Genomic DNA, 115028 nt, shown 5'->3' with positions numbered 1-115028 from the left:
CCTGCAGGTCGCGGCGCGTGAGGTCGACGCCCACGCCGTAGCCCCACACGTGCGACAGCGCGTCGGCCGGGTCGATCGACCGGCCGTCCTTGCCGATCGCGACGACCAGCTCGATTTCATGATGGAGATCGTTCGTCAGCGGCGGATACGGGACGGTGCCGCGGGCCGGGACGATCGCGTCGGCCGGTTTCGTGAAGAAGAACGGCGGTTCGCGATCGGGATCGGCACCCATTTCGCGTGCGTGGTCGGCGTAGTTGCGGCCGACACAGAACACGCGGCGCACCGGAAAGCGCGCGGACGACTGTTCGACTTCGACGGAAGGACGCTCGGAAGCGTCGATGACGTATGCGGACATCGGATGGCCTCGTTCGATGGATAGACGGATGCCGACGCCCGCGCAACGCGGCACGGGCCGGCATGCATGAAACGATACCCGACGCATGCGCTCCCGGATGCGACGCAACTGCGTTTTAACCGGACAAAACTACGCGTCGCCGGCCGCGGGTATGTCGTCGGCGTCGGGTAGCGCGGCGTTCGCGTCCCGGTACGCCTTCGGCGACACGCCGACCCGCGCGCGAAAGCGCCGGGCGAAATACCCTTCGTCGCGGAAGCCGACCGAGCGCGCGATGTCCGCGATGCGCCGGCTCGTATGCGCGAGCAACGATTGTGCGAGCGCGATCCGGCGCTCGGTCACGAGATCGGTGAAGGTGCTGCCGGTTTCCTTGCGCACCAGATGCGCGAGGTAGTTCGGCGACAGGAACGCGGCCTCGGCGGTCGCGGCGAGCGTCAGGTCCTCGCGGGTCAGGTTCGCGCGCACATGGCGCAGCACGCGCGCAAGCGCGTCGCGCCGGCCGGCCCGTTGCGCGCCGCGCTGCGCGAGCTTGTCGAGCGCGCCCGCGTACTGCGTGCAGACGAGCCCGATCAGTTGCAGCAGGTAGCCGCGCAGCAGCGTGGTCGAGCCGAACGTGCGCACACGGTCGGTGTCGAGCATGCACAGCGCGAGGCGGCGCGCCTCGTCGAACGCGTCGCCGGTCAGAATGAAATCGAGGTGCTCCTGGAAGCGGAACGGCGTCAGCTCGGGAAAGCGGTGCGCGGGCACGTCCTCGAGATCGAGCGGATCGACGTCGAGATCGGCGCGCAGGAACGCCTGGCTGAAGTTGATCACGATGAAATGCGCGCCTTCCGGATGCGGAATCAGGTGCTCGCGGTGCGGTAGCACGAACGCGAGCGCGCCGCGCGGAAACGGCCGCGTGACGCCGCCGATCCGCTGCTCGGTGTCGCCGCCGAGGTTGAACTGGATCTGGAAATACGCGTGCCGGTGCGGCTCGGTGATCGCCTGGCGCGAGGTCTGGTCGCGGATGTAGAAATCGAGCCGGTCGCTGCGTTCGGGCATCCCGTACAGGCGCGGCGGGGCGGTGGAGGGCATGAAGGATTCTGCTGTTCGTGGCGCGGTTGAGCCGCGATGGTACAGCGAAATCGGTCTGCCCCGGACGTCGGCCGAAATCGGAGGCCGGAAGCGGGCCGCGTTGCGGAGCCGGCGGGCGGGTGAGCAGGGGACGGGGCCGGGACGCCGAATCGTGCCGGCGGCCCCGAGCGCCGTTACTGCGCGGTGTAACCGCCGTCGACCATCAGCGACGAGCCGTTGATGAACGACGCCTCGTCGCTCGCGAGGAACAGCACGGCGTTCGCGACTTCCTCGGCTTTCCCGAGACGCCCCATCGGATGCAGTGCCGCCAGCGCCTGCTTCTGCGCGTCCGGCACGTTTTTCAGCAGCGGCGTGTCGATGTAGCCGGGGCATACGGCGTTCACGCGGATGTTGTGCTGGCCGTAGTCGATCGCGAGCGTCTGCGTCAGCAGCTTCACGCCGCCTTTCGCGGCGGCATAGGCCGTCACGCCTGATTTTCCGACGTGGCTGTGGATCGAGCCGCAATTGACGATCACGCCGCCGCCTTGCGCGTGCATGTGCTGGATCGCGTATTTGTCGCAGAGATACACGCCGGTCAGATTGATGTCGATCGTCTTCCGCCATGCGGATTCGTCGAGTTGCTCGATCCGCGCGTCGTCGGCGATGCCGGCATTGGCGAACATGATGTCGACCCGGCCGTAAATCCGCACGGTTCGCGCGATCAGGTTCTGAACGGCTTCGCTGTCCGTGACATCGGTCTCGATATAGACCGCTCGTCCGCCGTTCTCGATGACGTCGTCGGCGAGCTGCGCGCCCTTGTCGGTCAGATCGGCGATGACCACGCTCGCACCTTCGCGGGCAAATGCTCGGACCGTGGCCTCGCCGATGCCGCTTGCCCCGCCGGTGACGATCGCCACCTTGTTTTCGAAACGCATTGCTGGACTCCTCGAGCGCGTGCTCGCCATTCGTTCGGACGGAAATCAGGCTAGCACAGCGGATTCGGCGAGGCGTCGGCGGACGCGCGTTTCGAGTCGAAAACCCGCATTACCTTGAGATGAATCGTGTTTTGCGGATTCCGGTTCGGGCGGCAATCACGGAAACGGCGCGCGGAAACAGCGGCGTTCGTGGCGGCCGCTCCCGTCCCGGCTACCGGTCGATCAGCGGCGCGACGCGCCGGCGCAGCTCGGGCACGACCTCGGCGTCGAACCACGGATGGTGCTTGAACCACGCCTGGTTGCGCGGCGACGGATGCGGCAGCGGCAATACGTCGGGGCCGTAGTCGCGCCAGGCCTGCACGGTGTCGGTCAGCGTGACCTTGCGCGTGTCGCGCAGGAAATTCCGCTGCGCGTACTGGCCGATCAGCAGCGTGAGCCGGATCGACGGCAGTTCGGCGAGCAGCCGGCCGATCCACAGCTGCGCGCATTCGGGGCGCGGCGGGTTGTCGCCGCTCGCGCCGCGGCCCGGGTAGCAGAAGCCCATCGGCACGATCGCGAAACGCGTCTCGTCGTAGAACGCGCCGGCATCGACGCCGAGCCAGTCGCGCAGCCGCTTGCCGCTCGCGTCGTCCCACGGGATGCCGCTCGCATGGACGCGTGCGCCGGGCGCCTGCCCGACGATCAGGATGCGCGCGTCGCGATGGGCGCGCACCACGGGGCGCGGGCCGAGCGGCAAGTGGGCTTCGCACGCGCGGCATGCGCGGATTTCGGTGAGCAGCACGTCGAGCGGCGTGTGCGTTCGTTTCGGCATCGATTCGGCACGGATACGAGGCGCCTGGGCGGCGGGTCAGGGGCGGGGTATCGCTTCGGGGGCTCGGCATGGCGCACCGCGCCGAGGTGGGGCGAGGCGGCGCCAAGGTTGGCCCGTGCCCCGTGTCGGGTGTCGTCACATGTCCGCTGTACCGCCTTCGGCGACCGCAGCATCATACAACGCGGTTTGCGCGATCGCCGCGGCGATGCCCGCGTCGTCGTGCGAGCCCTCGAGCATGCCCCAGCGCCGGTATTGCAACAGGAACCACCGGCCTTCTTGCGGATCCGGCCGGTTCACGGCGCCGCCGTCGTGAAAGCGGACCGGCAGCGGCGGCTGCGCGAACGGCCCCGCGCCGTAGTCGCCGAGCAGGCGCGGCGCGATCAGCCGCGCCGGCACACCGAGCGCATCGGGCGATGCGAGCCAGCCGGCCGCGTCGCGGCGGTGTGCGGCGCTGTCGAGCCATGCGCACGCATCGACGAGCGTGCGGATCAGTGCGCGCGCGGTGGCCGGATACAGCGCGACGAACTCGCGCCGGGCCGCGAGCACCTTCTCCGGATGATCGGGCCAGATTTCGCTGGTGACGGCGACGGTGCGGCCCGCGCCGCACGCATCGGCCACCGCGTGCCACGGCTCGCCCGCGCAGAAGCCGTCGAGCTCGCCGCCAGCGAGCGCCGCGACCATCTCGGGCGGCGGGATCACGACGCTGCGCACATCGCGCAGCGGATCGACGCCATGCGACGCGAGCCAGTGGTTCAGCCACATCGCGTGCGTGCCGGTCGGGAAGGTCTGCGCGAGCAAGGGCTTGCGGCCGAGCGTCGCGAAGGCGGCGCGCACATCGCCGCTCGCGCGGTACGCGTCGGCGAGGCCACCGGCGAACGTGATCGCCTGGCCGTTGCGGTTGAGCACCATCAGCGCGGCCATGTCGGCCTGCGGGCCGCCGATGCCGACCTGCAGCCCGCACACGAGCCCGTACAGCGCGTGCGCGGCATCGAGCTCGCCGCTCAGCAGCTTGTCGCGCACGGCGGCCCACGACGGCTGGCGGCTCAGTTCGAGCGTGAGGCCGTGGCGCGCGCCGAGATTGAGCCGCTGCGCGACGATCAGCGGGGCCGCGTCGCTCAGCGCGACGAACCCGAGACGAAGATGCGCGCGTTCCGGCGCGGCGGGAGAGGAAGGTTTCATGGGATTCAGGTCCGAAGGGGCGCGTCGAGCAGTTGCCGCGCGACGTCGACGATGCGCAGCCCCTGATCCATCGCGCGCTTGCGCAGCAGCGCATACGCATCGTGCTCGGTCAGCCTGCGCTGATCCATCAGCAGACGCTTCGCGCGGTCGATCAGCTTGCGTTCGGCGAGCTCGCGTTCGACGTCGGCGAGCCGGCGGCGCAGCGCATCGTCGTGCGAGAAGCGCGCCAGCGCGACTTCGAGGATCGGCGCGAGACGCTCGGCCGACAGCCCTTCGACGAGATACGCGCTGACGCCCGCGCCGACCGCCGCGTGAATCAGCGCCTGGTCGGCGTCGTGGCTGAACATCAGCACGGGGCGCGGCGCGGTCGCGTTCATCACGGCAAGCTGTTCCAGCGTGTCGCGTGACGGGGAATCGGTATCGATGATCACGACGTCGGGGTGCTGCTCCTCCACGGCGGCGGGCAGGCGCGCGGGCGTCGCGACGTCGTTCAGCATCTCGTAGCCGAGGCGCGCGAGCGCGTCGCGGAGTTCGCCGATCGGCTTGTCGGTATCGGTGACGAGCAGCACGCGCAGGCGTGCGGGCGAGGCGGGCGAACTCATGACGCGAACGGGAGCGGACAGGCTGCGATGCAACGAGTGAACGGAGATTGCGGGGCGCGGACGGATGACGACGGATTCGTGACCTCGTGTTCGCGTCCCCGGCAGCCGGCGCGAACGCGGCTGCGGTCAACGGAAAGGGCGTGCGGACAGCGCCGCGCGATGCGACGCATTACGCGGCCCTGGGCAACATCGCGTTATCGGCGGCATCGGCAGCATCCGTGCACTGCACGAACGCTTCGCCGATCGCCGCGCCGACGAGCATCACGGCCGGGCTGCCGAGCCCGGCCGCGGCCACGCCGTGCGCGAGGCTGCCGAGCGTGCCTGTCCAGCGGCGTTCGTGCGGCGTGCCTGCCCACTGCACGGCGGCGGCCGGCGTCGACGCGGGCAGCGCGTCGAGCAGACCGGCCGCGATGCGCTCGACGCGGCTCATCCCCATGTAGATCGCGAGCGTCGTGCCGGTCGCGGCGAGCGCGCGCCAGTCGGGCTCGCCGTGATCCTGGCGATGCGCGGTGACGAACGTGACGCCTTGGCAGTGCTCGCGGTGCGTGAGCGAGATGCCGAGGCTCGCGGCGGCCGCGAAGCCCGACGAGATGCCGTTGACGATGTCGACCGGAATCGCGGCGGCGCGCAGCGTCGCTAGTTCTTCGCCGGCGCGGCCGAACAGCAGCGCGTCGCCGCCCTTCACGCGCACGACGTGCGCGCCGCGCAGCGCGTAGCGGCGCATCAGTCGCTCGATGAACGCCTGCGGCGTGGAGCGGCAGCCGCCGCGCTTGCCGACGCGGATCACGCGCGCGTGCGGGGCGAGTTCGACGATGCCGGGCGCGACGAGATCGTCGAGCAGCAGCACGTCGGCAGCCGCCAGCGCCTTCACGGCCTTCAGTGTGAGGAGATCGGGATCGCCGGGGCCGGCGCCCAGCAGCGTGACTTTGCCTGTCGTCATGTCGTATTCCAGTGCCGCGTGCGTGCGGCGGCCGATCAAACATTGTTGCTGGCGGCGGCGGGCGGTCGAAGCGACCACGGCATCCGGCCGTGCCGCGCACGGGGGACGTCGTTGTCCTGGTTTGCTGTGCCCGCCGGTGACGGCGGGCCTGCTTTGCGGAGACTGCCCACCGGCGCCGTTGCCGGTGTGTGAAGCAGACTCAGCAATATCCGGGCCAACTGGCGCGAACGGTGCGGCGCGCGTGGTGCCATGTGCTGCGCGACGGCCGTGACGGGCGGGGAATGCTCATGCAGCCGCCGGGGGCGCGGCGCATGCGATGCCGCAGCGATGTGCGTCGTGCCGCACCGGCGCGCACCGCGATGTCGCACGGCGACAGTGCTGCAGCGCACCACATCTGTGCCTCGCCGCATGCCGGCGCATCGCGCGCGGCGCACTGCGGTGACGCGTTCGACCACCGGTGAGCCTTGTACGGCGAGGGTCTTCGCGCGATTTGCGCCGACATGGCACGGCGTTTGCGTAAGCTCGTCCGGGCGGATCAACGGCGATCCGTCCGCAGTACCGATTACCGACGCGCCCGGCAACGGGCTTCATGGGCAACGGCGTCCTACGCATCGGGTCTCTCGACGAGACCGGGTGCGCAGGACGCCGTTTTTCGTTTGGCGGATTGACATGACCGACAAAGCTACCCGTATCGATCTCTTCAGCTTCCGCACCGCGCCGATGCGCGCGTTCCATCTCACGTGGATGGCGTTCTTCGTGTGCTTCTTCGCGTGGTTCGCATGCGCGCCGCTGATGCCGCTGATCGCGCGCGAATTCCATTTCACCGCGGCGCAGGTCGCGAACATCAACATCGCGGCAGTGGCCGCGACGATCGCCGTGCGGCTGCTGGTCGGCCCGATGTGCGATCGCTTCGGCCCGCGCCGCGTGTACGTCGGCCTGCTGGTGCTCGGCGCGATCCCCGTGTTCGCGGTGTCGTTCACGCACGACTATCTGTCGTTCCTGATCTGCCGGCTAGGCATCGGCGCGATCGGCGCGGGCTTCGTGATCACGCAGTACCACACGTCGGTGATGTTCGCGCCGAACGTGGTCGGCACCGCGAACGCGACGACGGCCGGCTGGGGCAACGCCGGCGCGGGCGCGACGCAGGCGATGATGCCGCTGCTCGTCGCGGCCGGCCTGATGCTCGGCTTCGGCGACGACGCGTCGTGGCGCGTCGCGCTGGTCGTGCCGGGCGTCGCGATGCTCGCGATGGCGTGGGCGTACTGGCGCTTCACGCAGGACTGCCCGCAAGGCGACTTCGCTGCGCTGCGCAAGCAGGGCGTGACGGTCGACAGCGGCAAGAAGGGCGGCTGGGCCAGCTTTGTCGCCGCATGCGGCAACTATCGCGTGTGGATGCTGTTCGTCACCTACGGCGCGTGCTTCGGCGTCGAGGTCTTCATCCACAACATCGCCGCGCTGTACTACGTCGACCACTTCAAGCTGTCGCTGAAGGACGCCGGCTTCGCGGTGGGCCTGTTCGGGCTGCTCGCACTGTTCGCCCGCGCGCTCGGCGGCTGGCTGTCGGACAAGATCGCCGCGCGCCGCAGCCTCGACGTGCGCGCGACGCTGCTGTGCGCGCTGATCGTCGGCGAAGGGCTCGGACTGATCGGGTTCTCGCACGCGCAAGGCATCGGCACGGCACTTGTCGCGATGCTGACCTTCGGCCTCTTCACGCACATGGCCTGCGGCGCGACCTACGCGCTCGTGCCGTTCATCGACCGCAAGGCGCTCGGCGGCGTCGCGGGGATCGTCGGCGCGGGCGGCAACGTCGGCGCGGTGGCCGCGGCCTTCCTGCTGAAGGGCGTTGGCGACGTGCAGCAGACGCTGAGCATGCTTGGCCTCGCCGTCACCGCGACCGCGCTGTGCGCGATGGCCGTGCGCTTCAGCGAAGAACACAAGGCACGCGAGGCCGAGCTGCGCGATCGCGCGCTGGCTGCCGTGAATGCCGCGAACTGACCGACGGAAGGAAACGTCATCATGAAACTCATCGTCATCGGCCACGGGATGGTCGGCCACAAGCTCCTCGAATGCATCGCGGCACAGGCCGGCACGGCGCACGCGCCGCAGGTCACGGTGCTCGGCGAGGAGCCTCGCCCGGCGTACGACCGCGTGCACCTGTCGGAATTCTTCGCGGGCAAGTCGGCGGACGACCTGTCGCTCGTCGAGCCCGGCTTCTTCGAGCGCCATCCGCAGTTCGACCTGCGCCTGAATGCGCGCGTCGCGTCGATCGATCGCGCCGCGCACACGGTCATGCTCGAATCGGGCGAAACGCTCGCGTACGACAAGCTGGTACTCGCGACGGGCTCGCGCCCGTTCGTGCCGCCGATGCCCGGCCACGATCGCGCCGGCTGCTTCGTGTACCGCACGATCGAGGATCTCGAAGCGATGCAGGCGTGCGGCACGCACGCGAAGCGCGGCGTGGTGGTCGGCGGCGGGCTGCTCGGCCTCGAATGCGCGAAGGCGCTGCGCGACATGGGGCTCGATACGCACGTCGTCGAGTTCGCGCCGCGGCTGATGGCGGTGCAGGTCGACGACGGCGGCGGCCGGATGCTGCGCGCGAAGATCGAGGCGCTCGGCGTGACCGTGCATACGGGCAAGAACACGCTGGAAATCGTCGACGGCGAGGCGGGCACGCACCGGATGGCGTTCGCCGACGGCTCGCACCTCGACGCCGACATGATCGTGTTCTCGGCCGGCATCCGCGCCCGCGACGAACTGGCGCGTGCATGCGGACTGGACATCGGCCCGCGCGGCGGCGTCGCGATCGACCAGACGTGCCGCACGAGCGACGCCGACATCTACGCGATCGGCGAATGCGCGGCGTGGAACGGGATGGTGTACGGCCTCGTCGCGCCGGGTTACGACATGGCGCGCGTTGTCGCGAAGCAGTTCGGCGGCGACGTCGACGAAGCGGCGCAAGCCGCGTTCGCCGGCGCCGACATGAGCACCAAGCTGAAGCTGATGGGCGTCGACGTCGCGAGCATCGGCGACGCGCACGGCACCACCGCAGGCAGTCGCACCTACCAGTACGCGGACGAGCGCCGCCAGGTCTACAAGAAGCTGGTGGTGTCGGACTGCGGCAAGTTCCTGCACGGCGCGGTGATGGTCGGCGACGCGGCCGAATACGGCACGCTGCTGCAGATGATGCTCAACCGCATCGAGCTGCCCGAGTCGCCGGAATTCCTGATCCTGCCGTCGTCGGACGGCGCGGCGAAGCCCGCGATCGGCGCCGACGCGTTGCCGGAAGGCGCGCAGATCTGCTCGTGCAACAACGTGTCGAAGTCGCAGATCTGCTCGGCGGTCGCCGGCGGCGCGACCAGCCTCGGTGCGCTGAAGTCGTGCACGGGCGCCGGCACGTCATGCGGCGGCTGCGTGCCGCTCGTCACGCAGATCATGAAGGCCGAGATGAAGAAGCAGGGCCTCGCGGTCAACAACCATCTGTGCGAGCACTTCCCGCATTCGCGCCAGGAGCTGTTTCACCTGATTCGCGTGGAGCGCATCACGACCTTTGATGAACTGCTGGCAAAGCACGGCCACGGCCTCGGCTGCGACGTGTGCAAGCCGGCCGTCGCGGGCATCCTTGCGTCGTGCTTCAACGAGTTCGTGCTGAAGAAGGAGCACGCGGGGCTGCAGGACTCGAACGACTACTACCTCGCGAACATCCAGCGCGATGGCACGTATTCGGTCGTGCCGCGCATGCCGGGCGGCGAGGTGACGCCGGAAGGGCTGATCGCGGTCGGCCAGGTCGCGCGGAAATACGGCCTCTACACGAAGATTACCGGCGGCCAGCGCGTCGACCTGTTCGGCGCACGCGTCGAGCAACTTCCGTCGATCTGGGAGGAGCTGATCGCGGCCGGCTTCGAATCGGGGCATGCGTACGGCAAGTCGGTGCGCACCGTGAAGTCGTGCGTCGGCTCGACGTGGTGCCGTTACGGCGTCGGCGATTCGGTCGGCCTCGCGATCGATATCGAGAATCGCTACAAGGGCTTGCGCGCGCCGCACAAGATCAAGTTCGGCGTGTCGGGCTGCACGCGCGAGTGCGCGGAAGCGCAGGGCAAGGACATCGGGATCATCGCGACCGAGAAGGGCTGGAACCTGTACGTGTGCGGCAACGGCGGGATGAAGCCGCGTCATGCCGAACTGCTCGCGTCCGACCTCGACCGTGCGACGCTGATCCGCTACATCGACCGCTTCCTGATGTTCTACGTGCGCACGGCCGACCGGCTGCAGCGCACCAGCGTGTGGCGCGACAACCTCGAAGGCGGGCTCGACTACCTGACCGACGTTGTCGTGCACGACAAGCTCGGGATCGCCGCCGAACTCGAAGCCGACATGCAGCACGTGGTCGACACCTACGAATGCGAATGGAAGAAGGCCGTCACCGATCCGGAAACGCGCAGGCGCTTCCGCCATTTCGTGAACAGCGACGCGCCGGACGCAACCATCGCATTCGTCGAGACGCGCGGCCAGATCCGTCCCGCGACGCCCGACGAGCGCGTGGGCGGCAAGCCCGTCTCGATTCCCGTCGTCGCCGAATCCGCAATCGAATCCGCAACCGCCTGACCCTGACCGACACCAGCGTCTTTTCCAAGGAGCCCATCATGAACGATCGTCTTCCGCTGTCCTGGACCCGCGTATGCCCGCTCGACGACATCGTGCCGAACACCGGCGTATGCGCGCTCGTCAACGGCGAGCAGGTCGCGGTTTTTCACGTCGCGCATGCCGAAGAAGGCGGCGTGTTCGCGATCGACAACGTCGACCCGGTGTCGCACGCGGCCGTGATGTCGCGCGGGCTGATCGGCAGCCTCGGCGAGCGCGTCGTGGTTGCATCGCCGCTGTACAAGCAGCATTTCGACCTGCGCACCGGCGAATGCCTCGAATCGCCCGAGCAATCGGTGAGCGCGTATCCGTCGCGGGTCGAGGACGGTTTCGTGTGGATCGCCGCCTGAGTACCCGGAGCACGCATGAGCGCCACCCCCGTCAAGAGCGTGTGCCCGTACTGCGGCGTCGGCTGCGGGATGGTGCTGCACGTCGAGGATGGCGAAGTCGTCAAGGTATCCGGCGACTCCGACCATCCGACCAACTTCGGGCGGTTGTGCACGAAGGGCTCGTCCGCGCACGTCGCGCTGCGCCGCTCGGGGCGGCTCGATCGTGCGTTCGTGCGCCGCGCGCGCGAGGACGACCTCGTGCCGCTGCCGGCGCGCGACGCGATCGCCGAGACCGCGCGGCGGTTGCGCGCGGTGCTCGACACGCACGGGCCCGATGCGCTGTCGTTCTACGTGTCGGGGCAGATGTCGATCGAGGCGCAATACCTCGTCAACAAGCTCGCGAAGGGCTTCGTCGGCACCAACAACATCGAGTCGAACTCGCGGCTGTGCATGGCGAGCGCGAGCACCGGCTACAAGCAGTCGCTCGGCGCGGACGGCCCGCCCGGGTCGTACCAGGACTTCGATCGCGCGAACCTGTTCTTCGTGATCGGCGCGAACATGGCCGACTGCCACCCGATCCTGTTCCTGCGGATGATGGATCGCGTGAAGGCCGGCGCGAAGCTGATCGTCGTCGATCCACGCCGCACCGGCACTGCCGACAAGGCCGACCTGTTCCTGCAGATCCGGCCGGGCACCGATCTCGCGCTGACCAACGGGCTGCTGCACCTGCTGCACGCCAACGGGCGCACCGATGCCGCGTTCATCGAGGCATACACCGAAGGCTGGGACGCGATGCCCGCGTTCCTCGCCGACTACACGCCCGAGCGCGTCGCCGAAATCACGGGGCTCGCGCAAGCCGACATCCGCACGGCCGCGCAATGGATCGGCGACGCGCAGGAATGGATGAGCTGCTGGACGATGGGGCTCAACCAGAGCACGCACGGCGTGTGGAACACCAATGCGATCTGCAACCTGCATCTCGCGACGGGCAGGATCTGCCGCGCCGGCAGCGGGCCGTTCTCGCTGACCGGCCAGCCGAACGCGATGGGCGGGCGCGAGATGGGCTACATGGGGCCCGGCCTGCCGGGCCAGCGCTCGGTGGCATCCGACGACGACCGGCGCTTCGTCGAGAACCTGTGGCGCGTGCCGGCCGGCACGCTGCGCAAGGATACCGGCAAGGGCACCGTCGACCTGTTCGAGCGGATGGCGGCCGGCGACATCAAGGCGTGCTGGATCGTCTGCACGAATCCGGTCGCGACCGTGCCGAACCGGCAGAACGTGATCGCGGGGCTGCAGGCCGCCGAGCTCGTGATCGCGCAGGACGCGTTCCTCGACACCGAGACCAATCGCTACGCGGACATCCTGTTGCCCGGCGCGCTGTGGGCCGAGGGCGACGGCGTGATGATCAACTCCGAGCGCAACATGACGCTGATGCGCGCCGCGATCGCGCCGCCCGGCGACGCGCTGCCCGACTGGCGCATCGTCGCGGAAGTCGCGCGCGCGATGGGTTTCGGCGATGCGTTCGACTATGCGTCGGCGGCCGACGTGTTCGACGAGATCGTGCGCTTTTCGAATCCGGCGACGGGCTACGACCTGCGCGGCGCGAGCCATGCGGCGCTGCGCGATGGCCCGGTGCAATGGCCGGTCGCGCCGGGCACCGCGCGCGACCGGCATCCGGTCCGCTACCTGAACGACGGCGTGAGCCAGACGCTGCGCGCAGCCGCCGACGGGCGCGACGCGCCGCGCCTCGCATTCCCGACACCGTCCGGCAAGGCGCGCTTCTTCGCGCGGCCGCACGTCGCGCCGGCCGAACTGCCCGACGACACGTTCCCGATCGTGCTGAACACCGGCCGGCTGCAGCACCAATGGCACACGATGACGAAGACGGGCAAGGTCGCGATGCTCAACAAGCTGAATCCGCGTCCGTTCGTCGAACTGCATCCGGACGATGCGAGCGCGCTCGGCATCGCCGCGAAGGACAGCGTCGAGATCCGCTCGGCGCGCGGCCGCGCGGTGCTGCCGGCCGTCGTGACCGAGCGCGTGCAGCGCGGCAACTGTTTCGCGCCGATGCACTGGAACGACGTGTACGGCGACGATCTGTGCATCAACGCGGTGACGAACGACGCGATCGATCCGGAATCGCAGCAACCCGAACTGAAATATTGCGCGGTCGCGCTGACGCGCGTCGACACTGACGTGTTCGCGTCGGCCGACGACGACACGGCGCGCAACGATGCATGCGCGGACGGCGCGCGAACCGCACCCGCGATCGCGCCGATCACGGCTTCACAGGAATCCGACATGGCAGACCTCGACACTTTTGCGGCCGCGCTCGGCGTGGCCGATCTCGCGCCGCCGCCGCTGACCGATGCGGAGCGCCTGTACGTGGCCGGCCTCGTCAGCGGGCTGAAGGCGAGCGCCGGCCGGCGCGAAGGCAGCGTGCCGGTGCTGCCGGCCGGCGCGCCGCTCGCGCCGCCGGTGCGGTTCTGGCTCGACGGGATGCTCGCCGGGCTGTTCAGCCGCACCTCGCCCGCCGGCGTGCCTGCGGCGGCGCCCGCGCTGCCGGCGGAAGCCGCCGCGCCCGGCGGCGTGCGGATCGTGCGCACGCGTCCCAAGGTCGTGCTGCTGTGGGCGTCGCAGACCGGCAACATCGAATCGCTGACCGAGGATTACGCGACGCAGCTGATGAACGCGGGCTTCGAGATCCGCACCGCATGCATGTCCGACTACCCGGTCGCGTCGCTGGCCGGCGCGCAATACGTGCTGCTGATGACGAGCACGTTCGGCGATGGCGACGCGCCCGACAACGGCAGCGAGTTCTGGGACGCGCTGCAGGCCGGCAGCGCGGCGCGGCTCGACGGCGTGCACTTCGCGGTGCTCGCGTTCGGCGATCGCAACTACGACCAGTTCTGCGGACACGGCCGCCGGCTCGATGCGCGGCTCGCGGAACTCGGCGCGGCACGCCTGTGCGCGCGCGTCGACTGCGACGTCGAATTCCAGCGCGATGCCGACCAGTGGCTCGAACGCGTGGTCGCGCGGATCAAGGAGGCCGATGCGGCGCTGCACGCGGTGCCGTCCGCCGGGATGAGCCCGTCGGGGCTACTGCCGAGCAAGGCGCATCCGGCGCCGTCGAAGCTCGTCGCGAACCTGCGGCTCAATCGTCCGGGCGCCGCGAAGGACACGCGTTACGTGTCGCTGTCGACCGACGGCGCGAATCTCGAATACGAAGCCGGCGACGCGCTCGGCGTGTGGCCGACCAACTGCCCGGAGCTGGTCGACGAGCTGCTGGCCGTCACCGCGCTGAAGGCCGATGCGCCGGTGTCGGTCGCGGGCATCGGCGATGTGCGTCTCGGCGATGCGCTCGCGCGCCACTTCGACATCACGCGCCCGCATCCGGACACGCTGGCGTTCATCGCGTCGCGCAGCACGAACGGCGCGTTGAAGGCGCTGCTCGGCGACGAGCGCAGGGCCGACCTGAAGCAGTGGTTGTGGGGCCAACAGCTTGCGGACGTGCTGCACGAGTTTCCGGTCGAGCTGTCGGGCACGGAGCTGGTCTCGATGCTCAAGCGCATGCAGCCGCGGCTGTATTCGATCGCGTCGAGCCCGAGCGCGCATCGGGGCGAGATTCACCTGACCGTGTCGGCCGTGCGCTATCACAACGGCCGCCGCGCACGCAAAGGCGTCGCGTCGACGTTCCTCGCCGATCGCGCGGACGACGGCCGCGTGCCGGTGTTCGTGCAGAAGTCCGCGCATTTCCGGCCGCCGGTGAACGGCGACGTGCCGGTCGTGATGGTGGGGCCGGGCACCGGCGTCGCGCCGTTCCGCGGCTTCCTGCACGAGCGGCAGGCGCGCGGTGCGCGCGGCCGCAACTGGCTGTTCTTCGGCGAGCAGCATGCGCAGACCGACTTCTACTACGGCGACGAGCTGAGCGCGATGCGCGACAGCGGCTTCCTGACGCGGCTCGATCTCGCGTTCTCGCGCGACCAGGCCGACAAGATCTACGTGCAGGACCGGATGCGCGAGCAGGGCGCCGAGCTGTACGCGTGGCTGGAGGAGGGCGCGCACTTCTACGTGTGCGGCGACGCCGCGCGCATGGCGAAGGACGTCGATACCGCGCTGAAGGCGGTCGTGGCCGAGCACGGCGGGATGTCGGACGAAGCCGCGAACGACTACGTCGCGCGGCTCGCGAAGGCGCGGCGCTACATGCGCGACGTGTATTGACGGTGGGCGGCTGGCGCTTATTGCTGCCGTTCCCACGCGTTGGCCTGTTCGGCGCGCACGAACGCTTCCGACGCTTGCGGCAGCAGGTTGCGGAACGCGCCGCCGTCGCGTTCGATCACGTCGACCATCTTCGCGATCATTTCCTCCGGATCGTGCTGTTCGAGCGGGAAGGTCAGCCGCTCGGGCGTCACGGTGTGGACGGCCGGGTCGTGCCAGCGCCGCGGCGTTTCCATCATCCGGTCGTTGAAGCCGGTGCGGTACGGGCCAGGGTTCACGACCGCCACGCGGATACCGTGCGGCGCCAGCTCCGCATGCATCGCCTCGGCCACCGCTTCGATCGCGTGCTTCGACGCGCAATAGGCGCCCGTGAACGGCCCGGTGATGAGCCCCGCGATCGACGACACGAACACGATCTTGCCGTGCTTGCGCGCGAGCATCCCGCGTGCGATCTGCTGCGTGAGTTCGAGCGGGCCGAACACGTTGACGTCGAACAGGTCGCGCACGATCTCGACCGGCAGGTCGACCAGCGCGCCGGCTTCGCCGACGCCCGCGTTGTGCACGAGCACGTCGATGTCGAGTTCGGCGGCGCGGGTGCGATCGTAGGCCGACGTGACGTCGAGCTTCACCGCGCGCACGGTGGTGTCGCGCCGCGCCGCGTCGTGCGTCAGCGCGTCGATCTCGGCAGTCGTGCGTACGCCGGCCGTCACGTCGTGACCGTGTTGTGCGAGCCGCAACGCGACTTCGCGGCCGAAACCGGTGCCCGCGCCGGTGATGAGGATGCGTTTGCGTGCCATGTACTTACCTCGATGTGTGGAAGGTTGCATGAAAGAGATCGCTGCAGTGACGCGCGATCGTGTCGTCCTGTTCGACGCTGCCGCCCGAGATGCCGATTGCGCCGACGCAGTGTCCGTTGCCGTCGACGAGCGGCTCGCCGCCACCGAACGTGACGAGCCCGCCGTGGCTGTGCTCGATGCCGCGCAGCGGCCCGTCGCCTGACATCGCACCGCCGTCAGCGCCTTGCGTTGCGCGAGGTCGATCGCGCCGAGAAAGCAGTCGTCGGTGCGCATGAACGCGACCAGGTTCGCGCCGGCGTCGACGATCGCGATCGACACGCCGTCGACCTGCAACGACGCGGCGTGCGCGAGCGCCGCGTCGATCGTGCGTTGAACGGCTGCCAGCGGCAGGGGGGCCATGGGGTTGCATCGGGTGCTCCGGTGAGGGCGACCAGGCCAGTGTAGGCAGTTGCGGTATATGGGAGAATCCGCATTCCACTCGAAGGAGTTTCAAGTTTTTTTAATGATGAGCAGGCGCGATCCGATGGCCGGGCTGCACGTGTTCATGAGCGTCGCGACCGCCGGCAACTTCACGCGCGCGGCCGCTGCGCTGGGGCTGACGCCTGCCGCCGTCAGCCTCGCGATCGGGCAGCTCGAGGGCGAGCTGAACGTGAAGCTGTTCAACCGCAGCACGCGCGGCGTGAGCCTGACCGAAGCCGGCCAGCAATACCGCCGGCAGACCGAGCCGGCGTACCGGCAGGTCATGCAGGCGCGCGACGAATTGAAGGAGGTGCGCAGCGAGCCGGGCGGGCTGTTGCGCATCACCGCGCTGCCGCTGGCGCGCACGCTCGTGATCGCGCCGATCCTCGCGGTGTTCCGCGAGCGTTATCCGAAAGTCCGGCTCGAGATCCGCTACGACAACGAACTGGTCGATATCGCGAAGGACGGTTTCGATGCGGGGATTCGTCTGGCCGACCGGCTGCAGCCAGGGATGATCGGCGTGCGGATCGCGCCCGCGCTGTCGTGCGCCCTGGTTGCGTCGCCCGGTTATCTGGCGCGGCATGGCACGCCAGCGTCGATCGCGGCGCTCGAACGGCATGCCTGCATCCGTTTCCGCTTCTCGGAAAGCGGGCGCCTGCACAAATGGCTGCTGCACGACGGCCGCCGCGACGTCGATCTCGATCCGGACGGCGTGTTCGTGACGAACGATGCGGATGCGGTGATCGACGCGGCGCGCGAGGGCGTCGGCATCGCGTTCGCGTTCATGCGCGAGCGCCTCGGGCAGGACCTGCGCGACGGCACGCTCGTCGAGGTGCTGCCCGGCGCGTGCCGCACGCTGCCGCCGATGTGGCTCTATTACGTGAATCGCAAGCACGTGCCGGCGAAGCTGCGCGCGCTCATCGACGTGCTGCGCGAGCGCGCGAAGTGACGGGCGCGACGAAGGGGGCACGAGCGGGCGTACCGGCGGGGCATGCCAGCGGGGGCGCAACGGTCCGTCCCCATTGCTGGAAACCCGTGCTCCGCCGCGTTTTTGCCCTCACGCACGACGTTTCGCGGAGAATTTCGCCCGAATCGGGAATTCGTCATTCATCCGATGAAAAAACCCGGCCGGTTCCCGGTATGATGCGCACCTTGCGCATGATTTCGATGCGCCGTTGATGCACCCGCCGCGCCCGAACGGCGTGGCCCGAGGTCGAAAGATTCTGTAATCTAAATTCCGTATACTTGTCGGCTTCGATTCTGATCCAGGCGCTGCCTGCCTCTGTCCCAGGCCGACCGCCCACGCAGAAAACCAGATTCGTCGCCGCCCGGCCCGCCGCGCCGCGACTCGCTATGCACCACCACTGAACAATCTATGTCTTCCCGCCACCCTGGTCCGCCCGGCCGTGCCGCGGCGGCGATCGCCCGTGTCTCGGCGCTGATCCGCAACGAGCGCGTGCTGTCGCCGCTGCTTGCGCTCGGCATCGGCCTGTTGCTGATCGTGGTTTTCCAGCACCTGTCCGAATCCGTCGATTACCGCTCGGTGATCCGCCAGCTGCGCCACATGGCGATCGGCGAATGGGGCGCGTCGCTCGCCGCGACGGCGCTCAGCTATCTCGCGCTCGTCGCCCGCGATGCGGTCGGCCTGCGTTACGTCGCCGCGAAAGTGCCGCGCGCCGCGCTGTGGATCGGCGCGATCGCCGGCTCCGCGCTCGGTAACGCGACCGGCTTCGGCGCGCTCACGGGCGGCGCGGTTCGCGCCCGCGTGTACGGCGTGTCGGGCGTCACGCCCGCACAGATCGGCCGGATGACCGTGTTTACCAGCGGCACGCTCGCGCTCGCGCTGGTGCTGATGACGGCAGTCGGCATGGTCTGCGTGCCGCAGACGCTCGCCGCGATGCTGCACGTCGCGCCCGGCGTGCTCACGTGGAGCGGCGCCGCGCTGCTGGTCTTGCTGGCCGTGATGGTCGCGATGTGCGGCAACACCGCGCGCCCGGTCGTCACGCGCTTCAAATGGCTGGCGTTCGACGTGCCCGCGCGGCGCGACCTCGTCGCGCAGGTGGTCTACGCGGTGATGGACGTCGTGGCCGCGGGCCTGACGCTGTGGGTATTGCTGCCCGCGGCGCCGGTCGGCTTTCCGACCTTCATTACCGTCTATGCGGCCGCGCTGCTGCTCGGGATGATCGGCCATACGCCGGGCGGGATCGGCGTGTTCGAAGCCGCGATGGTCTTCACGCTGGGCCGCGAAGTGCCCGCGCATGCGATGGTCGCCGCGCTGATCGCGTACCGCGCGATCTACTTCGGCGTGCCGCTCGTGCTGTCGGCCGGCTTGCTGGCCGCTTTCGAAGGGCGTGCGCTGCGGCGCCGGCTCGTGTCGCGGCAGGCCGCGCGCGTGTCGCAACTGGCGCCGCTGTTCCTGAGCCTCGTGACGTTCGCGGTCGGCGGGATGCTCGTGATCTCGAGCGCGACGCCCGCGTTCTGGCACCGGATCGCGATCCTGCGCAACATCGTGCCGCTGTGGGTGCTCGAAGGCTCTCAGGTGATCTGCAGCGTGCTGGGCGTCGCACTGCTGTTCGTCGCGCGCGGGCTGCTGCGCCGCCTGGACGGCGCATGGTGGATGACCTTCGCGCTGACGCTCGCGAGCCTCGCGCTGTCGCTGGCGAAGGGCCTCGCGTTCGTCGAAGCCGGCGTGCTCGGCACGCTGCTGGTGCTGCTGCTCGTCAGCCGCCGCCGTTTCAACCGTCATTCGTCGCTGCTCGCCGAGCGCTTCACGGTGAGCTGGTTCGTGTCGGTGACGATGGTGCTGGTCCTCGCGGTGTGGGTGCTGTGTTTCGCGTTCCGCGACGTGCCGTACACGCGCGATCTCTGGTCGCATTTCTCGTTCGACGCCCGCGCGCCGCGCGCACTGCGTGCGACGCTCGCCGCCGGCGTGTTCGTCGCGATGTTCGCGCTGTGGCAACTGCTGCGCCCCGCGCCGGGCCGGTTCGTGAAGCCCGTCGCGCAGGACCTGCTCGACGCCGAGCAGATCATCCGCGCGCAGGAATGCAGCGATGCGGGCCTCGCGCTGATGGGTGACAAGTCGTTCCTGTTTTCCGAGTCGCGCCGCGCGTTCCTGATGTATGCGAAATACGGCCGCACGTGGGCCGCACTGCACGACCCGGTCGGCCCGCGTGACGAATGGCCGGCCCTGATCGGCAAGTTCATCGCGCTCGCGCATGCGCACAGCGGTCGCGCCGCGTTCTACCAGGTGCGCGCGAACGCGCTGCCGCTGTATCTCGACGCGGGGCTCACGCTGATGAAGCTCGGCGAGGAAGCGCACATCGCGCTCGACCGGTTCGACCTGAAGGGCTCGAATCGTTCGCACCTGCGCTATGCGCTGCGTCGCGGCGACAAGGACGCGCTGACCGTCGAGGTGATCGCGCCGTCCGACGTGCCGGCTGCGCTGCCGGCGCTGCGCGACATCTCCGACGGCTGGCTCGACAGCCGCGACGCGCGCGAGAAGAGCTTCTCGGTGGCCGCGTTCCACGACGGCTATCTCGCGACGCAGTCGGTGATGCTCGTGCGCCAGGCCGACAAGCCGATTGCGTTCGTCACGTTCATGACGACCGACCTGAACACCGAGGCCACCGTCGGTGTGATGCGCCATCTGCCGGAAGCGTCGCCGTACGCGATGGAGTATCTGTTCACGCAGCTCGCGCTGCATCTGAAGGAAGCGGGTTTCCGCAAGCTGAGCCTGGGCATCGCGCCGTTCTCGGGGATGGGGGCGGCGAAGATGCCGTCGCCGTGGCACCGGCTCGGCCTGATGGTCTGGCGCTTCGGCGGCCGCTTCTACAACTTCCGTGGCTTGCGTGCATTCAAGAGCAAGTTCGAGCCGCACTGGGAGCCGCGCTATCTCGCGGCCTCGGGCTCGGTCGGCGTGTTCGTCACGCTCGCGGATCTGTCCCTGCTGGCTGGAGGTCGGCGTTCATGATGTTGAAGAAGATTATCGCGCAGGCGGCACTCGTCTGCGCGGGGATGATGCTGGCCGGCGCCGCGTGCGCAGCGCAGCCGGCCGCAATGAAGGCGCAAACCGTGTCCGGCGGCCGCTACGGGCCCGTGACCGTGACGAAGCCGAACGGGCCGCTGCGCGGCTTCGTCGTGTTGTTCTCGCGTGAAGCCGGCTGGAATGCGGCCGATCAGCAGGCCGCCGACGCGCTCGCGAAAGTGGGTGCGATGACGGTCGGCGTGGATTCGGAGCGCTATGCGGCGAACCTCGCCGCGAAGCAGGAAACCTGTCATCACCTTGACGGCGACGCCGAAGCGGTCAGCCACCAGCTCGAACGTCTCGCGCAGTCGTCGCGTTACTACGCGCCGATCGTGGCGGGCGTGGGCCAGGGCGGCGCGATCGCGAAGCAGATCCTGTCGATGGCGCCGGAAAACACGATTGCCGGCGTCGTGTCGGTTGACCCGTCCGTGAAGCTCGATGCGCGCTTCAAGCCGTGCCCGCCCGATTCGACGATCGTGCGCCGCGCGATGCCGGGCTTCGTCGAAACGGCCGCGGCAGGCGACACCACGAAGCTCGTGTCGCTCGTTACCGCGCACCTGCACGACACCAGCGCGAGCGACGAGCTCGACGTGTCGGACCTGCCGCTCGTCGAGCTGCCGGCCAAGGGCGGCAGCGACCGGCTCGCGATCGTGATCTCGGGCGACGGCGGCTGGCGCGATCTCGACAAGACGATCGCCGAGGCGCTGCAGCGCGACGGCGTGTCGGTGGTCGGCATCGACAGCCTGCGCTACTTCTGGAGCGAGCGGCCGCCCGCACAGGTGAGCCGCGACCTGGCGCGCGTGATGCGCACCTACATGGCGCGCTGGCATGCGGACCGGGTGGCGCTGGTCGGCTACTCGTTCGGCGCCGACGTGATGCCGTTCGCATACAACCGGTTGCCGGCCGACCTGCGCGACAAAGTCTCGGTGATGTCGCTGCTCGGCTTCGCACCGGCGGCCGATTTCCAGATCCGCGTGACGGGCTGGCTCGGGATGCCCGCGAGCGACAAGGCGCTGAAGGTCGCGCCGGAAATGGCGAAAGTGCCGCCGCAGCTCGTGCAGTGTTTCTACGGCGCGGAAGAGAAGGACACAATGTGCCCGGCGCTCGTGAACACCGGCGTCGACGTGATCAAGACGGGGGGCGACCACCACTTCGGCCACGACTACATCGCGCTCGAGAAGAAGATTCTTGGCGCGTTCGGCAAGCCGGTGGTTGCGCGCTGAACGCCGGCGCCCGCTTCGCGGCGGGCGCGGTGCATGAGGTTCATCGAACGGGCGGCCTGCGGGCCGCCCGTTGTCCTATGTCGTGGCGTCCTGCCGCGGCACCGTTCCTCTCGCGTCGCGCTGATAGAAGCCCGGAAACCGGTCGAGTTGCCGGCGCGCGGCCGCGATGTCGGTGTCGCCGCCGAGCACCGCGCTCGAAAACCCGGTGCGCTCCATCAGCAGCAACTGGTCGATCAGCACGTCGCCCGTCGCGCGCAGGTCGCCGGTGAAGCCGAAGCGCTTGCGCAGCAGGTACGCCTGACTGTAAGCGCGGCCGTCGGTGAAGGACGGGAAATGCAGGTCGATGCGCGCGGCCTGCGCGATTCGTGCGGCGAGCGGCGGCAGTTCCTCGTCGTTGCCGATCGTCAGGACGTTCGGCGTCGCGGTGTCGGGCATGCCCGTGTCGCCGGCGTGCTCGGCAGGCGTCAGCAGCCGGATGCGGGCGTTCGCGTCGTGGTCGTCGGTTGGTTTCATGCGTGCTCCGTCTGGTGACGCGCGTCGTTCGCGGCCGCCTTGAAGGGTTCCGCGCCGATGCGGCGCACCGTGTCGATGAATGGCTCGGCGTGACCGTCGGCGTCGAGCCGGGCATCGAGATACGCGTTGACGAGCGCATCCACGACATCGACGATTTCTTCCGCCGAAAACGACGGGCCGATCACCTTGCCCGGCCGCGCAGGGCCGCTCGCGCTCGAGCCGTCCGAGCCGCCGAGCGTCACCTGGTACCACTCGGCGCCGTCCTTGTCGACGCCGAGAATGCCGATGTGCCCGCTGTGATGGTGGCCGCACGAGTTGATGCAGCCGCTGATGTGCAGGTCGATGTCGCCGACGTCATGCAGCGTGTCGAGATCCTGGAACCGTTCGGCGATCGCATCGGCGATCGGGATCGAGCGGGCGTTCGCGAGCGCGCAGAAGTCGCCGCCGGGGCACGCGATCATGTCGGTCAGCAGTCCGACGTTCGCACTGGCCAGACCGACGGCGCGCGCGTGCTCCCACAGCAGGAACAGGTCGTCGACGTGCACCCACGGCAGCACTGCGTTCTGCGCATGCGTGACGCGCGCCTCGCCGGCCGAGAAGCGCTCGGCGAGGTCGGCGAGCGCGTCGAGCTGCTCCGGCGACGCGTCGCCGGGCGCTTGCACGCGGCGCTTGAACGACAGCGTGACGATGCGCAGCGCCGGGTCGCGGTGCGCGGCCACATTGCGCGCGAGCCAGCGCGCGAACGCCGGATGGCGAGTGGCGTGCGCGGCCATGCGCGTGTCGGCGTCCTTCAGGTCGAGCGTGCGCGGCTTGAGGCGCGGCGGCACGAAAGACGCCGCGATCCGCTCGAACTCGGCCTGCGGGATCGTGTGCGGGCCGCCGTCGAGCTCGACGATCTGGCGGAACTCTTCCTCGACGTCGTCGATATAGCGCTGCCCCTCGGTCTTCACGAGGATCTTGATGCGCGCCTTGTACTTGTTGTCGCGCCGTCCGTAGCGGTTATACACGCGCACGATCGCCTCGATGTAGTTCATCACGTGCTGCCACGGCAGGAACGTGCGCAGCAGCGTCGCGATCATCGGCGTGCGTCCCATGCCGCCGCCGACGCTCACGCGGAAACCGAGTTCGCCCGCGTCGTTGCGCACGAGCTTCAGCCCGACGTCGTGCCAGTCGGTGGCCGCGCGGTCTTCGGTTGCGCCCGTGATCGCGATCTTGAACTTGCGCGGCAGGAACGCGAATTCCGGATGCAGCGTCGTCCACTGACGCATCACCTCGGCGAACGGCCGCGGATCGGCGATCTCGTCCGGCGCGACGCCCGCGCGTTCGTCGCACGAGATATTGCGGATGCAGTTGCCGCTCGTCTGGATCCCGTGCATGTCGACGGTCGCGAGCAGGTCCATCACGTCAGCGGCCTTCGCGAGCGGAATCCAGTTGAATTGCACGTTGGTACGGGTCGTGAAGTGGGCGTTGCGGGTCGGCAGGCGCAGCGTGCCGAGCAGCGCCTGCGCGTCGCAGGCGGCGCGATAGGTGGCGTCGTCGGGCACGTCGTAGTCGCGTGCGATCCGCGCGAGCACGCGCAGCTGTGCGCTCGACAGTTCGCCGTACGGCACGGCGACGCGCAGCATCGGCGCATGGCGCTGCACGTACCAGCCGTTCTGCAGCCGCAACGGCCGGAACGCGTCCTCGCTCAGCGTGCCGTGCTGCCAGCGTTCGAGCTGGTCGCGGAACTGGGCGGCGCGGCTGTGCACGAGCGCCCGGTCGAAATCGGTATATCGGTACATGACGTGATACGCGAGATGAGCGGCGGCGCACGGGGCGTGCGCCACTCGACAGGGAAGGTTGCGACGGTTGTCGGGCAACCGGAGACAGCGTAGGGAACGCCGGGCGGCGGGACAAGCAGCAGATCGGGACGAAAAGGGCGCAGCAGATTGGCCGGCGCAAACGGGCGAGCATGCCCGCGGCGGGTTCAGGCGTCGACGACGAGTGCCGGATCGAGCGCGCGGATGCGTTGGTCGATGAAGTAGCCGCCGCCTTCCTGGTAACGCAGGTACAGCCGGCCGCACGATACGCAGCGGCTGACGTTGCAGCGGTTGTACGGGAAATGACGCAGCGCGATCGGCGCGTCGTCCGACGCATAGCGCGTGCCGGCGGGATGATATTCGTCGTAGACCGGCTCGGCCTCGCCGGGCGGCGCGAGCGTGGCCACTTCGGTCAGTTGCGAGTCCGGCAGCGACAGCGGCAGGGTGGTCCAGCTGGCGAGCGATGTTTTCGTGCACGTGCACGGCTGCGTGACGTGTGCCGCTTCGGCCGCCAGTTTCAGCAACGCGTCGCGATCGAGGTAGGGCAGTTGGCTCATGGGAAATCGTGAAGGAGCGGCGGGATCCGCAATGTAACCCGCGCGCGGCTTCGCTGCAGGGACGTGATGCCGGCGGCGCGCAGCTTGCGCACGATGCGCGATCAGCCCGGCTTGCGCACCGTCGGTTCGGCGACCAGCTCACCGAGCACGCGGATCGCGCGTTCGAGGTCGCGGCTCCACGGATGGCCGAAGTTCACGCGCACGCAGCGCTCGAACCCGTGCGCGGCGGAGAAGAGCGGCCCCGGTGCGAAGCTGATGCCGCGCGCGATCGCCTCGCGGTGCAGCGCCATCGCGTCGATCGCGTCGGGAAAAGACAGCCACAGGAAATACCCGCCGTCCGGCCGCACCCATTCGACGCCCGCCGGCAGCCAGCGCCGCAGCGCGTCGTCCATGCGTGCGAGCTGCGTTTGCAGCGCGCCGCGCAGCTTGCGCAGGTGGCGGTCGTAGCCGCCGTGCTCCAGGTAGTTCGCGATGCCGGCCTGCGCGGGAATGCTCGCCGACAGCGTCGTCATGAGCTTGAGCCGCTGCACCTTTTCCGCGAAACGGCCGGCGGCAGCCCAGCCGATCCGGTAGCCGGGCGCGAGCGTCTTCGAGAACGAACTGCAGTGCATCACGAGCCCGTGGCGGTCGAACGCGCGCGCGGGCAACGGGTAGTCGGGGCCGTAATGGAGTTCGCCGTACACGTCGTCCTCGATCAGCGGCACGCCGCGCGCGGCCAGCATGTCCACCAGCGTGCGCTTCTTGTCGACGGAGAGCGTGACGCCGGTCGGATTCTGGAAATTGGTCATGAACCAGCACGCGCGGATGTCGTGTCGCTCGAGGGCGTTTGCGAGCGCGTCGAGATCGAGGCCCGTGCGCGGATCGACGGGAATCTCGACCGCGCGCAGGTCGAGCCGTTCGATCGCCTGCAGCGCCGCGTAGAAGCCGGGCGATTCGACGGCCACGACGTCGCCCGGCCGCGTGACGGCCATCAGGCACAGGTTCAGCGCTTCGAGTGCGCCGTTCGTGACGACGATCTCGTCGACGGGCTGCGCGACGCCGGTCGCGAGATAGCGTCGCGCGATCTGCTGGCGCAACGCCTCGTTGCCGGGCGGCAGGTCGACGACGGTGCTCCACGGGCTCACGAGCCGCGTCGCCTGTGCGAGCGATTTCGCGAGGCGCGGCAGCGGAAACAGCTGTGGCGACGGGAACGCGGAACCGAGCGGCACGATGCCGGGCTGCGTGGCGGCATCGAGCACCGAGAACACGAGATCGCTGATGTCGACCTTGCGCGTGGCGCCGGCGCGGGTCGCGCGGCGTTTCGCGGGTGGGGTCGCGTCGGGGACGGCGCCCGGCGCGACGTAGTAGCCGGAGCGTTCCCGTGCGCGGATCAGCCCCCACTGCTCGAGCAGGTAGTACGCGCGGAACACGGTCGACTGGCTCACGCCATGCTGCGCGATGATCTGCCGCAACGACGGCAGGCGCGTGCCGACCGCGAGGTTGCCGTTGCGGATTTCGTCGGCGATCGTATGGGCTAGGGTTTCGTAGCGTTTCATCGGCGCGGGCGGGAACACGTCGCCGCCGCGCGCGGGCCGGTGCGGCGCCGCGCCGGCGGGCGCGGGTCATTGTCCGACGAGCGGCCCGAAAAGGAAAGCGCGACGGCCGCGATCACGCGTGCTTGCGCGGCACGTCAGGTACTTCCCGCGCTTTCGACGCCTGCGCGGCATCAGGCCGCGTTCGGCTCCGCGTTGCGTCCGTTCGCGCCGTGACGGAGTGGCGGCAGCGGTTCGACCTTGCCGACGACGAACAGGTACGACAGCGCGCCGACCACGCACAGTGCGCCGGCAACCGCGAGCGGCACGACGAACGAGCCCTTCGTGATCGACGGGATCTCGGCCGCTTCGCCGCCGCCCAGCATCAACCGCACGCCGACGAACTGCGCGAGTCCGCGCGGCGCCGGTTGCGACGGTAAACACCGACCGCGTCGAATGGCTTGACTCTCGCTTGTAGGCCGAACATACAATGGCCCGATGCAACGACTCCGGGCGTTCAAGTTCGAACTGACGCCAAACGGCGAGCAGCAGTGCAATATGTGCGGCTTCGCCGGGGCATGCCGTTTCGTTTTCAACAAGGCGCTGGCGTTGCAGAAGGAGAACTACGAGACGGACGACAAGTTCATCGGGTATGTCACGATGGCAAAGCACCTGACGGCATGGCGTAACGGCACGGAAACGCCTTGGCTCAAAGATGCCCCGGTGCATCCGCTCCAACACGCGCTCAAGGATCTGGAGCGAGCGTACAAGAACTTCTTCGCCAAGCGTGCGGCTTTCCCGCGCTTTAAGAAGAAGGGGCATGGCGACAGCTTCCGCTACCCGGACTCGAAGCAGATCAAGCTCGATCAGGTCGGCAACCGCATCTTTCTGCCCAAGCTTGGCTGGCTCCGTTATCGCAACAGCCGGGATGTGTTGGGCGAAGTACGTAATGCAACCGTGTCGCGACACGCAGGCAAATGGTTCGTGTCGATTCAGACCTCGCGTGAAGTCGCGCAACCGGTGCCACAGGCCACCAGCGCGATCGGCATCGACCTGGGCATCGCACGGTTTGCCACGCTGAGCGACGGAAGCTTTCTCGCGCCGCTCAACAGCTTCAAGCGGCACAAGGCCAGGCTGCGTCGTGCGCAGCGGGCAATGAGCCGAAAGGTCAAGTTCAGCCGCAACTGGAAGAAGGCAAAGGCGCGCATCCAGCGTATCCATGCCCGCATCGGCAACGCTCGCCGCGACTACCTGCACAAAGCTACGACCACGATCAGCCAAAACCACGCGATGGTGTGCATCGAGGACTTGCAGGTGCGCAATATGTCGAGATCGGCGGCCGGCAATTCCGATGCCCCGGGCAGAAACGTTCAGGCCAAGTCCGGTCTCAACAAAGCCATCCTCGATCAGGGTTGGTTCGAATTTCGTCGTCAACTGGACTACAAGCTGGCGTGGCATGGCGGTTGGCTCGTCGCAGTGCCTGCGGCGAATACGAGTCGGACGTGCCCGGCCTGCGAATATGTGAGTATCGAGAACCGGCAGACGCAGGCCGTATTTCGCTGTGTCGGGTGCGGGCATGAGGACCATGCCGATGTGGTCGGTGCGATCAACATACTGGCGCGGGGACACCGCGTTGCAGCCTGTGGAGAGTCGGTGCAGTCGGGCCGCTCCGTGAAGCAGGAACCCGCCGATCCGATCTGAAATAAGCATCATCGCTTCAGACGCGGTAGGAATCCATCGCCTTCAGGCGGCGGAGGATGTCAAGACGTTGGCCAGGAAGCACATCAGGATCATGGTCCATCGGATGCGTGGTATGGAAGTCTCCACGCGGAATGTCGTGACGGGCGACCGGCGATCCGCTGGGCCGGCTGCCTCGGGAGGGGCGGTTTATCGCGCCGCTTGCGTTTGCACGGGCGCCTCGACGTCGTTCTGCGAGCCCGAGCACAGCGTCAGCCCGTTCGCGGGCGTGTCGACGATGCACAGGATCCGCGCGAGATCGTCGCGGTTCTTCACGATGCCGGGCAGCCCGAAGTTCCGGCGATGCGCGCGCACCTGTCGCGCGTGATTGCCGAGTTCACCCAGGCCTGGCGCTAGCCCGGGGGTTCGCCGTCCCGGGAAGCCGTTTGTCGTCCGGATGTCGGGCCGCGGAAGGCGGGCGCTTCATCGGCGTGCCCGGCGCGCGTGTCAGGTCCCCTCGAACAGCGCGACATTGGCGTCGTACGCACGCTGCTGCCGCGCGTAGGCGTCGTCGAGGTGCTCGTGCAGCGCGCGCTCGGCCGCGTCGGCATCGTGACATTCGAGCGCGTCGAGCAGCTTCTGGTGTTGCGCGAGCGTGACTTCGCCGACGACCGGGTCGCGCACGGTCACGTGCCGCACGCGATCGATCGGTGCGCGCACGAACTCGACGAGCTGCTGCACACGCGGCAGCCGTGCGGCCGCGCTGACGGTCGCATGGAACGCGTTGTCGCAGGCGATCGCGGCGACCGCGTTGCCGCGCGCGATTGCGCGCCGGTGGGCTTCCTGGATGTCGTGCAGCTGCTCGAGCTCGCGCGCGCTGATGACCTCGGCCGCGCGGCGGATGGCGGCGGTTTCCAGCACCTTGCGGATCAATGCGCTCTCGGCGAACTGTTCGCGTTTCACCGGCGCGACGAAGGTGCCCGACTGCGCGGCAATCAATACGAGCTCCTCGCGCGCAAGCTGCAGCAGCGCCTCGCGCACGGGCGTGCGCGACACGCCGAGCGCGTCGGCGATCGCGCGCTCATAGATCACGTCGTTCGGGTGCAGCGTCATCGTCACGATCGCGTCGCGCAACAGCGCGTGAATCTGCGCGGACAGCGCCTGCGAGCGGTCCAGCGCGAAGTCCGCGGGGATCAGGCGGGCGATGAAAGTGTCCTGGACGGTGGGTTCTGACTTCATAAATCGGCAAGAGGGTGGCAGGTAGCCGGCACGCGGTCGCGTCGCACTCCGGTGCGGGCCGGCGCGGGCCGGTCGATCAGTATATTAGTGCACGAATCATTTCCGGGATGTCGCGCCGCAAATCAGCCGCTCGGCTCGAACCGGTCAGCGGGTTTACCCCGGTGACGCCGCCCGAGTGCATCTCTATAATGGCCAACTAATATATTAGTTGGCCATCGCGAAGGAAAAAGCAGGCCGACGATCATCCCCACTGGAGACAGGCATGCATATCGAAGACTCAGCCGGACCCCGCCAGACGGTCCATGCCCCGGCCGCCGCGCCGACTGCCGTGCGCTGGCGGATTTTCTGGCTGCTGCTGTTGCTGTCGTCGATCAATTACATCGATCGCGCGTCGCTGTCGGTCGCGCTGCCGATCATCTCGACCGAATTCAGCCTGTCGCCGGCGATGGAGGGCGTGCTGCTGAGCGCGTTCTTCTGGACCTACGCGCTGATGCAGATTCCGAGCGGGCTGCTGGTCGACCGCTTCAAGGCGCGCACGATCGTCGGCCTTGCCACGATCGCGTGGGGGGCGTGCCAGGCCGTCGCGGCCGTCTGCTTCAGCTGGGTGCCGCTGCTGCTGACGCGGCTCGGGCTCGGCATCGCCGAGTCGCCGATCATGCCGGCCGGCGCGAAGCTCGCGGGCACGTGGCTCACGCCGTCCGAGCGCGGCCGCGGCGCGGCGCTGCTCGACGGCGGCGCGCCGCTCGGCTCGGCCTGCGGCGCGATCATCATCACCGCGCTGATCGCGGGCCTCGGTTCGTGGCGGCTGGCGTTCGTCGTCGCGGGCGTGGGCACGATCGTGGTCGGCATCGGCGCGTGGTGGTACATCCGCAATCATCCGTCCGAACATGCTGGCGTGAATGCGGCCGAACTGGAGCACGTGAGCGCGCATGCGGCCGCGGCGGGCACCGGCGAGCCGAAGGCGCGCGTGCCGTTCCGCGAACTGCTGCGCGACCGTTCCGTGCTGTTCATGTTCGCGAGCTGGGCCTGCTACAACAGCGTGTTCTACGGGTTGATGACGTGGATGCCGAGCTACCTGCACAAGGCGCACGGCTTCGACCTGAAGCAGATGGGCGGCGCGACTTTCATCATCTTCATGTGCGGCTTCGTCGGCGAGTTGTTCGGCGGCTGGGTTGCCGACAAGTGGCGCGCGGCCGGCGGCGCACCGAACCGCGTGATGCGCTCGATGTTCTCGGTCGCGGGCTTCGCGTCCGCCGCGGCGATTCTCGCCGTGAGCTTCGCGACGGGGCTCGTCAGCGTCGTCGTGCTGCTGTCGATCGCGTTGTTCTTCATCCGCTGGTGCGGGATGTTCTGGGGCGTGCCCGCGACGCTCGGCGGCCAGTCCCGCGCGGGCCTGCTGGCCGGTGCGATGAACTTCGGCGGCAACATCGTCGGCGTCATCGTGCCGATCCTGATCGGCCTCATCGTGCAATTCACCGGCACCTATTTCCTCGCGCTGATGTTCTTCGTCGTGGCCGCGTTCGGCCTGGCAGTTTGCGCGAGCCTCATCGACTATCGCGATCGCGGCCTCGACTGATGCCCGTCGCCTGATCCAACCGGAAACCACCATGTCGTCCCTTTCCATCGAAACCCGGCCGGCGCCCGCCGCGCCGCGCGCGCGCACGATCCGGCTCCATCCCGCCGACGACGTCGTCGTCGCCGTCGAGCAACTCGTGGGCGGCACGCTCATCGACGACGAAGGCGTGACCGTCGCCGGGCTGATCCCGGCCGGCCACAAGATCGCGACGCGCGCGATCGCGGCCGGCGCACCCGTGCATCGCTACGGCCAGATCATCGGCTTCGCGAGCCAGTCGATCCGGCCCGGCCAGCACGTTCATACGCACAACCTCGACATGGGCGAGTTCGCGCGGGACTACGCGTTCGGCGCGGGTGCGTGTGCAACCGATTTCGTGCCGGACGCGCAGCGTGCGACCTTCGACGGCATCGTGCGCGAGGACGGTCGCGTCGGGACGCGAAATTACATCGGCATCCTGACTTCCGTGAATTGCTCGGCGACAGTGGCGCGCGCGATCGCCGATCATTTCCGCCGGGACATCCATCCGGAGGCGCTCGCGGCGTATCCGAACGTCGACGGCGTCGTCGCGCTGACGCATGGCGTCGGCTGCGCGGTCGACCCGGACGGCGAGGCGCTCGCGATCCTGCAGCGCACGCTCGGCGGCTATGCGTGCCACCCGAATTTCGCGGCGGTGCTCATGATCGGTCTCGGTTGCGAAACCAACCAGATCCCGCGCCTGCTCGAGACGCAGGGGCTGGCCGAACACGCGCGGTTGCGCACCTTCACGATCCAGGACAGCGGCGGCACCCGCAAGACGATCGAGAAGGGCATCGCGCTCGTCGAGTCGATGCTCGCCGCCGCGAACGAGGTGCGGCGCGAGCCGGTAAGCGCGAGCCACCTGACGGTCGGTCTGCAGTGCGGCGGCTCCGACGGCTATTCGGGCATTACCGCGAATCCGGTGCTCGGCGCGGCGGTCGACCTGCTGGTGCGGCACGGGGGCACGGCGATCCTGTCCGAGACGCCGGAGATCTACGGCGCCGAGCATCTGCTCACGCGCCGCGCGGTGTCGCGCGACGTGGGCGAGAAGCTCGTCGCGCGCATCCGCTGGTGGGAGGACTACTGCGCGCGCCATCACGCATCGATGAACAACAATCCGTCGGCCGGCAACAAGGCGGGCGGGCTCACGACCGTGCTGGAGAAATCGCTCGGCGGCATCGCGAAGGCCGGCAGCACGAATCTCGTCGAAGTCTACGAGTATGCGATGCCGGTGCGCGCGAACGGGCTCGTGTTCATGGACACGCCCGGCTACGACCCGATCTCCGCGACCGGCCAGGTCGCGGGCGGCGCGAACCTGATCTGCTTCACGACGGGGCGGGGCTCCGCGTACGGGTGCGCGCCGACGCCGTCGCTGAAGCTCGCGACCAACAGCGCGCTGTGGCGCAGGCAGGCCGACGACATCGACCTGAACTGCGGCGACGTGCTCGACGGCGGCGTGCGCATCGATGCGCTCGGCGCGACGCTGTTCCGGATGATGCTCGATGCGGCCTCGGGCCGCCCGACGCGCAGCGAACTGCACGGCTACGGACAGAACGAGTTCGTACCCTGGCAGATCGGCGCCATTACCTGACCTCACCTTTCGCAGCAAGGAGTTTCACCCATGCAATCGAGTCTTTCAGCCGCCGGCTATCGCGGCGTGTTTCCGGTCGTCCCGACGATCTTCGCGGACGACGGCCGCCTCGACCTCGACGGGCAGCGCCGCTGCGTCGATTTCATGATCGACGCGGGCTCGGACGGCCTGTGCGTGCTCGCGAATTTCTCCGAGCAGTTCTCGCTGGCCGACGACGAGCGCGACGCGGTGATGCACTGCGTGCTGGAGCACGTGGCGGGCCGGGTGCCCATGATCGTCACGACGTCGCATTTCGGCACGACCGTCTGCGCGCAGCGCAGCCGTCGCGCGCAGGACGCCGGGGCCGCGATGGTGATGGTGATGCCGCCCTATCACGGTGCGACGTTCCGCGCGAGCGAGACGGCGATCGTCGAGTTCTTCCGCACCGTGTCCGATGCGATCGACATCCCGATCATGATCCAGGACGCACCGGCGAGCGGCACGCACTTGTCCGCCGCGCTGCTCGCGCGGATGGCCATCGAGATTCCGAACGTGTCGTACTTCAAGATCGAGGTGCCGCAGGCGGCCGCGAAGCTGCGCGAACTGATCGCGCTCGGCGGCGACGCGATCGTGGGGCCCTGGGACGGCGAAGAGGCGATCACGCTGATGGCCGATCTGGAGGCCGGTGCGACGGGGGCGATGACGGGCGGCGCCTACCCGGACGGCATTCGCGCGATCCTCGACGCATGGGGGGCCGGCGACGCCGCCGAAGCGGAGCGGCGGTACCAGCGCTGGCTGCCGTTGATCAATCACGAGAACCGGCAGGGCGGCATCGCGACCGCGAAGGCGCTGATGAAGGCCGGCGGCGTGATCGCGTCGGACGCCGTGCGTCATCCGCTGCCGGCGATGCATCCGGCCACGCGCGAAAGCCTGTTGCGGATCGCACGACCGCTCGACCCGCTCGTGCTGCGCTGGGGCCGTTGAGGCTGCCGCGTATGCCGATGCTGCCCGACGGCCGGCATGCCGGGGCGGCATGCCTTATCGATTCAACGATTCAACGATTCACCGAGGACGATTCATGCATATTTCCTGCGCTTCCCTGATCGGCCGGCACGACGTTGTCGGCGCGGCCGGGTTCCAGGCGATCGATCCGGCCAGCGGCGCCGCACTCGATCCCGTGTTCGGCCGTGCGTCGGCGCAGGACGTCGACGCGGCGTGCACGCTGGCGGCACAAGCGTTCGACGACTATCGCAACCGCACGCTCGATGCGCGCGCAACCTTTCTCGACACCATCGCCGATCGTTTGTTGGCGCTCGGCGACACGCTGATCGCGCGCTGTGTTGCGGAAAGCGGCTTGCCGCGCGCGCGGATCGAAGGCGAGCGCGCCCGCACGGTCGCGCAACTGCGGATGTTCGCGCAGGTCGTGCGGGACGGCGCGTTCCTCGGCGCGCGCATCGACCCCGCGCAACCGGAACGTCAGCCGTCGCCGCGCGCGGACCTGCGTCTGCAGAACGTCGCGCTCGGCCCGGTCGCCGTGTTCGGCGCGAGCAATTTCCCGCTGGCTTTTTCGGTGGCGGGCGGCGACACCGCGTCGGCGCTTGCAGCCGGCTGCCCCGTGGTGGTGAAGGCGCATCCCGCGCATCCCGGCACGTCGGCGCTGGCGGGGCATGCGATCCGGGAGGCCGTCGACGCATGCGGGATGCCGGACGGTACGTTCTCGCTGTTGTTCGACGATGGCCACGACGTCGGCGCGGCGCTCGTGCGTCATCCGCGGATCCAGGCGGTGGGTTTCACGGGGTCGCGTGCGGGCGGTGTCGCGCTGATGACGCTGGCCGCCGCGCGGCCGCAGCCGATTCCCGTGTACGCGGAGATGAGCAGCGTGAATCCGGTGCTGTTGTTTCCACATGCGCTCGACGCGCGTGCGGAAGCGATCGGCCGCGCGTTCGCCGCGTCGCTGACGCTCGGCACCGGCCAGTTCTGCACGAACCCGGGGTTGATTCTGGGCATCGACGGTCCGGCGCTGCGGCGCTTCGAGGCGGCCGCCGCCGCGACGCTGGCCGACCTTCCCGCGGCCGCGATGCTGACGCCGGGCATTCATGCCGCATACGATTCGGCGGTCGAGCGGCTCGCGAACCATGCCGCCGTCGAACGGCTGGCGTGTGGCGCGGCGCGCGGCGACATCCGTCATGCGGGCCGCGCGGCGCTGTTCGCGACGCGGGCGGAGTATTTCGCGCGACACGCAGAATTGCACGACGAGGTGTTCGGCCCCGCGTCGCTCGTCGTGCGGTGCCCGAGTCTCGACGCGATGCACGCACTCGTCGAACGGCTCGATGGGCAACTTACGGCAGCCCTGCATCTGGACGAGCGCGATCGCGATGCGGCACGCGCATTCATGCCGCTGCTCGAGCGTCGCGCCGGACGGATCCTCGTGAACGGCTTCGGTACGGGCGTCGAAGTCGCGCATGCGATGGTGCACGGCGGGCCGTATCCGGCGACGTCGGACGGCCGCTCCACGTCGGTCGGCAGCGCCGCGATCGGCCGTTTCCTGCGGCCTGTCTGCTACCAGGACGTTCCCGACGGGTTGTTGCCCGACGCGCTGCGTGACGGCAATCCGCTGAACGTGCCGCGGAGCATCGACGGGGGCCTCGGCATGCGGGCATGACCGCATGCGTTGCCGGTCACGCGGAATGCATTCGCGGCACGGCCGCGCGGCGCAGGCTTTCATCTGACGATTCGATGCGCGCAACCGGCGGCCGTCGCCCGGACGCGTGCGTTCGTGCGACTTGTGCCAATTGCGTCCGCGAGCGTTTTATGGTCTCGTTTCACGATCTCGCATCGGCTCGAAAAAGGACAGTCGAATGCAGCCGGGGAATAAGGACGGGGAGCCATCGATCAGAGGAATCGGCGCGCGTCGGCGTGTGCGCCGTGTCTTGCGTCGGCTGTTCGTCGTCGTGGCGCTGGGCGCGTTCTGCGTGCCGGCGCTGGCAGCGTCCGCGGCGTCGGCCGGCATGGCCGCCGACAGCATACTGCGTGTGCTCGCGTGGCCCGGCTATGCGGACCAGGATGTGGTCGATGCATTCGAGACGCAATTTCATGTGCATGTGGAAGTCACGTTCGTCGATTCCGACGAGGCGCTCTGGACGCATCTGCACAGTGCGTCTCCGCCGCCGTACGACGTGCTCGCGGCCAACACGGCGGAGATCCAGCGTTATGCGCGTGAAGGCCTGCTCGCGCCGATCGACCTGTCGCGTATCCCGAACCGCCGGCGGCAACTGCCTAATTTCCGGCATGTCGCGGCGATCGGCGGCCTCGTGTACGACGGCCTGACGTACGGGATTCCGTTCACGTATTCGTCGATGGGCCTCATCTACGATCGCAAGCAGGTAGCGGACACGCCGCGCTCGATGCTTGAATTGTGGAATCCCCGCTACCGCGGCAGGGTGCTCGACTTCAACAGCGCGCAGCACAACTTCTCGTTCACCGCGCTCGCGCTCGGCTATCCCGATCCGTTCCGCCTGTCGCACGCGCAGACGCTGACCGTCGCGCACAAGCTCATCGACCTGCGTCGCAATCTGCTTACGTATTACACGCTTCCCGAAGAGGCGACCGCGCTGTTCGTCCAGCATCACGCGGCATTGATGTTCGGCAACTACGGTACGCAGCAGGTCGAACTGCTGCGTCGCGCCGGCGTGGATGTCGGCTACGTGATTCCGGACGAGGGCGCGCTCGCGTGGCTCGACTGCTGGGCCGTCACACGCGGTGCGGAGCGTCGCGAACTCGCGTTCGCGTGGATCAACTACATGCTCGAACCGGCGATCGGCGCGTTGCTGACCGAACGCCAGGGGCTCGCGAACACGCTCGAACCGCCCCCCGGTCTCGCGGCCGGGCATCCGCATCTCGTGTGGATTCAGCCGGTCGAGGACATCGCGCGGCGCGAGTCGCTGTGGAGCCGCATCGTGTCGGGCGATCGCCCGGAGCGATTCGAAAAATGATCCGGCTCGGGCTCACGTCGAAATTGTCCGTGCTGTTCGCGTGCATCGGCGTGATCGCGTCCGGCACGACAGGCTACTACGCGTATCGCGCGAACCGGACGATGCTCGTGGACGAAGCGCAGCACAGCCTGCTGATGTCGACGCAACTGCTCGGGCAACGTTTCACGACGGCACTGGCCGACGTCGCCGACGACGCGCTCGTGCTTGCGCAGTTGCCGTCGTCGCCGCTCGTCGCGCGCGACGAAAACGCGGATCGCGGGCCGCGCACGCGGCTCGAGCAGGTGTACTACAGCTTCATGAGGAACCACCCCGAATACCTGCGGATCCGCCTGATAGCGAGCGGACATTTCGGGCTGGAGCGCATCCGCGTCGATCGCGACACGCGCGGCGTCGTCGTGTTGCCCGAAAGCGCGTTCCAGGAGAAGGGGCAGTTTTCCTACGTGTTCGATACGCTCGCGACCGCACCCGGTCATATCTACCTGTCGCCGATCGTCATCAATCACGAGACCGGTTCGCATGCGGCCGAAGGGCTGCCGATCCTGCGCGTGGGAACGCCGGTCGTCGATAGGTCCGGCCGGATCGTCGGTGCGCTGATCGTCGACGTCGCGTTGTCGCGCATGTTCGACCGGCTCGAGCGCGATTTGCCGCAGGACTACGCGGTGTATCTCGCGAACGAATGGGGCGATTTCCTCGTGCATCCCGATCCGTCGCAGACGTTCGGCTTCGATCGCGGGCGGCGCGTGCTGATGCAGGACAGCTTTGGCGTGACGCGCACGCTGTTTGCCGGCCTGGACACGCACGTGACGCTCAACGGCCTCCGGCAGCCCGACGAGGCGCCGGGCCAGATGTTTGCGTTCGTGCGCACGCCGTTCGGCAAAAACGAGGGCAATCGCTTCGTCGTGCTCGGGATGGCGCGTCCGCTCGCCGACGTGCTGACGCCGGCCGGGATCCTCGGCGACAGGATCATCCGGATGGTGCTCATCTCCAGCGTGATGGCGGTGATCCTGGCGATCCTGTTCGCGCGCGCGATCACGCGGCCGCTGCAGATGCTCGCGCGCGTCGCGACGCACGTGTTCGACGATCCGGCCGCCGAACGGCTGCCCGTTGCGCGGTCGGACGAGATCGGCGTGCTCGCACGCTGTTTCGACAGCATGCGTGTCGAGATCCGCACGCAGGTCGCGATGCTGCGCGCGAAGCAGCAGGAACTCACGCACCTCGCCGGCCACGATCCGCTGACGGCGCTGCCCAATCGGCTGCTCTTCATGGAGCATCTCGACGCGGCGATCCGGCATGCGGCCGCGGTGCGGCAGGGGCTGGCCGTGATGTTCGTCGACCTCGACCGCTTCAAGCAGATCAACGATCAGCACGGACACGCGGCCGGCGACCGGGCGCTCGTCGCCGTCGCGAAACGGCTGAGCCAGGTGCTGCGCAGCGGCGACATGGCCGCGCGGCTTGGCGGCGACGAATTCATCGTGCTGATTTCCGATGTGCGCTCGTCCGCGGCGATCGGCGATATCGCGTCGCGCATCCAGCTCGTGATGGCCGAGGAGCTCGAATTCGGCGACCGGCACGTGGCCGTCGGCGCAAGCATCGGCGTCAGCGAGTATCCGGCCGACGGCGCATCGGCCGAGGAACTGCTCGTCAAGGCCGATGCGGCGATGTATGCGGCGAAGGCATCCGCACAACGCGCGTGCGTGCGTTATCAGGAGCTGTTGGGTGGCAGGCTCGGCACGGAATCGGACGGCCGGATTGCATCCGGCGGCGCCGGCTGACGGAGTTGGCGGCTGACGGTTGCGCCGGCCGGCGGCGCAAACGCGACGAGCCCGTCGCGGGACGGGCTCGTCGATGGGCGCGAGCCGCGCGCGACACGCGCGGCGGCGGCAGGCTTAGTGGCCGAAGTAGACCGAGTCGCGGGCGTTCTGCACCTTGACGGCAGGCGCGCCGCCCCGGACGACCGGGGCCGGCTGCGCGCCGTAGCCGGTGGCGTCTGCGCCATGCACGCGGTCTTGCGCAGCCTGGATGTCGGCCGGGTAGTACGGGCTCGACTGGCTCGGCTTGTAGCCGGCGTTTTCGAGCTGGACGAGTTCGTTGCGCACCTGGGCGCGAGTCACGGTGCTTTGCGCGAATGCGCCGAACGAGGCGGACAGGGCAACAGCGGCGACGACTGCGGAAACGAGCGATTTCATGATGACCTCCGATGTTTTATTGACTTCGCCGTCGACACCATGTCGTAAGCGATTGATTACATCGTAGGCTTCGGTGGACCTAGGGTAAACGTGCATTCCAGCGAAAGATCATTGCGGGCGAGGCAACAATATCAGGATAAGCTCGGTCTGGCCCCAGTCGCTATTGCGGGATCTGCAAGCGAAGGGCGGGAAGGCGGCGATCCGCCGTGCACGGGCGGACGCCCGGCGGCGGGGCGCCGGTAAACGGGGCGGGACCGGGGGTTGGCGCGGGATCAGACGCCGTCGGCGTCGTCGATTTCCTTGCGCTCGCGGCGTTCCTCGTTGCCGCGGCGCGCGCGCAGGCGCTGGCGCGACAGGACTGCGATCACCTGCTGGGTCGGCGCGCCGGACGGCAATTCGTTGCGGATGCGATCGGGCACCATCGGCAGGCCCGCACGCTGCCGGCGCAGTGCCTTCGCGATCGCACGGCGGCATTCGTCCCCGTGGCAATCCCATTCATCGCGGATTCTCTGGCAATAACGGCATTGTTCCATCCGGACAGTCTAACGCGTCTTGGGGAACGTGGCGGGGAGCGAGGGCGGAGGGGCTGGGATAACAGGGGCGGCGCGCTCGGGGAAGCGCGCCGGCGAACGTCGTGGCGAAAACTTCGTCGTGCTCACGTTACTTGAGCGACCAGATCCCCCAGATGGCAATCAGCAAACCGAGACCGAACCCGCAGCCCAGCAACACCCATGTGTCCATTTCGCGCCTTTGAAGAACGTGCCGTCGCCGACGGGGTGTCGGCCGGCAAGCAGCAATGTCGATACCGGACGCCGGCCCGTTCTCTCGGAGTCGGGCGCGGTGCGTCAGGTCCGCGAATACTACGCTTCGGAGCTTTCAGAACGCATGCGCGATTTCTTGCAGTCGGGGAGCAGGGGCGGCGTCGCCGGCGTCATTTCTTGCCGGCGTGCCCGTTGTCCATCTGCGCGGCGGGCGGTGCCGCGTGCCGGAAGATGCCGGACTTCCAGATCATCTGTGACGCGGCGACCAGCACGAACAACAGCACGACGGTCCGGAAGATACGCGGCGACATCCGGTCCCGCAGGGGCCGAACGAGCCACATGCCGGCGATGGCCGGCAGGCTGGCCATCGCGGAAACCGCGAGGTCGGCGCCGCTCGCGTGCGTGACACCGCCGAATGTCGTGATCAGCGTGACGATCGACACCACGAGGATGATCGCGATCTGCTTCGTGAAGGCCCGGCCGGTCGCGCCGGACGAAATCAGGTAGGTGGCGAGCAGCGGCCCCGGTACCGACGCGATACTCTCCATCAGCGCCGCGCCGAACCCGAGCGCGAATCCGACGGGCTTCTGCCACGCGGGCGGCAGGTTGAGCTTCGGCGCGCTCAGCATCAGCGTCGCGGCGACGATCAGCAGCGCGCCCGACGCGGCCTGCGCGTGCCCGGCGTTCAGCGAAAGGAGGATGGCGACCCCGACGACGTTGCCGATCACGGTACCCACGATCGGCGCGGCGATCTTGCGGGCGGTGGCCAGCACTTCGCCGCCTTCGAGCGCTTGAGGGATGTTGCCGAGAATGATCGGCATGGACAGCAGCAGCACCGCATGCCGGATCGGCAGGAACTGGCTGAGGATCGGCATCGCGACCAGCGGCACGCCGATGCCGGTGATCCCCTTGACCATGCCGCCGAGCAGCAGCGCGACGGCGATGCCGGCGAGATCGAGCAGCGCAAGCCCGTGCAGGCTGGAAACCAGCACACCTTCAGTCAGATCGAGATGGGTCATCGGAAGCGGGTCGAGACATAACCGGCGGCGGGCGCGATCGAGCGCACTCGCTGCCGGCGCGTGCGGCTCGGCACGCAGTTGTTGTCGGGTTGGGAGTCGAACCGGTCGCCCGGTTGCTGCGGTCCGGCCGTCGGTCTACGCCAGCCGGACCGCAGCAGACGCGCACCCCTTCGACAGCACGAACACGGTTCGAGGCTGAATCTTACCCGAGCGCGGCGCGGGGCATCGGCGAGCGCCACCTGTCGTTGCCGCCGTTCAATACAATTCGATTCATGATGTGCAACCCTGTCATGTGAAAAATGCATGCATCGAAACGAGGAGGCGAGATGACGCTTGCGCAGTTGCAGGCACTGGCGGCCGTGGTCGAACTCGGCTCGCTGACGGCCGCGGCCGAACGGCTCAGCCGCAGCCAGTCCGCGATCAGCCACGCGCTGACCGAACTGGAAGAGCTCACCGAGGTCAAGCTGCTGTTGCGCGACCGGCAGCCGGTCGTATTGACTGCCGCGGGCGAACGCCTGTGGCCGTACGTGCAGAACGTCGTGCGCGAAGCGCAGACGCTGCGCCAGCAGTTCAGCCTGTCGCGCGGCAAGCTCGAAGGGCGGCTGGTGGTTGCGTCGTTGCCGAGCGTATCGCTGGCGTTCGTCGTGCCTGCGCTGGAGACGCTGAAAGAGCGGCATCCGGGCGTGACGGCAGTGCTGCTCGAAGGCACGGACGCGGAAGTCGAAGGGTGGATCGACGACGGGACGGCCGACATCGGCGTGGTGGCGGGCACCAAGACGTTCGCGCACGACTTGCCGTTGCTCGACGAGGATTTCGTCGCGGTGGCTGCGCACGACACGTTCGACGGCCGCAAGAGCGTGTCGGCCAAGGTGTTGTCGGCGGCGCCATTCATTTTCTCGAAAGCCGGGTGCGGGCCGGTCATCGCGGATTACTTCGCCCGCAACGGTGCGGCACTGCGCGCCGGGTTCAACGTGGTCGAGATGCGGACGATCCTGTCGATGGCGGAGGCGGGAATGGGCGTGTCGATCGTTCCGCGCATCACGCTGACCTACACGCGATTCGGCGGACGGGTGCTGGAGCTGTCGCCCAGGCTGCGCCGTTCGGTGCGCCTGGCGTGGAATGCGACCGGCAACGCGGTCGCCGACGAGTTCGTGAAGCTGGTCGACGCGCAGCGCGCCAAGGCAGGCAAGGCGGCCCGGACGCGGGCGAACAAGGGCAAGTAATGGGGGGCGCGGCGCGATGAAGCGCGCTCATGCGGTACTTGCAGTTTATTCATGCCGACGCATATCGACATGCAATACATTGCTGGATACACGCCACTGATTCCATTGCCTCGAAGGATATCGCCATGCCGGCATTGCCCGCCCTGATTGCATTCGGACTCTTGTCGCTCGGCATGGTGCTGACGCCCGGCCCGAACATGATCTACCTGATCTCGCGCTCGATCTGCCAGGGCCGCCGCGCGGGGCTGGTGTCGCTCGGCGGCGTGGCGCTGGGGTTCGTGTTCTACATGTTCTGCGCAGCGTTCGGCATTACCGCGCTGGTGCTGACCGTGCCGTATGCGTACGACGCGTTGCGCTTTTGCGGCGCGCTGTATCTGTTGTATCTCGCGTGGAATGCACTCAAACCGGGCGGTCGCTCGGCGTTCCAGGTCCGGCAATTGCCGCACGACAGCGGTGCGAGACTATTCGCGATGGGCTTCGTGACGAATCTCGCGAACCCGAAGATCGCGGTGATGTATCTGTCGCTGCTGCCGCAGTTCATTTCACCGGGGCATGGCAGCGTGCTGACGCAATCGCTCGCACTGGGCTGCGTGCAGATCGCGGTCAGCGTCTGCGTCAACGCGCTGATCGCGTGCATGGCCGGTGCGATCGCGGGGTTTCTTGCCGGACGGCCGATGTGGGCATTGGCTCAGCGCTGGCTGATGGGGACGGTACTGGCCGGATTGGCCGTACGCATCGCGTTGGAATCGCGAAGCTAGACGAGTGCGCTTGGGTGCTGACGGAGTCGAACGGCGGTCGTTGCAGGTATCGAGTCCGACAAAACCAATAGCCGGGGGCCCGGCCTTGAGTCGTTCAAAACTTGCATTTTCCGCCGCTGTCGCGGTCTTCGCGACGCTCGCCGGCATCGCGCATGCCGAGGTGTCGTACGTCTACGCGTCGGAGGTCGCGTGCTGCAAGCCCGTCGCGACGTGCGAAATAGCGGACCCGGGCGATGCCTGCCGCGCGAGGCGGAGCGGGGCGTGCATGCGCCCCCGGTCGTCCGCCACGCCCTCACGCGCGGCGGGCGACCGGCGCATCAATGCCCACGCCGCTTCTTGCTCAGCTCGATCGTCTCGAACAGCTCGTATTGCGCGGTCGGTTGCTGATCCGCGCCCGGCGCGTGGTAGTAGCGCATCGTGATCGTCGTCTGGCCACCCGGCTTGCCCGGATCGTGGTCGAACACGGCAATGCCGTACCCCGTGCCGGTATCGCGGCGCGCGGACCAGATCGCGTCCTCGAGCGCATCGGCGCCCTGGCGCACGAACGTGTTCGCGGCTGTGCCCGGCACCGGCCGGTTCGGCTTCGTGAAGATCTTCGCCTGTGCGAAACCCGTCGCCGGATTCTCGCCGTACACGTCGAGCGGCGCACTGGTGCCGCCGCCGCCGAGGATCAGGTGGATCGTGCCGTGGCTCGTGTCGAACGTCGTGCGCGCCGGATCGGCCGTGCCGACCGGACGCGGCTGCAGCGTCTCGACGACTTCGCCGGTCGACGCGTCGACGCCCGCGCGGTGATTGCAGCCGCGCACCGGGTAGCTGCGCTCGTAGTCGTGATCGTGGCCGCACAGCACGAGATCGACGCCGTAGCGATCGAACAGCGGCAGCCATGCCTCGCGGATGCCCTTGTCCGATCCGTTGCCCGTCTTCGACGAACTCAGCGCGTCCTGGTGCATCTGCACGACGATCCAGTCGATGTCGTCGTCGTGCGACGCGTGACGCAGCGTGTGCTCGAGCCAGCGCGTCTGTTCGCCGTTGCTGTAGCCGCGCACGTAGAACGACGTGCCCGGCGCGATCGGCGGGCGGCCGGTGCTCGCGGCCGGCACGAGCGGATCCGGGCCGCCGACGAACGCGGCCGCGTCCTGATACACGACGTCGTCGGCGTCGAGCGAGATGAACAGCACCGAGCTCACGCGGAAGCTGTACCAGCGGCCGGGAAAGCGCGTGCCGTTCTCCGGCAGGGTGTAGCGCGCGAGATACGAGTCGAGGCCTTGCGGGCCGTTGTTGAATTCGATCTCGTGATTGCCGGGGCACGGCATCCACGGACGATTCGCAGCCGAGGTCTGGTTGTTGTTGCCGAAGTCGCGCCACACCTCGGGCTGATGCGCGGGGTTCAGGTTCGCGTAGCAGAGGTCGCCGTTCAGCAGGTGGAACAGCGGCTGGAACTGCTCGACGGCCTGCACCGCGAAGCGGCTTTGCGGCGACGACAGCACCCATGCGCCATTCGGCGTCGCGAGGTCGCCGTAGCTCGTGAAGCGGAACGGCGCGCGGCCGCGCGGCGCGGTCGTGAAGGTCGCGGAGAACGGCTGTGCGGCGTTGCTGTCGTTGTCGGCCGTCAGCTCGTAGCGGTAGCGCGTGTCCGGCTTCAGTCCGTGCACGCGGGCGTGATACGTGAACACGGTCTCGCCGTTCAGGCCATCGGTGTAGATACGCTGCACGCCGTGCACGGTGCGTGCCGCCTCGCCGTCGGCGACGATGCGCGCGCGTGGATTGACGGCCGGCGCGAGCGACACCCACGAGATCGCGACTTCGGACGTCGGGTCGCTACCCCACGTCAGGTGAACCTGCTCGGGCGTGCCGTCCGGGCTCGACGCGGCGGCACGGGCGGCCGCAAGCCCGCCCGCGGCGGTGGCGAGGCTCGATACGCCGGCCAGTTTCAGGAAGCCGCGACGCGATACGGAAGCGGCCGGCTCGTTCGGCTCGGCGGAGAAGTTGTCCGGGTTCGACATGATCGTATTTTCGTTGATTGGGACGCGAGATGAGGAACCGCCCGGCCGGCGCATGCGCGGCCGGGGCGTGGGCCGGAAACGAGCGGGATCCCGGTGACACGCATTGTCGAAGGGCTGTTTTGCCGGGTTGTGACAGACGGCAAACAACGTATCGCTCGCCTGCATCGGTGCTTTCGTCGCGGCGGAAATATATTTGCCGATGGCGCGACGGATTTCGTCCGCACGCGTCGTTCAAGGAAATGAACAGCTGCTTCCGGCTGAGCCGACGCTTCGGAGTCTTTCATGAAACTTTCCGCATCATTGCGATTAGCTGCCGGCTGCGCAGCGGCGCTGGCGACGTCCGCCGTATTCGCACAGGCCGTTATCGTCGCGCCGGTCGCACCGCCGCCGGCGCGCGTCGAAGTCGTGCCGGCGCCGCGTGCGGGCTATGTGTGGGATCACGGCCACTGGCGCTGGCGGCAGGGCCGCTACGTGTGGGTCCCCGGACACTGGCAGACGGTTCGCGTGGGCTATCGCTGGGTGCCCGGACACTGGGCTCCGCGTGGCCCCGGTTGGCGCTGGGTGCCGGGCCACTGGGCGTGATGCACACGGTGTCGCGCGGCGCGCAGCGCCGGCGCGGCGGAATTTCGTCCAGACGCCATGAGTCGAACCATGCCTTTCCGAACCATCGTGATACTGGCGGCCGCGGTCATCGTGCTGGCCGGCTGCGTCGTGGTGCCGGCGCGTCCCGCCTATTACCGGCCCGCGCCGGTCGTCGTATATTGATCGCGCCGGCCGGCTGCCGCAGGTCGCGGCGCCCGGCGAGCGATCGACAGGATCGGTATGCGGTTCGAGCCGGATGTCGATGAAGCCGACAGTGCCGACATCGGGCGCGGCGCACCACACGCCGCCGAACCGTCGGCGTGGCGCCCGGCGGCGCCGGCCCGACGCATGCAAGGAGAGCACGACGATGAGCTTCATCCGGACGGCGGGCGCACCCGCCGGTACAGTGCGGCGCATGCGCGGCACACGGCGGAGCAACCTGCGTTGAGCGACGGCGATCCGGACGCGGAACTCGTCGCACGGGTCGGCGCGCGCGACGCGTCGGCCGTGCGCGTGCTCGTCGCCCGCAAGCTGCCGCGACTGCTCGCGCTGGCGACCCGCATGCTCGGCGACCGCAACGAAGCGGAGGACGTCGCGCAGGAAACCTTCCTGCGGATCTGGAATCACGCGCCGCGCTGGCGGGAAGGCGAGGCGCGCTTCGACACGTGGCTGCATCGCGTCGTGCTGAACCTCTGCTACGACCGCTTGCGCGGGCGGCGCGAGGAGCCGGTCGACACGCTGCCCGAGGTGCCCGACACGCAACCCGGGCCGGCCGCGCACGCGGAGCTGCGCTCGCGCGACGCGCGCGTGCGTGACGCGCTCGCCGCGTTGCCGCCGAGGCAGCGGGAGGCGCTCGTGCTCCAGTACTATCAGGAAATGTCGAACATCGAAGCGGCCAACCTGATGGGCATCACCGTCGATGCGCTGGAAAGCCTGCTCGCGCGCGCGAGACGCAACCTGCGTGCGCAACTGGCCGGCGACCCACCTAGCGAGGAAAAGCGATGACACCCGAACGATTCCGTACCATCGTCGCCGCGTATGGCTCGGATGCGCGGCGCTGGCCGCAGGACGAACGTGCGGCGGCCGAAGCGTGGGCCCAGGCGCATCCGCGCGACGCACTGGAGGCGCTCGACGATGCGGCCGACCTCGATGCGTGGCTCGCGCAAGACACGGTTGCGCCGCCCGCGCCGGCGCTGGTCGAACGCATCGTCGCGACGGCGCCCGCGCCGCAACGCGCGCGGCGGCGCGGCAATGTGTGGTGGTCGGGCGCGGCGTTCGCGGGCGTCGGGCTGGCCGGTGCGCTGGCGGGCGCGGTGGCCGTGTCGATGCTGATGCTCGGCAGCGCGCCGATCGCGCAGCACGAACCCGGCTACCTGACGACGACGTTCGGCGGCCCGAGCATCGACGGAGGCGACGAGTGAGCGAACGCGGCTGGAAGTACATCCTCGTCGGCTCCGTCGTGCTGAACGTGTTCATGCTCGGCGCGATCGGCGGCGGCGCGTATCAGTGGTTCTCGACGCATCGCGGCCTGCATGTGGCCGGCATGCCTGCGCAGCACACCGCGCTGCGTTTCGCCGCGGACGAATTGACCGACGCGCGTCGGCGGGAATTTGCCGCGGCGCTGAAGGCGGCGCGCAAGGACGGTCGGGATTTCGCGCGCGAGGGGCGCGATGGCCGGATCACCGTGCTGGATTTGCTGGCTGCGCCGCAGCTCGATCGCGCGGCGATCGATGCCGCGCTCGATCGTACGCGTGCGGCCGATACCGCGTTGCGCGGGCAGGTCGAGCGCAGTGTCGTCGATTTCGCGGCGACGCTGACACCGGACGAGCGCGCGAAGTTCGTCGACGGGTTGCGACGTAGCGGAAACTGGCGGCTGCCGGCGAAATTGCAGAAGAAGCCGGACGAAGCGGGGAGCCCGTAAGCATGGCGACATGCGATCGGGTTCGGCTCGCGTCGTCGATTCCCGATATCGCATGCGCAGATCACTGACGGAAAACCTTCGGCGGCGAACTTCCGCGAAGCGTCGCCACGAACGTGCGATCCCGTTACGGATACGACATGCTCAACGCGCAAGCATCCACGCCGAGATCGCATCGACGATGCTGCCCTCCACGCCATTGAAGCCGTGATAGGCGAACGCCTCGCACGGATCGCCGCGCGACGTGCCGCCCGACACGATCATCAAATCGGCTTTCGGCGACTGGTCCAGTTTCTTCATCAGCGTATCCGTCTCGGACACCGGGCAAAACTTGCAGCCGTCTTTTTCATGGTGCACGACGAGCACCGGAATCCTGAGGCTCGCGAGATCCATGTTCGTGACCGGGTCGCCGCCGCGGTTGTCGCGCAGGATCGTCGAGGTCAGCACGATGCCGTCGGGCCCGCCGCCGCCGGCCAGCGCGATCGCAATGGCCGCAACGGATTGCGTGCCGCGGCTCGTTCCCACGAGCCAGACCGGTATGTGCAACTGCGTCTTCAACCATGCGATCACGGCGCGCGCATCGTCGGCGTGCTCGCGCGAGAGACGAAAGCCGTTGAGGTAGGGCGCGGATTGCCGGTCGCTCGGTGCGTCGATGACCGCCACGGCAATGCCTTTATCGACGAACATCGTTCTGGTGCGGACCAGGAAATTGCCTTCTCCCCATCCGAATCTTCCCGACGGGTCCAACTGCAGTCCACCGTGTCCGCCGGCATAGAGAATCGCCGCTATTTTCGGCGTTTGCGGTGCGATGAAGAGAAACCGTTGCGTGACGCCGGGGCGCGTCGGAATGTCGACGACCCTGGGCGCATTTTGTGCGTGAGCCGCATGGCCGTGCAGCGTCAACGCGATGGCGAGCAGCCACGCGCACGTCCAGAACGACGGTGCGCGTCGGCGAGTCGAGCCATGAAATGGTGCGCAAGGATGCGTCATCGTCGTGGCGGCCACCGCATTGCGCCGTCGCTCGACGGTGCGCGGCGACGTCTCCTCGTCAAGGTCATGCCGCGACTTCAACACGATGCGCGGCGTTCAATGCGATTCGACAAACTGAATCGGTCTCCGGTTGTGCCGATTCATTGCTTCGGAGCGAGGCGACGAAACCCGCGTGACGCGCGGACGGCACATTCCTTTGAGTCTAGATGGCTTTGCGGGAAGGGCAAGCGGGCGACAGGCTCATGGCGCTCGCCTTTGTGGGTGAACGAGAGTGACCGCCGGTTGATCGGGAGCGGAAACGGACAGATAGAACAAAATCGGCATCGCGACGGTGGATCGCAAGATCATGCTTCGCGATCCCTGGCAATCCGCGCAGTGCATGGCCCGGAGAATTTTTGTCATCGTTTGAAAGCAAACGGAAAGGCATGCGCTCGCGGCGCAACGAAGAAAAAATATCGAGCCGTCCGGCGACGGATTTCCCGCCACCGTCCGTTAAACACGGGTACGCATCGCGAGAACCCCGTCATGGACCACCCGAACGACATCTCACCGGCCGCCATTGCGCTGAACCGCTTCGGTCTCGGCGCGCGGGCCGACGAAGCGCCGCCCGCGGATCCGAAGGCGGCGCTGGTCGCCCAGCTCGACCGTTACGACGCACGGCCTGCCGCGTGGGCCGGCGAGCCTGACGCGGTGGCGCTCGCGACGCGCTTCGCGGAGGCACGCAACGCGATGACGAGCGACGACGCGGCGGCCAGGCGCGCGACCGCGCAGTCGATCCGTCGCGACGGCTACGACGCGTATCGCAGCGCCGTCGCCGCGCGGCTGAACAGTGCGCTGAACACACCGGCGCCGTTCGTCGAGCGTCTCGTGCATTTCTGGGCGAACCATTTCGCGGTGTCGGTCGACAAGGGGCAGGTCGCCGCATACGCGGGGGCATTCGAGCGCGATGCGATCCGTCCGCACGTGCTCGGCCGCTTCGAGGACATGCTCGTCGCCGTCGTGCAGCATCCCGCGATGCAGCTGTTCCTCGACCAGGCGCGCTCGGTCGGCCCCGACAGCCCGGCCGCGCTGCGCGCCGACGCCCGCAATCCCGCGGCGCGGCGCGGCCTGAACGAAAACCTCGCGCGCGAAATCATGGAGCTGCATACGCTCGGCGTACGCACCGGCTATACGCAAGCGGACGTGACGGAATTCGCACGCGCGCTGACGGGCTGGAGCATCGCGGGCGGTCGCGGGCCGCAGCCCGGCGATGCGGCGCCCGGCGCGTTCGTATTCCGCTCGAAGCTGCACGAACCGGGCGCACGCACGGTGATGGGGCGCACTTACGACCAGCCGGGCGAAGCGCAGGGCCGCGCGATTCTGGCCGACCTTGCGCTTGCGCCCGCGACGAGCCGGCATATCGCGTTCCAGCTCGCCCGTCATTTCGTCACCGACAATCCGCCGCCCGCGCTGACCGACCGGCTCGCACGCGCATTCGACGCGAGCGGCGGCGACCTGCCGACCGTCTATCGCGCGCTCGTCGATGCGCCCGACGCGTGGGCGCCGGTGAACCGCAAGTTCAAGACGCCGTGGGAGTGGGCCGTGTCGTCGCTGCGGGGGCTCGGCTGGCGCGACACGGGCGGCCTGAAGGCCGCGCCGTTGCTCGCGCAACTCGGCCAGCCAGTGTGGCGGCCCGGGTCGCCGGCCGGCTACGACGACGTCGCCGCGAGCTGGGCCGCGCCCGATGCGCTGGTGCGCCGCGTCGAAATCGCGCAGCGGCTCGCCGCGCGCACCGGCGACCGGCTCGATCCGCGCACGCTCGGCAATACGCTGCTGGCCGGCTCGCTGAGCGCACCGACGGCAACCGCGCTGTCGCGCGCCGAAAGCGCGACCACGGCGCTTGCGCTGCTGCTCGTGTCGCCCGACTTTCAACGGAGATGAACATGGCCCGATCCTTTACCCGTCGGCATTTCCTGAGCGTTGCCGCCGCCGGCGCAGGCGCGTTCCTCGTCGCGCCGCGCATCGTGTTCGCGAACGTCGACACCGACCGGCGCTTCGTGTTCGTGATCCAGCGCGGCGCGGCCGACGGGCTGAACATCGTCGTGCCGTATGCGGAACCCGCGTATGCGTCGCTGCGCGGCCCGCTCGCGATCGACGCTTCGGCCGCGACACGCGTCGACGGCACGTTCGCGCTGCATCCGTCGCTGGTGCGGACCGCGCAGTTGTATCGCGACAGGCAGGCCTTGTTCGTCCACGCGATCGCGTCGCCGTATCGGGACCGCTCGCATTTCGACGGACAGAACGTGCTCGAGACGGGCGGGCGGGCGCCGTACCAGGTGAAAGACGGCTGGTTGAACCGGCTTGCCGCGATGTTGCCGAGGACGCGCGACAGCGCGATCGCGTTCGCGCCGACCGTGCCGCTCGCGTTGCGCGGCAGCGTGCAGGCCACGTCGTATGCGGCGTCGGGATTGCCGGCCGCGCCGGACGATCTGCTCGCACGCGTGTCGGCGCTCTACGAGGCCGACGCGCAGCTCGGGCCGCTGTGGCAATCGGCGATGGCCGCGCGCGGCCTCGCGGGCGATGCGCATGCGCGTCAGGACCCGGCCGGCGTCGGCAAGCTCGCGGCGACGTTTCTTGCACGCGACGACGGCCCGCGGATCGCGATGATCGAGACGGGCGGGTGGGACACGCACAGCGCGCAGAACGCGCGGCTCGCGAATCAGCTGAAGGCGCTCGACACGATGCTCGCCGCGTTGCGCGACGGCCTCGGCCCGGCGTGGCAGCAGACGACGGTGCTGGTGGCAACCGAGTTCGGCCGCACGGCCGCCGTGAACGGCACGGGCGGCACCGATCACGGGCAGGCGTCGGTCGCGATGCTGGCGGGCGGGGCGGTCGCGGGCGGCCGCGTGATCGCCGACTGGCCCGGCTTGCGGCCGGCCGACCTGTACGAAGGGCGCGACCTGAAGCCGACCGCGTCACTCGACGCACTGATCGCCGGTGCGGCTGCCGAAAGCCTGCGGCTCGACCCCGACCGTACCGCCGCTGCATTGTTCGCCGAAAGCGGCACGACGCGGCCGATGACGGGCCTCGTTCACGCCATGGCGTGATGCGCGGCATCCGGCATGCCGGTGTCGACATCCACCAACCGATAACACGACAGGGAGAATCGAAGATGAAGATCCGATCCATATCGCTTGCCGTCCTGGTGACCGCGAGCGCGGCGCTGATGTCCGCATGCGTGGTCGAACCCGCGCGGCCGCCGCAGCCCGCGCCGGTCGCCGAGGCGGCGCCGCCGCCGCCGGCGCCCGGCTATCGCTGGGCGAAGGGGCATTACCGCTGGGCCGGCAACCACTGGGCGTGGGTGCCCGGGCATTGGGTCGCAGTGTATTGAGTGGCCGTGTATTGAGCGCATGCAATATGCCGCGCATGTGACGGCACGGGAGAACGGAAGCGGGCTCGCGTATTGAACTGCGATGCGCGTTGCCCTAAGCTGCGCGATCCGGCGGCGGGCATTTCCGTTCGTCCGTCACGGCGAGCCGCCGTCCGATGCACGATCGTCTTCGGACGGTTCGCCGCCGTTTTCTTCCAGACGATACCCACATGAAGGCATGGCTTCTTGCGCTGGCCCTCGCGGCCGGCATGACCGGCGCGCAGGCCGCGTCGTTCGATTGCGCGAAAGCGTCCACGTTCGTCGAACGCGAAATCTGCGGCAATCCGGCGTTGTCGCGGCTCGACGATGCGCTCAACAAGGATTACCAGGACGTCGTGTACGACTTCGGCAACCGGCCGACCGAGGATCCGCCCGAGTATCGCCAGTTCATCGCGAGCCAGAGGGCGTGGCTGAAAGCGCGCAACCGCTGCACCACCACGCAGTGTCTGACCGACAGTTACCGGAAACGCATCGACGTGCTGTGCGGCACGATCGACGTGCCGGCGGAACGCGATCGCGCGAAGTGCCGCAGCAACGACGGGCTGGGCGGGTTGGAACTGCAGCACTGAGCACCGTCGGCAAGCATCGCGCACGGCCAATGACCGGCTACCAGTCGATCCGGTGCTTCTCGTCGGTTTCGCGGTGCCGCCAGTCGTCGTCGGCATGCAGATACTGGCTGGTCGTCGTCAGCGACACGTGCCCGAGGTTGTCGCGCACGAGCCGCAGGTCGACGCGGCCGTCGGCCATGTGCGAGCCCGCGCTGTGGCGCAGCCAGTGCGCGGACGCCTGTTCGAGCACGCGCGCCTGTTCCTCGCCGGCTTCACCGTGCGCACGCAGCCGGTCGGCGGCGAACCGGAACACCTGCTTCACGATCCGGTGCAGCGCCGCGCGCGTGAGCGGCTTGCGCGTGCGACCGACCGGCAGCACGAGCGGCGTGGGCTCGCCGTGCGCGGGCAGCGCCGGCAGGCCGTGCGCGCGCCGGTAGCGCGCAAGCTCGGCCATCATCTCGGCCGTGGCCGGCACGAGCCGCTGCCGGCCGCCTTTGCCGGTCACGTCGAGCCACCAGCGATCGCGCCCGTTCGCGTCGCGTCGCGCGAAGAAATGCCCCATCGTCGTGTCGGCCGCTTCGGTGATGCGCAGCCCGCCGAGATACAGCAGCGTGAACACCCAGCGTGCGCGATCCGCATGAAAGGCGGCGCGCGCTTCGTCGCGCGGCATCGCGGCGATCGCATCCTTGACCGCCTGCCACAGCGGCGCGCCGAGATGGCGCGTGACGCGCGGCGCCGGCCGTCGTTGCCGCTGCCGCGACAGCGCGAGCGGATTGCCGGCCAGATAGCCGGCCTGCACGAGCCACGAGAACATCACGTTCAGGATCACCATCGCCTGCCGCTGGCTGGCCGCCGACAGCGGCCCGTAGAACGGCCGCCAGCGCGGGTCGCCGCGCGGATGCTTGCGGCCGCCGTTCGCGCACCACACGTCGGCGGGCGCCGGCGCGAGCAGGAACTGCCGGTATACGACGAGATCCTCGTGCGTGAGCGACGACAGCGGCTTGCCGCACCCAATCACGGCCCACAGCAGCAGGCGCTCGGCTTCCTTGCGATAGTTCTGGAACGTGGTGGGCGTATCGACGAAGCGCGCGAGCCACGCGCGCACCGCGTCGAGATCGTTGGTCGCCGCGATCTGCGGATGCGCGCTCGTCGAGCGGTTCGTGCCCGCGCGTCCGTCGAGCGCGGCCGGCACGGTCAGCGTATCGATGGGCAGCGGCCGCAGCGCGGCGTCGGACGGAACGGGTGAGGTCATGCGAAGCGAGGCGAGGCGTGTCGCCCGCCCATGGCCGGGCGGGCACGACGAAGCGGTCGAGGTAGCGCCGATGGTAATACACGATCGCCGCACGGTGAAGCCGCCGTCCACCGCGCTCGCCCGGCCGGCGACGAAACGCGCGGCCGGCGAGCACGGTCACCTCACCGTTTCCGCGATGTCGCGCGGTTCGCCGGGCCGCGCCATCGGCGTGGTCTGCATCGGTTATCAGTTGCCTGTCGCCTGCGGCGTTGCAGGGATCGACAGGTCGGGTTGCCCTTCGACGTTGAAACGGACCAGACGGATTCGCAGGCCGCGCGCATCATCCGAGCGACAACACGCTGTTCAGCAATGTCCGCACGAGCGTCGCCTGTCGCGTGACGCCCGTCTTCGAGAAGATGGCTCGCAGATGCGAGCGCGCGGTGTTCTTGCTGATGTCGAGCGCGTCGGCGGCTTCCTCGAGCGTCGACCCGTTGACGAGCGCGAGCGCCAGCGTGGTCTCGGCCGGCGTCAGGTCGAACAGCTTACGCACGATGTCGTGCGACGCCTGCGACTTGCGCTCCGCATCGCGGATGAAGATCGCGCACGCGGGCCGGCGCGGATTGTCCTCCGACCATTCGCTGAGCGGCACCGTGCGGATCAGCACGCCGAGCGGCGACTTGCCGGACGGGCGCGGCACCGCGATCGCCTGCGCGACCGTCGGCAGGCCGCCCGCGCGCTCGGCGAGCACTTGCCGGATCAGCTTCTGCAGCTTGCGGTCTTCCAGCGGATACGACGCTTCGAGCACACCGGCGCGCACGCGCAGGCCGTCGCATTCGGCGAAGATTTCGTCCGCGACGCAATTGGTCTTCATGATCGCGCCGCGCTCGTCGAGGATCGCGGTCGCGACGAGCATCCGGTCGATCGTGCTCGCGTACAGCGTGCGCTCCGATTCGACCATCCCGAACTTCGCATGCAGCCGCACCGCGCGCTTCAGGTGCGGCAGCAGCGCGTTGCAGACGGCCTTGTCGGTCGTCGAGAACGCATGGCCGTGATGCGAGCGGCATACGCGGAACCGGCATTCGATTCCGTCGGGCGTGCGCAGGTCGGCGCCCATCAGGTAGCCCACGTCGAACGGCTCGAGAAACTCGCGATACATCGCGCTGCCGCGCCACACGCCGACGCCGAGCAGCTCGTCGACGGTGACGACGCGATTGCTCGGCAGGTTCACGAACGGATCGAGCGCGTAATAGTAGTTGTTGTACGACGCGACGCCCGGCAGCGGCGCGCTATGCCCGGACGCATTGATCATCAGCCCCGCGTGACCGCTGGCGGGCCAGCGCAGGATCATCGTCACGTAGTTCGCGTCGAGATGCACGCGAATCTGTTCCAGTGCGTCGCCCCACGGCACGTCTTCCAGCGGGCCTTCGTAGATGTTCGCGAGCAGTGCGTCGAATTGCTCGAGCGTCAGCGTCGATTGGGCAAGGCTCGGGGGAAGGGCCGGGGGCGCCGTGGTCATTCGGGTTGTCTCCTGTTGCAGCCGCCGGGTCGCGGTGCGCCGGGCGTGCTGGTGCGTATGCGTACGTGCGAGTGCGGCCCGATCGCCAGCGGCGGCACGCACCTGCACCGGAATACGGTAGCGCGTCGGCGTACATACGACATCCTGCGAATGAGGGGGACGGCACGCGGCCTGTAAGCTATTTGTGAACTTTCTCGATACGGCGTTCGTCTAATCGCCCCGCCCACGCTTTCACAGGAACATCAGATGAATCGCAAGACCAGAACGCTGCTCGGCGCGGCCGCGATTGCCGGCAGCACGCTGCTCGCCGGCTGCCAGACCGGCGCGACCGCGACGGACGCGCGCGCGGCCCGCCCGGCCGATGGCCGCCCGGTGACGAAAACCGTGTATGTCGCACCGCAGCCGGCGCGCTGCACGGGCGTCGCGCCGATGGACTGCCTGCAGGTGCGCAGCAGCCCGGCCGAGCCGTGGAGCCTGTGGTACGCGGGCATCGAGGGCTTTGCGTACCAGCCCGGCTATCAATATGTGCTGGAAGTCGACGAATACCGCGTTGCGCAGCCGCCGGCCGACGGCTCGTCGATTCGCTGGGTGCTCAAGCGCGTCGTCGAGCGCCGCCAGGTGAGCTGACGGCGCGGCGCGCCCGCTTGCTCGCGGCGCCGCTTACGCCGAAGGGCGCGGCGCGATCGGGCGCGGCGGCGCGGCCGTGTCGATGCGCCGGAACACGACCGACGACAGCAGCGTAACCGAGCCCATGCACGCGAACGACAGCATGAAGCCGTTTGCCATCGAACCCCAATGCGCGGCGAACAGGTTCACGAGCCCGCCGCCGATCGACACGCCGAGCCCCATCGCGAGCATCTGCATCATCGTGAACAGGCTGTTGCCGCTGCCGGCGTCGGCGTGCGACAGCCCCTTGAGCGTCACGGCGTTCATCGCGGCGAACTGCATCGAGTTCGCGGCGCCGAACACGATCAGCAGCACGATCTCCAGCACCGGCGCGGGCCGCGTCGAAATCAGCGCGAACCCGGCGATCGCGCAGCCGACGATCCCCGTATTCACGACCAGAAACGCCGCATAGCCGAAGCGTCTGGCGAGCGGCGCGATCCAGCGCTTCGCGATCACGCCGGCGATCGCGGCCGGCAACATCATCATCCCCGACTGCAGCGGCGTATAGCCGAGCTGTACCTGCATCAGCAGCGGCAGCATGAACGGCACCGCGCTCGTGCCGATCCGGCACAGCAGGTTGCCGAGCAATCCCGAACCGAAGTTCGGCTCGCGGAACAGCCCGAGCCGGAACAGCGGCTGTGCGCGGCGCCGCGCATGGGGCAGGTACGCGAGCGCGCTCGCGACGCCGAGCACGGCCAGCCCGATCGCCCAACCGGTGCGATGCGTGGGCATCGGCGGATCGGTCGCGAGCGACAGCGCGATCATCGCGACGGACAGCAGCGCGCAGCCGACGAAATCGAACGGCGGCGGCTGCGTCGCCTGATCGTGCGGCAGGTAGCGCTGCACCGCGATGAACCCGACCACGCCGACCGGCACGTTGACGATGAACACCCAGTGCCAGGAAATCGCCTGCGTGAGCCAGCCGCCGAGCGTGGGCCCGACGATCGGCCCGAGCTGCCCGGCAATCGACACGAACGCGATCGCCGCGACGTACCGTTCGCCCGGCACGCGGCGCAGCACGGCGAGCCGGCCGATCGGCAGCAGCATCGAGCCGCCGATGCCCTGAAGGGCGCGCGCGACGACGAGCTGGCCGAGCGTGTGCGATGCGGCGCAGCCGATCGATGCGAGGGAAAACACGAGGATCGCCAGCGAAAACACGCGGCGCGTGCCGAACCGGTCGGCGAGCCAGCCGGACGCCGGCGTGAGCATGGCCATCGTCAGCGTGTAGACGACCACGATCGGCTGCATCGCGAGCGGCGACGCATGCAGGCTTTGCGCGATCGACGGCAGCGCGGTGTTGACGATCGTCGTGTCGAGCGACTGCATGAAGAACGCAGCGGCGACGATCCACAACAGCGCGGAGTGTGAGGGTTCCCGGGACATGACGTAATTCGAGGTGCGGCGACCGTGGCCGGAGGCTGCGCGGCGGGCCCGCGCCGGCTCCCGGCCGGTCTACAAGCGTCCGATGGTACCGATTCCGGTGGTTATCGGGAAGCTGCCTCAAGGCATTGACTGTCATCGGATTTGCCAATGACAATGCATCATGCTCAATCCCGTCTGGCTCAAGACCTTCGCCACCGTCACGAACTGCCGCAGCTTCACCGAAGCGGGGCGGCAGCTCGGGCTCAACCAGTCGAGCGTCAGCGAACACGTCCGCCGTCTCGAAGAGAGCGTCGGGCGGCGGCTGTTCGTGCGCGACACTCATTCGATCGCGATGACGACCGACGGAGAAGCGCTGCTCGTGCATGCGAACGTGATCCTGCAGGCGCTGAACCGCGCGGAGTCGCAGTTCCGCAAGCCGCGGCTGCAAGGGCGCGTGCGGCTCGGCGCGTCGGACGATCTCGCACTGGTCGCGCTGCCCGACGTGCTCGCGGCGTTCCGCGCCGCGCACCCGGACGTCGCGCTGGAGATCACCACCGGCATGACGAGCCGGCTCTACGAGCTGATGGACGCGGGCGCGCTCGACCTGATGGTCGGCAAGCGGCGGCTCGGCGAGCGGCGCGGCACGCCGCTGCTGCGCGCACGGCTCGAATGGGTTGCGCGGCCGGGCACGGTGGTCGACCTGGAGCGGCCGCTGCCGCTCGTGCTGGTGGCCGAGCCGAGCGTCACGCGCGCGGTGGTGCTGAACGCGCTCGCCGAGAAGGGGATCGGCTGGGAAGTCGTGTGTTCGAGCAGCAGCCAGCCGGGCTGCATCGCGGCCGCGCGGGCCGGGCTCGGGCTCACCGCGACGTCGCAGTACCTGTCGGCACGCGGGCTGGCACCGCCCGTCAACGGCGACGGGCTGCCTGCGCTCCCCGACGTCGAATTCATCGCGCTCGCCGCGAAGCGGCTCAGCCAGCCGGCCGGCACGCTGCTCGAGCTGCTGGAAACCAGCGACCTGCGCGCACCGGGCGCGGCCGCGTAATGCGGGTAGGTGTAATGCGTGTCGTGAACGCGATGCCCGTCGATACCTGATGCACGGTATTCGTGCGGCCAGCGTTTCGCCGGCCGGGCCGTGCGCCATGCGCCATGCGTTGCCGCCTCACGCGGCGCGTTTCTGCGAAATCACCAGCAGCGCGCCGTTCTTGTCCTCCAGCACCGCGCGGTATTCGTGCGGCCCCGCCTGCACCGGCACGCGCACCGACGCTCCGGCCTTCACGACCCGCGCCATCGCCGCATAGAGATCGTCGTCCTCGTCCACCCGCAGCGTGAGCGCCGCGCGTTCGACGATCTGCTCGTCGCCGGCCACCAGTGCGATCGTCAGCGGGCCGCCGTCGAGCGCGCAATAGCGGTCGCCGTCGCGGAACTTCACGTTCAGGCCCAGTCCGTCGACGAACAGCGGCAAGGCCGTGTCGATGTCGTCGACCGGATACAGCAGCATCGATACCTTCATTTCCTCTCTCCCTTGTCGTGATGTGTGCGGCGCGCACTGCACCGTCGTTCGATCCTAGCGCGCGGTGCCGGCCGCGACGCAGTCCGATCGGATGACGGTGAAACCCCTCTGTTCCCGCAGGCGCGCCGTTACTCCAAACAGACGATGCCCGTGCGGGCCCGCGCGCGGACACTCCCATTCGTGGACCGTCGCTATTCGTCCGTATCGTGCGGGCGGCTGCACGACCCCGACTCGTCCAACATACATGGAGACGCACGCAATGAAGTTTTCCCTCATCTACGAAGCCCAGACCACCGACGCATCGCGCGAGGGCGACCACCGGGTGTTCAAGGAGACGGTCGAACAGGCGCTGCTGGCCGAGCAGGTCGGCTTCGACACGATCTGGTGCGTGGAGCACACGTCGCTGACCAACTATGCGCACATGAGCGCGCCGGAAACCTTCCTTGCGTACCTGGCCGGCCGCACGACGCGCATCGGGCTCGGTCACGGCGTCGTGTGCCTGCCGCCGGCGATGAACCATCCGATCAAGGTGGCCGAGCGGGTCGCGCTGCTCGACATCCTGTCGGGCGGCCGCGTGCATTTCGGCGTCGGCAAGGGCGGCAGCCAGCAGGAAGCGGGCGCGTTCGGCTACGACCTCAACGAACTGCAGCCGATGATCGACGAGTCGATGTACCTCGTGCCGAAGATGTTCGTGCAGGACGAGATCGAGCACGACGGCAAATACATCAAGATTCCGAAGCGTCCGATTCACCCGAAGCCCATGCAGGATCCGCACCCGCCGATGTACCTCGCGTGCACGAACACCGACGCGCTGCTGCGCGCCGGCCAGCGCGGGATGGGCGCGCTGGTGCTCGGCTTCGGCGGCCCCGATGAAGTCGCGAAGAAGAATGCGGTGTATCGCGAAGCATGGGCGAACCGCAAGCCGGAAGACCAGGTCGGCTTCCGCCCGACCCAGCACCTCGCCGCGCTGTGCCCGACGGTCGTGATGGCCGACGGCCAGAAGGCCCGCAAGATCGGCATCCGCGGCCAGCGCTACTTCATGGAGTCGCTCGCTTATTGGTACACGGGCGGCGAGCGTCCGGATCCGGCGAAGTGGGGCGACGACCTCGTGCAGGCCGACACCGGCGAGATGGTGATCCGTTCGCGCTTCGCGTCCGAGGAAGTCGTCGTGAACTTCGCCGATCCGGCGCTCGCGATGATGAACCCGAACCACGCGTACGGCACGGTCGACGACTGTATCGGCTACGTCGGCCGCTTGCAGGAAGCGGGCGTCGACGAAGTGCTGTTCCTGTGCCAGATGGGTACGGTACCGCACGACGCGCAGATGGAGACCATCCGCAATATCGGCGAGCACGTGATCCCGTTCTTCAACAATGAGAAGGAGCGCGCCTGCGCGTAATGCGGGCCGGACCGCGCCCGTCGTCCCTTCGGACGATGCGGCGCGGCCGCGCGAGGCCGACCATCGGCAGCAGGAACCCACGCTCGCGGCGCCCGCCGCGGCGAACCAGGTGAAAGAAGCCGGGGTGGCGCGGCAGCGCTGAAGTTTGAAGCAAATCGAAGATATAAGGAGACATTCGTGCATCGCGACAACGATTCGAACGCACTGGCCGCCACGCTGATCGCCCGGGCCGAGGCGCTTGCGCCGACGCTCGCCGGCCGCGCCGCGCAAGCCGAAGCGCAGGGCCGCATTCCGGCCGAGACGATCGCCGACATGCAGGCCGCCGGCTTCTTCAAGGTGCTGCAGCCGAAGCGCTACGGCGGCCACGAGCTCGATCCTCAGACCTTCTTCGACATCCAGATGGCGCTCGCGCGCGGCTGCATGTCGACGGCATGGGTGTACGGCGTCGTCGGCGTGCACAACTGGCAGCTCGCGCTGTTCGACGAGCGCGCGCAGCAGGACGTCTGGGGCAAGGACCCGGCGACGCTGATCGCGTCGACCTACATGCCGGTCGGCCGCGTGACCCCGGTCGAAGGTGGTTTCCGCCTGTCCGGCCACTGGAAGTTCTCGAGCGGCAGTGAATTGTGCGAATGGGTGTTCCTGGGCGCGCTGGTGCCGCCGGCCGAAGCCGGCCAGCCGCCCGAGTACCGCACGTTCCTGCTGCCGAAATCCGACTACCGGATCCAGCAGGACTGGGACGTGCTCGGCCTGCGCGCGACGGGTAGCCACGACATCGTCGTCGACGACGTGTTCGTGCCCGCATACCGCACGCACAAGGCGATCGACGGGATGATGGGCACGAGCCCGGGCCTCGCCGTCAACGATGCGCCGCTGTTCAAGCTGCCGTTCGCGCAGATTTTCGTGCGCGCGGTGTGCACGTCGTGTATCGGCGCGCTGCAAGGCGCGCTCGACGATTTCACCGGCTATGCGGCCACGCGCGTGTCGGCCAACAGCGGCGCGAAGACGACCGACGATCCGGGCGTGCAGAACGCATGCGCGAACGCGGCCGTCGCGATCGACGAGATGAAGGTGCTGCTCAAGCGCAATTTCGCGGAACTGATGGCGTCGGTGACGGGCGGCCCGGCCGTGTCGATCGAGCGCCGCGTGCATTTCCGCTATCAGTCCGCGCAGGTCGCCGAGCGCTGCGCGCAGGCCGCGAACGCGCTGCTTCGCTATGCGGGCGGCAACGGCATCTATCACCGCAATCCGCTGGTGCGCCGTTTCCTCGATCTGCACGCGGCCCGTGCGCACTACGCGAACAACGTGGACCGTTTCGGCCAGAACCTCGGCGCCGTGATGCTCGGCCGCGAGAACACGGACTACTTCATCTGACGAGGCGGCAATGAACGACACGCAAGCGCAGCAATACGTGTTCGACGTCGTGGTCGTCGGCTCCGGCGCGGGCGCGCTGCTCGCGGCGTGCCGCGCGGCCGACCGCGGGCTGTCCGTCGTCGTGATCGAGAAGACCCCGCTGTACGGCGGCACGTCGGCGGTGTCGGGCGGCGGCATCTGGATACCGTGCAACCACCATATCGCCGAACTCGGCGCGACCGATACGCGCGAGGCCGCGCGCCGCTATCTCGACGCATGCACGGCCGGCGCGTCGCCGCGCGACAGGCTCGATGCGTATCTCGACCAGGCGCCCGAGATGCTGCGCTACCTGGAAGCGAAGACGCCGGTGCGCTACCAGGCGCTACCGAAGTACGCGGATTATTTCCAGAAGCTGCCGGGGGCGATGCCCGGCTATCGCGCGCTCGATCCGCGGCCGTTCGACGGCGCGCTGCTCGGCGACGAGCTCGACCGGCTGCGGCCGCCGTCGCCCGGCACGCTGATCGGCGGCCGCGTCGCGGTGACGTCGAAGGAGGCGCATACGCTGTTCTCGCGCGGGCCGGGCTTCATGAAGCTCGCGATCGCGCAGTTCGGCCGCTACTGGCTCGACGTCGGCGTGCGCCGCCGCACGCGGCGCGACCGGCGCCTGACGCTCGGCAACGCGCTGATCGGAGGGCTGCGCCGCGCGCTGCTCGAGCGCAATGTGCCGGTGTGGCTCGACACGCCGATGCGCGACCTGCTCGACGTCGACGGCCGCGTGACGGGCGTGCGCGCACAGCGCTTCGGCCAGCCGGTGACGATCGCGGCGCGCCGCGGCGTGATCCTCGGCGCGGGCGGCTTCGAGCGCAACCAGCCGATGCGCGAACGCTACCTGCCGCAACCGACGCAGATGCAGTGGAGCGCGACGCCACCGGCCAACACCGGCGACGCGATCGCCGAAGGCCACCGCCTCGGCGGCGCGCTCGCGCTGATGGAGCACGTGTGGGGCGCGCCGACGGTCGGCGTCGCGGGCGAGGAGAAGCAGCGCGCGCTGTTCGTCGAACGCAACCTGCCGGGCTGCGTGATCGTCAACGGCCTCGGCAAGCGCTTCGTCAACGAAGCCGCGCCGTACTCGGAATTCGTGCCGGCAATGTATCGCGACCATGCGCGCACCGGCGCATGCGTGCCGGCGTGGATGGTGTTCGACGCGCGCTTTCGCCGCAAGTATCCGTGCGGGCCGATCATGCCGGCGTCGATGATGCCCGACGCACGCATTCCGGACGCCTTCCGCGACGTGCTCGTGAAGGCCGACACGATCGACGCGCTCGCCGAGCGGATCGGCGTCGATGCGGCGGGGCTGCACGACACGCTGCGCGACATGGCGCGCTATGCGGCCACTGGTATCGACGAAGCGTTCGGCAAGGGCGACAACCTGTTCGATACGTACTACGGCGATCCGAAAAACCAGCCGAATCCGTGCCTCGGGCCGGTCGACGAAGCGCCGTTCTACGCGGTGCGGATCGACGCGGGCGACATCGGCACGAAAGGCGGGCTGGTCACCGACGCGCATGCGCGCGTGCTGCGCGCCGACGGTGCGCCGATCGACGGTCTCTACGCGATCGGCAACACCAGTGCATCGGTGATGGGCGCGAGCTACCCCGGCGCGGGCTCGACACTCGGTCCGGCGATGACCTTCGGGTTCATCGCCGCCGACCACCTGGCCGCGCAAGCGGCCGACGCCGGCGGCCGGACAGCCCGGCCGTCCACGACTGAACTTGACGGAGTCCAATGATGAGCGATCTCACTACCCATCCGCTGCGCACCGACATGCTGCTCGCGATGCGCCGCCTCGCGCGCTCCGTCACGGTCATCAGCAGCGCGCACGCCGGCCGGCGCTACTCGATGTCCGCGACGGCGGTCGATTCGCTGTCGACCGATCCGCCATCGCTGCTGATCTGCATCAACCGCAACGCGTCGTTGTATCCGCCGCTCGACGCGGGCGCGCCGTTCTGCGTGAACGTGCTGTCGGCGCGTCATGAAGGCATCGCGATCGACTGCAGCGGCCGCCTGAAGGGCGAGGCGCGCTTCACGACCGGCGACTGGCACACGTCGCCGCTCGGCGTCCCGTATCTGCACGACTCGCAGGCGAGCCTCGTATGCGAGCAGGACGGCCGGTTCGAATACGGCACGCATACGGTGTTCATCGGCCGGATCCGCGAGGTGCTGATGACCGGCGACGTCGATCCGCTCGTCTATCTCGACGGCGCGTACACGACGCCCGGCGCGCCCGCGAGCCGCGTGGCCGCGTGACGGCGGCGCGTGTTTTACCGCACCGGAAAGAGGCTACCCATGACATGCACCATGAACCGCGGCATCGAGAACGATGCGGACACAACGATCGTGCGCGAGCTCGCGCAATTGATCGGCGGCGCGGCAGCGCATGTGCTGAACGCATTCGCGTGCATCGCGCCGGCGCTCGCGTCGAACCCGCAGCAGGTCGCCGCGCGCGAAGCGGGCCGGCACGATGCCGGCGTGGCATGAGGAACCGGCGATGAGCGATACCTCGATCGATTCCCGTTTCCACCGGCTGACCGTTGCCGACGTGATTGCCGAAAGCGACGACGCGTGCTCGTTCGTGTTCGACGTGCCTGCCGCGTTGCGCGACGCGTTCGCGTACCGGCCCGGCCAGTTCCTCACGCTGAACGTGCCGTGCGCGGAGGCGACCGTCGCACGCTGTTACTCGCTGTCGAGCGCGCCGGGCATCGACGCCGCGCCGAAGATCACCGTCAAGCGCGTGCGCGACGGCCGTGCGTCGAACTGGCTGTGCGACCACATCCGTGCGGGCGATGCGCTCGACGTGCTGCCGCCGGCCGGCGTTTTCACGCCGCGCACGCTCGACGGCGACCTGCTGCTGTTCGCGGGCGGCAGCGGCATCACGCCAGTGCTGTCGATCCTGAAATCGGCGCTCGTGCACGGGCGCGGGATGCTGACGCTGATCTATGCGAACCGCGACGAACGCTCGGTGATTTTCCGCGACGAGCTGCAGCAGCTCGCGCATCGCCATCCGGGCCGGCTGCGCGAGATCCACTGGCTCGACAGCGTGCAGGGCGTGCCGCAGCAGCGGCATCTCGAGGAACTCGCGCGGCCGTTCAGCCGGCAGGAGACGTTCATCTGCGGACCCGCGCTGTTCATGGAGAACGCGCTTGCCGCGATGCTCGGCCTCGGGCTGCCGCGGGCGCGCGTGCATGTCGAGCGCTTCGCGTCGTTGCCCGATGCGCCGGCGCAGGCCGATGCCGCCGCGACGGCCGCCGAAGCCGGCGACGGCGCGGCGATCGAGACGGTGCTCGACGGTGACGCGTTCACGTTCGACAGCGCGCCCGGCGAAACGCTGCTCGACGCGATGTTGCGCGCCGGCGTGCCCGCACCGAATTCCTGCCGGATGGGGCAATGCGGTGCGTGCATGTGCCGGATCGAGCGCGGCGAGGTGGCGCTCGACAGCAACCACGTGCTCGACGACGACGAGATCGCGGCCGGCTGGACGCTTGCCTGTTGCGCACGGCCCGCGAGCGACGCGCTGCGCGTGGTGTTCCCCGATTGAGCCGCGGCACGCCGACGGCGTGCCCGGCAACCCTGTTGCGATCCTTACGACGATGGACAACGAAATTCTTACGACGCCCGCGCTGATCGCACGGGCTGCCGCGCGCCACGGCGCGCATCCGGCGATCGAATCGGCGCACGGCCGGCTCACCTATGCGGAGCTCGATGCCGCCCGCCTCGAAGCGGCGCGAGCGCTGCTCGCGAGCGGCATCGATGCCGGCGACCGGATCGCGGTGTGGGCTCCGAACCTGCCGGAATGGATCGTCGCGGCGCTGGCGATTCATACCGTCGGCGCGATCCTCGTGCCGGTCAACACGCGGATGAAGGGGATGGAGGTCGGCGGCATCCTGCACGACGGCGGCGCGCGACTGCTGTTCTGCTGCGGCACCTTCCTCGGCGAATCCTATCCGGCGATGCTCGCGCCGCACCGGCCCGCGACGCTCGAGCGCGTCGTCGTGTTCGACGGCGAGCCGCCGTCCGGCACGCACGACGAGACCTGGAACGCATTCCTCGCGCGCGGCGCGGCGGTATCGATCGACGCGGTGCGCGAGCGCGAGGCGCAGGTGACGCCCGACACCGTGATGGACCTGATGTTCACGTCCGGCACGACCGGCCGCCCGAAAGGCGTGATGACCGCGCACGGGCAGAACCTGCGTGCCGCACAGGCGTGGGCGAAGATCGCCGGCGTACGCCACGACGACCGCTATCTGATCGTCAACCCGTTCTTCCATACGTTCGGCTACAAGGCCGGCTGGCTCGCCGCGCTGTCGAGCGGCGCGACCGTGCTGCCGCATCTGGTGTTCGAGCCGGCCGAGGTGTTGCGGCGAGTGGCCGACGAGCGCGTATCCGTGCTGCCCGGGCCGCCGACGCTGTACTACGCGCTGCTCGATGCGCCCGATCGTGCGACGCGCGACCTGTCGTCGCTGCGCATTGCGGTGACGGGCGCGGCCGCGATCGCGCCGAGCCTGATCGAGCGGATGCGCGTGGAGCTTGGCTTCGAGACGGTGCTGACCGGCTACGGGCTCACCGAATCGTGCGGCTTCGCGACGCTGTGCCGTCATGGCGACGATGCGGCGACGGTTGCCTATACGTCGGGCCGGCCGATGCCGGACGTCGAACTGCGCATCGCCGGGCCCGGTGGCACCGTGCTCGGGCCGGACGAGACCGGCGAGATCTGGGTGCGCGGCTACAACGTGATGCGCGGCTACTTCAACCAGCCCGACGCGACGCGCGAAACCGTCGACGCGGACGGCTGGTTGCACACCGGCGACCTCGGCTGCGTGGACGCGAACGGCAACCTGAAGATCACCGACCGGATCAAGGACATGTTCATCGTCGGCGGCTTCAACTGCTATCCGGCCGAGATCGAGCGGCTGCTCGCCGCGCATCCCGCGATCGCGCAGGTCGCGCTGGTCGGCGTGCCCGATACGCGGCTCGGGGAGGTCGGCCATGCGTACGTCGTGCTGCGTCCGGGCGCGCATGCCGACGCGGACCAGCTGAACGACTGGGCGCGCCGCAACATGGCGAACTACAAGGTGCCGCGGCACTTCACGTTCGTCGAACAACTGCCGACGAGCGCGGCAGGGAAGGTGCTGAAGTACCGGCTGCGGGCGACTACCGAAGCGGCGGCCTGAACGACGCCGCGACACATCGACGGGTGAACGCATGAACGACAACGGATTTCCGCAGGGCGCGGTGCTGGTGTTCGGCGGCAGCGGCGGGATCGGGCAGGGCGTCGCGCTCGAGTTCGCGCGCGCCGGCGTGCCGGTCGCGCTCGGCTATCGCAGCAAGGGGGATGTCGCCGAGCGCGTCGCGCGCGACATTCGCGGCGAAGGCGTCGCGGTCAGCACGCATCGTGCGGACGTGACCGACCCCGCGCAGGTCGATGCGGCGCTTGCCGCCGCAATCGAAGTGCATCGCCGTGTGCACACGGTCGTGTGGGCAGCCGGCCCGTTCGTGAACCAGCGCCATATCGGCGACATGACACACGACGACTGGCGCCGTGCGATCGAGGTCGAGACGGTCGGCTTCTTCAATGCGGCGAAGGCGGCGCTGCCGCATCTGCGCGCATCGGGCGGCGGGTCGTTCGTCACGCTCGGCTCGGCCGGCCATCTGCGCTGGCCCGATCGCGACGGGCTGTCGGTCGCGCCGAAGGCCGCGAACGAGGCGCTCGTGAAAGGGCTTGCGCGTGAGGAGGGCCGCTATGAGATTCGCGCGAACTCGATCCTGGTCGGCGTGATCGAGGCCGGGATGTTTCCGGTGTTGATGGCACAGGGGCAGTTCGACCAGGCGTGGATCGACGAGACGCAGAAGATGCTCGCGCTCAAGCGCTGGGGGAAGGCGCACGACATCGGGCGCGCGGCGGTGTTTCTCGCGTCGGACCGCGCGAATTACGTCACCGGGCAGCAGTTGAATGTCTCCGGTGGCTACGGGCTATAGCCCGTCGGGCTGGGTTTCGACCGATGGTTGACATCGTGACATCATGACGTCATGATGTCTTGCATGAACTCCGATTTCGGCAATGCGCCGCTTTATACGCAGGTCGAGGCCACGCTGGCCTCGGAAATCTCGGCCGGCACGCTGGCGCCGGGTAGCCAGCTTCCGCCCGAGGAGCGGCTGATCGAGCGGTTCGGCGTCAGCCGCACGACCGTGCGCAAGGCGATCGAAAACCTCGTCGCGCGCGGTTTCGTCGAAATTCGGCGCGGCAAGGGCACGTTCGTCGCCGAGCCGAAGATCACGCAGGAATTGACCGAACTGACCGGCTTCGTCGAGGACATGCACGCGCTCGGCCGCACGCCGAGCGCGCGGCTCGTCGATCGGCAAATCGTCGAAGCCGATGCCGCCGTCGCGCGGCAGCTCGCGTTGCCGCCCGGCACCGACGTGATGCGGATCCGGCGCGTGCGCCTGGCCGACGGCGTCGCCGTCTCGTTCGACGAAACTTATCTGCCGCGCGAACTCGGCGAGAAGATCGTCGCGCACGATCTGGAAGCCGAGCCGATTTTCTCGTTGCTCGAGGAGCGCTACGACGTGCCGCTCGTCGACGCCGAATACCGGCTCGAAGCCGTCGCCGCACCGGCGGACGTCGCGCAGGCGCTGTCGGTCGCGCCCGGCAGTCCCGTCTTCCTGATCGAACGGACGTCTCACACGCACGCGCACCGGCCGGTCGACTTCGAGAAGCTCTATTACCGCGGCGACCTCATCCGTTTCGTCACGCGGCTGAGCCGCCGCGCGGGCGAGCGTTCGTAAGGGCGCACGGTCATGCAAGCGTTGTGGTTGTGCGTCGCGGCGTTCGGCGCAAGCGCGCTCGGCGGCGTGCTCGGGATGGCGAGCGGCATCTTCGTCGTGCCGTTGCTCACGCTGCTGTTCGGCGTCGATATCCAGACCGCGATCGGCGCGAGCATCGTGTCGGTGATCGCGTGCTCTTGCAGCGGCGCCGCGTCGTTCCTGTCGGGGCGACTGATCAACGTCCGGCTCGCCGTCGTGCTCGAAACCGCGACGACGCTCGGCGCGCTCACCGGCGTGCTGCTGGTCGGCCGCGTGCCGGCATCGTTCCTGTATGGGTTGTTCGCGATCATTCTCGTGGTCTCCGCGAAGCAGATGCTGGCGCGGCGGCACGATGCGGTCGTCGACGGGCCGCCCGATGCCGCTAGCTGGGCCAGTGCGCTGCGCCTGCATGCGAGCTTTCCCGATCCGGTGTCCGGCCGCGAGATCGACTACCAGGTCGGGCGCGTGCCGTTCGGCATGGCGCTGATGTACGGCGCGGGGCTGATTTCCGCGTTGCTCGGGATCGGTTCCGGCGTGCTGAAGATTCCCGCGATGGATACGGCGCTGCGGCTGCCGATCAAGGTGTCGTCGGCCACGTCGAATTTCATGATCGGCGTGACGGCCGCTGCGAGCGCGGGCGCCTATTTCACGCGTGGCGACATCGATATTCGTCTGGCCGGGCCGATTGCGCTCGGCTCGGTGATCGGCGCGATCGTCGGCGCGCGGATGCTGATCCGTCTGCCGGCCGACAAGCTGCGCGTCTTTTTCGTCGTCGTGCTGTTGCTGCTGGCGGTAGAGATGTTCCTGAGCGCGCTCGGCGTTCACGCACCGGGAGGCGCGGCATGACGCGTATCGTCGATGGCGTCGAGCGTCGCGATCGGGCCGTTGCCATGCTGCTGCGGTACGGCACGATGTGCGCGTGCATGCTGATTGCGGCCGGGATGCTGCTCGGTGCGGGGTGGCCGGTTGCGGATGCCGGCATGCTCGGCCGGGACGGCCATGCGCTCGCGAAAGCCGGCGTCGCGTTGTTCATTCTGCTGCCGGTGACGCGCGTCGCGTTGTTGATGGGGATTTTTCTGCGCGAGCGCGACTGGATCCATGCAGTGCTGTCGATGCTCGTGCTGGCGATCATCGCGGGTGGGGTGGTGGTCGGGGTGCGGGGGTGAGTGGCCCCGGTGCGCGGAGTCAAATCGCCGCGCGAGTTGCCACGCCGGTCTGCCTGGAATCGACGTGGCGATCCGCGACAGCTTTCCCGCATTCTAAAAGAAGTGCGATGCGCTTCACGATATTCCCGCGAGTCGATTGGTCTTGTTCACTCGTTTCCGACGGTCTGCCCGAATCTCAAACGCTCGCTGTTTCGATTGCGATCGAGCGGCAAACCAGCCCGTTTCCGGAATCGGCTTTATCTCGGCTTAGGCGTTATATTTACTTGGCTCCGCGGAGACGATCGCCGATGAACTGCCGCTTGCGAGCATACGCTCTCTCAAGTGCATCGGGTGCTCGGGATCACTCCGGTTGGCGTCGAGATCCGATGGCTTGCCCTCCGTATTCTCCCTGATCCGCACGAAGCAATCACACATCGCGCCCGCGCGCGACCCTGCGCGACGTCACGTTGATGAAACGTTTCGCCAGATGCATGTCATCTCACCCGCCCGCACCGCGCCGCGATGCAGACATGTCGTCAACCTCGCATGGTTGCCTGGCGTGCGTTGCGGCGTTCGCTGCGGGATGTCCCCAGTCACGTGTGCGGCGACGAAGCGCCGCAAAAACGATGCGCGTCTGAAACATTTCCTCCAATTCGATTACGCATACGAGCAGACGTTTGGCGCAGAGGGCCGCCCCGCACGTGTTTGCGCCGTGTGGCACAGGCATTGCGATGAGGTCGGTGCCGCTCGTACCACCCGCGACTGGCCAGAAGAACGTATCGCGGGAGCGGCACGCAACGACATCGAAACTACGGGGATCGGATCGGGCCGCGGGTTGACGCCCGTCGCGTCGGACGCGTGATGCGTCGTATCGGCGACACGAAGGGCAGTGTGCGTTCGATTCGTCAAACAGCAAGCTTGCTTGCGAGGTGTCGTGCCGGGGAACGCGTCACGCGTGGCGGCCGAGGACCGCACGCGGCTGGGCGGCGCGCCCGGCGCGAGTCGGGGAGACGCTCGTGAAAATGACAGTGAACCAGTGGGCAGCGCTGACGGTATTGTTCGCGGCCAGCGCACACGCACAGGAAATCTATCTGCAGGGCGGCACGCAAGGGGTTGGGGTCGGCGCGGCCGTGAGTTTCAACTCGATGCTGGGCGCGCACGCGGATTTCAATGCGATTACCCTGTCGCGTGACTTTTCGGTGGCCGGCAATCGCTATCAGGACGACCTCAAGCTGCGGCAAGGCGGACTGTACGCGGATATCTTCCCGTGGCGCGGCAGCGGCTTTCGCGCGACGCTCGGATTGCGCTTCAACAACGACGAAATCACCGGCGTATCGGTGCCGACCGACGGCACCTACGTGTTCGCCGGCAAGACGTATCCGGCACTGCCCGGCATGTACGCGGTCGCGCAGGCGCGCTATCCGGACGTGATGCCGTATTTCGGGATCGGCTACGGGCACCGGCCGGCATCGAAAGGGTTCGGGTTCGTCGCCGACCTGGGCGTCGCTTACGGGATCCCGCGATGTTCGTACACGCTGTCGCCGGCGCTCGCTGCCGCGGCCGGCCCGCAGAAGAGCCAGATCCTGGTCGCCAGCGGTCTCGACGACCTGAACCAGATGATGTCGCGCTACCGGTGGTATCCGGTGCTGCAGATCGGGATCTCGTACCGGTTCTGAGTCGCACGTATTGTTACAGCGTAGCCGTGCGACGGTCAGGTGCGGGTTCGGCCGTCGGACGTGCCGCGCGGGTAGGGTTGCGCTTCGCGATGAACGGATGCTCGATGTAGCGGTAGGTCAGCAGCGAGCAGAAGACGGCGATCAGCGCGCACGCCAGAGCAAGCGCCCAGATGCTCGCGTCGTTGGCGGAATCGATCTGGAATACGAACTTGTCGAACGCGTGAATGATCATGTAGACGATCACCATGTGGATGCTGAAGCTGGCGGTGCCGAGCGGCGCAAGCGGGCGGGTTTTGAGCACGCCGTAGAACCTGTTTCCGCCCGCGACGCGGAGGAACACTGGCAGCAGCGGCAGCGCGCCCACGATCGAATCGCGTTCGGCTGGGTACGGCGACACGGCGAGGATCAGCAGCGTGACCGTGGCCGCCGATTTCGTGCCGAACAGCGCGCGGATCGCGGGGCGTCCTGCGACCTCGTGGCCCACCGCACCGAGTGCGAACAGCCGTGCCATGCTGCCCGGCTTGCCGAACAGCGCGGCCCGCGGCGTTCGATCGCCGGTCTTGTGTTCCGGTGGTATCAAACGGTCGAGACGGCTGCGGACCGATGTGCAACGTGATGTTTCAGCGCGAAAGGCGTCACCTATACTTCACCGGAGCAAAACCGCGGGGTGGCTGATGGAGACGACGCGTGGATCGGGCGATCGTGCAGTCGATGAGCGACGCGTCGGCACATACGCGGCCGCGGCGCTGGCGCTGCAGATCATTGCCGTCGTCGTGTGGGTCTTCCGCTATTACCGGTTGCACGACCGGTCCGCTCCGATGGTCGGGTCGGATTTCGCGGTCTTCTGGGCCGCGGCGCGCGTTGCGCTCGAGCACGGCCCGACGGCGATCTTCTCGCCACAGTGGATTCAGCCGATCGAGGCAGCGCTGCGGCCATCCGGCGAGTTCGCACCGTGGCCTTATCCGCCGACCTTCCTGCTCGTGGTGATCCCGTTCGGCCTTGTATCGTTCGCACGCGCGATCGTGGTGTTCGGCGTACTGTCGATCGCCTGCTACGCGGCGGTCGTCGCGTGCCTGGCGCGTCCGCTCGATGCGCAGCGGCGGCTGGCCATTGCCGCCTTCCCCGGCCTGATCGGCGCCGCCCTCACGATGCAGAACGCGTTCCTGACCGTCGCGGCGGCCGGCGCGGCGCTGCTGCTGCTCCGTTCGCGGCCGATCGTGGCAGGCGCGTGCATTGCGCTGCTGACGATGAAGCCGCAATACGGCGTGCTGTTCCCGCTCGCGCTGATCTGCGGCCGGCACTGGAAAGCGCTGGTGTCGGCCGGCATGTTCAGCGTCGCGTTCGTCGCGGCTTCCGTGGCTGCATTCGGGGCGGATGCGTGGCGCGCGTTTATCGCGTTCCTGCCGACCTTCAATCGCGGCGTGGTCGAGTATGGCGAGACGTTCTGGCGCGGCATGCCGTCGCTGTTCGCGATGGTGCGGGCCGCGGGTGCGCCGCTGCCGCTCGCGTACGGCGTGCACGCGAGCGTTGCCGTGATGGCGGTCGCAGCCCTCGCGTATGTGTGGATTCGCGGCGCGCGCTTCGAACTGCGCGCGGCGGCGCTCGCCGCGGCGACGTTGCTCGTCCAGCCGTACTACATGTACTACGACCTGTTGTGGCTGGTGTTGCCGGTCGTCTTCCTGCTGCTCGACTGCCGGAACGTCGGGCCGGACCGGCTCGATATCGCCGTCATCGCACTCGCGTGGATCACGCCGGCCCAGGCGTTCATCGCGGTGATCACCGGCACGATGTGGCCGGTTGCGTCCGTGATCCTGGTCGCGGTGCTGGTGGTGATCGTGCGGCGGGCGGCAGGTTCGATGCCCGCCGGCGTCGGGTGCGCTGCGGCAAGCCGTTGATTTCTTGGCGCCGGTTGCGAGCGGGCCGCGACGAGCCGCACCGGGCAACGATCAGGGCTGTGCTCCGCGCCGGACGTTATGCACGTGTCTCGGCCGCCCGTCGGTGAATGGCCATTCGGCCGTCTTTTTTGTTGCGCGGATCCCGCTTGCCTTGTGTCACAGCAGTTCGACGCGTCGGGCCGGTGTCGGCAGGTGGGCGGATTCATGCCGTCCGCCACCACCGGCCCACGCCGATCTCCGTCTTCTTTCCAGTCGCGACGATGATAGCAATGCTTACAATTCACCGTCGAAACGCTATCATTGATAGCCATCTGGATGGAGGGACCCATGGCAAATCTTCTGGTGCGTAACGTGGATGACAGTATCGTTCAGAGCCTGCGCGAGCAGGCCGCAGCCAACGGCAGGAGCGCCGAGGCCGAACATCGGGCCATTCTGGCCGATGCGCTCGGCCGGCCGAAGCGACGGACATTCGCGCAGGTGCTGATGAGCATGCCGGACGTCGGCGAAGACGCGGATTTCCAACGTGTTCAGGATTCCGGCGAGGTCAGGCGTGTTTTTGATTGATACGAACGTCATCAGCGAAATCAGAAAGGGCAAGCGAACCAACCGCGGCGTGCGCGCATTCTTCAGGCAGGCCGAGTCCGACGCGCGTCCGCTTTACCTGTCCATCGTCACGGTGGCCGAGCTTCGGCGCGGCGTCGATCTGATCCGCCACCGCGGCGATCACCAGCAGGCGTCGGCGTTCGAGGCCTGGATGGCGACGATCCTGTCGAGCTATGCGTCGAACATCCTGTCGGTCGATATCGAGACCAGCCAGATGTGGGGCCATCTGCGTGTGCCCGATCCGACCCACGAACTCGACAAGCTGATCGCGGCCACCGCGCTGATCAACGATCTCACGGTCGTCACGCGCAATGTCGACGATTTCTCCCGCACCGGCGTCCGGCTGCTGAACCCTTTCGACTGATCCGGGTTGCCGCGGTGCGGCAAGCTCCCGCCGCCTTTCGCCTTCTTCGTCGCGCATCGCCCGTTTTGCCGGGCTTTCCCGCGCACCGGCACCCCCCGATTCCCCTTCGCCTCTCGTCCCAACAGACGATGTGACGCCATCCCCAAGCGGCCAGAATCCTTTCACGAACAACGGATTCTGAACCTGGAGGAGGCCGACATGATCGATGTCCGTGCACTCGGCTACGTCGTCGTCGAGGCGACCCGCGTCGACGCGTGGCGCCGCTACGCCGAAGACGTGCTGGGCATGCAGGCGCTCGACGCGCCCGACGGCGCGCTGTACCTGAAGATGGACGAGCGCGATTTCCGCTATGTGATCGTCCCCGGCGCGACCGACCGCTATTTCGCGTCGGGCTGGGAATTGCCCGACGGCGCCGCGTTCGACGCCGCGCTGGCTGCGCTGCAGCAGGCGGGCGTCGAAGCGGTGCGCGCCACGCGCGACGAAGCCGCGCTGCGCCGCGTGCAGGCGATGGCATGGTGCACCGACCCGTCGGGCAACCGGCACGAACTGTACTGGGGCCCGTGCTGCGATTTCCGCCGCTTCGTGTCGCCGCTGGGTGTCGCGCGTTTCGTCACCGGCGACATGGGCCTGGGCCACGCGGTACTGCCGGCGCCGCAGTTCGATGCGACCGACGCGTTCGTGCGCGGCGTGCTGGGCTTCGAGCTGTCCGACATCTACCGCGTGAAGTTCACGCCCGATCCCGCCGAACCCGAAAAGCGCATCCACTTCATGCACTGCCGCAACGCGCGCCATCACAGCCTCGCGCTGTTCGAGATGGCCGTGCCGTCGGGCTGCGTGCACGTGATGGCCGAAGTCGACTCGATGGACGAAGTCGGCCGCGCGCTCGATCGGGTCGCCGCGCACGACGTGAAGCTGTCGGCGACGCTCGGCCGGCATTGCAACGACCAGATGATCTCGTTCTACATGAAGACCCCCGGCGGCTTCGATCTCGAATACGGCTTCGGCGGCCTCACGGTCGACTGGTCGAAGCACGCCGTGTTCGAGGCCACCAAGGTGAGCCAGTGGGGCCACGACTTCAGCATCGGATACCGGTAAGCCAGCACGATGACGATGAAACCTCTTGACAAGACGATGTCCGCGCGCGACGTGGTCGCGCAACTCGCCGACGGCATGACGATCGGCATCGGTGGGTGGGGGCCGCGGCGCAAGCCGATGGCATTGGTGCGCGAGATCGCGCGCTCGAACCTGAAAGACCTGACGATCGTGGCGTACGGCGGCGCCGACATCGGCCTGCTGTGCGCTGCCGGCAAGGTCCGCAAGGCGGTGTTCGGCTTCGTGTCGCTCGACGTGATCCCGCTCGAACCGCATTTCCGCCGGGCCCGCGAACAGGGCCGCGTCGACGTGCTGGAACTCGACGAAGGGATGCTGCAGCTCGGCCTGCGCGCGGCTGCCGCACGCCTGCCGTTCCTGCCGACGCGCGCCGGGCTCGGCACCGCGCTGCTCGATCACGCACCGCAATTGCGCACGGTGCAATCGCCGTACGACGACGGCGAAACGCTGCTCGCGATGCCGGCGATCGAACTCGACGTCGCGTTGCTGCATGTGAACGCGGCCGACCGGATGGGCAACACGCGCATCGACGGCCCCGATCCGTTCTTCGACGCGTGGATGGCACGCGCGGCGAAGCGCTGCTACGTGTCCGCGGAAACGGTCGACGCGTCGCTCGCGAGCGACGACCTCGACGCCGCGCGCCGCAACCCGTTCGAGCGCTCGCTCGTCACGGGCGTGGTGCATGCGCCGGGCGGCGCGCACCCGACCTCGTGCGGGCCGGCTTACGGCTGGGACCTGCCGCACCTGCGCGCGTACTGCGCGAGCGCGGAGGACGACGCGAAGACGGCGGCGTACCTGCGCGACGTGGTCGGCCAGGACGAACGCCAGTACCTCGAAGGCGTCGGCGGGCTGTCGCACGTGACGACGCTGCCGTTGCCGATTCTGTAAAGGAGCGCCTGTGAGCGAATCTCTCGACCATTCCCTCGCGGAACTGATGATCGTCGCGTCAGCGCGACTCTGGCGCGACGACGGCGAAGTGCTGGCGACCGGCATCGGCACGGGCCCGCGGCTCGCGGCCGGCCTCGCACGGCTTGCCTACAACAACGGACTGATGCTGACCGACGGCGAAGCGTATCTCGTCGAGGAGCCGATCCCGCTCGGGCCGCGTCCGGACGGCTATCGCGTGAAGGCGAGCGGCTGGATGACCTACGAGCGGGTGTTCGACTGCCTGTGGCACGGCCGCCGCCATGCACTCGTGATGCCGACGCAGATCGACCGCTTCGGCCAGGCGAACATCTCGTGGCTCGGCGACGACTACGCCCGCCCGAAAACCCAGTTGCTCGGCGCGCGCGGCTTTCCCGGCAATTCGACGAACCACGCGAACTCGTTCTTCGTCAGCGGCCACGGCAAGCGCACGTTCGTCGAAGGCGAAGTCGACATGGTGTGCACCGTCGGCTACAACCCGGCGCGCCGGCTGCCTGGCATGAAGACCTTCGTCGACCTGCGCAGCATCGTCACCGATCTGTGCGTGATGGATTTCGGCGGGCCGGACCACGCGATCCGCGTGCGCTCGCTGCATCCGGGCGTGAGCTTCGACGAGGTGCAGGACGCGACCGGCTTTCCGCTGCTCGCGCATCCGGAACTCGACACGACGGCCGCTCCGGGCGCGCAAGACCTGCGCATCGTGCGTGCGCTCGACCCTCACAACCTGCGCGCGACGATCGTGCGCAACAACCCGGCGCCGCGCCGCGGATGAGGTCCGACATGGAAGCGACCCAGATGACGTTCGGCGACGGTGTCGTCGACTACGCGGTCGAGGGCGGCATCGCGACGATCACGATGAACCGCCCCGAGTATCACAACGCGCAGAACTCGAAGATGACGTATGCGCTCGACGCTGCGTTCCGGCGCGCGGCGCACGACGACGGGGTGAAGGCGATCGTGCTCGCGGGGGCCGGCAAGCATTTCTCGGCGGGCCACGACATCGGCACGCCGGGCCGCGACATCCACGAGTCGTTCGATCGCGCGTCGCTGTGGTACGACCACGTCGACAAGGAAGGCGGAGAATTCCTCTATGCGCGCGAGCAGGAGGTGTACCTCGGGATGTGCCGGCGCTGGCGCGACCTGCCGAAACCGACGATCGCGATGGTGCAAGGCGCATGCATCGCGGGCGGGTTGATGCTCGCGTGGGTGTGTGACCTGATCGTCGCGTCGGAGGATGCGTTCTTCGCGGATCCGGTCGTGCGAATGGGGATTCCGGGCGTCGAGTATTTCGCGCATGCGTACGAGCTGAACCCGCGCATCGCGAAGGAATTCCTGTTCCTCGGCGAGCGGATGCCGGCCGAGCGCGCGTACCAGATGGGGATGGTCAACCGCGTGGTGCCGAGCGAGCGGCTGCGCGACGCGACCTACGCGATCGCCGCGAAGATCGCGACGATGCCGCGCCTCGGCCTCACGCTGACCAAGCAGGCGTTGAACCACGTCGAGGAGCTGCAGGGCAAGCGCGCGGCGATGGACGCGGCATTCGCCTGGCATCACTTCGCGCATGCACACAACGAACTCGTGAGCGGCGACCGCCTCGGCGGGTACGACGCACGCAAGATGGCCAGCTCGCAGCGCAAGGCCGGCGACGAAGATCAGGGCGAAGCCGCACCGGCCGCCGTCAACGGAGCCGCAGCATGAGCACGACGCTTCACAGCCCGCTGCATACGCCGCTGTGCGACCTGCTCGGCTGCCGCTACCCGATCGTGCAGACCGCGATGGGCTGGGTGGCAGACGCGCGGCTCGTCGCGGCGACCGCGAACGCGGGCGGCTTCGGCTTCCTCGCCGGAGCGACGCTCGAACCCGAGCAGGTCGAGGCCGAGATCCTGAAGGTGAAGTCGCTGACGGACCAGCCGTTCGGCATCAATTTCCACATGTTCCAGAAGAACGCCGCGCAGGTGGTCGATCTCGCGATCAAGCACCGGCTGCGCGCGGTCAGCTACGGCCGCGGGCCGGACGCGAAGACGATCCGCCGCTTCAAGGACGCCGGCATCGTCTGCATGCCGACCGTCGGCGCGCCGAAGCATGCGGCGAAGGCGGTCGAGCTCGGCGCGGACATCGTGACGGTGCAGGGCGCGGAAGGCGGCGGCCATACGGGCTCGGTGCCGACCACGCTGCTGCTGCCGAAGGTACTCGACGCGGTACCGGTGCCGGTGGTCGCGGCCGGTGGCTTCTTCGACGGGCGCGGGCTGGCTGCCGCGCTGGCCTACGGCGCAGCCGGCATCGCGATGGGCACGCGTTTCCTGATGAGCGCCGAATCGCCGGTGCCGCGCGAGACGCTCGAACGCTACGTCGCGGTCGGCGACCCGGCGCGGATCCGCGTGTCGGACGCGCTCGACGGGCTGCCGCAACGGATGATCGACAACCCGTATCTGCTGAAGCTCGAACGCTTCGGCCCGCTGCGCCGCACGTGGTTCGCGCTGAAGACGGCCGAAGCGTGGCGCCGCCAGAACGGGCTGGGCACGACGGACATGCTGGGCCTCGCGATCAAGGCGCTGCGCTCGCACGACTACACGGCGAGCCAGACGCTGATGGCCGCGAACGCACCGTTCCTGATCCAGCGCGCGATCGTCGAGGGGCGTCCGGACGAGGGCGTGCTGCCGAGCGGCCAGGCTGCCGCGATGATCGGCGCAATCGAATCGTGCGACGCGCTGATCGCGCGGATCGTCGCGGAAGCCGGCGAGCGGCTCGATGCGCTGGCCGCATTGCGCGGCGCGGCAGCGGCGCAGGCTGCGTAAAAAACATCACAGGGAGGCTTTGGAGATGACTGCATCCAATCAACCGGGCGGCGCGATGCCGTTCCGGATCGAGCGCGCCGACGGCATCGCCGAACTGGTGATCGCCCATCCGCCCGTGAACGCGCTCGACGCGCAGGGCTGGCATGCGCTCGCGCGGGCGCTCGACGCACTCGGCGACGACGACGACGTGCGCGTGATTGTCGTGCGCGGAGAGGGCCGCGGTTTCTGCGCGGGCGTCGACATCAAGGAACTGGCCGCGCATCCGGAGCGGATCGTGTCGGTCAACGCCGGCAACTACGAGACGTTCCGCGCGGTGCACCGCAACCCGAAGCCGGTGATCGCGGCCGTGCACGGTTTCGTGCTCGGCGGCGGGATCGGCATCTGCGGCGCGGCGGACATCGTCGTCGCGGCCGATTGCGCGCGCTTCGGCGTGCCCGAGATCGACCGCGGCGCGATGGGCGGCGGCGCGCATCTGCAGCGGCTGTTCGGCGTGCAGAAGGTGCGCGCGATGTACTTCACCGGCGAGATGATCGATGCGGCCGAAGCGTACCGGCTGGGCGCGGTCGAGCAGGTCGTGACACGCGACGCGTTGCGCGACGCGTCGCTCGCGATCGCCCGCAAGATCGCGGCGAAAAGCCCTGCGATGGTGCGGCTCGCGAAGGAGGCGCTCAACGGCGTCGAGGACGGCGATCTCGAGGACAAGTATCGCTGGGAGCAGGGCTTCACGCTGCAGGCGTACATGACGAACGACTCGACGGAAGCGCGTGCCGCGTTCGTCGAGAAGCGCAACGCGCAGTTCGACTCGCAGGCCGAGGAGGCACGCGCATGAAACTCACCTATACGCCGCAACAGCAGGCGTTCCGCGCGGAAATCCGCGCATGGCTTGCCGCACACGTGCCGCGCGAGCGGCTGCCGAGCTTCGACACCGAGGAAGGCTTCGCCGCGCACCGCGAATGGGAGCGCACGCTGCACTCGGGCCGCTGGAGCATGGTCACCTGGCCGCGCGAGCTGGGCGGTCGCGGCTGCGACCTGATCGAGTGGCTGATCTTCGAGGAGGAATACTGGCGTGCGGACGCACCGATGCGCGTGAACCAGAACGGCATCTTCCTGCTCGGCCCGACGCTGATGGACTTCGGCACCGATGCGCAGAAGGCGCGCTTCCTGCCCGCGATGGCGGCGGGCGAGCACGTGTGGGCGCAGGGCTGGTCGGAGCCGAACGCGGGCTCGGACATGGCCGCGATCCGCACCACCGCGATCCGTATCGGCGACGAATACGTGCTCAACGGCCAGAAGATCTGGTCGACCCGCGCAGTGTGGGCCGACTGGCTGTTCGGGCTGTTCCGCAGCGATCCGGAATCGTCGCGTCACCACGGGCTCACGTTCCTGATGGTGCCGCTGTCGACGCCGGGCATCACGGTGCGGCCGATCCGCCAGTTGAACGGGCAGACGGGCTTCGCGGAAATCTTCTTCGACGACGTGCGCGTGCCGGTCGAGAACCGCCTCGCGGCCGAAGGTGCGGGCTGGCAGGTCGCGATGGCGACGGCCGGCTTCGAGCGCGGGCTGATGCTGCGTTCGCCCGCGCGCTTCCAGCGCACCGCGCAGGCGCTGCGCGACCTGTATCTCGCGCACCGCGACAGCGCGGATCGCGACCCGACGCTGCGCGAGCGCGTGGTGTCCGCGTGGATGGACGCACAGGCATACGCGCTGTCGACCTACGCGACCGCGAGCCGGCTGCTCAAGGGCGGCCATATCGGCGCGGAGTCGAGCACCAACAAGGTGTTCTGGTCGGAGCTCGATTTGCGGATGCACCAGACCGCGCTCGACATCCTCGGTGCGCACGGCGAGGTCGTCCCGCAGACGGCCGCGCAGCACGCGACGCTCGGCCACTGGCTCGACGGCTTCCTGTTTGCGCAGGCCGGCCCGATCTACGCGGGCACCAACGAGATCCAGCGCAACATCGTCGCCGAACGGATGCTCGGCATGCCGCGCGCGTAAGCGCGCCGGCGACTCCCTCACTGAACGGACATCGTATGGATTTCGTATTCGATGAAGACCAGGAAGCGCTCGCGGACAGCGTGAAGCGCCTGCTGATGACCGAGATGACCCCGGAGCTGATCCGCGAGCTGTGGGCCACGCCGACGGGCCGCTCCGACGCGCTGTGGTCGCTGTTCGCGTCGCAGGGGCTGACCGCCGTGTCGGTGCCCGAAGCGCACGGCGGCCTCGGCCTGACCGAAGTCGAATGGGCGCTGCTCGCGCAGACCTACGGCTACTTCGGCAGCCCCGAGCCGCTGCTCGATACGGCGCTCGTGTCGGCCGGCGTGCTTGCGCGGCTGCCTGCGAGCGACTGGCGCGACGCGTTGCTGCGCGACATCGCCGAAGGGCGCGCGCGCGTCGCGCTCGTGCATCCGGTGAACCCGTATGCGGCGGACGTGCACGTCGCGCAAGCGCTGCTGTGCGAGCACCGTGGCGAGCTGCACCGCGTCGATCCCGCGCAGTGCGCGTGGCGTGCGGTCGACAGCGTCGACCCGTCACGGCGCCTGTTCACGCTCGACTGGGAAGCGTCGGCGGCTACCCGCATCACGAGCGCCGATGAAGCCGCGCCGCTGCTCGATCGTGCGCTCGACCACGGCGCGTTCGCGGTTGCCGCGCAGCTGCTCGGTCTCACGCAACGCGTGCTCGACGTCGCGATCGACTATAGCGCGCAGCGCAAGCAGTTCGGCAAGGCGATCGGCTCGTACCAGGCGCTCAAGCACCTGCTCGCCGACGTCGCGATCCGCTACGAGTTCGCGCGGCCGGTGGTGGCGCGCGCCGCGCAGGCGATCGCCGACGATCACCCGCAGCGTGCCGTGCTCGTATCGCACGCGAAGCTCGCGGCGGCCTCGGCCGCACAGCTGGCCGCGCGCCACACGATGCAGGTGCACGGCGCGATCGGCTACACGTGGGAGCTCGACCTCCAGATCTTCATGAAGCGGATCTGGGCGCTGTCCGGAAGCTGGGGCGACACCGCATTCCACAAGGCCCGCGTGGCCGACGCGATTCTCGGCGACGCGTTGCCGATCGGCCCCGCGCAGACCTTCGATTTCGAGGAAACCAACTGATGAAACAAGCCTATATCGTCGACGCGCTGCGCACGCCGACCGGCCGCCGCAAGGGCGGGCTCGCGCACGTGCACGCGGCGGACCTCGGCGGCTTCGTGCTGAAGACGCTCGTCGAGCGCAACGCGATTCCGGCCGACGACTACGACGACGTGGTATTCGGCTGCGTCGACACGATCGGCCCGCTCGCGGGCAACATCGCGCGCACCTGCTGGCTCGCCGCGGGGCTGCCGCTGCAGGTGCCGGGCGTGACGGTCGACCGCCAGTGCGGTTCGTCGCAGCAGGCGGTGCACTTCGCCGCGCAGGCGGTGATGAGCGGCGTGCAGGACGTCGTCGTCGCGGGCGGCGTGCAGACGATGACGCAGATCCCGATCTCGTCGGCGATGACCTGCGCGGCGCCGCTCGGCTTCACCGATCCGTTCTCGGGCAGCGCCGGCTGGCGCGCGCGCTTCGGCGACGCGCCGGTGTCGCAGTTCGTCGCCGCGCAGCGGATCGCCGATCACTGGAACCTGTCGCGCGACGCGATGGAGCGCTATGCGCTGGAGAGCCACCGCCGCGCGCTCGCGGCGATCGAGGCCGGCCATTTCAAGCGGGAAATCGTGCCGCTCGAAGGCGTGTTCCACGACGAGACGCCGCGCCCCGACACGTCGCTGGAAAAGATGGCGACGCTGGAGCCGCTCGCGCCGGGCGGCTCGCTGACGGCCGCCGTCGCGAGCCAGACCTGTGATGCGGCCGCCGCGCTCCTGATCGTTTCGGAAGAGGCGCTCAAGCGCTACGGGCTCACGCCTCGGGCACGAATCCATCACCTGAGCGTACTCGGCGACGACCCGCTGTGGATGCTCACCGCGCCGATCCCGGCGACCAAGGCCGCGCTGAAGAAGAGCGGACTCGACTGGTCGCGGATCGACGTCGTCGAGATGAACGAGGCATTCGCGTCGGTCGCACAGGCGTGGCTCGCCGACACGGGTTTTCCGCACGAGAAGACCAACCCGAACGGCGGCGGCATCGCGCTCGGCCATCCGCTCGGCGCGACCGGCGCGCGGCTGATGACGACGCTGCTGCACGAACTCGAGCGCACCGGTGGTCGTTACGGGCTGCAGACGATGTGCGAAGGCGGCGGTCTCGCGAACGTCACGATCATCGAGCGCCTGTGAGCGCGTCACTTTCACGATCTCACGATCCAAGAGGCAAGCATGGGAATCTGTAACGGACGCACCGTCATCATCACCGGCGCGGGCGGCGGGCTCGGGCGCGAATACGCGCTCGCGTTCGCGGCCGAAGGCGCGTCGGTCGTCGTCAACGACATCCGGCACGAAGCCGCGCAGGCCGTGTGCGACGAGATCGCACGGCGCGGCGGCCGCGCGCTTGCCAATGCGGACGACATCACGCGAGTCGAAACGGCGCAGCGGATCGTCGACGCGGCGCGCGCAGCATTCGGCGACATCCACGTGCTCGTGAACAACGCGGGCATCTGCCGCGACAAGATGTTCACCAGCATGAGCGAGACCGACTGGGACGACGTGATGCGCGTGCACCTGCGCGGTCACTTCTGCCTGTCGAACGTGCTGGCGCGCGTGTGGCGCGATGCGGCGAAGGCCGGCGAGCCGGTCGACGCGCGCATCGTCAACACGAGTTCCGGCGCCGGGCTGCAAGGCTCGATCGGCCAGTCGAACTACGGCGCGGCGAAGGCCGGCATCGCAGCGCTCACGCTGATGCAGGCGGTCGAGCTGCAGCGCTACGGCGTGCGCGTGAACGCGCTCGCGCCGGCCGCGCGCACGTCGATGACCGAAGGCGTGTTCGCCGACATGATGAAGAAGCCCGAGGACGGCGGCTTCGACTATTTCGATCCGGCCAACGTCGCGCCGCTCGTCGTGTGGCTCGGCAGCGCAGCGTCGGCCGACGTGACGGGCCAGGTGTTCGAGGTCGCGGGCGGCATGATCGCGGTGGCCGAAGGCTGGCGCACCGGCCCGAGCGTCGATCGCGGCGCGCGCTGGGCGCCGGCCGAAGTCGGCCCGGCGGTCGCGCGGTTGCTCGCCGACGCGCGGCCCGCGCAGCGCGTGTACGGGAGCTGAGTCATGGATCTGGCGCTCACCGACGAACAGGCGATGATCCGCGACGCGGCGGCCGACGTGCTCGCCGAACGCAGTGCGTCCGCCGACGTGCGCCGCGCAATCGGGCAATCCGCCGGCCGCGACGATGCGCTCTGGGGAGCACTGGCCGGCGAGCTCGGCTGGAATGCGCTGTCGCTGCCCGACGCGGCGGGCGGGATGGGGCTCGGCGCACTCGAACAGACGCTGCTGATGGAACAGCTCGGCCGGCGCGTCGCGTGCGTGCCGTACTTTTCGACCGCGTGTCTGGCCGCGACCGCGCTGGCCGGCTGCTCAGATACGACCGCCGCCGGCTGGCTCGCGAAGATTGCCGAAGGCGCGTGCAGCGCGACGCTGGCATTGCCATTCGAGTTGCCGGCCGGTTCATGGCAGTTGCCGGTCGTTGCGGAGGAAGCGGCGGGCGGCTACGCGCTGTCCGGCACGATCGAACAGGTGATCGACGGCGCGCGCGCCGACCTGCTGCTGATTCCGGCCCGGATCGCGAACGAAGGGCAGGCGATCGGGCTGTTCGCGATCGACGTCGCGACGGCGGCCGGCCTGAACGTCACGCCCCTCGACACGCTCGACGCGACGCGGCCGATCGCGCGGGTCGCGTTCGACGAAACCCGCGTGAGCCGCGACGCGTTGTTCGCGAGCGGCGCCGTTGCCGCACAGCTGCTCGATCGCGCTGCCTGGTTCGCGGCGCTCGTGCTGGCCGCCGAGCAACTCGGCGGCGCGCAGCAATGCCTCGACCTGACGCTCGACTACACCGGCCAGCGCGTGCAGTTCGGTCGCGCGATCGCGTCGTTCCAGGCGGTCAAGCATCGCTGCGCACAGATGATGGTGCTGATCGAATCCGCACGTTCGGCCGTGCTCGGCGCGGCGCATGCATGGGACGCGGAAGCCGGCAGCAGCGCGCCCGGCGCCGCACTGCGCGCCGACGTCGCGGCCGCGAAGACCGCCGCCAACGACGCGTATGCGTTCTGCGCGCAGGAGGCGATCCAGTTGCACGGCGGCGTCGGCTTCACATGGGAATACGACCCGCATCTCTATTTCAAGCGCGCGCAGGCGTCGGGTGCGCAGTTCGGCAGCACGCCGCAACTGCTCGAATGGATTGCACATCATGCGATCGACGGTGGCACGTCGCAGCACGGCGCGGTGCTCGCGTCGCCGTCGGCATCGATCGCCACGCGTCCGTCCGCCGCGCGCACGGGAGCACTCCAATGAACAGCGAAACGCGCGAACAGCAATTGCGGCACGAAGTCGCCGACTGGGTGCAATCGCATCTGACCGGCGAATTCGCGTGCCTGAAATACCGCGGCGGCCCCGGTGACGAGGAAGCCTTTCCCGAGCTGCGCAAGGCATGGGAGCGGGAGCTGGCAGAGGGCGGCTGGACCGGCCTCGGCTGGCCGACCGACGCGGGCGGCCGCGGCTTCACCGTCGCCGAACAGGTGATCTTCCACGAGGAATACGCGCGCGCCGGCGGCCCCGGCCGGATGGGCCATATCGGCGAAGGGCTGCTCGGGCCGACGCTCGTGGCGTGCGGTACCGGCGACCAGCGCGCGCGCTTCCTGCCGGGGATTCTCGCGGGCACGCAGTTCTGGTGCCAGGGCTACTCGGAACCGGGCGCGGGTTCGGATCTCGCGAACGTGCGCACGCGCGCCGGGCAGGATGCCGACGGCAGCTGGCGCGTGTATGGCCAGAAGGTATGGACATCGCTCGCGCACGACTCCGACTGGATCTTCGTGCTGGCCCGCACCGATCCGGCGTCGAAGGGCAACAAGGGGCTGTCGTTCCTGCTGATGCCGCTCGACCAGCCGGGCATCGAGATCCGCCCGATCAAGCAGCTCAACGGCGGCGCAGAATTCAACGAAGTGTTCTTCGACGGCGCGCGCGCGCAAGCGCGTGACCTCGTCGGCATACCCGGCGACGGCTGGCGGATCGCGATGACGCTGCTCGGTTTCGAGCGCGGCATGTCGACGCTCGGCCAGCAGATGCAGTTCGTGCGCGAACTCGAATGGGTGATCGACGCCGCGCGCGAATCGGGCGCCGATCGCGACCCGGTGCTGCGCCAGCGGATCGGCCGCGCGTGGGCCGGGCTGCGCGTGATGCGCTACAACGCGCTGCGGATGCTGTCGGGCGCGGACGACGCGAACGGCGCCACCGCTCCGCTGCGCCGCGAGGCACTGATCTACAAGTACTTCTGGTCGAACTGGCACCGCGACCTCGGCCAGCTCGCGATGGACGCGCTCGGGCCTCGCGCGAACGTGATCGATCCGGCCGACGAGAAGCTCACCCATCTGCAGCGCGTATTCCTGTTCTCCCGTGCGGACACGATCTACGCCGGCACAAACGAAATCCAGCTCAACATCATGGCCGAGCGCGGGCTCGGCATGCCGAGAGAACCGCGAGGACAACAAGCATGACCGAACCCCAGATCCAGAAAGCACCGGCATACGTCCCGGGCCACCAGTTGCTCGCCGGCAAATCGGTGCTGATCACGGCCGCCGCCGGCGCCGGCATCGGCTTCGCGGCCGCACGCCGTTGCGCGGAGGAAGGCTGCCGCGCGCTGTTCATCTCCGACATCCACGAGAAGCGTCTCGAACAGGCGGTAGAAACGCTGCGCACCGAAACCGGGCTGCAGCGGATCTACGGTCGCCTGTGCAACGTCGCGGTGGAAGACGACGTGCAGGCGCTCGTCGCCGATGCGCAGGACAAGCTCGACGGCGTCGACGTATTGATCAACAACGCGGGGCTCGGCGGGGCGAAACGCATCGTCGAAATGGACGATGCCGAATGGTCGCGGGTGATCGACATTAGCCTTACCGGGACGTTCCGGATGACGCGCGCGATGCTGCCGCACATGCAGGCTCGTGGCCGCGGCGCGATCGTCAACAACGCATCGGTGCTCGGCTGGCGTGCGCAGGCGGAACAGGCGCACTACGCGGCGGCGAAGGCGGGCGTGATGGCGCTCACGCGTTGCGCGGCGCTCGAAGCTTCGCCGTACGGCGTGCGCATCAACGCAGTCGCGCCGAGCATCGCGATGCACGATTTTCTGAAGAAGTCGGCTCCGGCCGACTTGCTGAATCAACTGGCGTCGCGCGAAGCCTTCGGGCGCGCCGCCGAAGTCTGGGAGGTCGCGAACGTGATGGTGTTTCTTGCAAGCGATTACGCGTCGTACATGACGGGCGAAGTGCTGTCGGTCAGCAGCCAGCACGCATGATGGCGACGATCCTCGACCCCGTGCGCGCGACGCCCCGCGTGTTCGCGCATCCCGACGAACTCGCGGCGGCCGTCGGCGACACGCTCGGCGCGAGCGCATGGCTCGCGATCGACCAGATCCGCATCGACGGCTTTGCCGACGCGACGGGCGATCACCAGTGGGTCCACGTCGACCCGGTGCGCGCGAAGGACGGCCCGTTCGGCGCGTGCATCGCGCACGGCTACCTGACGCTGTCGCTCGTCAACTATTTCCTGCCGCAGATCGTGCGCATCGACGGCGCGCGGCTCGGCGTGAACTACGGCTGCGACAGGATCCGTTTCCCGGCGCCGGTGAAGGTCGGCGCACGCGTGCGCGGCGTCGGCGAGCTGCTGCGCGTCGAGCCGTTCGACGGCGGCGTGCAGGCGTGGGTCCGCGTGACCGTCGAGATCGAAGGCGAGGCCAAACCCGGCTGCGTCGCCGACACGATCAGCCGTTACACCTTCTAGTTTCCGATTCAGAGAGTCAGCTCATGGAAGACGCAGTCATCGTTTCCGTCGCACGCACGCCGATCGGCAAGGCGTTTCGCGGCATCTTCAACGACACCGAGGCGCCCGCGCTCGGCGGCCACGTCGTGCGCACCGCGCTCGAACGCGCGGGCGTCGCACCGGCCGACGTCGACGACGTGCTGATCGGCTGTGCCGCGCAGCAGGGCACGCAGGGCTACAACATCGGCCGCCTGTCGGCTGCCGCGGCGGGGCTGCCGGCATCGGTGCCCGGCATGGCGATCGACCGGATGTGCTCGTCGGGCCTGATGTCGATCGCGAGCGCCGCGCGCAGCATCGGCGCGGGCGACGCGCGGATCGTCGTCGCGGGCGGCGTCGAATCGATCTCGCTCACGCAGAACAAGCACAAGAACGGCTATCGCGCGCGTTCGCAGGCGGTGCTCGATCACCAGCCGGCTGCCTACATGGCGATGATGGAAACGGCCGAGATCGTGTCGCGCCGCTACGGCATCGCGCGCGCGGCACAGGACGAATTCGCGCTGCAGAGCCACCAGCGCACGGCCGACGCGCAGGCGGCCGGCCGCTTCGACGCGGAAATCGCGCCGCTCGACGTGCGCCGCGCGCTGTTCGACAAGGAAGGCAATCCGGCCGGCCACGAAGACGTACACGCCGCCCGCGACGAAGGCGTGCGAGCCGATACGACGGCCGAACGGCTCGCGGGGCTCAAGCCGTCGTGGAGCGGCGGCAAGGTCGTCGAGCAGGGCGAGTTCGTGACGGCCGGCAACGCGTCCCAACTGTCGGACGGCGCGGCGGCCGTGGTCGTGATGTCGCGCGCCGAGGCGATGCGCCGCGGGCTCGCGCCGCTCGGCACGTTCCGCGGCCTGGCAGTGGCCGGCTGCGAGCCGGACGAGATGGGCATCGGCCCGGTGTTCGCGATTCCGAAGCTGCTGGAGCGTTTCGGGATGACCGTGCGCGACGTCGGGCTGTGGGAACTGAACGAGGCATTCGCGTGCCAGGCGCTCTATTGCCGCGACACGCTCGGCATTCCCGACGAGCGGCTGAACGTCGACGGCGGTGCGATCGCGCTCGGCCATCCGTTCGGCATGTCCGGCACGCGGATGACGATGCATGCGCTGCTCGAAGGCGCGCGCCGCGGCGTGCGGCATGCGGTCGTGACGATGTGCATCGGCGGCGGCATGGGCGCGGCCGCGCTGTTCGAAGTCGGCGCGTAACGATAGTTGTGACGGCGGCCGGCCCGAATACCCGGTTCGGCCGCCATCCATTCGGGATCATTCGAGGCCGCGGCAACGACCGACGGCCCGGAGACTTGCAGCGGGCAGGGCGGGCGCGTCGGCGCGGCCCGGGCCGGCGCAAAGACAGGAGACAACCGATGAAACGTACTTTGCCAGGACTCGCGATGTCGGCGCTCGTGCTCGGCGCCGCGGTGTTCGCGTTTTCGCCGCGGCCGCTGCCGGCGTTCCCGGTCACCGCGATCCACGCGGACCGCCTGCAGATCAACGGGCTCGCCCGCGCCGGCACGCGCATCGTCGCGGTCGGCGAGCGCGGCGTGATCCTGCTCAGCGACGATGCGGGCCGGCAGTGGCGGCCGGCGTCCGTCACGCCCGACCAGGGCTCGACGCTCACGCAGGTGAGCTTCATCACGCCGACGCTCGGGATCGCGGTCGGTCACGACGGCCGGATCCTGCGCAGCGCCGACGCGGGCCTGCACTGGCGCGAAGTCCACATGGACCCCGCGCATTCCGATCCGCTGCTGTCCGTGTGGGGAACCGCCGACGGCCCGCTGTTCGCGGCCGGCAGCTTCGGCCAGTTGCTGCGCTCGGACGATGCCGGGCTCACGTGGCAGACGGTGAAGACGCCTGCGGGCGATCGCCATCTGAACGCGATCGTCGGCGACGGCCACGGCAACCTGCTGATCGCCGGCGAAAGCGGCACGCTGCTGCGCTCGACCGACAACGGCGCGACCTGGGACAAGCTGCCGTCGCCGTACGCCGGCTCGCTGTTCGGCGCGCTGATGCTCGCGAACGGCGACTGGGTCGCGTACGGGATGCGCGGCAACGTGCTGCGCAGCACCGATCGCGGCGTGACCTGGACGCACGTCGACAGCCACGTCCCGGTGTCCTACTTTGGCGCGACCCAGCTCTCCGACGGCGAACTCGTGCTGGTCGGGCAGGGCGGCGCGATCGTCGCGTCGCGCGACGGCGGCCTGACCTTCGACGTGCGCAAGCTCGGCGGCGTGCAGAGCCTTGCGGCCGTGCTCGACATGGGCCACGGCGCGCTGCTGCTCGGCGGCGAGGCCGGCGTCGCGCCGCTCGCCGCGTCGCCGTCCTGATGCCCGGACGCGGCGGCGCTTGCGGCCGCCCGTTTCCGTTCGCATTGCTTCGCCGGTCCGCATCGACCGCATCGTCAGCCCAGACTCGAGAAATCCATGAACGACCTGTCACGTCCCACTGAAGCCGCGCCTGCCTCGCGCCTTGCCGCGTTCGTCGAGCGCTGTGCCGGCACGATCATCCGGCAGCGCCGGCTGCTGATGCTGCTGTGCGTCGCGGTGACGCTCGCGCTCGGCCTGTCCGCGACGCGCCTGAAGCTCGATCCGGGCTTCAACAAGATGATCCCGATGCAGCACCCGTACATGCAGGTGTTCGAGCGCTACGCGGGCGCGTTCCCGGGCGCCAACACGATCCTCGTCAGCCTGCGCTGGAAGGGCGACGGCGACATCTACAACCAGACGTTCATGGACGCGCTGCGCCATGCGACCGACGACGTGTTCTTCATCCCCGGCGTGAACCGCTCGCGCGTGTTCTCGCTGTTCACGCCGAACGTCCACTACACCGAGGTGACCGAGGCCGGCTTTCGCGGCGACGTGGTCGTGCCCGGCCAGTTCTCGAGCGCGAACCCGGACGATCTCGCGAAGGTGCGCCGCAACGTCGCGCGTTCCGGGCAGATCGGCCGCCTCGTCGGCAACGACCTGAAGTCGGCGCTGATTCGCGCGGAGCTGCGCGAGACCGATCCCGCCACCGGCAAGCGGCTCGATTACAGCGCGGTCGCGCGCCAGCTCGAGGACATCCGCGTGAAGTACGCGAAGCAGGGCATCGACGTGAACATCATCGGCTTCGCGAAGCTGGTCGGCGACGTCGAGGCGGGCATCGCCGGCGTGATGGCGTTCTTCGCGCTCGCGTTCCTCGTGACGGCCGCGCTGCTGTTCGCCTATACGCGCTCGATCAAGACCACCGTGCTGGCGCTCGTCGTCGCGCTGCTGCCGGTCGTCTGGCTGCTCGGCGCGCTGCCGCTGCTCGGGCTCGGCATCGACCCGATGTCGATCCTGGTGCCGTTCCTGATCTTCTCGATCGGCGTGTCGCACGCGGTGCAGATGACCAATGCGTGGAAGCAGGCGCTGGTGCGCGGGGCAACGTCGGTCGAGGCCGCGCGCGACGCGTTCCGCAAGCTGTTCGTGCCGGGCACGGTCGCGCTGCTGACCAACGCGCTCGGTTTCATGGTGATCATGCGGATCAGGATCGACATCGTGCGCGAGCTTGGCATCACCGCGTGCCTCGGCGTGCTGCTGATGATCGTCACCAACAAGGTGTTCCTGCCGATCCTGCTGTCGTACACGCGCCTCGAACGCGGCACGCTGGCGCGTGCGCAGCGCACCGCGGCGGCCGGCGGCAGCCCGATGTGGTCGCGCTTCGCGCTGTTCGCGCGGCCTGCACCGGCGCTCGGCGTGTTCGCGGTGGCGCTCGCGCTGCTCGCCTGCGGCGCGCTCGAGTCGCGCAAGCTGGAGATCGGCGACATCGGTACCGGCGCGCCGGAGCTGCGCGCGAACTCGCGCTACAACGTCGACAACGCGGCGATCACGCACCAGTACAACATCGGCGTCGACGTGCTGTCGGTGATCGTCGAGACGACCGGCTTCGACGATGCGTGCCTGCATTACCCGGTGATGAGCGCGATCGAGAAGTTCGAGATGAACATGCGCGGCGTGGCGGGCGTGCAGTCGGTGACGAGTGTCGCGTCGCAGGGCAAGGTGTTCATCGCCGCGTTCAACGAAGGCAATCCGCGCTGGGCCGCGCTGCCGCGCTCCAGCGACGGGCTCACGCAGGGCGCCAACGCGTTCGATCCCGACAACGGGATGAACACCGCGAACTGCAAGGCGATCCAGGTGCTGATCTACACGAAGAACCACGAAGGCACGACCATCGCGCACATCGTCGACGAGATCAAGCGCTACGCGGCGGAGAACCCGACGCCGAATGTCGCGTTCCGGCTCGCCGGCGGCAATGTCGGCGTGATGGCCGCGACCAACGAGGCGGTCGGCGACGCGGAGATCGCGATGCTGCTGTCGATCTTCGGCGCGATCGCGCTGCTTTGCGCACTCACGTTCCGCTCGTGGCGCGCGGTGCTGTGCATCATCGTGCCGCTCACGCTGGTGTCGATCCTGTGCAACGCGGTGATGGCGCGGCTCGGCATCGGGTTGAAGGTCGCGACGCTGCCAGTGATCACGCTCGGCGTCGGGGTCGGCGTCGACTACGGAATCTACCTGTACGAGCGGCTGCAGCACGACATCCGCCACGGCGCGACGCTGCCCGACGCGTTCGCCGATGCGATGCGCCAGCGCGGCACCGCGGCGCTGTTCACGGCCGTCACGATGTTCATCGGCGTCGGCACGTGGGCGTTCTCCGCGCTGAAGTTCCAGGTCGACATGGGCGTGCTGCTCGCGTTCATGTTCCTCGTGAACCTGTTCGGCGCGGTGTTCCTGCTGCCGGCGCTCGCCGCATGGCTCGGCGTCGAGCGTGCCGAGCGCCGCGTGTCGCAGCCGCAGCCTCAGTCGACGCCGCAGCAGGCCGCGCCGGCGTCCGCGCTCAAGCCGACGCGCGCGCTCGAATCCGGCAATCCGGTGCGCTGAGCGACGCCATCCCCGTTACCCCGGTGCGCGGCGGGCCGCCGCGCGTCCCCCCAAAAAGGAGTCAACCGAAATGTCCGCACGCCCATACAAGATCGAAGCCCAGCCGCTCGCGCAGCGCTATGCGCGCGGCTGGCACTGCCTCGGCCTCGCCCGCGACTACAAGGACGGCAAGCCGCATACGCTGAACGTCTTCGGCCGCAAGCTCGCCGCGTTCGCCGATTCGACCGGCAAGGTCAACGTCGTCGATGCGTATTGCCCGCACATGGGCGCCGACCTGAGCCTAGGCACGGTCGAAGGCGACAACCTCGTGTGCCCGTTCCACGGCTGGGCCTGGAGCGGCGAAGGGCAGTGCGCGTCGATCCCGTACTGCAAGCGGATTCCGCCGAAGGCGCGCATCGGCGCGTGGCCGACCTGCGAGGAGAACAACCTGCTGTTCGTATGGAACGACCCCGAAGGCAATGTGCCGCCGCCGGAAGTCGCGATTCCGCGTCTGGACGTGTGCTTCTCCGACGAATGGTCGGACTGGGTCGTCGACAAGATGGTGATCCAGGCCAACTGCCGCGAACTGGTCGACAACATCTCGGATGTCGCGCACTTCGCGACCGTGCACCACGCGCCGATCGACTATTTCGCGAACCTGTTCGAGGATCACAAGGCGACGCAGCTGATGGTCGGCCGCAGCGAGAAGCTCGGCGGCGACAGCCTGACCGCGCTGTCGACGTACTTCGGGCCGGCCGTGCACATCACGCAGATGACCGGGCAGAGCAACGGGCAGCCGATCCATTCGGTGCTGCTGAACTGCCACGTGCCGATCGACATGAACAGCTTCGAGTTGCGCTACGGCGTGATCGTGAAGAAGGTCGCCGGGCTCAGCGACGCGCAGAACATGGAGATCGCGAACGCGTACGTGAAGGAAGCGCAGCGCGCATTCTACGAGGACGTCGACATCTGGCACAGCAAGACGCGGATCGACAACCCGCTGCTGTGCGAAGGCGACGGGCCGCTGTACCAGATGCGCGACTGGTATTCGCAGTTCTACCTCGACGCGGCCGACGTGCGGCCGTCGAGCGTCGCGCGCAAGGCGTTCGAGATGAAGATTCGCGACAGCGAGGCGCCGCCGCCGCCGCTGCATCACGTGTTCGAGCAGCAATAACGGCGGCAGGGCAAAAAAGGGGGGCGCAACGTTACGCGCCCCGATTGCCGCTAACGCCCGCCAGGCAAGGCGTCGCGCGATACCGTGCGCGAACGCCGCTCCGAAAGGGCTTGACGAATCGGCCGGTGCGGCGTAGTGTCCTAGACCGAAGTCTTCAAGAAGCTCGATTGCTCATCATTGGCCGCACGATGTGCGGCAGTCGTTGGTCTCTCCCTCTTTGATTCTTTCTGTGCCCGTCATGGGCGCAAGTTCATTCATTCGTATTAAGGAAGTATTTGTGGATACCGGTACCGTCAAGTGGTTCAACGAAACCAAGGGCTTTGGTTTCATCTCCCCGGACAACGGCGGCGACGATCTGTTCGCCCATTTCTCCGAAATCCGTGGCACGGGTTTCAAGACCCTTGCCGAAGGCCAGAAGGTCAGCTACGAAGTGAAGCGTGGCCCGAAGGGTCTGCAAGCGTCGAACATCACGCCGCAGTAAGCCGCATCGGCATCGGTCGCCAATCGGCGGCCGCTGCCGGACGGATGTCGCGCGGGCACCGGCCCTGGCCCGTGTCCTGCGCGTTTCGACGCACACGACCGATGCATCGCGGTATTCACGATGCATCGGTCGTGTGCTTCCCTCATCCATCGCAGGTCCGTACGACGTGCGATTCAACGCCCTCGCGACGCGCTCGCCGCATCGCCAGCGGCTCACGCTGCAACCCGAGTAGACCGTCGCCATGCCTTACGCGGCGCGGTCCCGACTATGCGCGGTGCTCATCGCGCCGCCGCCACTGACCGCCCGAACGCCGCAACGCGCCGGGCTCCGATTGCAAGACAGGCCTGTCGCCCGTCTGAACGAATTGATACCCGGCATCCTGCCGGCCGCCGGCCCCGTTGCGGGACACGGCGCCGGTGAGTTCGCCGCGGCCGCGGTCATTCACCTTGTCTGGAGGAATTGGTTTGGCAAAAGAAGAACTGCTGGAATTGGACGGAATCGTCGACGAAGTGCTGCCGGACAGCAAATACCGTGTCACGCTGGAAAACGGCGTCGTAGTCGGCGCCTATGCGTCGGGCCGCATGCGCAAGAACCACATCCGCATTCTCGCGGGCGACCGTGTGACGCTGGAACTGTCGATGTACGACCTGACGAAGGGCCGCATCAACTTCCGTCACAAGGACGCGAACTCGCCGCGCCCGCCGCGTAGCGGGCAACCGCGTCGCTAAGCAGTAACGATCGGGCGCGCAACGCGACTCCGATCGCCACTCGTCCGGCCCCGTCATGCGGCCGGACACACCGGATGGACGGCGCGATTCGCACCGTTCGTCGGTCGCCGGCGGCGTCGTTACGCCGCGGCGGCCAAGGTCATCTTCTCCGGTCGCGATGCGTGTGCAACGCTCAAGCGGCCGCGTCCCGCAGGAAATCTTCCACGATCGTCGCGAAATACGGCGGACATTCCTGCATCGGGTAGTGCCCGCAATTCGGAATTTTCTTCAGCTCTGCGTTCGGGTGCCAGGCGAGAAACGTCGCGTGCATCGCCGCTTCGTCGAGCCCGGGATCCTTGTCGCCGACAATCACCAGATAGCGTGTGTCGAGGCCGCGGATGTCGTCGACGAAATTCGTCCCGGTCAGCATGTCGAGATACGCGAGCCGGCAGCCGGGCGCCACGCGTTCGCGGTTCTGCCGCAGCTTCAGCTCGGCCCAGCGCGCTGACAAGCCACCCGTGACGAACCGCACGAGCCGGCGCAATGCGTCGTCGTCGACGGTCGTGCTCGCGAAGAACGCGCGCGCGTCGTCGCCCAGGCGATTGCCGGCCGCCGACACCGGGCACACGGCGATCGCGCTCTTGATGCGTGATGGCGCGTCGGCGGCGATGCGTTGCGTCGCCATGCCCGTCATCGAATGGCCGACGATGTGGAAGCGTGGCCAGCCGAGCTGGTCGGCGAGCGCAAGGCAGTCGGCCGTGATCTCGTCGACGGTGTACGTGCCGCTCAGATGGAGCGATCGTCCGTAGCCGCGCAGGTCGGCGAACACGTACGTGAAGGCCGTGTCGTCCAGATATGGCAGCAGCGCCGCGTAGTTCGTATGGTCGCCGAGCCAGTCGTGCAGGACCATCACGTATTCGGGGCCGGTGCCGTGTTGCAGGTAGCCGAGGCCGGGGCGGGAGACGACGGGAGTGATCAGGTTCATTTCAAGGGCTTTCCTTTTGGTTGGCGGAACCAAAACGAAACGCCCTCCCGGCGGACCGGGAGGGCGTCTTGAAAGTGGATTGATCGTATCGGGCCGTCCGGCGAAAGTCAACGGTTGGCGTGCTGCGCTCCTGACGCATCGCATGCGTCTTTACGCGCGAGCCGGCGCGGTCGTACACTCGTCGGCAATTCGCGGCCCGCGCGCCAGGCTTTCGAGCGGTTCAGTTGCTTTCAGCGGGCCGACGATCGTGCCAGCCGGACATTCGTCGCGCGACGCCAGGAGGCGCCATGAGTGCAGACGCAGCCCCCGCATCTTCTTCCGCTCCCGCAGCCCCGGCGGTTCAGGATCGCATTCAGCACGTGTTCGTGCTGATGCTCGAGAACCGCTCGTTCGACCATCTGTTCGCGCTGTCGGGCATCGACGGCATCGCGGCCGCGTCGCCGGCCGACAGCAACGCGTACGGCGGCACCGTCTATCCGTTCGGCGGCGGCGCGCCGGACCAGATGCCGACCGATCCGTGCCATGAATTCACCGATGTGCTCGAACAGCTCTGCGGCGCAGGCGTGCCGTTCGTGAAAGGGCAGCCGTATCCGAACGTCGACAATTCGGGCTTCGTGTCGAACTATGCGACGTCGCATTCCGAAGGCACGCCGCCGCAAGCCGGCAACGCGGGCCTGATCATGCAGGGCGCCGATATCCGCACGCACGCGCCGTCGCTGTATGCGCTCGCGAATGCGTTCGTGCTGTGCGACCGCTGGCACGCGTCGATGCCGGGGCCGACCTGGCCGAATCGCTTCTTCCTGCATGGCGCGTCGTCGGCCGGGCTCGACCATTCGCCGACCAAGGAAGAAATGGCCGGATGGGATACGTTCGACGGCCTCCACTATCCGAAGGGCTCGATCTTCGATGCGCTCGGCGACGACAACTGGCGCATCTACCAGGACCAGTCGGGCGACCCGCTCGGCCACGTGCCGCAGGTCGCATCGCTGAAGGGCGTGAGCTTCTTCGACGTCGACGATCTCGCGCACTTCGAAGCCGATCTCGCGGCCGGCTATACCGCGCGCTACACGCTCATCGAACCGGGCTACGGCGACATCGTGCACGGCACCTATGAGAACGGCAGTTCGCATCATCCTATGGACGGCTTGGCCGGCGGGGACCAGCTCGCCGCGCGCGTATACGACGCGATCCGCAATTCGCCGATCTGGGACAGCAGCCTGCTCGTGATCGTCTACGACGAGCACGGCGGCTTCTACGATTCGGTCAGGCCCGGCGCGGCGCCGCCGCCGAACGACGGCGCGGCCGCAACGCTGAACGCGAGCGGCTTCGGGTTCGACGTGTACGGCGTACGCGTGCCGGCGATCATCGTGTCGCCGTGGGTTGCGGCCGGGCAGGTCGATCACACGCTGTACGATCACAGCTCGGTGGTCGCGACGCTCGGAAGGCTGTTCGGCCTGTCGACGCTGACCGATCGCGATCGCCTCGCGAACGATCTGCTGCCGCTCGTCACCGCCACCTGCCGGACCGACTGCCCGGCGAGGATCGGATCATGAACACGACTCCGGCGATGGATCCGCGCGATGGGCTGCTTGTGCGCGACGGCACGAGCCTGATCGCGTACCTGCATATCCTGAAGAAGGCACATGCGGCGCTGGTCGGCCACGACAAGGCACACCAGCGTTTCAGCGAGGTCGTTACGCGTGGGCAGGCGCGGCAGTACATCGAGGAATTGATGCCGGCGCTGTTGCAGGCGCGTGAAGCGCATCGGCGGCGCAGACATCACGGGAAGCATCGCTGACGCGGCGGGTGGATGGCGGCTGGCGTGTGACGCCAGATGGCCGGTGACGACCGGCTACGGCAAACGGCAAACCACCGGCTGCCACCAGCGCATGCCATGCGGTTCGCGCCGACACGCGCGTGGCGAGCAACGCATCGTTACGCCGACTGCCGCACGTGCTGCGCGCTGACCGCCGCTCCGACCGCCCCCGCCAACTGCACCACCGCACCGGCGAACATCGCCGCACGCAAACCCGCCATACCGCCATGCAAGGCCGCGAACAGCGTGCCGAGCACCGCGATCCCGAGCGTCGCGCCGGTCATCCGCGCGACGTTGACCAGCGCACTCGCGGTGCCCGAGCGCGCGACATCGACCGCACCGACGGCCACCGTCATCAGCGGCCCCGTCGCGACGCCCATTCCGAGCCCCGTCAACGCAAGCCCGATCTCCATGGCGAGCAGGTCCGGCGACGCGGCCCACGCGCCGATCACCGCGAGCCCGCTCGCGATCACGGCGACACCGCCGGCCGTCGTCACGCGCGTACCGACCCGTTCGGACAATCGCCCGGACCACGGCGATACGACGACGAACACGAGCGCCATCGGCAGCAGCGCGAGGCCCGCGCCGGTCGAATCGAGTCGGCCGCTGCTCTGCCACGTCAGCGGCACCAGGAACAGCACACCGTACATCCCGAACGTCATCCCGGTGGTCGCCGCGATCGCGCCGCGAAACGCGCTGAGCCGGAAGATGTCGAGCGGCACGAGCGCGGCGTCGCCATGGCGCCGTTCGATCGCGATGAAGGCGACGAACGACGCGATCGCGATGCAGGTGGCGATTGCACTGGCAACCGGCGAATCGCGGAACACGATCGCCGCATACGCGAGCGTGCCGAGCGCGAGTGCGCCCGTGCCCTGCGCGCCGCCGTCGAAGTGCCGGCCGCGCGGATCGGACGACTCGGGCACGGCAGACACCGCGAGCAGCATCGCCGTGATGCTCAGCGGCACGACCACGAAGAAGATGCTGCGCCAGCCGAAGTGCCGGATCAGCACGCCGCCGAGGGTCGGCCCGATCGCCATCGCGACGCCGTTGCACGCGGCCCAGATGCCGAGCGCGCGGCCGCGCTCGACCGGATCACGCCACACGACCCGCACGATCGCGAGCGACGCCGGCAGCAGCAGCGCCGCTCCGACGCCGGCCAGTGCGCGGGCGCCGATCAGCACCGACACCGACGGCGCGAGCGCGCACAGCAGCGACGCGATAGTGAACACGGCCGTGCCGGCCATGAAGATGCGGCGCCGGCCCAGCAGATCGGCGAGCAGGCCGCCGGTCAGCAGCAGCACCGCGTACGTGAGGTTGTAGCTGTCGACGACCCATTGCAGCGCACCGACGCCCGCATGGAAGTACGCGCCGATCGCGCGCGTCGCGAGATTGACGACGGCCGTGTCGACCTGCGCGACGAGCACGGCCATGCACAGCGTCAGCAGCGTGACGCTGCGTCGTTTGACGACGCGGCCGGCGAGTGCGGAAAGTGCTCCGGTATGAGCCATTGACGGCATTCCTGAACGGGGGATCCTGCGAGCTTAAGCGCCGCCTGCTGCCAGCGTGGTGTCAGCAGGGCGGGGGCAGCAGACGCGCAAGCCGCATGGCTGTATTCGCCGGGACGCTTTTGGATCGGCTGCGCAGAAGCTGCTGACGGCTTACCGTAAGGAATGGGCGGGGTCACACGGATCGCGGGCGGCATCGCAGCGTAGTGACGGCCTTACTGCAACGGAATCACGCAATGCTCGATCGCTTGAATCAGCTCGGTCTGCCGCGTCACGCCCATTTTCGAGAACACCGCACGCAGATGCGAACGCGCGGTGTTATGGCGGATCGCCATCGTTTCGGCGGCATCCTGCAGCGACAATCCTTGCGTCAGATGCAGCACCAGCGATGCCTCGCTGCGGGTCAGGTTGAACATGGCCTGCAGCGTCTCGCCCGAGATTTGCGGCCGGCAATCGGGATCGCGCACCAGGACGACGGCGGCCGCGCGGCGCTTGCGGCCCGATTGCTCGTCGATCGGCAGCGGCCGTACGAGCAGGCCCAGCCGTGCGCGTCCGGCGCGGCGCGCGAGCGTCATCCCGTGCGCCGCGCCGGTTTTGCGTGCCAGCGCGTCGCGAACCAGCGTGTGCAGCATCCGCTGGTTCGCGGCGCTATCGCACGCGAGCTTGCCGTCGACGACGAACAGTCCGTCCCGTTCGGCCAGCACCTGCGCCGCGTCGTCGTTGGTCTTCATCACGCGGGCCTGCTCGTCGAGCAGGATCGCGCCGATCCGCAACTGGCTGACCGTTTCCGCATACAGATGGCGCTCGTTCGTCGCCACCTCGAGGCTCGCGCGCAGGTTTGCCGCGCGCTTCAGGTGCGGCAGCAGGAAGCGGCACAGCCGCTTGTCGCTCGCGTCGAACGGCGGCGCGCCGTGCGGCCGGCAGATGCGCAACCGGCACTCGTTGTCGGCGTCCACGTGGATGTCCGCGCCCATCACATGCAGCACGTCGTACATCCGGTCGAAGTTCCGGTATTTCTCGCTGTCGAGCCAGCCGCGCTCGCCGAGCATTTCGTGGACGGTCGTGACCGTGTCGCGCGGCAAATTGACGAACGCGTCGAGCGTATAGAAGCGCTGCAGATACGCGCCGGTGCCAACCGACGTATCGACGAGGCTCGACGTGACGATCAATCCCTTCATCGCATCGGCGGGCGGCCGCAGCACGAGCGTCGCGTAATTGGCCGCGAGCCGGACCCGCAACGCGTCGAGCAGCCCGTGCCACGGGACGGCGGACGTCACGCCCTCGTAGGCGAGGCCGATCATGTCACTCAGTTCGTCGGGCGTCGCCGCGGCAAGGTCGGCGCCGGCGTGCGCGGGCGGATGGACGGTCGTGGGCACTGCGGTGTCTCCTGTCCTTTCGTTGTGTCGCCGAGCCTTCGCGGGCGGCGGGCGATATCGCGAGAGTGCCGTACACCGGCGGGAACGGGAATGCGGGCGTGCCATTAGCCGGCTTTGTCGAACCACCGTCGAACCACCGGCGCATCCGGTGTGGCTCGCGTATCGCGGGCTGTGCTGAAGCCGTCGTGCGATCGGCATGGCGGGACGCCATTTCTAATCCAAACCGGGGTTGTTTACGCCCGTTCCGAACACGAACTCGTGCCGGTTCCGCGCGCAGCCGGCGATCTCGTCCATCCGGAGTATGTCCGGCCCCGACCCGGTTCAGACAATGGGCCTGCACATGACTCGAACACGGAGGGGACACATGGAACTGCAACACGCCGCCCAGGTGTTGGGCGACCGCTATGCGCGCGGCTGGCATTGCCTCGGGCTCGCAGCCGACTATCGGGACGGCAAGCCGCACCGGCTCGACATCTTCGGCACGCAGCTCGTCGCGTTCGCCGGCGGCGACGGCGCGATCCGCATTCTGGACGCATGGTGCCCGCACATGGGCGCCGACCTGTCGAAGGGCGAGGTGCGCGGCAATGCGCTCGTCTGTCCGTTCCATCACTGGCGTTGGGGTGGCGACGGCACTTGCGAGCACGTGCCGTATGCGCCGCGCGTGCCGCACAAGGCGCGGATCCGGTCGTGGCACGTATGCGAACAGAACGCGCTGCTGTTCGTGTGGCATGACCATGAGGGCGACGAGCCGCCCGCGCACGTCGCGATTCCGCGCATTGACGCATGCCGTTCCGGCGAATGGACGCCGTGGGCGGTCCGCAAGATGACGATTCAAACCAACTGCCGCGAACTCGTCGACAACCTCGCGGATGTCGCCCATTTCGGCCCGGTCCACGGCTCGCCGGCGAACTACTTCTGCAACACCTTCATCGGCCACACCGGCTACCAGATGTTTCGCGGCGGGCAGAGCGAGCTGCTCGGCAACGGGCTCGTCGCGGACAGCGCGTATTTCGGTCCCGCGTACCACATCACGCGGATGACGGCCGACGTCGGCGGTCGCGCGGTCGACAGTATCCTGCTGAACTGCCATGTGCCGATCAACCAGCACAGCTTCGATCTGCGCTACGGCGTGATGATCCGCAAGGATCCGGCGCTGTCCGACGACGCGAACCGCGCGATTGCGGACGCGTATGTCGAACAGGCGCACCGGTCGTTCTTCCAGGACGTCGAGATCTGGCACAACAAGACGCGCATCGATTTCCCGGTGCTGTGCGAAGGCGACGGTCCGATCTATCAGCTGCGCGACTGGTACCGGCAGTTCTATACCGACGTCGCGAAGCTGCCCGCCGACCTCGACTGCAGGAAGGTCTTCGAATGGCATGACGGCGCGTGGCGCACGCTGCACGACGTGCCGCCGCTCGCGGCCAGCGGGCTTCACACCATCTGAAGGAGCATTGCGATGTCATTCAACGACAAGGTGGTGCTCGTCACGGGCGCGGGATCGGGCATGGGGCGCGCGACCGCGCTGCGGTTCGCCGCGCACGGCGCGATGGTGGTGGCCGCCGATCTCGACGGCGCACGCGCCGACGAGACGCTGCATCTCGCGCAGGCTGCCGGCACGGGCCTCGCCCAGGCATGCGACGTGGCCGACAGCGACGCGGTTGCCGCGCTGTTCGACGCAATTGGCCAGCGCTACGGGCGGCTCGACGTGCTGGTCAACAACGCGGGCGCGGGGCAGGTGCCGGGCGACGGCTTCGAACTCGCGCAGCAGCGCATCGCGCAGCGCGCGCGGCAACTGGCGAACGGCGACACGCCGACGGTGTTCTCCGACGCGATCGTCGATCTCACCGACGCGGGCTGGCGCCGGATCGTCGACATCAACCTGAACGGCACGTTCTTCTGCTCGCGTGCGGCCGTGCGGCTGATGATCGCCACAGGCGTGCGTGGCGCGATCGTCAACATCGCGAGCGTGTCGGCGCTGTCCGGCGAAGGGCCGCCGGCCTATTGCGCGTCGAAGGCCGCGATCCTCGGGCTGACGCGCTGTCTCGCGCGCGACCTCGGCCCGCGCGGCATTCGCGTGAACGCGATCTGCCCCGGCCCGACCCGCACGCCGATGATGCAGTCGATTCCCGACGAGTGGGCGCGCGAACTCGAACGCGCGATTCCGCTCGGCAGCATGGCCGAACCGGACGACATCGCGCGCTCGATCCTTTACCTCGCGTCCGACGACGCCCGGCAGATGACCGGGCAAACGCTGTCGGTCAGCGGCGGCATGTACATGATCTAGGAGACCACCATGACAGGACGTTTGCAGTACAAGACCGCGCTGATCAGCGGCGCGGGCACTGGCATCGGCGCGGCAACCGCGCAGCGCTTCGCTGCGGAGGGCGGGCGCGTGATGCTGTGCGGCCGGCGCCGGGAGCCTCTGGAACTGGTCGCACGCGAGATCGTCGCGGCGGGCGGCGACGCGCATTGGATCCAGGCCGACGCGACGGACGAGGCGTCGATCGAACGCGCGGTGGACGCGACGCTCGAGCGCTTCGGCCGGCTCGACGTGATGGTCAACAACGCGGTGAATTACACGTGGGGGCTCATCGACCAGGTCAGCACGGAAGACTGGCACCGTTGCCTGCGCGGTACGCTCGATGTCGCGTTCTTCGGCACGCGCGCGGCGCTGCGCGCGATGAAGCGGCAGGGCGGTGGCGCGATCGTCAACCTCGGCTCGGTCGTCGGGCTGCTTGGCAGTCCCGGGTTGTCCGCGTACGGCGCGGCGAAGGCCGGCGTGCTCAATTTCAGCCGCGCAGTCGCGCTCGAGGGCGCGGCCGACGGAATCCGCGTGAACGTCGTCATCCCCGGCGTGGTGTGGAGCGAAGGGACGCGCGAAGCGCTGCAGGACGATGCGATGCGTGAAGGCACGGCACGCGCGGTGCCGCTGCGGCGCATCGGCGAGCCGCGCGAAGTTGCCGATGCGATCCTGTTCCTTGCGTCCGACGAAGCCTCGTACATCACCGGGCAAAGCCTTGTCGTCGACGGCGGCAAGACTTGCCGCCTCGATGTCGGCGCAACCGACTACGTGTCGGACACGTCGACCGAACGGCGCGCGCAATTCGGCGTGCCAACCGATCCCGCCGGAGCCGTCACGCGATGAACGACACGACCTTGCTCGCACGGATCGACCGACTCGAATCGATCGAGGCGATCCGCATGCTGCCTGCACAATACGCGCTCGCGCTCGACATGCGCGATCTCGACGCGTGGACGAACCTGTTTCCCGAGGATGTGGTGGTCAGCAAGGACCAGATCGGGCGCGCACACCTGAAACGCTGGATCGACGACACTTTGCGTCACCAGTTCACCGTCACGTCGCATCACGTCGGCGGTCACATCGTCGAATTCTCGGATGCCGACCATGCGAGCGGCGTCGTCTATTCGAAGAACGAGCACGAGACGGGCCCCGAGTGGGTCGTCATGCAGATGCTTTACTGGGACGACTACGAGCGGATCGACGGGCGCTGGTATTTCCGCCGACGCTATCCATGCTACCTGTACGCGTCGGACCTGAACCGGCCGCCGATCGGCGAACGCAAGATGCGCTGGCCGGGCCGCGAGCCGTACGACGGTTCGTGGCATGCGCTGTGGCCGTCGTGGCAGGCGTTCTGGTCCGACAGGCCCGAAGGGCTGCCTGACGTCGCGGCACCGGCGCCGCTCGATGCGTTCCTCGCGACGATGCGGCGCGGTTCGGCATTCCCGAAAATTCGCACGCGCTGACGTGCCCACGGAGGCCCCTTTTCATGACCCTGCCGCTCCTTGAACCGGCGCGCATCGGCGCGTTCGCGATGCCGAACCGCATCGTGATGGCACCGATGACGCGCAGCCGCGCGGACGAACACGACGCGCCCGGCGACCTGCACATCGCGTACTACGCGCAGCGTGCGGGCGCCGGATTGATCGTCGCGGAAGGCACGTATCCGCACGCCGACGGCAAAGGCTATTGCCGCACGCCCGGCATCGCGACGCAACGCCAGATCGACGCGTGGCGGCGCGTGACCGACGCCGTGCATCGCGAGAACGGGCGCATCGTGCTGCAGTTGATGCACGTCGGGCGCGTCGCGTCGCGCTTGAACAAGGCGCCGGGCGCCGATACCGTCGCGCCGTCCGCGCTGCGTGCGAACGGCACGATCCACGCGGACGGGCACGGCCAGGTGTCGCTGGATATGCCGCGTGCGCTCACGCGCGCGGAGATTCCCGACGTGATCGACGGCTTCCGGCAGGCGGCCGTCAACGCGCGCACGGCCGGCTTCGACGGCGTCGAACTGCACGCGAGCAGCGGCTATCTGCCGATGCAGTTCCTGCTGGCCTGTTCGAACCACCGCACCGACGACTACGGCGGAACCCCCGAGCGGCGCGCGCGTTTCACGATCGAAGCGCTCGAAGCAATGGCCGGGGCGATCGGCGCACAGCGGGTCGGGTTGCGCATCTGCCCCGGCAATCCGTACAACGACATGCACGACGACGATCCCGCATCGACGTACGGTGCGCTGCTCGACGCGGTATCGCCGCTCGAACTCGCATATCTGCACGTGAGCCGCTCGCCCGACCGGCAACTCGATGCATTCGCGCTGGCTCACCGTCATTTCCACGGTCCGTTGATCGCGAACGATGGATTCGACGCGCACAGCGCGACGAGCGTGCTTGCCGCCGGCCATGCAGACGCCGTGTCGTTCGCACGGCACTTCATCGCGAATCCGGACCTCGTCGTCCGCTTGCGGGATGGCGCGCCGCTTGCCGCGTTCGACCGCGCGACGCTGTACACGCCCGGTGAGCGCGGCTTCACCGACTATCCGCCGCTCCGCGTGGCCGACGCGGGCGGTCCCTCCATCCAACGGAGTGCCCCGTGACCTCAACGCTTCCCGTACCATCGACGATCCCCGCGATGCTGGCCGAATCAGCGCGCCGTTACGCGACGCAGACGGCGATCGTCGACGACGGCCGTTCCATCGGCTACGCGGCGCTGTACGACGCGGCCCGGCGTGCCGCGCGTGCGCTGATCGCGCTCGACGTGCAGCCGGGCGAGCGCGTCGCGATCTGGGCGCCGAACCTGCACGAGTGGATCATCGCCGCGCTGGGCGTCCATCTCGCGGGCGCCGCGCTGGTGCCGCTGAACACCCGGCTCAAGGGCGACGAAGCCGCGGACATCCTGAGCCGCAGCCGCGCGCGCGTGCTGTTCTCGATCGGCTCGTTTCTCGGCGCCCGCTATCCGGACATGCTCGCCGGGCATGCGCTGCCGTCGCTGCGGCACACGGTCGTGCTGCGCGATCCGCAGGCCGGCGCGGCGGGCTGGGACGCATTCGTCGCGCTGGCCGATGCGACGCCAGACGCTGTGCTCGACGAGCGGATCGCCGCGATCGCGCCGCACACGCCGTCGGACGTGCTGTTCACGTCCGGCACGACCGGCCGGCCGAAGGGCGTCGTGACAGCGCACGGGCAGAATCTGGCCGCGTTCGACGAGTGGTCGACGCTGGTCGGGTTGCAGGCCGGCGACCGCTACCTGATCGTCAACCCGTTCTTTCACGCGTTCGGCTACAAGGCCGGCTGGCTGGCCGCGCTCATTCGCGGCGCGACGATCCTGCCGCAGGCAACCTTCGATGCCGATGTGGTGCTGCGCCGCATCGCGGACGAACGCGTGACCTTCCTGCCCGGATCGCCGACGCTCTATCTGAGCCTGCTCGCGCGTCCGGATCTCGAGCGCTTCGATCGGTCGTCGTTGCGCGTGGCGGTTACCGGCGCGGCGAACGTCGCGCCCGACCTGATCTCGCGCATGCGCGACCGGCTCGGCTTCGCGTCGGTGCTGACCGCATACGGACTGACCGAATGCTGCGGGCTCGCAACGGTCTGCCGCACCGGCGACGACGAGCGCATTGCCGCGACGACCTGCGGCCGTCCGCTGCCCGGGATCGAACTGCGTTGCATCGACGCAGCGGGAGCCGACGTGCCGGCCGGCATGCCCGGCGAGATCCTGATCCGCGGCTTCAACGTGATGCAGGGCTACCTCGACGATGCCGCCGCGACGCGCGACACGATCGACGCGAACGGCTGGCTGCATACGGGCGACGTCGGTGTGCTCGACGAGCATGGCTACCTGCGCATCACCGATCGCCTGAAGGACATGTACATCGTCGGCGGCTTCAATTGCTATCCGGCGGAAATCGAGAACATGATCGCCGCGCATCCGGACGTCGCACAGGTCGCCGTGATCGGCGTGCCGGACGCGCGGCTCGGCGAAGCGGGGCACGCGTTCGTCGTGCCGTGCGCAGGCACGTCGCTGGACGAAGCGACGCTTGCCGCGTGGTGCCGCACGCGGATGGCGAACTACAAGGTGCCGCGCGGCATCGCGTTCGTCGATGCGCTGCCGCTGAACGCATCGGGCAAGGTACTGAAGCACACGTTGCGCGAATTGCCCGTACGCAATTCGACGTGACGTGCGACCATCGACGACTGAATCGTCGACATACGACATACAACACAGCGCGTCAAACGGCGCGCCACCCCTGAAGTTTGAAGCAAATCGAAGATATAAGGAGACAACGCATGACGAATCAAACCTCTTCCGCGCATGGCGACGTATCGCGCATCGCATTCGATGCACCTTCCACCGGCGTCATCGTGACGGGCGGCGCATCGGGCATCGGTCACGCATGTGCGGAAGCGCTCGCGGCGGTCGGCCGCCCGGTCGCGATCTGGGACATCCAGGCCGACAAGGCGCGCGACGTGGCCGGCCGGCTGGCCGAGCGCTACGGTGTGCCGACATTCGGCGTCGGCGTCGACCTGCGCGACGGCAGCCGGATGAACGACGCGCTCGCCGCGACGCGCGGTGCGTTGCCGACGCTCGGCGGCCTCGTGCATGCGGCTGGCGTGGTCGACCAGACCGGCATCGACGCGCTGACCGAAGCACGCTGGGACGCCGTGCTCGACGTGAACCTGCGTGCGCTGGCGTTGCTCGTGCAGGCGATGCTGCCGGACCTGCGTGCGCAGTCAGGCTCGGCGGTCGTCGCGATCGCGTCGATCAACGCGACGCTCGGCAACGGACTGATTCCGGCCTACACGGCGTCGAAGGGCGGGGTGCTCGCGCTGGTTCGCTCGCTCGCTGACAGCCTCGGCAACGACGGCATCCGGGTGAACGCGATCTCGCCGGGCCAGATCCTGACGCCGATGATCCAGCCGACCGTCGATGCGTTGCCGGCCGGCACGTTCGAGCGCCGGATCATGCTGGGCCGGCTCGGCGATCCGGCGGAGATCGGCCGCGTGGCGCGGTTCCTGATGTCCGAGGAGGCGAGCTACGTGACGGGCGCCGAGCTGGTCGTGGACGGCGGCAACATTCCGTCGCAGCGGTTCTGAGCGAAGCGTCGCGTCAAGGCACTCCCAGGCGCGTCGGAAAGGAAAACGCGGAGCACGAGGCTCCGCGTTTTTCATTGCGACGGCCGGAAAGACCGTCGTACTCCTGCACTCAACTCAAGCCGCCACCGCTCGCGCCCGCGACATCGTCAGCGCCGCATCCTCGATCATGTCCTCCTGCCCGCCGACGAGCCGCTGCCGGCCCAGTTCGACGAGGATGTCGCGCGCCGGAATCCCGTACTTCGCTTCCGCCCGCTTCGCAAACAGCAGGAACGACGAGTAGATGCCCGCATAGCCGAGCGTCAGCGCATCGCGGTCGAGGCGGATCGGCGCATCCATGATCGGCACGACGAGATCCTCGGCGACGTCGGAAATCGCGAACACGTCGACACCCGTCTCGATCCCCATCCGGTCGCACACCGCGACGAACACTTCCATCGGCGTATTGCCCGCGCCCGCGCCGAGGCCGGCCGCGGCCGCATCGATCCGGTTCGCGCCGGCGGCGACCGCCGCGACCGAGTTGGCGACGCCCATCGCGAGGTTGTGGTGGCCGTGGAATCCGAGTTCCGTCTCCGGCTTCAGCGCGGCACGCACCTGGCCGATTCGCGCGGTCACGTCGTCGGGCAGCATGTGGCCGGCCGAGTCGGTGATGTAGATGCAGTTCGCGCCGTACGATTCCATCAGCTTCGCCTGCACGACGAGCTGCTCGGGCGACGACATGTGCGCCATCATCAGGAAGCCGACCGTATCGAGCCCGAGCGTGCGCGCGAGACCGATGTGCTGTTCCGACACGTCGGCCTCGGTGCAGTGCGTCGCGACGCGGATCGTGCCGACGCCGAGCGCATGCGCCATGCGCAGATGCTCGACGGTGCCGATGCCGGGCAGCAGCAGCGCCGACACCTTCGCCTGCTTCAGCTCCGGAATCACGGCGCTCAGGTACGCCTCGTCGGTATGCGCCGGAAAACCGTAGTTGACCGAAGCGCCGCCAAGCCCGTCGCCGTGCGTGACCTCGATCAACGGCACGCCGGCCGCATCGAGCCCGCGCGCGATGTCGCGCATCTGGTCGAGCGTGATCTGGTGACGCTTCGGGTGCATGCCGTCGCGCAACGACATGTCGTGGACGGTGATCTTCTTGCCTGCAAGTGACATCGTGTGACTCCTCGACTCAAGCGGTGGCGGCCGTCGCGGCCAGCATCTGTTCGGCGAAACGCTCGGCCGTGGCGGCCGCGGCGGCGGTCATGATGTCGAGGTTGCCCGCGTATTTCGGCAGGTAGTCGCCGAGCCCCTCGACTTCCATGAAGACCGACACGCGATTGCCGTCGAACACCGGGCCGTTCTTCAGCGTGTAGCCCGGCACGTAGCGCTGCACTTCCTTGACCATCGCATGCACCGACGCGGTGATCGCATCGACGTCCGGGGGGCCGTCGGTCAGGCAGTGGATCGTGTCGCGCATGATCAGCGGCGGCTCGGCCGGGTTGATCACGATGATCGCCTTGCCCTTGCGTGCACCGCCGACCTGTTCGATCGCGCCGGACGTCGTGCGCGTGAATTCGTCGATGTTCTTGCGCGTGCCCGGGCCGACCGAGCGCGACGACACGGTCGCGACGATCTCGCCGTATGCGACCGGCTGCACGCGCGATACCGCGTACACCATCGGGATCGTCGCCTGGCCGCCGCAGGTCACCATGTTCACGTTCATCTGCGCGCTGCCGAGGTGCGCGTCGAGGTTCACCGGCGGCACGCAATACGGCCCGATCGCCGCGGGCGTCAGGTCGATCATCTTCACGCCGAGCGCGGTGAGCTTGTCGGAGTTGTCGCGATGCACGTAGGCCGACGTTGCGTCGAACGCGATGCGGATTTCGTCGTCGGCGACATGCGGCAGCAGTCCGTCGACGCCGCGGTCGGTGGTCTTCAGGCCGAATTCGCGGGCGCGCGCGAGGCCGTCGGACGCCGGGTCGACGCCGACCATCCACACGGGTTCGAGCACCGGCGAGCGGCGCAGCTTGTACAGCAGGTCGGTGCCGATGTTGCCCGGCCCGATCAGTGCGCATTTGATTTTCTTCATCAGGTTCGTTCCTTTAGATAAAGCGGACGTCGCAACCGCCGATGCCGGCGATGTGCATCGACAGCGCGTCGCCGGCCGTGACCGGAATCAGTTTCGCGAGCGAGCCGGACAGCACGATCTCGCCGGCGAGCAGCGGCACGTCGTATTCGGCGAGCGTGTTCGCGAGCCACGCGACCGCGTCGGCGGGATGGCCGAGCGCGGCATCGCCACGGCCTTGCGCGACGCGCTCGCCGTTCTTGTCGATCGTCATCTCGCACGCGGCGAGGTCGAGCGTGCGCGGATCGACACGCGCGTCGCCGAGCACGTATACGCCGCACGACGCGTTGTCGGCGACGGTGTCCTCGATGCGGATCGCCCAGTCGCGGATGCGCGAGTCGACGATCTCGAAGCAGGGCGCGACGGCGGCGGTCGCGGCGATCACGTCGGTGCGGTCGATGCCGGGGCCGCGCAGGTCGCGCGCCAGGATGAATGCGATCTCGCCTTCGGCGCGCGGCGCGATCAGCGACGCGGTGGAGATCGCCTCGCCGGCCGCGTAGTGCATGCCGGACAGCAGGATGCCGAAATCGGGCTGACGCACGTTCAGCATGTCCTGCACGGCCTGGCTCGTCACGCCGATCTTCTTGCCGACCACCGATTCGCCACGCTCGACGCGGCGTTCGATGAAGCGTTGCTGGATCCGGTACGCATCGTCGAGGGACAGCCGGCGCGGCCGCGCCGACAGCGGCGCGACCGGCGAGCGGGAATGCCACGCGGCGTACAGCTCGTCGCCGAGCGTCGCGTGCAAGCGGTTGGACATGGTAGGGCCCTCGAATGGAAAAGGCCGCCGCACCGGGCGGCGTCGTGCGCCGGAGCGAGGCTCCGGCGCGTGGGGCGCGGGCGTGCCGCGCCGCTCGCTCAGTTACCCGAACTGCGGATCGCGTCCGGCGAGAAGTACGCCTCGGTGAACTGCGGGCTGCTGTCGAGCTTCGGCATCGGCCCTTCGTTGGTCAGGCGGTCGGCCATGTATGCGCCGGAGATCAGGTCGTGGAAGAACACGACGCCCGGGTAGAACGTCTTCGCGTCATACGCGTACAGCGTCGTCGCGACGTTGGTGCGCCACAGCTGGCCGCGCGCGTCGTAGTTGTCGGCGAGCAGCGTCATCCACGAATCCTCGTCGATGTACAGCACGCGCTTCGCATACTGGTGGCGATAGCCGCTCTTCAGCGTCGCCTGCAGCACCCACACGCGATGCAGCTCGTAGCGGATGTACGCCGGGTTCTCGTGTCCCTTGGTCAACAGGTCCGCATACTTCACCGAGCTGTCCATTGCCTTGTAGTCGTCGTACGGCACGTAGATCTCGCGCTTGCCGAGGATCTTCCAGTCGTAGCGGTCGCCGGGGCCGTTGTACAGGCGGTCGTCGTCGACGGTGCGGAAGCCGCCCGGGCCCTGCGGCTGGTCATAGCCGTATTCCGGCGCCTGGCGCACGCGCCGCGTGCCGGGGTTGTACATCCACGTGCGCGACGAGTTGTCCGCGCCGGCCTTGTCCCAGTTCGTGAAGCCGACGATCAGCGAGCCGCGGTCGGACAGCGGCAGCTCCGTCGCGTTGCGGTAGAACGTGCGGTTGTTCAGGTCGCTCTTCACGTCGTACTTGCCGACGTTGCGCGGCGAGTAGATGTCGTAGCGCACCTTGCCCCACGCGATGTTGCCGTCGGAATACACGACCGCCTGGTCGTAGGTCGCCTGCTCGGTGCCGATCGCCGACGAGAAGCGCTGGTTCCACAGCAGCTCGGCGGCCGTCTTCGGAATCGGATAAGGCACCTGCGGCGGCGCGTTGGTCAGCCCGTTCGCGTCGGGCGTCATCGTCGAGTCGGGCGCGTACGTGCGGATGTCCTTGTAGACCGAATCCGCGTAGCGGAAGTCGCGATGGCTCGGATAGACGTTGATCTTGAACGTGGCCGGGTAGCGCTTGAACATCGCCTTCTGGCCGTCGGTCAGGTGCTCGGCATACTGCGCCATGTTTTCGGCGGTGATCGTCGCGACCGGCTTCTCGTTCGCGAACGGATCGGGGTAGCGGCCGCCGCGCTTGTACTGCACGTCGGGCGGCGTGCCGAGCCACTTACCCGACCACTCCGGCACGCCGCTGTCCTTGCTCGCGGCGCGTACCGCGCCCATCGGCGTGAGCGGGCCGTCGAGTGCCTTCAGGTCGTCCGGCGTGACCTTCGGGAACGATGCCGTCGCAACGAGCGCACACGTGGCCATCACGGTCGCGCGCAGGAGGGGGAGACGAGTTCGTTTCATGACAAATCCTCTTCTTGCTGAGTGACGAGCGGCCGGGCCGCTCAGAAGTGGTAGGTCGCCGTGGCGAGCACGTAGTCGCGATCCGCCAGCGGACGCGTGACCGGGTTGGGCGAACCGAGGAACTTGGCGTAGACGAGCGACAGCTGCAGGTTGCTCAGTCGCGTGAAGGTCACGCCGGCCGTCACACGGTGATCGCCCTGGCCCGTCAGCGAGCCGAGCGCGCCCGCGAGCGGCGATGTGCCGGTCAGGTCGTGCGTATAGGTCAGCGGCACGTCGAGATCCCAGCCGTTGAACACGTTCTTGTAGCTGAGCGTCCACGCGATCTCCATCGCTAGCGCGTTGCGCGAGTTGGCGAGCGTCGTCGAGCCGTCCAGCTCGGAGATGCTGCCCGCATGCACGTACGTCAGTTCGCCGATCAGCGACTGCGAGTTCGCGAGGAAGCTCGGCCCGATCGAGTAGATGCCGGACAGGTTGGTCTGCAGCACGTTCGCGCGAGTCGACTGCGGGCCGGTCGGCGTATTGACCAGCACGGCCGCGCCCTGGCGGTACGACACTTCGCCCGCGACGTTCACAGGACCGACCTGCGTCGAGAAGCTCGCGCCGGTCAGCTTGATGTTGCTGAAATAGGTTTGCTGGTACTGGAGCGTCGGGAAGTAAGTCGTGACGACGCTCGGGTTCATGTCGTTGTAGTGCAGGTAGTACAGGCCGAGCTCGGTGTCGCCGAGCACGCGAAAGCGTGCGCCGATACCCCACTGGTTGCTCGCGCTCGGCTTCTCGTCGGGTCCGCGCGGAATCAGCATGCCGCCCGGACCGATGATGAATTGCGCGCCGGGACCCGTGACGTCGGAATAGCTCCAGTACGTGCCGGGCGCCGTCAGCTTGTTCTGCTGGAACGCGAACTGGTAGTAGCCGAGCACGCTGAAGTTCGGCGTGATCTGCCATTGCGTCGAGATCTGCGGCACCGGCAGCAGGATGTCCTTCACCTCGGCGCCCGCCATGTACGACTTGGTTGCGTCGGCCGGCCCCTGTGCGCCCGCGATGTTCGCGAAGAACAGGCTCTCGCCCCATGCGACCACCTGGTCGCCGACTTTCACGTTCAGGCTCGTCGCGCCGATGCGGAAGGTGTTGTACGCATACGCGGCGAGCAGCGTCGTGTGGCCGCCCGACCAGTAGCGCGCATCGCTCGTGAAGTTGTTGTACTGGCCAGACTGGTTCACGGTGCCCGGCGCGTCGTTGTAGTTCGGGCGGCGATAGGCCTGGTCGTAGAACGTGTCCGCGCGGACGAACACGCCCCAGTCGTCGTGCTTCAGGTTCACTTCGCCGAGCAGGCTGACCTGGTTCTCGATCAGCTTGTTCTTCGCGAAGTTGCGGTCGCCGTCGTCGCCGTTGATGTTCGCGGGTGTCAGCAGATTGCCGCTCGGCGCGCGCGTGCGCATGCCGAGCCCGTAGCTGAGCGTGAACGTGTAGTCCAGCGTCGTGTCGGCGCCTAGGTCGATCGTGCTGCCGGCGTGCGCGCTGGGAACGGCGCACGTCAGCAATGCGGCGGCCAGCGTCGACAGCGTGGCGGTGGCCCGCTTGTCGGTACGGCGCGAAATCCGTTGATGCATGGTGTCTCCTCTGGGGTATCGACGACGGTCGACTGTGGTTGTCGTGAGAGGCAGAGTAGGGAGATCGCGGTAGCAGGGAATCGTCAAAATGAACTAGATGACTTCCCTAGGACCTGTTCCCGCCCATAACGGGTTTGCGAACGTGCGTTGCCGCTCGCGTCGCGTGTTTCATCGCGCGTCCGTCTGCACCGCCGAAAGAAACGCCGGCCGTTCGCCGCCGCCGTCGAGCCGCAGGTTCGCGCCGGATGCGTACGACGCATCGGGCGATGCGAGGAACAGGCACGCCGAAGCGACGTCGTCGGGCGTGGCGAGCCGCCCGGCCGGAATCGTCGCGCGGATCGCATCGAGCGCAGCGTCGTCACCGTAGTGGCCTTCGGTCGCGGATTCCGTCTGCACGAGACTCGGGCTGATCGCGCACACGCGCACGCGCGGCGCCCACTCGACGGCGAGCGACGTGACCGCGTTGACGAGGCCGGCCTTCGCGGCGCCGTAGGCCGCGGTGCCGGGCGATGGCCGCGATGCGCTGACGCTCGCGATGAACAGCAGCACGCCGCCGTGCGGCTGCGGCTGCATCATCGCGTTCGCGCGTTGCGCGAGCTGCAGCGGCGCGATCAGGTTCAGCCGCACGATCGATTCGGTGAAGCGCGGCGACGCATCGGCCGCGAGTGCGAACGGCGAGCCGCCCGCGTTGTTGACGAGCACGTCGAGGCCGCCGGCCGCCGCGCGGATTGTCGCGAGCATCGCGTCGACCTGTTCGATGTCGCGCAGGTCGGCGGCGACGAAGATCGCCGTGCGGCCGCCGGCCGCAGGCGGTGTGGCGGGCGCGCTGCGCCCGCAGACGAACACGCGTGCGCCCGCCATGAGAAACCGCTCGGCGATGCGCCGCCCGATGCCCTTGGTGCCGCCCGTCACGAGCACCGTCTTGCCGCTGTAGTCGAATCCGTTCATCGTCTGCCTCCGTTTCGGTGGGCCGATGATAGGAAGAAGCGCGCGCGGCTTCGTAGTCTGAAAGGATGATGCCGGCCGGCGCCGGCGGCGCAATCATCGTGGCAAGCATCCATCGACCGACGAAGGAGACAACCCGCGATGACGACCCCCACCACGCCGCCGGCCGGCATCTTCACCGACGTACCGGGCGGCCTGCGCCTGCATCATTTCGAGGCGGGCGAGGGCCGCCCGGTCGTGTTCATCCACGGCAGCGGCCCGGGCGCCAGCGGTTTCAGCAATTTCAAGCACAACTACGCCGCGTTCGCGGCCGCCGGCCATCGCGCGATCGTCGTCGACCTGCCGGGCTACGGGCAGTCGTCGAAGCCGGCCGACGTCGCTTATACGCTCGACTTCTTCGTCGGCGCGCTGCACGCGCAGCTCACCGCGCTCGGCATCGGGCCGGCCGTGCTGCTTGGCAACTCGCTTGGCGGCGCGATCGCGCTGAAATATGCACTCGACCATCCCGACGCAGTCGACGGGCTGATCATGATGGCGCCGGGCGGTGTCGAGGATCGCGAGACGTACTTCCGGATGGAAGGGATCCAGCGGATGGTGAAGCTCTTCACCAATCGCCAGATGAATGACGACACCATGCGCGAACTGCTGACGCTGCTCGTGCACGATCCGGCGATCGTCACCGATGCGCTCGTCGCCGAACGGATGAAGGTGTGCGTCGAGCAGCCGACCGAAGTGCTGTCGACGATGAGCGTGCCGAACCTGACCGGCGCGCTCGCCGACCTGCGCTGCCCGGTGCTCGGTTTCTGGGGCACGGACGACCGCTTCAATCCGGTCGGCGGTGCGCTGAAGTTCGTCGAACGCTGCCGCGACGCGCGCGTCGTGCTGATGAACCGCTGCGGCCACTGGGTCATGGTGGAGCACGCGGCCTATTTCAATCGGGAATGCATCGATTTCCTCGCGACGAAAAACGTCCGATAACGCGAGATGCCCCGGACGGGGGGGGGGGGGCCCGGGCGGCCCGCCCGGGAGCCCGCCGGCAAGAACAAAAAAAAATAAAAAAACATAATAAAGAGCGGGGAGGGGGGGGGGGGGACCCCCCGG

102 protein-coding genes and 4 pseudogenes (1 of these 106 running past the window's edge) are annotated in these 115028 nt (G+C 68.4%); 71 read left to right on the top strand and 35 right to left on the bottom strand.

The genetic code is table 11. From position 1 onward, the window contains the following. The 7 genes from DIE13_RS00550 to cobA all read right to left on the bottom strand — a co-directional run. Positions 1–355, bottom strand: partial view of a fumarylacetoacetate hydrolase family protein gene (locus tag DIE13_RS00550; protein ID WP_124825321.1) — the 5' portion only. It extends 344 nt beyond the left edge of the window; 355 of the gene's 699 nt are visible here — the first part of the coding sequence; its start codon is at positions 353–355; its stop codon lies off the left edge, out of view. Positions 356–484: 129 nt separating this feature from the next. Further along, entirely contained in the window at positions 485–1426 is a 942-nt protein-coding gene (locus tag DIE13_RS00545) for a helix-turn-helix transcriptional regulator (RefSeq protein ID WP_124825320.1), read from the bottom strand. Positions 1427–1599: 173 nt separating this feature from the next. Then, positions 1600–2340: an SDR family NAD(P)-dependent oxidoreductase gene (locus DIE13_RS00540; protein WP_124825319.1), complete on the bottom strand. Its 741-nt coding sequence runs from the start codon at positions 2338–2340 to the stop codon at positions 1600–1602. A gap of 211 nt (positions 2341–2551) precedes the next feature. Beyond that, positions 2552–3151 (bottom strand): uracil-DNA glycosylase family protein, encoded by a 600-nt coding sequence (locus DIE13_RS00535; protein WP_124825318.1) that lies wholly within the window; start codon positions 3149–3151, stop codon positions 2552–2554. 135 nt (positions 3152–3286) lie between these two features. Next, positions 3287–4330, bottom strand: a complete 1044-nt coding sequence (locus DIE13_RS00530; RefSeq protein WP_124825317.1) for a CmpA/NrtA family ABC transporter substrate-binding protein — start codon at positions 4328–4330, stop codon at positions 3287–3289. A 5-nt stretch (positions 4331–4335) separates the two neighbouring features. Then, complete coding sequence (locus DIE13_RS00525; RefSeq protein WP_124825316.1) at positions 4336–4932, bottom strand: ANTAR domain-containing response regulator; 597 nt, start codon at positions 4930–4932, stop codon at positions 4336–4338. 169 nt (positions 4933–5101) lie between these two features. Beyond that, positions 5102–5872, bottom strand: coding sequence for a uroporphyrinogen-III C-methyltransferase (gene cobA, locus DIE13_RS00520; RefSeq protein ID WP_124825315.1), 771 nt, complete (start codon positions 5870–5872; stop codon positions 5102–5104). A 669-nt stretch (positions 5873–6541) separates the two neighbouring features. Here cobA and DIE13_RS00510 point away from each other — a divergent pair. From DIE13_RS00510 to DIE13_RS00495, 4 genes are read left to right on the top strand one after another with little or no spacing between them, the layout of a single operon-like run. Then, complete coding sequence (locus DIE13_RS00510) at positions 6542–7867, top strand: MFS transporter (RefSeq protein WP_124825313.1); 1326 nt, start codon at positions 6542–6544, stop codon at positions 7865–7867. Between the two features lie 21 nt (positions 7868–7888). After that, on the top strand, positions 7889–10474 hold the full coding sequence (gene nirB / locus DIE13_RS00505) for a nitrite reductase large subunit NirB (RefSeq protein ID WP_124825312.1): 2586 nt from the start codon (positions 7889–7891) through the stop codon (positions 10472–10474). Positions 10475–10512: 38 nt separating this feature from the next. Next, positions 10513–10860, top strand: coding sequence for a nitrite reductase small subunit NirD (nirD, locus tag DIE13_RS00500; RefSeq protein ID WP_124825311.1), 348 nt, complete (start codon positions 10513–10515; stop codon positions 10858–10860). 15 nt (positions 10861–10875) lie between these two features. After that, a complete protein-coding gene (locus DIE13_RS00495; RefSeq protein ID WP_124825310.1) occupies positions 10876–15060 on the top strand; it encodes a bifunctional nitrate reductase/sulfite reductase flavoprotein subunit alpha in 4185 nt (1394 codons plus the stop codon). 17 nt (positions 15061–15077) lie between these two features. On the opposite strand, the gene DIE13_RS00490 is transcribed toward DIE13_RS00495, so the two are convergent. Then, positions 15078–15854, bottom strand: coding sequence for an SDR family oxidoreductase (locus DIE13_RS00490; protein ID WP_124825309.1), 777 nt, complete (start codon positions 15852–15854; stop codon positions 15078–15080). Between the two features lie 4 nt (positions 15855–15858). Continuing rightward, positions 15859–16187, bottom strand: a pseudogene (locus DIE13_RS00485) (GlcG/HbpS family heme-binding protein). A gap of 172 nt (positions 16188–16359) precedes the next feature. Between DIE13_RS00485 and DIE13_RS00480 the strand changes: the two are divergent. From DIE13_RS00480 to DIE13_RS00470, 3 genes are all read left to right on the top strand, one after another. Beyond that, positions 16360–17262 (top strand): LysR family transcriptional regulator, encoded by a 903-nt coding sequence (locus DIE13_RS00480; protein ID WP_124825636.1) that lies wholly within the window; start codon positions 16360–16362, stop codon positions 17260–17262. Positions 17263–17688: 426 nt separating this feature from the next. Beyond that, on the top strand, positions 17689–20283 hold the full coding sequence (gene mprF / locus DIE13_RS00475) for a bifunctional lysylphosphatidylglycerol flippase/synthetase MprF (protein ID WP_124825308.1): 2595 nt from the start codon (positions 17689–17691) through the stop codon (positions 20281–20283). Beyond that, complete coding sequence (locus DIE13_RS00470; RefSeq protein WP_124825307.1) at positions 20280–21560, top strand: virulence factor family protein; 1281 nt, start codon at positions 20280–20282, stop codon at positions 21558–21560. Before mprF ends, DIE13_RS00470 begins: the two co-directional genes overlap by 4 nt. A 75-nt stretch (positions 21561–21635) precedes the next feature. Here the strand turns inward: DIE13_RS00470 and DIE13_RS00465 are convergent, their stop codons facing one another. The 5 genes and pseudogenes from DIE13_RS00465 to DIE13_RS00445 form a co-directional block, all read right to left on the bottom strand. Further along, positions 21636–22073 carry a DUF934 domain-containing protein gene (locus tag DIE13_RS00465; protein ID WP_124825306.1) on the bottom strand — a complete coding sequence of 146 codons (438 nt, stop codon included), beginning with the start codon at positions 22071–22073 and terminating at the stop codon, positions 21636–21638. Beyond that, entirely contained in the window at positions 22070–23854 is a 1785-nt protein-coding gene (locus tag DIE13_RS00460) for a nitrite/sulfite reductase (protein WP_124825305.1), read from the bottom strand. Before DIE13_RS00460 ends, DIE13_RS00465 begins: the two co-directional genes overlap by 4 nt. A 185-nt stretch (positions 23855–24039) precedes the next feature. Beyond that, positions 24040–24429 carry a hypothetical protein gene (locus tag DIE13_RS00455; protein ID WP_124825304.1) on the bottom strand — a complete coding sequence of 130 codons (390 nt, stop codon included), beginning with the start codon at positions 24427–24429 and terminating at the stop codon, positions 24040–24042. A 101-nt stretch (positions 24430–24530) separates the two neighbouring features. Continuing rightward, the gene (locus tag DIE13_RS00450) at positions 24531–25964 is read right to left on the bottom strand and encodes a PLP-dependent aminotransferase family protein (protein ID WP_124825303.1); all 1434 of its coding nucleotides are present in this window, start codon (positions 25962–25964) and stop codon (positions 24531–24533) included. A gap of 170 nt (positions 25965–26134) precedes the next feature. Continuing rightward, a pseudogene (locus tag DIE13_RS00445) lies at positions 26135–26293 on the bottom strand (MFS transporter); the annotation flags it as partial. 145 nt (positions 26294–26438) lie between these two features. On the opposite strand from DIE13_RS00445, the gene DIE13_RS00440 reads away from it, so the two are divergent. Next, complete coding sequence (locus tag DIE13_RS00440; RefSeq protein ID WP_124825302.1) at positions 26439–27641, top strand: RNA-guided endonuclease TnpB family protein; 1203 nt, start codon at positions 26439–26441, stop codon at positions 27639–27641. Positions 27642–27845: 204 nt separating this feature from the next. On the opposite strand, the pseudogene DIE13_RS00435 reads toward DIE13_RS00440, so the two are convergent. Next, a pseudogene (locus DIE13_RS00435) lies at positions 27846–27971 on the bottom strand (mannonate dehydratase); the annotation flags it as partial. Between the two features lie 153 nt (positions 27972–28124). Beyond that, positions 28125–28856, bottom strand: coding sequence for a GntR family transcriptional regulator (locus tag DIE13_RS00430; protein WP_124825301.1), 732 nt, complete (start codon positions 28854–28856; stop codon positions 28125–28127). 262 nt (positions 28857–29118) lie between these two features. Between DIE13_RS00430 and DIE13_RS00425 the strand changes: the two genes are divergently transcribed. The 6 genes from DIE13_RS00425 (at position 29119) to DIE13_RS00400 (ending at position 37781) form a co-directional block, all read left to right on the top strand. Continuing rightward, entirely contained in the window at positions 29119–30432 is a 1314-nt protein-coding gene (locus DIE13_RS00425; protein WP_124825300.1) for an MFS transporter, read from the top strand. Positions 30433–30463: 31 nt separating this feature from the next. Continuing rightward, positions 30464–32038 (top strand): UxaA family hydrolase, encoded by a 1575-nt coding sequence (locus DIE13_RS00420; protein ID WP_124825299.1) that lies wholly within the window; start codon positions 30464–30466, stop codon positions 32036–32038. A gap of 30 nt (positions 32039–32068) precedes the next feature. Next, on the top strand, positions 32069–33001 hold the full coding sequence (locus DIE13_RS00415; RefSeq protein ID WP_124825298.1) for a dihydrodipicolinate synthase family protein: 933 nt from the start codon (positions 32069–32071) through the stop codon (positions 32999–33001). A gap of 94 nt (positions 33002–33095) precedes the next feature. Next, positions 33096–34679, top strand: coding sequence for an aldehyde dehydrogenase (NADP(+)) (locus DIE13_RS00410; RefSeq protein ID WP_124825297.1), 1584 nt, complete (start codon positions 33096–33098; stop codon positions 34677–34679). 196 nt (positions 34680–34875) lie between these two features. Next, positions 34876–36009, top strand: a complete 1134-nt coding sequence (locus DIE13_RS00405) for an extracellular solute-binding protein (RefSeq protein WP_124825296.1) — start codon at positions 34876–34878, stop codon at positions 36007–36009. Beyond that, the gene (locus DIE13_RS00400) at positions 36006–37781 is read left to right on the top strand and encodes a diguanylate cyclase domain-containing protein (protein WP_124825295.1); all 1776 of its coding nucleotides are present in this window, start codon (positions 36006–36008) and stop codon (positions 37779–37781) included. The genes DIE13_RS00405 and DIE13_RS00400 overlap by 4 nt, the downstream gene beginning before the upstream one ends. A 114-nt stretch (positions 37782–37895) precedes the next feature. Here the strand turns inward: DIE13_RS00400 and DIE13_RS00395 are convergent, their stop codons facing one another. The 3 genes from DIE13_RS00395 to DIE13_RS00385 form a co-directional block, all read right to left on the bottom strand. Then, entirely contained in the window at positions 37896–38195 is a 300-nt protein-coding gene (locus DIE13_RS00395) for a DUF4148 domain-containing protein (protein WP_124825294.1), read from the bottom strand. A 272-nt stretch (positions 38196–38467) separates the two neighbouring features. Beyond that, positions 38468–38728, bottom strand: a complete 261-nt coding sequence (locus DIE13_RS00390; protein WP_006760082.1) for a hypothetical protein — start codon at positions 38726–38728, stop codon at positions 38468–38470. A 398-nt stretch (positions 38729–39126) separates the two neighbouring features. Next, entirely contained in the window at positions 39127–39975 is an 849-nt protein-coding gene (locus DIE13_RS00385; protein ID WP_124825293.1) for a sulfite exporter TauE/SafE family protein, read from the bottom strand. A gap of 326 nt (positions 39976–40301) precedes the next feature. Between DIE13_RS00385 and DIE13_RS00380 the strand changes: the two genes are divergently transcribed. After that, entirely contained in the window at positions 40302–41198 is an 897-nt protein-coding gene (locus DIE13_RS00380) for a LysR family transcriptional regulator (RefSeq protein ID WP_124825292.1), read from the top strand. A 125-nt stretch (positions 41199–41323) separates the two neighbouring features. Beyond that, a complete protein-coding gene (locus DIE13_RS00375) occupies positions 41324–41956 on the top strand; it encodes a LysE family translocator (protein WP_124825291.1) in 633 nt (210 codons plus the stop codon). 317 nt (positions 41957–42273) lie between these two features. On the opposite strand, the gene DIE13_RS00370 is transcribed toward DIE13_RS00375, so the two are convergent. Next, positions 42274–43959: a purple acid phosphatase family protein gene (locus tag DIE13_RS00370; RefSeq protein WP_124825290.1), complete on the bottom strand. Its 1686-nt coding sequence runs from the start codon at positions 43957–43959 to the stop codon at positions 42274–42276. A 282-nt stretch (positions 43960–44241) separates the two neighbouring features. On the opposite strand from DIE13_RS00370, the gene DIE13_RS00360 reads away from it, so the two are divergent. The 4 genes from DIE13_RS00360 (at position 44242) to DIE13_RS00345 (ending at position 46462) form a co-directional block, all read left to right on the top strand. Continuing rightward, on the top strand, positions 44242–44541 hold the full coding sequence (locus DIE13_RS00360) for a YXWGXW repeat-containing protein (protein WP_124825288.1): 300 nt from the start codon (positions 44242–44244) through the stop codon (positions 44539–44541). Between the two features lie 240 nt (positions 44542–44781). After that, complete coding sequence (locus tag DIE13_RS00355) at positions 44782–45546, top strand: RNA polymerase sigma factor (protein WP_124825287.1); 765 nt, start codon at positions 44782–44784, stop codon at positions 45544–45546. Beyond that, complete coding sequence (locus DIE13_RS00350) at positions 45543–45962, top strand: hypothetical protein (RefSeq protein ID WP_124825286.1); 420 nt, start codon at positions 45543–45545, stop codon at positions 45960–45962. Before DIE13_RS00355 ends, DIE13_RS00350 begins: the two co-directional genes overlap by 4 nt. Next, the gene (locus tag DIE13_RS00345; protein WP_124825285.1) at positions 45959–46462 is read left to right on the top strand and encodes a periplasmic heavy metal sensor; all 504 of its coding nucleotides are present in this window, start codon (positions 45959–45961) and stop codon (positions 46460–46462) included. Before DIE13_RS00350 ends, DIE13_RS00345 begins: the two co-directional genes overlap by 4 nt. Positions 46463–46603: 141 nt before the next feature. On the opposite strand, the gene DIE13_RS00340 is transcribed toward DIE13_RS00345, so the two are convergent. Further along, positions 46604–47464, bottom strand: coding sequence for an alpha/beta hydrolase (locus DIE13_RS00340; protein WP_244107105.1), 861 nt, complete (start codon positions 47462–47464; stop codon positions 46604–46606). 510 nt (positions 47465–47974) lie between these two features. Between DIE13_RS00340 and DIE13_RS00335 the strand changes: the two genes are divergently transcribed. The 4 genes from DIE13_RS00335 to DIE13_RS00320 all read left to right on the top strand — a co-directional run bounded on the left by DIE13_RS00335 (position 47975) and on the right by DIE13_RS00320 (position 51427). Further along, complete coding sequence (locus DIE13_RS00335) at positions 47975–49369, top strand: DUF1800 family protein (RefSeq protein WP_124825284.1); 1395 nt, start codon at positions 47975–47977, stop codon at positions 49367–49369. 2 nt (positions 49370–49371) lie between these two features. Beyond that, a complete protein-coding gene (locus DIE13_RS00330; protein WP_124825283.1) occupies positions 49372–50535 on the top strand; it encodes a DUF1501 domain-containing protein in 1164 nt (387 codons plus the stop codon). A gap of 65 nt (positions 50536–50600) precedes the next feature. Then, positions 50601–50819: a YXWGXW repeat-containing protein gene (locus DIE13_RS00325; RefSeq protein ID WP_124825282.1), complete on the top strand. Its 219-nt coding sequence runs from the start codon at positions 50601–50603 to the stop codon at positions 50817–50819. A gap of 209 nt (positions 50820–51028) precedes the next feature. Next, positions 51029–51427: a lysozyme inhibitor LprI family protein gene (locus tag DIE13_RS00320; RefSeq protein WP_175750458.1), complete on the top strand. Its 399-nt coding sequence runs from the start codon at positions 51029–51031 to the stop codon at positions 51425–51427. A 37-nt stretch (positions 51428–51464) separates the two neighbouring features. Here DIE13_RS00320 and DIE13_RS00315 read toward each other — a convergent pair whose 3' ends face one another. Continuing rightward, positions 51465–52658, bottom strand: a complete 1194-nt coding sequence (locus tag DIE13_RS00315) for a tyrosine-type recombinase/integrase (protein WP_124825634.1) — start codon at positions 52656–52658, stop codon at positions 51465–51467. A 319-nt stretch (positions 52659–52977) separates the two neighbouring features. Continuing rightward, a complete protein-coding gene (locus DIE13_RS00305; RefSeq protein ID WP_124825280.1) occupies positions 52978–54153 on the bottom strand; it encodes a helix-turn-helix transcriptional regulator in 1176 nt (391 codons plus the stop codon). A gap of 246 nt (positions 54154–54399) precedes the next feature. Between DIE13_RS00305 and DIE13_RS00300 the strand changes: the two genes are divergently transcribed. Then, positions 54400–54780: a DUF4377 domain-containing protein gene (locus DIE13_RS00300; protein WP_124825279.1), complete on the top strand. Its 381-nt coding sequence runs from the start codon at positions 54400–54402 to the stop codon at positions 54778–54780. A 33-nt stretch (positions 54781–54813) separates the two neighbouring features. Here the strand turns inward: DIE13_RS00300 and DIE13_RS00295 are convergent, their stop codons facing one another. After that, entirely contained in the window at positions 54814–56202 is a 1389-nt protein-coding gene (locus DIE13_RS00295; RefSeq protein WP_124825278.1) for a DHA2 family efflux MFS transporter permease subunit, read from the bottom strand. Between the two features lie 160 nt (positions 56203–56362). On the opposite strand from DIE13_RS00295, the gene DIE13_RS00290 reads away from it, so the two are divergent. Further along, entirely contained in the window at positions 56363–57223 is an 861-nt protein-coding gene (locus tag DIE13_RS00290; protein ID WP_124825277.1) for a LysR family transcriptional regulator, read from the top strand. A gap of 117 nt (positions 57224–57340) precedes the next feature. Here DIE13_RS00290 and DIE13_RS00285 read toward each other — a convergent pair whose 3' ends face one another. Beyond that, positions 57341–57691, bottom strand: a complete 351-nt coding sequence (locus tag DIE13_RS00285) for a VOC family protein (RefSeq protein ID WP_011355015.1) — start codon at positions 57689–57691, stop codon at positions 57341–57343. 259 nt (positions 57692–57950) lie between these two features. On the opposite strand from DIE13_RS00285, the gene DIE13_RS00280 reads away from it, so the two are divergent. The 12 genes from DIE13_RS00280 to DIE13_RS00225 all read left to right on the top strand — a co-directional run bounded on the left by DIE13_RS00280 (position 57951) and on the right by DIE13_RS00225 (position 70119). Then, a complete protein-coding gene (locus DIE13_RS00280) occupies positions 57951–59090 on the top strand; it encodes an LLM class flavin-dependent oxidoreductase (RefSeq protein ID WP_124825276.1) in 1140 nt (379 codons plus the stop codon). A gap of 177 nt (positions 59091–59267) precedes the next feature. Beyond that, on the top strand, positions 59268–60461 hold the full coding sequence (locus DIE13_RS00275; protein WP_124825275.1) for an acyl-CoA dehydrogenase family protein: 1194 nt from the start codon (positions 59268–59270) through the stop codon (positions 60459–60461). 10 nt (positions 60462–60471) lie between these two features. After that, positions 60472–62229: an FAD-dependent oxidoreductase gene (locus DIE13_RS00270; protein WP_124825274.1), complete on the top strand. Its 1758-nt coding sequence runs from the start codon at positions 60472–60474 to the stop codon at positions 62227–62229. Next, complete coding sequence (locus DIE13_RS00265) at positions 62229–62747, top strand: flavin reductase family protein (protein WP_124825273.1); 519 nt, start codon at positions 62229–62231, stop codon at positions 62745–62747. Before DIE13_RS00270 ends, DIE13_RS00265 begins: the two co-directional genes overlap by 1 nt. 51 nt (positions 62748–62798) lie before the next feature. Next, complete coding sequence (locus DIE13_RS00260; protein ID WP_124825272.1) at positions 62799–62978, top strand: hypothetical protein; 180 nt, start codon at positions 62799–62801, stop codon at positions 62976–62978. Positions 62979–62988: 10 nt separating this feature from the next. Beyond that, positions 62989–64035, top strand: coding sequence for a ferredoxin--NADP reductase (locus tag DIE13_RS00255; protein ID WP_124825271.1), 1047 nt, complete (start codon positions 62989–62991; stop codon positions 64033–64035). A 52-nt stretch (positions 64036–64087) separates the two neighbouring features. Then, entirely contained in the window at positions 64088–65668 is a 1581-nt protein-coding gene (locus tag DIE13_RS00250) for a FadD3 family acyl-CoA ligase (RefSeq protein ID WP_124825270.1), read from the top strand. Positions 65669–65699: 31 nt separating this feature from the next. Continuing rightward, complete coding sequence (locus DIE13_RS00245) at positions 65700–66473, top strand: SDR family NAD(P)-dependent oxidoreductase (RefSeq protein ID WP_124825269.1); 774 nt, start codon at positions 65700–65702, stop codon at positions 66471–66473. Positions 66474–66536: 63 nt separating this feature from the next. Next, positions 66537–67280: a GntR family transcriptional regulator gene (locus DIE13_RS00240; protein WP_124825268.1), complete on the top strand. Its 744-nt coding sequence runs from the start codon at positions 66537–66539 to the stop codon at positions 67278–67280. A 12-nt stretch (positions 67281–67292) separates the two neighbouring features. Further along, a complete protein-coding gene (locus DIE13_RS00235; protein WP_124825267.1) occupies positions 67293–68144 on the top strand; it encodes a sulfite exporter TauE/SafE family protein in 852 nt (283 codons plus the stop codon). After that, positions 68141–68464 (top strand): DUF1634 domain-containing protein, encoded by a 324-nt coding sequence (locus DIE13_RS00230; protein ID WP_124825266.1) that lies wholly within the window; start codon positions 68141–68143, stop codon positions 68462–68464. The genes DIE13_RS00235 and DIE13_RS00230 overlap by 4 nt, the downstream gene beginning before the upstream one ends. A gap of 1001 nt (positions 68465–69465) precedes the next feature. Next, a complete protein-coding gene (locus tag DIE13_RS00225; RefSeq protein WP_124825633.1) occupies positions 69466–70119 on the top strand; it encodes a hypothetical protein in 654 nt (217 codons plus the stop codon). 13 nt (positions 70120–70132) lie between these two features. On the opposite strand, the pseudogene DIE13_RS00220 reads toward DIE13_RS00225, so the two are convergent. Further along, positions 70133–70657 (bottom strand): annotated as a pseudogene (locus tag DIE13_RS00220) (acyltransferase); the annotation flags it as partial. A 136-nt stretch (positions 70658–70793) separates the two neighbouring features. Between DIE13_RS00220 and DIE13_RS00215 the strand changes: the two are divergent. The 23 genes from DIE13_RS00215 (at position 70794) to infA (ending at position 93980) form a co-directional block, all read left to right on the top strand. Next, entirely contained in the window at positions 70794–72014 is a 1221-nt protein-coding gene (locus DIE13_RS00215; RefSeq protein ID WP_124825265.1) for a glycosyltransferase family 87 protein, read from the top strand. A 327-nt stretch (positions 72015–72341) separates the two neighbouring features. Then, positions 72342–72578, top strand: coding sequence for a FitA-like ribbon-helix-helix domain-containing protein (locus DIE13_RS00210; protein ID WP_014899176.1), 237 nt, complete (start codon positions 72342–72344; stop codon positions 72576–72578). Continuing rightward, positions 72565–72981: a type II toxin-antitoxin system VapC family toxin gene (locus DIE13_RS00205; RefSeq protein WP_185731176.1), complete on the top strand. Its 417-nt coding sequence runs from the start codon at positions 72565–72567 to the stop codon at positions 72979–72981. Before DIE13_RS00210 ends, DIE13_RS00205 begins: the two co-directional genes overlap by 14 nt. Positions 72982–73179: 198 nt before the next feature. Beyond that, a complete protein-coding gene (locus DIE13_RS00200; RefSeq protein ID WP_124825263.1) occupies positions 73180–74076 on the top strand; it encodes a VOC family protein in 897 nt (298 codons plus the stop codon). Positions 74077–74085: 9 nt separating this feature from the next. Continuing rightward, positions 74086–74979, top strand: coding sequence for a CoA transferase subunit A (locus tag DIE13_RS00195; RefSeq protein ID WP_124825262.1), 894 nt, complete (start codon positions 74086–74088; stop codon positions 74977–74979). A gap of 10 nt (positions 74980–74989) precedes the next feature. After that, the gene (locus DIE13_RS00190; RefSeq protein WP_124825261.1) at positions 74990–75787 is read left to right on the top strand and encodes a CoA-transferase subunit beta; all 798 of its coding nucleotides are present in this window, start codon (positions 74990–74992) and stop codon (positions 75785–75787) included. 8 nt (positions 75788–75795) lie between these two features. Then, positions 75796–76713, top strand: coding sequence for an enoyl-CoA hydratase (locus tag DIE13_RS00185; RefSeq protein WP_124825260.1), 918 nt, complete (start codon positions 75796–75798; stop codon positions 76711–76713). Further along, positions 76710–77810 carry a nitronate monooxygenase family protein gene (locus DIE13_RS00180; RefSeq protein ID WP_124825259.1) on the top strand — a complete coding sequence of 367 codons (1101 nt, stop codon included), beginning with the start codon at positions 76710–76712 and terminating at the stop codon, positions 77808–77810. The genes DIE13_RS00185 and DIE13_RS00180 overlap by 4 nt, the downstream gene beginning before the upstream one ends. Positions 77811–77835: 25 nt before the next feature. Continuing rightward, positions 77836–78639, top strand: coding sequence for an enoyl-CoA hydratase family protein (locus tag DIE13_RS00175; protein ID WP_124825258.1), 804 nt, complete (start codon positions 77836–77838; stop codon positions 78637–78639). After that, positions 78636–79805 (top strand): acyl-CoA dehydrogenase family protein, encoded by a 1170-nt coding sequence (locus DIE13_RS00170; RefSeq protein WP_124825257.1) that lies wholly within the window; start codon positions 78636–78638, stop codon positions 79803–79805. The genes DIE13_RS00175 and DIE13_RS00170 overlap by 4 nt, the downstream gene beginning before the upstream one ends. Before the next feature lie 35 nt (positions 79806–79840). Continuing rightward, positions 79841–80908 carry an acyl-CoA dehydrogenase family protein gene (locus DIE13_RS00165; protein WP_124825256.1) on the top strand — a complete coding sequence of 356 codons (1068 nt, stop codon included), beginning with the start codon at positions 79841–79843 and terminating at the stop codon, positions 80906–80908. Beyond that, on the top strand, positions 80908–82059 hold the full coding sequence (locus tag DIE13_RS00160) for an acetyl-CoA C-acetyltransferase (RefSeq protein WP_124825255.1): 1152 nt from the start codon (positions 80908–80910) through the stop codon (positions 82057–82059). The genes DIE13_RS00165 and DIE13_RS00160 overlap by 1 nt, the downstream gene beginning before the upstream one ends. Before the next feature lie 39 nt (positions 82060–82098). Continuing rightward, positions 82099–82977: an SDR family oxidoreductase gene (locus DIE13_RS00155; RefSeq protein WP_124825254.1), complete on the top strand. Its 879-nt coding sequence runs from the start codon at positions 82099–82101 to the stop codon at positions 82975–82977. 3 nt (positions 82978–82980) lie between these two features. Continuing rightward, positions 82981–84219: an acyl-CoA dehydrogenase family protein gene (locus tag DIE13_RS00150; RefSeq protein WP_124825253.1), complete on the top strand. Its 1239-nt coding sequence runs from the start codon at positions 82981–82983 to the stop codon at positions 84217–84219. Then, positions 84216–85418, top strand: a complete 1203-nt coding sequence (locus DIE13_RS00145; protein ID WP_124825252.1) for an acyl-CoA dehydrogenase family protein — start codon at positions 84216–84218, stop codon at positions 85416–85418. The genes DIE13_RS00150 and DIE13_RS00145 overlap by 4 nt, the downstream gene beginning before the upstream one ends. Next, positions 85415–86215, top strand: coding sequence for an SDR family oxidoreductase (locus DIE13_RS00140; protein ID WP_124825251.1), 801 nt, complete (start codon positions 85415–85417; stop codon positions 86213–86215). Before DIE13_RS00145 ends, DIE13_RS00140 begins: the two co-directional genes overlap by 4 nt. Continuing rightward, entirely contained in the window at positions 86215–86700 is a 486-nt protein-coding gene (locus DIE13_RS00135) for a MaoC family dehydratase (RefSeq protein ID WP_124825632.1), read from the top strand. Before DIE13_RS00140 ends, DIE13_RS00135 begins: the two co-directional genes overlap by 1 nt. Positions 86701–86723: 23 nt before the next feature. Next, positions 86724–87929, top strand: a complete 1206-nt coding sequence (locus tag DIE13_RS00130; protein ID WP_124825250.1) for an acetyl-CoA C-acyltransferase — start codon at positions 86724–86726, stop codon at positions 87927–87929. 158 nt (positions 87930–88087) lie between these two features. Next, positions 88088–89047: a YCF48-related protein gene (locus DIE13_RS00125; protein ID WP_124825249.1), complete on the top strand. Its 960-nt coding sequence runs from the start codon at positions 88088–88090 to the stop codon at positions 89045–89047. Between the two features lie 96 nt (positions 89048–89143). After that, positions 89144–91618, top strand: coding sequence for an RND family transporter (locus DIE13_RS00120; protein ID WP_124825248.1), 2475 nt, complete (start codon positions 89144–89146; stop codon positions 91616–91618). Positions 91619–91688: 70 nt separating this feature from the next. Beyond that, a complete protein-coding gene (locus DIE13_RS00115) occupies positions 91689–92771 on the top strand; it encodes a Rieske 2Fe-2S domain-containing protein (RefSeq protein WP_124825247.1) in 1083 nt (360 codons plus the stop codon). Between the two features lie 277 nt (positions 92772–93048). After that, complete coding sequence (locus tag DIE13_RS00110) at positions 93049–93252, top strand: cold-shock protein (RefSeq protein ID WP_006751843.1); 204 nt, start codon at positions 93049–93051, stop codon at positions 93250–93252. A gap of 464 nt (positions 93253–93716) precedes the next feature. After that, entirely contained in the window at positions 93717–93980 is a 264-nt protein-coding gene (gene infA / locus DIE13_RS00100; RefSeq protein ID WP_027780754.1) for a translation initiation factor IF-1, read from the top strand. A 172-nt stretch (positions 93981–94152) separates the two neighbouring features. Here infA and DIE13_RS00095 read toward each other — a convergent pair whose 3' ends face one another. Continuing rightward, complete coding sequence (locus tag DIE13_RS00095; protein ID WP_124825245.1) at positions 94153–94944, bottom strand: alpha/beta fold hydrolase; 792 nt, start codon at positions 94942–94944, stop codon at positions 94153–94155. A 287-nt stretch (positions 94945–95231) separates the two neighbouring features. Between DIE13_RS00095 and DIE13_RS00090 the strand changes: the two genes are divergently transcribed. Next, positions 95232–96497: an alkaline phosphatase family protein gene (locus tag DIE13_RS00090; RefSeq protein ID WP_124825244.1), complete on the top strand. Its 1266-nt coding sequence runs from the start codon at positions 95232–95234 to the stop codon at positions 96495–96497. After that, positions 96494–96742, top strand: coding sequence for a hypothetical protein (locus DIE13_RS00085; protein WP_124825243.1), 249 nt, complete (start codon positions 96494–96496; stop codon positions 96740–96742). The genes DIE13_RS00090 and DIE13_RS00085 overlap by 4 nt, the downstream gene beginning before the upstream one ends. A 137-nt stretch (positions 96743–96879) precedes the next feature. On the opposite strand, the gene DIE13_RS00080 is transcribed toward DIE13_RS00085, so the two are convergent. After that, positions 96880–98268, bottom strand: coding sequence for an MFS transporter (locus tag DIE13_RS00080; RefSeq protein ID WP_124825242.1), 1389 nt, complete (start codon positions 98266–98268; stop codon positions 96880–96882). Positions 98269–98480: 212 nt separating this feature from the next. Next, positions 98481–99641 (bottom strand): LuxR C-terminal-related transcriptional regulator, encoded by a 1161-nt coding sequence (locus DIE13_RS00075; protein WP_124825241.1) that lies wholly within the window; start codon positions 99639–99641, stop codon positions 98481–98483. 364 nt (positions 99642–100005) lie between these two features. Between DIE13_RS00075 and DIE13_RS00070 the strand changes: the two genes are divergently transcribed. From DIE13_RS00070 to DIE13_RS00040, 7 genes are all read left to right on the top strand, one after another. Beyond that, positions 100006–101088 carry a Rieske 2Fe-2S domain-containing protein gene (locus DIE13_RS00070; RefSeq protein WP_124825240.1) on the top strand — a complete coding sequence of 361 codons (1083 nt, stop codon included), beginning with the start codon at positions 100006–100008 and terminating at the stop codon, positions 101086–101088. 12 nt (positions 101089–101100) lie between these two features. Beyond that, complete coding sequence (locus DIE13_RS00065) at positions 101101–101928, top strand: SDR family NAD(P)-dependent oxidoreductase (RefSeq protein ID WP_124825239.1); 828 nt, start codon at positions 101101–101103, stop codon at positions 101926–101928. Positions 101929–101937: 9 nt separating this feature from the next. After that, positions 101938–102789, top strand: coding sequence for an SDR family NAD(P)-dependent oxidoreductase (locus tag DIE13_RS00060; RefSeq protein WP_124825238.1), 852 nt, complete (start codon positions 101938–101940; stop codon positions 102787–102789). Further along, positions 102786–103409: a nuclear transport factor 2 family protein gene (locus DIE13_RS00055; protein WP_124825237.1), complete on the top strand. Its 624-nt coding sequence runs from the start codon at positions 102786–102788 to the stop codon at positions 103407–103409. Before DIE13_RS00060 ends, DIE13_RS00055 begins: the two co-directional genes overlap by 4 nt. A 23-nt stretch (positions 103410–103432) precedes the next feature. Continuing rightward, positions 103433–104539 carry an alkene reductase gene (locus DIE13_RS00050; protein WP_124825236.1) on the top strand — a complete coding sequence of 369 codons (1107 nt, stop codon included), beginning with the start codon at positions 103433–103435 and terminating at the stop codon, positions 104537–104539. A gap of 35 nt (positions 104540–104574) precedes the next feature. Continuing rightward, positions 104575–106119, top strand: coding sequence for a FadD3 family acyl-CoA ligase (locus DIE13_RS00045; protein ID WP_199568790.1), 1545 nt, complete (start codon positions 104575–104577; stop codon positions 106117–106119). 110 nt (positions 106120–106229) lie between these two features. Beyond that, entirely contained in the window at positions 106230–107036 is an 807-nt protein-coding gene (locus tag DIE13_RS00040; RefSeq protein WP_124825234.1) for an SDR family NAD(P)-dependent oxidoreductase, read from the top strand. A 114-nt stretch (positions 107037–107150) separates the two neighbouring features. Here DIE13_RS00040 and dmpG read toward each other — a convergent pair whose 3' ends face one another. From dmpG to DIE13_RS00010, 6 genes are all read right to left on the bottom strand, one after another. After that, positions 107151–108182: a 4-hydroxy-2-oxovalerate aldolase gene (dmpG, locus tag DIE13_RS00035; protein WP_124825233.1), complete on the bottom strand. Its 1032-nt coding sequence runs from the start codon at positions 108180–108182 to the stop codon at positions 107151–107153. Positions 108183–108198: 16 nt separating this feature from the next. Next, positions 108199–109098, bottom strand: coding sequence for an acetaldehyde dehydrogenase (acetylating) (locus DIE13_RS00030; protein WP_124825232.1), 900 nt, complete (start codon positions 109096–109098; stop codon positions 108199–108201). 13 nt (positions 109099–109111) lie between these two features. After that, complete coding sequence (gene dmpE / locus DIE13_RS00025) at positions 109112–109894, bottom strand: 2-oxopent-4-enoate hydratase (RefSeq protein WP_124825231.1); 783 nt, start codon at positions 109892–109894, stop codon at positions 109112–109114. 98 nt (positions 109895–109992) lie between these two features. Then, positions 109993–111375 (bottom strand): DUF1329 domain-containing protein, encoded by a 1383-nt coding sequence (locus tag DIE13_RS00020; protein ID WP_124825230.1) that lies wholly within the window; start codon positions 111373–111375, stop codon positions 109993–109995. A gap of 41 nt (positions 111376–111416) precedes the next feature. After that, on the bottom strand, positions 111417–112982 hold the full coding sequence (locus tag DIE13_RS00015; protein WP_124825229.1) for a DUF1302 domain-containing protein: 1566 nt from the start codon (positions 112980–112982) through the stop codon (positions 111417–111419). 168 nt (positions 112983–113150) lie between these two features. Further along, positions 113151–113930: an SDR family oxidoreductase gene (locus DIE13_RS00010; protein ID WP_124825228.1), complete on the bottom strand. Its 780-nt coding sequence runs from the start codon at positions 113928–113930 to the stop codon at positions 113151–113153. A gap of 138 nt (positions 113931–114068) precedes the next feature. On the opposite strand from DIE13_RS00010, the gene DIE13_RS00005 reads away from it, so the two are divergent. Continuing rightward, the gene (locus DIE13_RS00005; protein WP_124825227.1) at positions 114069–114905 is read left to right on the top strand and encodes an alpha/beta fold hydrolase; all 837 of its coding nucleotides are present in this window, start codon (positions 114069–114071) and stop codon (positions 114903–114905) included. Positions 114906–115028 lie beyond the last annotated feature (123 nt).

Source organism: Burkholderia sp. Bp9016 (assembly GCF_003857765.1).
Taxonomy (GTDB): domain Bacteria; phylum Pseudomonadota; class Gammaproteobacteria; order Burkholderiales; family Burkholderiaceae; genus Burkholderia.
Note: the sequence above shows the minus strand (reverse complement) of the source record. Positions and strands in the feature narration are given on the sequence as shown.

Coding starts and splice junctions, on each gene's coding strand:
- DIE13_RS00060 (WP_124825238.1), top strand. CDS start 101,938: ATGACAGGACGTTTGCAGTACAAGACCGCGCTGATCAGCGGCGCGGGC.
- DIE13_RS00130 (WP_124825250.1), top strand. CDS start 86,724: ATGGAAGACGCAGTCATCGTTTCCGTCGCACGCACGCCGATCGGCAAG.
- DIE13_RS00135 (WP_124825632.1), top strand. CDS start 86,215: ATGGCGACGATCCTCGACCCCGTGCGCGCGACGCCCCGCGTGTTCGCG.
- DIE13_RS00085 (WP_124825243.1), top strand. CDS start 96,494: ATGAACACGACTCCGGCGATGGATCCGCGCGATGGGCTGCTTGTGCGC.
- DIE13_RS00015 (WP_124825229.1), bottom strand. CDS start 112,982: ATGCATCAACGGATTTCGCGCCGTACCGACAAGCGGGCCACCGCCACG.
- DIE13_RS00045 (WP_199568790.1), top strand. CDS start 104,575: ATGCTGGCCGAATCAGCGCGCCGTTACGCGACGCAGACGGCGATCGTC.
- DIE13_RS00395 (WP_124825294.1), bottom strand. CDS start 38,195: ATGAAATCGCTCGTTTCCGCAGTCGTCGCCGCTGTTGCCCTGTCCGCC.
- DIE13_RS00390 (WP_006760082.1), bottom strand. CDS start 38,728: ATGGAACAATGCCGTTATTGCCAGAGAATCCGCGATGAATGGGATTGC.
- DIE13_RS00330 (WP_124825283.1), top strand. CDS start 49,372: ATGGCCCGATCCTTTACCCGTCGGCATTTCCTGAGCGTTGCCGCCGCC.
- DIE13_RS00440 (WP_124825302.1), top strand. CDS start 26,439: ATGCAACGACTCCGGGCGTTCAAGTTCGAACTGACGCCAAACGGCGAG.
- DIE13_RS00525 (WP_124825316.1), bottom strand. CDS start 4,932: ATGAGTTCGCCCGCCTCGCCCGCACGCCTGCGCGTGCTGCTCGTCACC.
- DIE13_RS00350 (WP_124825286.1), top strand. CDS start 45,543: ATGACACCCGAACGATTCCGTACCATCGTCGCCGCGTATGGCTCGGAT.
- DIE13_RS00290 (WP_124825277.1), top strand. CDS start 56,363: ATGCTCAATCCCGTCTGGCTCAAGACCTTCGCCACCGTCACGAACTGC.
- DIE13_RS00170 (WP_124825257.1), top strand. CDS start 78,636: ATGAAACTCACCTATACGCCGCAACAGCAGGCGTTCCGCGCGGAAATC.
- nirD (WP_124825311.1), top strand. CDS start 10,513: ATGAACGATCGTCTTCCGCTGTCCTGGACCCGCGTATGCCCGCTCGAC.
- DIE13_RS00145 (WP_124825252.1), top strand. CDS start 84,216: ATGAACAGCGAAACGCGCGAACAGCAATTGCGGCACGAAGTCGCCGAC.
- DIE13_RS00370 (WP_124825290.1), bottom strand. CDS start 43,959: ATGTCGAACCCGGACAACTTCTCCGCCGAGCCGAACGAGCCGGCCGCT.
- DIE13_RS00255 (WP_124825271.1), top strand. CDS start 62,989: ATGAGCGATACCTCGATCGATTCCCGTTTCCACCGGCTGACCGTTGCC.
- DIE13_RS00540 (WP_124825319.1), bottom strand. CDS start 2,340: ATGCGTTTCGAAAACAAGGTGGCGATCGTCACCGGCGGGGCAAGCGGC.
- DIE13_RS00005 (WP_124825227.1), top strand. CDS start 114,069: ATGACGACCCCCACCACGCCGCCGGCCGGCATCTTCACCGACGTACCG.
- DIE13_RS00230 (WP_124825266.1), top strand. CDS start 68,141: ATGACGCGTATCGTCGATGGCGTCGAGCGTCGCGATCGGGCCGTTGCC.
- DIE13_RS00425 (WP_124825300.1), top strand. CDS start 29,119: ATGCATATCGAAGACTCAGCCGGACCCCGCCAGACGGTCCATGCCCCG.
- DIE13_RS00470 (WP_124825307.1), top strand. CDS start 20,280: ATGATGTTGAAGAAGATTATCGCGCAGGCGGCACTCGTCTGCGCGGGG.
- DIE13_RS00095 (WP_124825245.1), bottom strand. CDS start 94,944: ATGAACCTGATCACTCCCGTCGTCTCCCGCCCCGGCCTCGGCTACCTG.
- DIE13_RS00420 (WP_124825299.1), top strand. CDS start 30,464: ATGTCGTCCCTTTCCATCGAAACCCGGCCGGCGCCCGCCGCGCCGCGC.
- nirB (WP_124825312.1), top strand. CDS start 7,889: ATGAAACTCATCGTCATCGGCCACGGGATGGTCGGCCACAAGCTCCTC.
- DIE13_RS00225 (WP_124825633.1), top strand. CDS start 69,466: ATGACAGTGAACCAGTGGGCAGCGCTGACGGTATTGTTCGCGGCCAGC.
- DIE13_RS00375 (WP_124825291.1), top strand. CDS start 41,324: ATGCCGGCATTGCCCGCCCTGATTGCATTCGGACTCTTGTCGCTCGGC.
- DIE13_RS00155 (WP_124825254.1), top strand. CDS start 82,099: ATGGGAATCTGTAACGGACGCACCGTCATCATCACCGGCGCGGGCGGC.
- DIE13_RS00450 (WP_124825303.1), bottom strand. CDS start 25,964: ATGAAACGCTACGAAACCCTAGCCCATACGATCGCCGACGAAATCCGC.
- DIE13_RS00030 (WP_124825232.1), bottom strand. CDS start 109,098: ATGAAGAAAATCAAATGCGCACTGATCGGGCCGGGCAACATCGGCACC.
- DIE13_RS00250 (WP_124825270.1), top strand. CDS start 64,088: ATGGACAACGAAATTCTTACGACGCCCGCGCTGATCGCACGGGCTGCC.
- DIE13_RS00465 (WP_124825306.1), bottom strand. CDS start 22,073: ATGAAACCAACCGACGACCACGACGCGAACGCCCGCATCCGGCTGCTG.
- DIE13_RS00090 (WP_124825244.1), top strand. CDS start 95,232: ATGAGTGCAGACGCAGCCCCCGCATCTTCTTCCGCTCCCGCAGCCCCG.
- DIE13_RS00245 (WP_124825269.1), top strand. CDS start 65,700: ATGAACGACAACGGATTTCCGCAGGGCGCGGTGCTGGTGTTCGGCGGC.
- DIE13_RS00460 (WP_124825305.1), bottom strand. CDS start 23,854: ATGTACCGATATACCGATTTCGACCGGGCGCTCGTGCACAGCCGCGCC.
- DIE13_RS00150 (WP_124825253.1), top strand. CDS start 82,981: ATGGATCTGGCGCTCACCGACGAACAGGCGATGATCCGCGACGCGGCG.
- DIE13_RS00430 (WP_124825301.1), bottom strand. CDS start 28,856: ATGAAGTCAGAACCCACCGTCCAGGACACTTTCATCGCCCGCCTGATC.
- DIE13_RS00235 (WP_124825267.1), top strand. CDS start 67,293: ATGCAAGCGTTGTGGTTGTGCGTCGCGGCGTTCGGCGCAAGCGCGCTC.
- DIE13_RS00120 (WP_124825248.1), top strand. CDS start 89,144: ATGAACGACCTGTCACGTCCCACTGAAGCCGCGCCTGCCTCGCGCCTT.
- DIE13_RS00530 (WP_124825317.1), bottom strand. CDS start 4,330: ATGAAACCTTCCTCTCCCGCCGCGCCGGAACGCGCGCATCTTCGTCTC.
- DIE13_RS00315 (WP_124825634.1), bottom strand. CDS start 52,658: ATGACCTCACCCGTTCCGTCCGACGCCGCGCTGCGGCCGCTGCCCATC.
- DIE13_RS00140 (WP_124825251.1), top strand. CDS start 85,415: ATGACCGAACCCCAGATCCAGAAAGCACCGGCATACGTCCCGGGCCAC.
- DIE13_RS00360 (WP_124825288.1), top strand. CDS start 44,242: ATGAAACTTTCCGCATCATTGCGATTAGCTGCCGGCTGCGCAGCGGCG.
- DIE13_RS00240 (WP_124825268.1), top strand. CDS start 66,537: ATGAACTCCGATTTCGGCAATGCGCCGCTTTATACGCAGGTCGAGGCC.
- DIE13_RS00200 (WP_124825263.1), top strand. CDS start 73,180: ATGATCGATGTCCGTGCACTCGGCTACGTCGTCGTCGAGGCGACCCGC.
- DIE13_RS00490 (WP_124825309.1), bottom strand. CDS start 15,854: ATGGCACGCAAACGCATCCTCATCACCGGCGCGGGCACCGGTTTCGGC.
- DIE13_RS00355 (WP_124825287.1), top strand. CDS start 44,782: ATGCGGTTCGAGCCGGATGTCGATGAAGCCGACAGTGCCGACATCGGG.
- DIE13_RS00185 (WP_124825260.1), top strand. CDS start 75,796: ATGGAAGCGACCCAGATGACGTTCGGCGACGGTGTCGTCGACTACGCG.
- DIE13_RS00125 (WP_124825249.1), top strand. CDS start 88,088: ATGAAACGTACTTTGCCAGGACTCGCGATGTCGGCGCTCGTGCTCGGC.
- DIE13_RS00300 (WP_124825279.1), top strand. CDS start 54,400: ATGAATCGCAAGACCAGAACGCTGCTCGGCGCGGCCGCGATTGCCGGC.
- DIE13_RS00065 (WP_124825239.1), top strand. CDS start 101,101: ATGTCATTCAACGACAAGGTGGTGCTCGTCACGGGCGCGGGATCGGGC.
- DIE13_RS00320 (WP_175750458.1), top strand. CDS start 51,029: ATGAAGGCATGGCTTCTTGCGCTGGCCCTCGCGGCCGGCATGACCGGC.
- DIE13_RS00405 (WP_124825296.1), top strand. CDS start 34,876: ATGCAGCCGGGGAATAAGGACGGGGAGCCATCGATCAGAGGAATCGGC.
- DIE13_RS00410 (WP_124825297.1), top strand. CDS start 33,096: ATGCATATTTCCTGCGCTTCCCTGATCGGCCGGCACGACGTTGTCGGC.
- DIE13_RS00455 (WP_124825304.1), bottom strand. CDS start 24,429: ATGAGCCAACTGCCCTACCTCGATCGCGACGCGTTGCTGAAACTGGCG.
- DIE13_RS00495 (WP_124825310.1), top strand. CDS start 10,876: ATGAGCGCCACCCCCGTCAAGAGCGTGTGCCCGTACTGCGGCGTCGGC.
- DIE13_RS00260 (WP_124825272.1), top strand. CDS start 62,799: ATGAACCGCGGCATCGAGAACGATGCGGACACAACGATCGTGCGCGAG.
- DIE13_RS00280 (WP_124825276.1), top strand. CDS start 57,951: ATGAAGTTTTCCCTCATCTACGAAGCCCAGACCACCGACGCATCGCGC.
- DIE13_RS00180 (WP_124825259.1), top strand. CDS start 76,710: ATGAGCACGACGCTTCACAGCCCGCTGCATACGCCGCTGTGCGACCTG.
- DIE13_RS00325 (WP_124825282.1), top strand. CDS start 50,601: ATGAAGATCCGATCCATATCGCTTGCCGTCCTGGTGACCGCGAGCGCG.
- DIE13_RS00545 (WP_124825320.1), bottom strand. CDS start 1,426: ATGCCCTCCACCGCCCCGCCGCGCCTGTACGGGATGCCCGAACGCAGC.
- DIE13_RS00415 (WP_124825298.1), top strand. CDS start 32,069: ATGCAATCGAGTCTTTCAGCCGCCGGCTATCGCGGCGTGTTTCCGGTC.
- DIE13_RS00270 (WP_124825274.1), top strand. CDS start 60,472: ATGAACGACACGCAAGCGCAGCAATACGTGTTCGACGTCGTGGTCGTC.
- dmpE (WP_124825231.1), bottom strand. CDS start 109,894: ATGTCCAACCGCTTGCACGCGACGCTCGGCGACGAGCTGTACGCCGCG.
- DIE13_RS00265 (WP_124825273.1), top strand. CDS start 62,229: ATGAGCGATCTCACTACCCATCCGCTGCGCACCGACATGCTGCTCGCG.
- DIE13_RS00510 (WP_124825313.1), top strand. CDS start 6,542: ATGACCGACAAAGCTACCCGTATCGATCTCTTCAGCTTCCGCACCGCG.
- DIE13_RS00050 (WP_124825236.1), top strand. CDS start 103,433: ATGACCCTGCCGCTCCTTGAACCGGCGCGCATCGGCGCGTTCGCGATG.
- DIE13_RS00305 (WP_124825280.1), bottom strand. CDS start 54,153: ATGACCACGGCGCCCCCGGCCCTTCCCCCGAGCCTTGCCCAATCGACG.
- dmpG (WP_124825233.1), bottom strand. CDS start 108,182: ATGTCACTTGCAGGCAAGAAGATCACCGTCCACGACATGTCGTTGCGC.
- DIE13_RS00080 (WP_124825242.1), bottom strand. CDS start 98,268: ATGGCTCATACCGGAGCACTTTCCGCACTCGCCGGCCGCGTCGTCAAA.
- DIE13_RS00040 (WP_124825234.1), top strand. CDS start 106,230: ATGACGAATCAAACCTCTTCCGCGCATGGCGACGTATCGCGCATCGCA.
- DIE13_RS00535 (WP_124825318.1), bottom strand. CDS start 3,151: ATGCCGAAACGAACGCACACGCCGCTCGACGTGCTGCTCACCGAAATC.
- mprF (WP_124825308.1), top strand. CDS start 17,689: ATGTCTTCCCGCCACCCTGGTCCGCCCGGCCGTGCCGCGGCGGCGATC.
- DIE13_RS00160 (WP_124825255.1), top strand. CDS start 80,908: ATGAAACAAGCCTATATCGTCGACGCGCTGCGCACGCCGACCGGCCGC.
- DIE13_RS00055 (WP_124825237.1), top strand. CDS start 102,786: ATGAACGACACGACCTTGCTCGCACGGATCGACCGACTCGAATCGATC.
- DIE13_RS00215 (WP_124825265.1), top strand. CDS start 70,794: ATGGAGACGACGCGTGGATCGGGCGATCGTGCAGTCGATGAGCGACGC.
- DIE13_RS00020 (WP_124825230.1), bottom strand. CDS start 111,375: ATGAAACGAACTCGTCTCCCCCTCCTGCGCGCGACCGTGATGGCCACG.
- DIE13_RS00385 (WP_124825293.1), bottom strand. CDS start 39,975: ATGACCCATCTCGATCTGACTGAAGGTGTGCTGGTTTCCAGCCTGCAC.
- DIE13_RS00285 (WP_011355015.1), bottom strand. CDS start 57,691: ATGAAGGTATCGATGCTGCTGTATCCGGTCGACGACATCGACACGGCC.
- DIE13_RS00195 (WP_124825262.1), top strand. CDS start 74,086: ATGACGATGAAACCTCTTGACAAGACGATGTCCGCGCGCGACGTGGTC.
- DIE13_RS00295 (WP_124825278.1), bottom strand. CDS start 56,202: ATGTCCCGGGAACCCTCACACTCCGCGCTGTTGTGGATCGTCGCCGCT.
- DIE13_RS00175 (WP_124825258.1), top strand. CDS start 77,836: ATGACTGCATCCAATCAACCGGGCGGCGCGATGCCGTTCCGGATCGAG.
- DIE13_RS00335 (WP_124825284.1), top strand. CDS start 47,975: ATGGACCACCCGAACGACATCTCACCGGCCGCCATTGCGCTGAACCGC.
- DIE13_RS00165 (WP_124825256.1), top strand. CDS start 79,841: ATGGATTTCGTATTCGATGAAGACCAGGAAGCGCTCGCGGACAGCGTG.
- DIE13_RS00070 (WP_124825240.1), top strand. CDS start 100,006: ATGGAACTGCAACACGCCGCCCAGGTGTTGGGCGACCGCTATGCGCGC.
- DIE13_RS00400 (WP_124825295.1), top strand. CDS start 36,006: ATGATCCGGCTCGGGCTCACGTCGAAATTGTCCGTGCTGTTCGCGTGC.
- DIE13_RS00010 (WP_124825228.1), bottom strand. CDS start 113,930: ATGAACGGATTCGACTACAGCGGCAAGACGGTGCTCGTGACGGGCGGC.
- DIE13_RS00480 (WP_124825636.1), top strand. CDS start 16,360: ATGAGCAGGCGCGATCCGATGGCCGGGCTGCACGTGTTCATGAGCGTC.
- DIE13_RS00210 (WP_014899176.1), top strand. CDS start 72,342: ATGGCAAATCTTCTGGTGCGTAACGTGGATGACAGTATCGTTCAGAGC.
- DIE13_RS00380 (WP_124825292.1), top strand. CDS start 40,302: ATGACGCTTGCGCAGTTGCAGGCACTGGCGGCCGTGGTCGAACTCGGC.
- cobA (WP_124825315.1), bottom strand. CDS start 5,872: ATGACGACAGGCAAAGTCACGCTGCTGGGCGCCGGCCCCGGCGATCCC.
- DIE13_RS00115 (WP_124825247.1), top strand. CDS start 91,689: ATGTCCGCACGCCCATACAAGATCGAAGCCCAGCCGCTCGCGCAGCGC.